The organism is Formosa sejongensis (assembly GCF_033447105.1).
GTDB lineage: Bacteria > Bacteroidota > Bacteroidia > Flavobacteriales > Flavobacteriaceae > Formosa.
This window is the reverse complement of the sequence record NZ_JAWQUN010000019.1, coordinates 1-89,030: the sequence shown is the minus strand read 5'-3', so window position 1 is coordinate 89,030 and position 89,030 is coordinate 1. Positions and strand designations below refer to the sequence as shown.

The window sequence follows — 89,030 nt, the reverse complement described above, 5'->3', positions numbered from 1 at the left end:
AGTCCAAATTTAGAGGTGACAACTTCAGTATATTTCTATGTTTCAATAGAAATGTAAAAGGAAAATATTGTTTAAAAATTAACTCTATTTCATTAGGTTTTTAACACAGTTCTTGAAAAGTAGGCTATTTCGAAGCACGAAACTTTCAATTAAGCACAAAGTTTGATACGAGCCAAAACCCTTGAATTTATTACTGTCTCGCCTATTTTTTATATACATTGTTAGGTGCAGGCCTTTTCTAGAGTTTCTCTCAAGCAAAAACATCCGCTATTAATTTTCGTATAGTTAAATTTTCTAATTTTGAAGCTATAGGTGAAATATTATCTTGGTTCAGTTTCCAATGCATTCCTTCATTGTATATTATTCCTAAAAGGTAATGAGATTCTGGCGACACAATTCCCATTTCCTGTGCTTTTTCTAATTTGCTACGTGTTTTATGAGTTGCAATAAATGTGGTTTTAGCCTCTGGACTTTGAAGCTTATCATATGCTATTTTTTCAATTTTTAGACGCAAAGCTCCACATACAGCAAAAGGGTCGTACGGTATATCGTTTAAATAATTTTGGACTTCATTATCTACGTGATTTACAAAATTGTCATTTTCTCCCCATAGTTCAGGTATAGAAAGAGCTCTAAATTCAGCTCTTTTATTTATTGTTCCTGGGTCATAGTGAAGTAGATATTTAGATACATCTGCTCCAATCGTTAAATCTTCTCTATTTCTTAATAGATTAATTATCCCTTGTGCAACTTGAATATTTGATTTGTTTAAATAATAAACTTTTTGATTGCTGAATGTAAAGTTCTTGAAATAATTAGGATTAAGATGTGTCAATATTAGTGGGTAAATCCGTTTGCTTGCAAGTTTATAATCTTTTATAAATTGAGTAATGTAATATTGTGCTGCGGTAAGATTTGCATCATCTAAATAATCGAATACTTCATCAATTATTAAAATATTTGCTCCCTTTTTTAAATGTCTTTTAGCTCTAAATAACATTGATATGAAAGTTAGAATATCTCTTTGACCGTTGGAAATATGTATGGCTTCAGGAAATTTTACAATTAATTTGCCTCCAGTTTGACTTGTGCTAACATTTTTCCACGTGCAATTAAAAGTAGTAAGAGTTTCATCAAAACGTTGTTTGTCTAAACGATAATTGCTAAAAGTACAAGCTGATTTGAAATTGTCTGGATTACTATTGTAAAGTGTAACAATTTGGATTGCTGCTAAATAACTTTTAGTTTCATCATTATAGCCAATGTCAAATTCGCTAATCAAATTTCCAATTGTGTTTAAGTAATCGATTTGCTTTAATTCGTTTAAACAGTTCAGAGAAACCCAATTATTCAAAACGGTAGATGTCGCTGTTTCATTTTGTGCATTTATTGAATCCATTATTAGACTTAACCTTTGTTGAATTCTGTTTCCGTTTGCACGCTGTAATGCTTGGTAATTCTGACTCAATTTCTCAACTAAAACTAAATTATTTAAAGCTGAATTTGCATTTGGAAGAACCTTTCCGCAATTACCAAAAGCAGTCTGGCTATCTCTAAATGAATATCTAAAAGGTGTATTATCTGGAATTCTATCAACTAATACAACATCTTTGATTTCCAATCTTGCTGTTGCACTCCCAAATCGTGAACCAATTCCTTTTGGTTTTGTTAAATTATTAATTACGAAATAATCAAAATGTGTACTTATTGTGTTAGTACTGTTAGTTGCTTCTAAATTAACTAAAGTTCCATTTTCTTGAACATACTCAATAGCTATTCTTGGTAGATTTGCGTTACTTTCAGCGTGTAAATCGTCATCAGCAAGTTTTATTCTCTGACTATTCATTGAGTTAAATGCAGTAGCCAATGAACTTTTTCCAAAGCCGTTAGGTGCAACTAAAAGACTTGGTTTGTTAGGATGAATTCCAAGGTCAAAGGTTTTTTTGTCAATACCCTTTATGTTTTCAATTTCAATTATTCTAATCATAATGTGATGGCTGGTTGGTTTTTTTTGGCTTGCACCTAACAATTGTATATAGTACATATGTGCTATATCTCTCAAATATAAGATATATGTAACATATGTGCTATATATCTTTTATGTAATTAAAAGTAACGCCACACGCAAAGTTTACATAAAAATGTCTTTTACATCTGCTAAAGTCTATTCAGTATTAAAGCGGAATAATAACAAGGTGAATTCAATACATGCATGTTTATACTGAGCGACTTAATCAAGTCTGCTAAAGAAGAATGACTAACTTCTACTAAAAATTAAAAACCTAATTCAACTAGAAATAGAAGCAGGACATGCATATGCTTGGCTTAGAACAAGAATGGGAGGCTGGGCGGTGGCTCAAAGCCCTATTTTAAAGACTGATATTACAAGGTCTAGGGGTAAACGAAAAGGATGTAAACCTTTATTAGATTATATTAATAATACGTAAACTTCAATTTGGTGAACTGCCGTATTTGCCTGCCGGTAAGCAGGTAAGAGACCCGTATGTACGGTCGTGTGAGGGGTGCACTTGTTATTTAATAGCGAAGCCATTCACTCGACTGTATGCCGTTTTTCTTATTCTTTCAAGATTTTAAATGTTTTTTGTATTCCATTTATGCTTGTAGTTACTATGTAAGTGCCTTGTGGGTATTTGGATAAATCAACAGTAGTTTCCTGTGAGTTTATACTTGAAGAGAAAAGTTGTTTGCCAATAATCGAAAATACGTGTAGTCTATCTCGTTCTGAAAAAGATGTCTGATATGTCTTTAGTGTTAATTCAGCATTTGTAGGGTTTGGATAAATAATTGTCTGATTTACAGCATCCAATTCTATCAAATCAGTCGACAATATACTGCTATAGCATTCATTAGAAAATGCAGTACTCAATTCTGTACTGGTATCTAAAGTTACTGTAGAATCCATACAAATACACCTACCATCATTAAAGTTATAGGTTAAATATGTGGCACCTGTTTCAAACGCTTTAAACGTGCATTGCTCAAAAGTTAAAGAATTACTTGTTAGCGATTGCGTTGGGTGACTCCAATTGGAAAATAAGATATTTCCTCCACTCCAACGGTTAAATCCTGCTTCTTGGGTAAAATCACAAGGTTTAAAAAATATTAAATATAAAGAGCCAGTACCACCTGCTCCACCACCATAATTTACTGCAATTGTACCATCTCCTCTCAAATCTCCAATAAAAGATATAGAGCGAGAAAACCTCTCTTCTGAATCTAATACTAGACCAAAACCACCATCAGTATTGTTTATTCGGGTGTATGTTTTTACTGTTTTGTCTGCATTTAAATATAAAATATAACCCCAACCTTCGTTTTGTTGATTTGCCCCTGTCATTAAATCAGGAACTCCATCACCATTTAAGTCTCCAACTTTACACAAGGCATGTCCAAAACTTGCTCCTGTCGTTCCATTGGGGTTTGAGCCTGTAGTTAGTGTATCCGTAAAACCATTCAATCCTTCTGTAATTTTGAGCTTAGAAACCACATTAAAAGTTGTATTGTCTAAAGATAATATCCAAATAGCTCCTTTTCCTCCATCAGACATAAAAGCTCCTACTGCCAATTCCTTTGTGCCGTCATTATCTATATCTCCCAGCATAGCAACCTCTCTACCTCCAAATCGATCATTATCTTGAAGGCCTGTTCCAAAACCACCTTGCGTAGAACTAATAGTTACTGTACTTGAATTTATTACGTTTGATGTGTTATCAAAAAAAAGTATTTGTATTGCTCCTCTTTGGTTTCCTCCTGCATTAGATGTGGATTGGCAAGCAACTAAATCGATTCTACCATCATTATTTAGGTCGCCTATTGCAGATAAACCTTGAGAATTAATATTATGATTCTTTACAAAATTTTTGACAGTCCCATCATTATTTAAATGAATTATATAAATACGACCAATTGCAGTAACAGCAATGTCAGGGATGGTATCATTGTCATAATCTCCTATACCCGCAACTCCATATCCAAAAAAATCACCTGCACTTAAAACATCTGTAAAACCACCTTCTGTTGCCGATATTTTTTGATTGGACTGGACGGTTCCGTCACTATTCATAAATAGAATATAAACAGCTCCAGCATCAGTAGCTCCATCATCATCTGAACGAGCACCAACAACAATGTCAATTATTCCATCTCCATTAATGTCTCCAGCTTGGTCGTGGTCACGACTAAACCTATCCCCACTTTCTAGGTTAGCAATAAAACCACCAGAATTATTTTCTATTTTTACAAATCCATCTGGTCCCCATTGTGTTGTTACTTGTGCATTCGTAAAAGTTGCTGTAAGAAGCAATGTGATAATGGTTGTTAGTTTATAGTATTTCATTTTTTTTAATTCTGTTATTTATTTAGACTCCAGTATTATAAAATTCCTTCGGTCTACTTGTTTTTTTTAGAGCAGTACTATTGAGACTATTAATTTATCTAAAGGTTTAATTTATAATGGTATTTTTTCTGTAATGTCTTGTCCTGAAATATGGCTACAGGTTAAAATTGATATACCATATTTGATGTTCTATAATCTAAAGATAAATGTAATCTGATTTCGTTGCATAGATTATTTCCATTTTTTTTTGTAGCTATTTTAGTGTGTGCTAGGTTAGTAAATAGCATTGGTCTACAACATTAACCTCGGCACCTTTGCATAAAAAATAGTTCATTTTTTCTAAATCACCTCTGGTAGCCACCTCAAGAAGCACTGAATTACCCGAAGGCAATCTGTGGTTTATAGATACATTGCGTTCAAGATAGAGCTTTAAAAATTCAATCTACCAATTCATCTCTACATCCGAGATAAAATAATACGCACGCTCTTCCTGCGACCTCGCATCTATTTCAATACCTTTATTTGGAAGGCTTTCTTTAACCATGTAATTATTCGGCAACGTGTTCGAACAGGCATGTTTTATTAGGTAAATTCAAGGCTTAGGCATCATTACTTGGTTTTATTATGCCAAACCAAAGTAAATACAAACTAAAGCAATGGTATCAAAAAAACCATGTACAGCAATAATAAACCATAAATCGTATTTACGCAAGTAGAATATCAGGGCTAAAAGTGCTCCAACAATCCCTGTAACAAGTTGCCCTGTAATGCCTTGTTGACTATGCATAAAACCAAAGAAACAAGAAAATAGGAAGATATTAAGTACAATACTGATTTTGCTTTCTCCAAAGAATTTTACAAATTGTCGCATAAAATAACCGCGAAAAATAATTTCTTCACCAAACGCTGTAGCAGTCCACACTAATACCAAACCAATTAAACAGGCAGGGAGATTTCCTCTCAATTGATCGAAACTTGAATAATTTATAGGAGCTCCTGTGAGTTTTGTAATTCCAGGAACCAATGCAAAGACATAAAAAGCAAAGAGTCCTAGTGCAACTAAAGGAGCTAGTAAGAAGATGTTTTTGAATGTGAATTTTTCACGTTGAAATCCAAGTGCTAAAAATGGTTTTCCTTTGTATTCTATATAATTCGCTATAATGATTACTATAGAAATAATAATATTTTCGACGTAACTAATACGTACGGGACCAAACCATAAAAAGCCGATGATAGCAAAAGTAATTAATGGAATTAATGTTTGTCTTAAGGTAATGTTGTTCATTGTTTCTTATTTTAAATTCTAAGCGAAAGAATGAATAAAATCTTTGAAACTCCCTTTAAATACGCGTTTTATTACTGAATGGTCGTGAATTTACAACTGAATAGTCGATCGGTTTTAGCCTCTTTTATTGAAACCAATCCATAAATGCTTTTCGCTTGTAACGACTGATAATGATTTCTGAAATCGTATTGTTTACTGTGGAATTTTTTAATAGAATACGCAACTTGCCATTTTCAATTTTTTCAATTTGGTCTACAGTATCTTTGTGAATGATAATTTGCCGATTGGCTCTAAAAAATAATTGATCGTTTATTTTTTCCTCGAGCGCATTCAGTGTAAAATCGGTGTTAATTATTGTGCCATCACTTTGAACCGTATACACCATTTTGTTTTCGCTGTAAAAGCACGCAATATTTTCATAGGTAAGCTTCGTTATTTTTGCGCCGCTTTCAATGGTGATTTCAGCATCTTTTATGGATAACTTATATAAATTGTATAGGTCTTGTGCATACCATAAACCTATGAGAATGAAACTCAATACTAAGGTCATTAGCAATCCAATTAATAAATAATAGAATTCTGTCCGTCCACCAGCAATGATATTGAAAACAATATTTACAGGAAAATACATGATAGTAATATATCCTAGCGTAGTAGCCATATACCATATGATAGTCCCAATTTCCACTTTCTTAATGAAATGCTTTTTCTTGTAAAATTTAAAATTAAGATGCGCTATGATTCCAATAAGAATACATAAAATAATAGACGACAGAAAACCTTCTATAGGAAATCTATACGTTTCACCATCTGGAAAACTTTCGCGCTTCGTTAAATGATTTATGACTAAAAAGAAAATCGCCAATACAAGTGCTTTCTGAAACCAACGCCATGCCGAACTATTAATAAATGTATGCCAGGCTTTTTTTTGTATATCCTTGTTTGGATGAGTATTATTCATGAATAAGCGGTTGTTTTTTTGTCAGGATATGCTTTCTTACCATTGCAGCCAAGGTTGTAGTCTAAGAATAGTTGCGTATTTAAGCAACTAACATACTAAAAATGAAACGAACTAGAGTAATTTAGAAGGAATTTCTAAGCAGACAAGAAAGAAGCAATTAATGTCATAGAGTTTTGACAACTGGCATTTTTCCTCTCACTTCATTCAATTTCATTGTCATAGAAATAGCTTTGTTTTCAACCCATTCATTATATTCTTCAATAGCTTTTAATCTCAAATTATCGTTTAAATAGCCTTCTTGAACTATTTGAACAGAACCAGCAACTTTAGACCAAATTCCAACTTTTGATTTAAAATCTGTTCTATGCTTTTCATAATGTTCGTCTGAATTTATTTTTTCAATGTTCACCATTCCAATTTCTTTCATAAGCTCAGGTAAATCATCAGCAATTCCATTATTCATTCCTGCGTCTTTTCTCCATTCTAAGAACGTTTTATAAAACACTTTCATACTTGTTGGAGGTTCAGGATTCCATTCTAAATTATTATGATTATAATCTAAAATTGAAATGCTACCATTTGGTTTTAACAAAGATTTCATTTTTAATAATGCCGCTTTCGGATTACTTAACCATTGTAAGGTTCTTGCAGAGGTAATTAAGTCAAATTTTTCGGTAGTTTGAAAGTCAAATAAGTCAGTATGTAAAAGATTTAAGTTTGGTATGTTTTTATATGTTTCTTTACCACTTTCTATAAACTTTGCTGTATTATCTATTCCTGTAACTTTTCCAGATTTACCAATACTGTTTGCAATGTCTTTAGAAATAGAACCAGTTCCACAACCAACATCTAAAACAGACATGCCTTCTTTTAAAAAAGGTTTAAGTGTTCTATAATCAACTTCTAAACTTCTATTGTCAAATATTTTTGTAGCTGCTTGTCCGTCTCTTTCTATGTGTTTATTATCTTTCATTTACGTTTGTTTTTGTGCTTGTTGTCAACGTTTATATAAAAACTCGCAACGCCCTTTGTTTTGGTATAACACCAGCAGTTTTTTTATTTGAATTAATCAATCTAATTCCTCTAGGCTCTGCCTCGGGGTAGTTTTTTTTCTGGGTTTTACCGCAATTTTGGCAACGGTTGAGCTATGAGCAGAACGTTGCGTTAGCGGAGTATTGCTTATAGCTTCGTGTTAGCTGTTTTTTCTTGTATTTTGATTATTGTAAATGAGAAAGTTGATCCAGTGCCCAATTTTGATTGGACTTTAATTGCCCCTCCCAACTTCTCAACCATTTTCTTTACATAGGATAAACCAAGCCCCGTTCCCTTGCTATTAAACCTATCTTTTACCTCCAAGGTATTAGAGGGTTCAAATATTCTTTTAAAGTCTTTTTCATCTATACCTCTTCCATTATCGGACATTGTAAAATGGTAATATTTTTCATCTGAAGAAGTTAGAACGTTAATCCTAACTATTTCTTTATCATTATACTTGATAGCATTCACCAAGAGATTGAGTAAAATCATTTCAATTATTACACTGTACGTTTTGATGGTTTTTTCTTCGTCAACAATGGTTAGTTCGATTTTTGATTCTGGATCTGCTAATTGAGCTATTTTAGTGATTAAATCCTGAATACTGATTTTTTTCGGTATTTGACTATCTATATCGCTATTGATATGATACTTCAGTATTCCATCAATCATATCTAACAAGCCACTTGTTGAATTTCTGACCAAATTAAAGTACTCAGAACGCTCTTCTTCAGAGAGCATATCCTCATCAACCAAATCAAGTAAACCAATAATATTAACGAGAGGAGATTTTACATCATGAGATAAGACATGAGAAAAATTTTTAAGTTCTTGATTAGCTTCTTCTAATTTTTTTGAAACTTCTTGAGCCCTTTCTTTGGCAATATATAATTCTCTTTCGTAAAGTTTTCGTTGCGAAATATCTATTACCGTTGAGAGGAAAAACAATTGTTCTCCCTTTTCCTTAATAACATTTGTATTAACAAGTACAGGAATATTGGTGCCTTTATTACTTCGCATATCAAAATTGATTTCCTGAACTTCTTTTTGATGGATGAGCAATGGTAAATAGTGGGTTTCATAATATATGCGTCCACCCACATTTAACAAGTCTTGAAATCTCTTTTTACCTAATAATGCATCTCTATTACTTTGAATAAGACTTAATAATGTGTCATTTATTTTTATGATAGTACCATCCTCCTGTGTTATAATATAACCGAAAGGAGCTTTGTTAAATAAATCTATTGCAATATGGTTCTCTAAATTCATTTTTATAATTTACTTAGCATCTAAGTATTCTTTGATGGCCGCTATCGTTTCTTGAGGCGCACTCATATGAGGGCAATGACCGTTTGTGTTAAGTATTTTTAATTCGCTATTTACAAGGTTTTTATGAACATAATTTCCCACGGCTACCGGAGCTATTATGTCTAACTTACTTTGAATAATCAATGTTTTTGCGAAGCATTTATCAAGATATTGTCTTTCATCTCCCTTGAATGTTACTTCGGCGAATTGTTTAGCTATTTCAGGATTTGTTTGGCAAAAACTATTTTTAAGTTCGGCTGTCAATTCAGGTTTGTCTGGATTCCCCATTATTACAGGAGTAATGGCACTTGACCATCCAAGATAATTACTGTTAACGGTATCGATTAACTCATCTATATCCTCTTTACTGAACCCACCTGTGTAATTATCCTGATCAATATAACAAGGAGAGGGGCCAATCATGATGAGCTTATTAATAAGCTCAGGAGCCATTATACTTACGTGAAGTCCAATCATAGCGCTAACTGAATGACCAATTAGTGTGATTTCTTTAAGCTCCAACGCTTCACATAGCTCAATAATATCAGTAGCATACCCTTTTAATGAACTGTATTTTACCTTGTCAAATCCATCGACATCAGATTCTCCATATCCAACAAGGTCTATTAAGATTACTTTGTAGTCGTGTTCAAATTCAGGTGCAATAAAACGCCACATTTTTTGATTGCAACCATACCCATGGGCAAAAAGGAGCACTCTATCTCCATCCCCTGATATCTTGACGTTATTCTTCTTTATTAATGAATTCATTATTTAAAAATATAGTTTACATTAATTCACTTCAATAATGTGAAAAGGCATTTCATAATCTGCATAATTACAGCCAACCGTTTAGTCTATGAAACGTAGGCAATTTTGAAGCGCCATATTTTCGGTTAAGCACAACGTTTAATACGATCTAAAAGCCTTGACTATATTACTGTTTCTCCTATTTTTTACATTCAAAATTTGTGTCCAGTATGGACCTCTTTTGATTTGCCGAAAGGTAAATAATTAATTTATAGGGTGCAAGCCTGCCTATTGGATAGATAGGCCCTTTATGAGTAAGAGTAACCCTTTGGTTCCGTTCAGGACAGGATCTTAGAAGTATAAGTAAGTTGCAAGGACAAAAACTATGGGTTGTTTAATTGGAGAAGTCAGCAGAGGTCATATCTCCGAAGGACTTACAAGTAGGGAAGGACTGAACGTAATGCTCTTCAAAATTTGCATAGGAGCACAAGTGGTAGATTAGAAGGTCGTGACAAGGTTGCAAAGCGGGGAGTACTCTGTTCTTTAATGGCAGAGCCATCCTTTCGAATGTGTATCGTTATTTTAAATAATCAAAATTTAATTAAAAAATACTTTTTCCTAAAATCCAAAGGCGTCATCCCTGTTTTTAATTTAAAAAACTTAGAAAAATAGGCATAGTCCGAGAATTCGAGTGTATATGCTATATTGGCTAAATTGTCGTGAGAATGTACAATCAATCTTTTTGCTTCTAGAATAATTCTTTCAGAGATTAATTGGCTTGTCGTTTTATTTATTGTTTTTTTTACTACTCTATTCAAATGCTTGGTGGTTATGCTTAATTTTTCTGCATAAAATTTGGGTAATTTTTGTTTATAAAAATGGGCGTCAATTAAATTCTCTAAAGTTTCAAGTATATTAGAATAGTGTGGAGAATTAAGCTTTTCTAAATTGATATCAACTGTATACGCCCTTGTTAATTCTAAATAAATGTTATTTAGTGAATTTACTATTTTTAACTCTCGTAACAGATTGGTTTGTAAATATTCGGTATAAACTTCCTGAAATTTAAGATTTAATTCGTTAAGCTTATTAGGAGCTAATTCTAAAAAAGGAGGATTTTGATTCGAATAAAAAAAAGGAAATGAATGGAGCTTATGTTCTAAAAACTTTAGTTCATAAAATTCTTGAGAATGAAAAAAGATAAACCCTTGGGGTTGTGTCTCAAATTTCCAAAAATGTGTTTGTCCTGGTTTTAAAAAAAACACCTTGCCAGGATTTATACTATAAGAATTAAAATCAATTTCGTGTGTACCTGTACCTTCGGTAAATAGTACACATAGATAGAAATTATGACTGTGTGGTTTATTAATTAAATTCTTATTACGTTGTATGTGATTCGAAAAAGAATTTATATACACATCATTGAGAGGTTTAGATTCTTTAAATTGACTAATATTTAGAACTGGTATTTTCATATTGTATGTCCTAAAAGTACAAAAAATGGCGAACATATTATATGAATAAAAACTATTTGCTGTCTTAATTTTGCAGTATAAAATATTTTGTAATGAGTAAAGTTATTGATGCATTAAATTGTAAGTGTCCGAATTGTAAAAAGGGAAATATTTTTAAGAATGGCGGAAATATTTTAGTGTTGAAGTTTCCGAAAATGAACGATAGATGTCCTGAGTGTGATTATAAATTTGAAAGAGAAACTGGTTTCTTTTTTGGGGCTATGTTTGTGAGTTATGCACTTGCTGTGGCACAAATGATAACAAGTCTCGTGGTGTTTTGGTATTTTATTGATTTGTCACCTTTAAGTGTTTTCTCCATTATTTGTGTGATAGCAGTTCTATTAAGTACTATCAATTTTAAATTATCAAGGTCTATTTGGATATATATGTTTTATTGAAATAAGCTTTAAAGTTAGTTGTCAATCAATAGCGTCCTAAACGATTAATCTCTTTTTTAAAAAAGATTGACCGGTGCTGACTTTATTGAATTACTTGCGCTAAGGGAGGTACTTTTTCTACATAAGTTGAATTTTGTTTTTTTGGTTGGCCTATCGAAAATTTATCGTAAAATTTGAAGAGAAAGTATCGCGAAATTTAAAGCTGTTTGAGCTAAACGTATGTTTCTATATTGTTGATTTTTAGTAGCGAGTTCTTTAAATTTAGATACTGAACGAAAAATTTAGATAAAAGTTCGTAAGCCTAGATTTTTTTGGTTCGTTTTTTTATCAATGAAAAAAATGAACATATAATATTATTTAGGACACGATTAGTTGTCAATATTATACATCAGAATAGTTGTGGGTTTGTATGCGAGGATTTTCTGAAGGACATGAGCGCAGCGAACTGGCTTCAGCAAAATTAGACGAAAGAAACAAGTATCAACCTATTGATTAAATACTAAGCTGCAATTATTTTTATACTGCGCTTCTGCCCAGCATGGGCATCTTTTGATTTACCGAAAGGTTAATAATTATCTATAACGTGCAAGCGTAACCATTCGGCTCTGCTCAGGGCAGACGCTTTGAATTATTAGAAAGAGGCAAGGGTGAAAATATTACTCTCGTAAATTTCTCGCCTTCAAATTAGAATAATTTTGGATGATATGTTACGAAATCTCTTTTATCTTGGTAAATGTAAGTTTCAATATTTTGATTTAATAAAGATTCAAGAGCTTCTTTTGAAGTTCCTCTATTGTCTACTCCAATATAAAAACGAATTTGGCTATAATTTAATTTAGTACGCTCCTAGCACTAGTATTAATTTTCGATTTTCTCAATCATCTCTTTGAATAAGGATAATAAAAATATTAGTTTTCCGGAGTCACCTGCAGCATTAAATTTTTGATTTTCAATTTTTACTCCATACCAATCTTGTTTGCTAGTTTCATTAAGAATCCAATCTAGATTTAAATTAGCTATTGAAGTTTTAGATATATCAATTTCGACGTCCCATCCAGGATTGTCTAAAGTCGTTATTTGGATCCCATCACCATGTTCCCAATCTCCGTCACAATTTTCATTAAACCAATTCTGTATCCAGTCTAAAATATCCATTTGCATTTCATTATTATATACATCCAAATATAAGATATATGTAACATACGCACTCAATATCTTTAATATTTAATTTTAACCTTATGGAAGGAAATAGGAGCGGACTTTTACTCTTAAAACTAGTTGTACAAGGGACTGTATTCTGGAAGGGCATCAGCGATTTTTTTGTGTTTTGCGCAAAATAATATTCAGTTTTACCAGATTTTAAGATGCCCTTTTTGTGGGGTGTAATGAATACGATCTGTTCGCTAAAATTCAGATTGTAAATTAGTAAGGACTTAGCTTGTTGTGTGATGCTGAAATAATTTCAGCATGATATTGCATAGTGAAAAAGGTGTTTTTTGTACATGTCTCGTAACTCTCAATTTATTTCAGAGTCTCAAGCTTTAGAACTGATAAGAATTGTTATTAATATCAAATTATTATCCTAAACCTAATACCAGTTTCAAAACCCAAACTTCTTCAACATTACATTCCAACGTAGTTTTCTGATAAAATCACCTTGTTCAATACGGACTAATAACACCGTATTATGTATCATGATAACTGCTGGCAAGTGTGATTCAATTTTATTCAATGTGATTTTTTGTTAATAAAACATCAAGATGTCTCTGTGATTATAGAAAATATATAAAAAGAAATTATAGCTTTACTATTTATAAAAGCTTTTTATAGCCGTTTTAGATTGAACCCAATATGCAAAGAGTAAAGTTACTTGTCACATTTTTATTTACGTTAATACTCCATAGTATTCATGCGCAATATTCAAATTTAAAATTTGAAAATTTAGACACGTCAGATGGTTTGTCAAATAATTCGTGTGTTGAAATATTTCAAGATCATAACGGCTTTATGTGGTTTGGGACTAATGATGGATTAAATAAATACGATGGTTATAATTTTAAAATATATCGGCCTAGTTTTAATAATTCTAACAGTATTAGTAATAGTAGAATTAATGCCATTCAGGAAGATAGACACCATAATTTATGGATTGGTACAGACGATGGTTTAAACGTGTTTATAAGTAGTAAGGATATATTTATTCAGGTTCCCTTATTCAAAAATAAGAGTAATAAAGATGTTATAAATGATATCCTGTTCGATGAACACACCAATAGTCTTTGGGTGGCCACAACTAACGGCTTGTTTAAAATAGTCTTAAATAAGAATAGTGCTATTTCAAATTATTCCAATATTAAACGTGAACACTACCTAAATACAGCTGCCAATCTTCATTCCGTATCCAGTAACATTATTACAGCTGTATTAAAAGATGTAGAAAATAAAATTTGGGTTGTTACTAACGATTCTTATTTAAATAGTTACGATGCTAAAAACAATCAGTTTAATCGGATACTTATAAATATTCCTTTACCTAAAAATTTCGATCATATTTCAAAAACGGTAATGGTTGATGCTGATGGCGATTTTTGGATTGGAAATAATTTATCTTATTTGGTGTTTTGGAATCGGAAAACCAATGAATTTCGGTCAATTTCTCCAGTAAATAAAGCTATTACAATTTTCGATATTTTTCAAGATAGTAAAGGTGTAATTTGGATTGCAACCGATGGAGATGGACTTTATCTTATAGATAAAAACACCACGCGAGCAACCCACATAGCTCATAATCCTTTAAATTATTTTTCACTTCCTAACAATCAACCTTCAAAAATATTCGAAGATAATGTGGGCGATTTTTGGTTTGGATTTTATAATAAAGGCGTTAGTAAATTGGTGTTGTCCAAGTCCGATTTTGGTCATTATTTTTATCAACCTAAAAAAGAAAATGGGCTGAGTGCAGAAATTGCACAGGCCGTCTTAGAAGATAGTAAAAAACGAATTTGGATTGGTACGGGAACAGGTGGTTTAAACCTTTTTAATGAAAAAAAACACACGTTTTCGCATTATCGATCAAAGCCAAATGATATAAATACCTTGAGTTCTGATAAAATATTAAGTTTATCTGAAAGTTACGATGGCAGTCTTTGGGTAGGAACTTGGGATGGTGGACTAAATAAGTTTGACCCTGAAAATAATACGGTTACACGCTATTTGCACGATGAGAGGGATTCGCTTTCATTGGGGCAAAATACAGTTTGGACGACTATTGAAGACAACGAGAAACGTCTTTGGATCGGGACGTCTACAGCTGGTTTAAATGTGTTTGATCCTAATACGGATGCATTTTACAGTTACAAAAATAATCCAGTTAACGATAACAGCATTCCAAGTAACTTTGTTTTTTCTTTATATATAGATTCTAATAATAGGCTATTGGTAGGTACCTCTTTAGGATTGGCTTATGTCGATTTAAATGATTTTGAAGAGCGCGTACCAAGCCAGATTAAATTTAATCGAATTGCAGAGCAAAGCATTGATCATGTCCGTATAAATTTTATTACTGAAGACTCGGATGGGAATTTCTGGTTGGGAACAGATTTAGGGCTTTATAAACTAAATTCAGATTTTAAACTGCTTTCTAGATATTCTACAGAAAATGGCTTGCCAAATAATATTGTAATTGGCGTTGCAGAAGATAATAATGGAACACTTTGGATAACAACAAAAAGTGGAATATCTGCCTTAAATCCCACAAATAATAGTTTTATAAACTACAATACCAACGATGGTTTACAAGGCGAGGAATTTCAGAGTAAGGCTATTACAAAAACTCACGATGGCAGACTTATTATGGGAGGTATTAGTGGTTTCAATCTTTTCAATCCTAAAGATATTATTTCAACACCCAAGGTCGTTGCTCCTATAATTACAAATCTCAAAATTTTTAATAAAACAATTAAAGCTGGAGATACCATTAATAATAGGGTCTTGTTTGATGAAAATATTTCTGAGGTAAAAAACTTAGAGTTAAAATATAATGAAGGCTTTTTAAGTTTCGAATTTGTAGCATTAAATTATCAAAATCCAAAACAAACACAATACGCTTATAAATTAGATGGACTCGAGGATAACTTTATAATTGCAGAAAATGATAGAAATGTAAATTATTCAAATTTATCTCCAGGAGATTATACATTTCAAGTAAAATCTACAACAGATGGGACATGGGATGCGGCTAAGCCTGTAAAACTAAAAATACAAATTCATCCACCGTTTTGGAAAACATGGTGGGCTTATATTGCTTATGTACTCTTAGGAATACTTCTATTATGGAGCATGGTTTACTTCTATACAAAGCGAGTAAAAGCAGGTCAAAAGAGTGAGTTAGACCAATTGAAACTGCAATTTTTTATAAATGTTTCTCATGAATTTAGAACCCCATTAACGCTTATCTTAAATCCTGTAGAAAAAATACTATCAAGTCTAAAAGATGAAGCAGTTGTAAAGCATAGTGCCCTATCTATACAGCGGAGTTCAAGACGGTTATTGCATTTAATAAACCAATTATTGGATTATAGAAAAATGGATGTTGGGATGTCGCCGCTACAATTACAAAAAGGAGATATTATAAAATACACAAAAGATATCTTTTTACTGTTTACTGAATTGGCTGAACAGAAAAATATTGAGTACACATTTACAAGTTCTTCTGAAGAATTAATGACTGCTTTCGACTATGATAAAGTTGAAAAAATCTTAACGAATCTAATCTCGAATGCGTTAAAGTTTACCGAGTCTGAAGGCCAAATTATGGTATCTGTAAATAAGATGTCGGTAAGTAAAAATCAGTCAAAATTCCGTTTCAATACTAAAATAGAAACAACAGACTATGTTGAAATTGTTGTTCAGGATACAGGTATCGGAATGGGAAAAGAACAACTTAAAAAAATATTTTCACGTTTTTATAATAGCGACGCCAATAAAATAGGCACAGGTATTGGGCTTAATTTCTCGAAAGCCTTAGTCGAAATGCACGGTGGCGAGATTTATGCAAAAAGTCAATTAAAAAAAGGAAGCAAGTTGGTTGTTAAATTACCTATACAAGCAAAAGGCACTACAACCAAGGTAGAAAATGTTAAGGATGAGTTTTTAATAAATACTATAAAATCTCTAGAATATGATATGCTTAGTACAGACAACACAAAAGTCAACGAGGTATCTGCGAGTAAAAAAGGTTTAAAAACAATTTTAATAGTTGAAGATAATAGAGAGTTAAGATTGCATTTAAAAGACGATTTAGAAGATTACTATAATGTAATTACCGCCGAGGATGGAAAAAAAGGTTTAAAAAAAGCCTTAAAACGGTATCCGGATATTATAATTAGCGATGTTATGATGCCTAAGATGGATGGCTTTGAAATGTGTAAGGCATTAAAATCTGATTTAGAAACGAGCCATATCCCTATTGTCCTATTAACGGCAAGAACAGGAGATCACGATCAAATTTCAGGTTTCGATCATGGTGCAGATGCCTACGTCCCTAAACCATTTAAAATTGAAGTACTTCGTGCGCGAATTAAAAATTTATTGGAAGCAAAGGCAAGATTACGTGAAAAATTCTCTGCTTTGGGTACACTACTTCCTTCAAGTGAACTCACTACAAATACTATAGACGAAGCTTTTTTAGAAAAAATAACTAAAATAGTTTTAAATAATATTAGTGATCAAGATTTTAAAATAGATAATATTATATCCGAAATAGGGATAGGACGCTCGCAATTGTATAGAAAAACACAATCTATAACGGGTGAAAATCCAAGTGCTTTTATTCGTACTATTCGATTAAAATATGCTTCAGATTTATTAGAAAATAGTGCGTATTCAATTAAGGAAATTACACATATGTCTGGGTTTGGTTCCTCTACATATTTTGGTAAAACATTTAAAGAATTATATAATCTTACGCCTACAGAATATATTAACCAAAACAGAAAGCAAAAATAAAACAGATACATTTTATATCATTTTAAATACGATGGTATTTTCTATTTCTAATTCTTAATAATTTTAATTAATAGGATGATTTTTTTTAATTGTAAAAAAACAATTTTCTTTAATTCATTTAGTAAAGATTTGCCACGGTTTAGGTTTTAAGGGTTTGTCCCTGTGTGTTTTATGAGGGTTTTGGTTGAAAATGGTTTATAAATTGGACACATTGAACAATAGGTTTGAGTCCTAATTTATTTAATAAGTTAGTTTTATTAAGACATATTTAACTAATTATTAAAATCAAAAACCATCAAGAAAATGAAAAGAATTACTTTAAGTTTTTTTTTAATTCAACAATGCTTACAGAGAAAATTAATGTTTTCAATGTTTTTTTTTCTAAGTATTATTTGTACCGTAAATGCACAATTTGTGCACCCTGGATTATCTCATAAAAATTCAGATTTAGACCGAATGAAGTATATGGTTGAATCTCAAATTGAACCTTATTACGAATCCTATCTCTCTTTAGCTGCAGATTCTAAATCCCAATACGATTATGTTGTTAAAGGTAATACGTCTATGACTGTTCTGTATCGTGATACTCCTAAAACCAATTTAGCAGAATTTGAAAGTGACAGTAGAGCTGCCTATCAAAATGCATTAATGTGGTATATTACAGGAGACAGCAGGCATGCCGATAAAGCTGTCGAGATTTTTAATGCCTGGACAGGACTTACTTATTTGCAACATAGTGGAACACGATCTTTAACAAGTTCTTTAATATATATTATGTTAGAAGGTGCCGAAATAATTAAAGGAACCTATAGTGGTTGGTCAGATTCAGACATCACGAAGTTTAAAGATATGCTTGTGTATCCTGGATATTCGAATACAGAGACTCCTGCCGATTTAACTACGCAAGGGACTTGGTATTGGAGGTCGTATTTGTTTGATTATGTGAGAGCCGGAAATCAAGAAATAAGTGCCATTAGAGCGTGTTTGGCCATGGGCGTATTTTTAGATAACGAAATTATGTACGATCGTGCTTTACGTTATGTTAAAGGTCTACCACATCGTGCAGATGATTTACCATATTCTTCTGGTCCGCATATTAGAGGAGACGAAAATGGTGTTACAGAATATCAAATTAACTACAATTATACGATTGGTTATGACGTAGAAGATTATGGTTTTAATGGTGTATTAACAAACTATATTTGGGAAAATGGACAAAGTCAAGAAAGTTCAAGAGACTTATGGCATACCTGGTGGGGAGAATATATGTTGTGTAATATTGGAGAAATTGCATGGAGTCAAGGGACCGATTTCTGGAGCGAGGCAGATTCAAGACTGCTTTTAGGTCTAGAGTTTAATAATAAATATACGGTGTCTTATGTGCAATCTTATCCCGATCAGACTACAGCATGGACACCAACCGCAGAATCTGGCGAGTTTATTCAAAAAATGGATAGAACCAATCGCACGATGTCATTAGCCATAAGTCCTATTTATGCAAACGATCCAACGCGTATATACAGAGACAGATTTAACGATGTTGCTGCTTGGGAATTACCCGTTGCGCATTACATTGGTAGAGGTATTAAAACACCAGAAGAAGCGAAGTGGACTATTCGTGCTCGTGATAAATCAATAGAGATGAATGGTGGTTACGAAACGGCACCAGACAATGGTTCTTATCTTGGTTATGGCGGATTATTATTTCGTAGACCAAATAATTGTTACGGAGAACCTATACGTGGGTTTGATTTTAGTAATTTACCAGATTATAAAATACACACTATTCCAGCAACTATTGAAGCCGAAAATTATGATTATTCTGTAGTGAGTGGGCAAGGTCGAATCTATAATGATTTAGATACCAATAATTCTGGAGGACAATATAGAATGGCCGACGGCGTAGATATAAAAGAGATTAGTGAAGGTGGTTATACTATTACAGATATTCGAGACGGAGAATGGTTAACGTATACCGTAAATGTACCTGCAAATGGGGTTTACGATATCTCGATAAATTATGCCGCGGCTAGTGCCGATGGAAAAATAAAATTTAATATCGGAGGGGCAGATGTCACCACAGAGGTTAATGTGCCTTTCGGAGTTCCAAACTCTACAGGTTTAACAGATTGGAAAGAATTTACAGTAGCAAGCGATGTCACTTTAACCAAAGGTGTACAAGCATTACAAGTTTTATTTAGTGGTGCAGATAATGCATTCGAACTTAATAATTTGACTGTTGATGTAAAATCGGTTTGCCAAACAGCAGAATCTATAAATACTAGTTTTAGTTCTGGTATTAATTATAAGTATTATGAAGGTACTTGGGATAAACTTCCAGATTTTGAATCTGAAACACCACTTAAAACGGGGGTAACATCCGCTATTGATTTGACTGAAGCTTCAGCTACAAATAATTATGGGTTCGTATTTGACGGTTATATACATGCGCCAAGCGATGGGACCTATACACTTTTCACTAATTCTGATGATGGTTCAAGCGTATCCATTAACGGTGTTGAAATTATTGATAATGATGGTCTGCATGATGCACAAGAGGTTTCTGCACAAATTTGCTTAGACGAAGGGTATCATAAAATTAAAGTAGACTATTTTACAAACTCGAATTCGAGTAGTACACTGGATGTAATGTATGAAGGCCCTGGGGTTTCTAAAACAGCATTGCCAGTATATATTGCAGACGTGAAATCTCCTGGCGCGTTTGAATTCCTTTTCGATACTAATAATGATTTCGAAGGTTGGACCGACTTCAATAACCCTGGAACTACATCCCTAGCAGTTACTTCTGGAGAACTACAGTCCAATTACTCTAATACAAATGGGTACTTCGGAATTCAATATGAAGATGATATAGAGTTTAGTAGTGAACATCCTTATTTAGCTATAAAAATAGATCATTTACCTGCCTCTAGATTTTCATTTTATATGGCCAGTGGATGGTATAATAATGATAAAAACGGATTCTCTAATTTGCAAAATGTAGCGCTTAACGATGCAGGTATTTATATTTTCGATTTGAGTGAAAATGGTCCGGGGTTTGGAGCTTCTGGTACACAATTATTTGCTGATGGGACTAATTACATAGATACCAATAGAGTGATTTTTATTATAGACGATGCAGATACAAGTGGTACAACTAATGCATCCTATAATGATATTGAATGGATAAAGAATTTTGCATCACTTGACGATATATTTGAATATGCAGGATTAACTTTAAGCATTAAAGATGAGAAGCAAGATTTAGTATCGTTATATCCAAATCCAATTAAAAACAAGTTTACAGTTACAAATAGTCTAGGTTCTAATCTGGAATTGTATAACATCGTTGGAAAAGTATTGCTTAAAAGGTCACTTGAAAGTAATAAAGAAGAATTAGATATTAGCTATTTAAATAGTGGTATTTATTTTGTTCGTATCATGAATGCAGGTAAAGTGATAAATAAAAAAATAATAAAAGAATAAGCTTTTTTTGTTACAGTAAATTAAAATTTTAATCCTTATAAATTAGAGACTGCCATATCAAAATATGGCGGTCTCTTTGTTTTATATAACAAGTATATTGAAAACTGTAAGTCGATAATTACACTTGTTTTTAAGTTCAAATTGAGTTTGTCTTTTGTGAAAATATAAGATATTAGATTTAGTCTTCTTAAGATGCAAAATTCTGTAAACCCTTGCTATTATTAGTGATTTGGCGATAAGAACTATTAAATGGATTATAATTAGGACATATTGACCAATAATTTAGACGAGTTCTTTACCCTAAAAACTATTTTTACGGTTTAGAAATAACCTTAGAAATAAATCCAAAATTTAAATATAAAAGCATGAACATTTTTAGGAATATTATTACTGTATTAGGTGCTGTAATCTTACTTTGTAGTTGTAGTCAGTCAAAAAAAGAAACACCTATAAAAATGGTAGATCAAGTTTTAGAGGCAAATACTTTAAAAATAAAGGAAGCCTTAAAAGATTTAAAAACTACAGATAGTTTTCCAAGAACGATTTCTAAAGACCATACAAAATGGGAATCGGTAGGGGCTAAAGATTGGTGTAGCGGGTTTTGGCCCGGCGTACTTTGGTATGCTTATGAATATTCTGATGATGATGCTATAAAGCAAGCTGCAGAACAGTTTACAGATCCTTTAAAAATTATTGCATATACACCTGCTTTAGATCACGATATCGGATTTCAATTATATTGTAGTTTTGGAAACGGGTACAGACTAACAGGTAATCCTGCCTATAAAGAAGTCCTATTGGCCGCGGCCGATACGTTAGCGACTTTATATAATCCTATTGTGGGTTCTATTCATTCCTGGCCAATGAAGCCTCAATATCCGCATAATACCATTATAGATAATATGATGAATTTGGAATTGTTATTTTGGGCAGCCAAAAACGGAGGATCAAAAAAACTATATGATATTGCCGAAAGCCATGCCGAAGTGACGATGAATAATTTGGTGCGTCCAGACTATACAACTTATCATTTAGGTTCGTTCGACGATAAAACAGGTGAATTTATTAGAGGCGTAGCGCATCAAGGATATGCAGATGATTCGATGTGGGCGCGCGGACAAACTTGGGGGATTTACGGATTCTCTTTTGCATATAGAGAAACGGGGCGAGAAGACTTTTTAAAAACAGCTATCGGACTTGCCGATAAATATTTAGAACGCTTGCCTGAAGATGGCATTCCGTTTTGGGATTTCGATGACCCTAGAATTCCAAATGCACCTAAAGATGCCTCGGCTGCGGCAGTTGCAGCATGTGGTCTGTTAGAATTATCTGGACAAGTAAAAGATAAAAAATTAAAAGAAACGTATTTTAATGCGGCCAAGAGGTTTATCACGGCATTATCTTCTGATGACTATTTAAGCAAAGCTAACAATCAAGCGCTATTGTTGCACTCTACTGGGCATCATCCAAAAGGAACCGAGATTGATGTACCAATAATTTATGCCGATTATTATTATATGGAAGCCTTATTAAGATTGAAAAAAATAGAGGAGAATTAAACGTTTTATGCTTTTAGATATAAAACGATTAGAAAAAATCAATTAAAAGATTATGATAAAATTAATTGCTTTTACACTTTCGCTATTAAGCGTAACAACATTGTTGGTGTGTAGTAAAAATAATTATGAAAACACACAGTTAGGCAACCGTGTTGTAGTAGATAATCTAAAGGATTTTTCAACTTACTTATCTAAAGATAATGTGGTCGTAAAATTGAAACCGGGAAACTATAAGATCGATGACACTCAGCTAAGTCAAACATTGATGCTAAAAAAAATGGAAGGTAAAAAGGAGCTTTCAGATTATCCTATAGCTTCATTATTAAATTTTTCTGGTAATAATAGTAGGTATATTTTAAATGATGTTATTATAAATATCGACGCAAAGTTACATACAGCCTTTAATAATCGTCATATTTTCGAAATATTTATTAGCGGAAATAATAACACTATTGAAGGTTTAGAAGTTCATGACAGTGCCCATTTAGACGAAGCGCCTACTAGCGGTGCCATTATGATGCATGTTATGGGAAATGGAAATACCATTCTTAATAACAAGTTGTACATTAAGGGGTCTTATCCATATGGCTATGGTCATCTTTTGGGTAAAGGAGCGAATCCTATTGTTAAACCTAAAAAACATTCTTCGCTTTTAGTTTCAGGACAGGATACTAAATTAATTGGATGTAAGGTTATTACTAGAGGTTTTGGTCATGGAATCGTCATGCAAGGGGCCGTTAATACATATATAAAAGATTGTTATGTTGAAGGAGAAATGCGTTCTACAGATACTATGCTAGCAGAAACTTCAGGGCCAGCTTTTAATACCGGTTTTAAAAGTGATTATCCTCCTGGAGAAATACTTGCAAACGAAATAAAATCACTGTCTGAAGACGGGGTAAGATCATATCCTTATGGCTATTTAGTGGGGAGAAAAACAGAGAATATTACGGTTATTAATACCACTGTAAAAAATATGCGTTCGGGATTCGATTTAAGTGCGCATATAGGAGTAACGCTTATAGATGGTTGCACAGCTCTAGGATGTCAAGAAAAAGGATATTCAGTATCAAAAAATGCAGTTATTAAAAATTCAAAGGGAGATGCTAAATTTGGTCCGCTTTTAAGTTTTCATGGCAATAAAACCGAAAATTGTAATGTGGAATTGGAACTTATAAATACAGTAAGCGAATATCCTGTAAAACGTTTGGCAGAAATTAATGGAACGGGGCATAATATCACAATAAAAACATATGAAAATCTAAAAAGAAGTCAAGTTGCTCCAATAGTGTTTGGTGAGTCTTTTTGGTCAGATGTTCATAAATATAGACAGCCAAATGCTAGCCCTAAAGCATTTTCTGGCGCTTATAATATTACTTTAATTAACGAAACTGGAATGCCTATTGAATTTAAAGAATTATCCGCCGATTGCACAGTATGGTCAAACGGCGAATTACTTCAAGATTTAGGTATGCAAAATCAGTTTAATTTATTAACCAATAATAAAAAATAGTGCCATAGAATTATGAAAAAAAGTATCTTAATAGCAGTCGCTTTATTGTGTTGGTTTTCCGTGTTTTCAAAAGATGAAATGGGTGTTGCATCCAGTCATTTTTCAACTTTAAACTGGATTATATTAATAGTGTTTCTTTTAGGAACAACTCTAATTGGAGAACTTGTTAAAAACAAAGACAAAGGCTTGGATGCTTTTTTTAAAGGCGGAAATAATTTGCCATGGTGGGCTGTTTCTTTATCGTTAATAGCAACTAAAACAAGTGTAGCTACTTTTATTGCAGTTCCTGCTTTTATATTTTCTATGGATGGGAATTTAACCTATTTGCAAATGACTATAGGTTTTGCTCTAGGGAACGTCTTGTTTGTTTATGTGCTATTAAAGGAATATTACGAAGAAGGTGTTTTTAGTCCGTACGATTTCATTCAAAATAGATTAGGCGTAAAAACCAGTCAATTATCTCGAACTTTTTTCATGATTGGCGCTACTATGAGCCAAGGGGTGCGTTTGTTAGGTACGGCATTGGTACTTAGCGTTATTACAGGGCAAAGTACCATGGTTTGTATTGGAATTATAGCAGTATTTGCAATTACTTGGTCATATATTGGAGGGATAACAACGGTGGTATGGACAGATGCAATTCAGTTTGTGATTTTTATATTCGGTGCGTGTTTTGCATTGTTTTATGCTATTGGAGATATTCCTGGAGGCTTTGGAGAAATGATGGCTATAGCCGATGAGAAGTCCAAGTTGGTCCTGTTGGATTTATCTTTAGATCCGCATAAAACCTATACCTTATGGGTTGGTATTTTGGGATGTACCTTTTTTGAATTTGGCTCGAATGCCATCGACCAAGTCGTAACACAACGTGCTTTGTGTTGTAAAAATTTAAAAGAAGCAAGGAAGGCTGTGGCTTTTTCTGTAGTAGGTGTTGCTACGACTTGGATTATGGCATTTGTGGGAATTGGTTTAGTAGCGTATTACGATATCAATCCATTGTCCGACGTCATAAGTAATTCTATTACTTCAGAACCCGATAGAATATTTCCGTATTACGTGGTAAACGAATTACCCAATGGTATCTCCGGACTTATTATAGCGGCCATGTTTGCAGCTGGTATTTCTACATTAGATTCTGCATTAACAGCACTGTCTCAAACTAGTGTTATGGGGGTCGGAACGCTCATTTTTCCAAAATTAAAGACCATGGAAGAAAATAAAGTGGTGAAAATATCTAAAATAGCGATTATTGTTTGGGGCGTTGTTTTGGCACTATTAGCCTATGGCTTTAGTTTCTTTCAAGATGGAGGCTTACTCGCATTAGGCTTTAAGGTGCCTGGGTACGCTTACGGAACTTTAATAGGAATAGCATTTTTAGCATTAATGAGAAAAGGAACATTTACAGGTATTTTAATAGGAGCAGTACTAACCATTTTTGTTATTGCTTGGATGCATTACGAAGGAATAAGTTTCTTTTGGTGGTTTCCTGTAGGCGCATTAATTGTTATAGCAGTAGCATTATTACATTCAAAATTAAATAATAAATCAAAAAATGAAGCATCAGTGGTATAATAACCAATGATGAAATCGTTCAAAAAATAAAATAAGATGAAAACATTTAAAACAAAATTAATAGCAGGATACGATGTTATAGTTGTAGGCGGAGGCGTATCAGGAAGTCACGCTGCAATTGCTTCAGCTAAAACAGGAGCAAAAACATTATTAATAGAACAGTTCGGATTTTTAGGCGGATCGTTAACCGCTATGGGCGTTGGTCCCATGATGACATTTCACAATAAAGCAGGACGCCAATTGGTATTCGGATCGCCAAACGAAATGGTAAGTCGTTTGGTAGCTAAAGGCGCTAGTCCTGGGCATATATTAGACGGAACGGGATACTGTTCGACCGTTACACCTTTCGATGCCGAGATGCTAAAAGTAACCTTAGAAGAAATGGTTTTAGAAGCAGGAGCAGAGATTCTATATCATACGCGTTTAATTGATATTTCTAAAGAAGGCAAAGAAATTAAAACCGTATTCATTCATAATCGTGGAGGAATTCAAGAAATTCCAGCTAAAGTTTTTGTTGATGCTAGTGGTGATAGTGAAATTGTAAAACTTTCTGGAGTACCATTTACCGAAGGAAGAATAGAAGATAATAAATCGCAACCCATGACTACAAATATAAAAGTAGGTAATGTAGACACAGCGAAGTTAAGGGAATACATGGTTAACAATTGGGATCAGTTTGATGCAGAAGAAAGAGCAGAAGATAAAGCGGAGGTTTTAAAACGTACCAAGCGTATTTCTACATGGGGCTTTTACGATTTATGGAATAAAGCAAAAGCAAAAGGAGAAGTGACGGTGCCAAGAGATAACGTACTGTTTTTCGAAACCAATACCGAAGGTGAATTTATATTTAATACGTCTCGGGTTTTAGGGTTTGATCCTTTAAATCCATTCGATGTAAGTAAAGCTGAAACTATGGGGCGTGGGCAATGTGTTGAGATTTATAAATTTCTTAAAAAATATGCACCAGGTTTTGAAAAGGCAACATTTATAAGTACGGCGCCGCATATTGGTATTCGTGAATCTCGTCATCCGCATGCAAAATATGTGTTAAGTGCTGAAGACTTAGTAAACGAAGTGAAATTTGAAAACCCCATTGCTGTTGGTGGATATCCTTTGGATATTCATTCACCAGATGGGGGGAATACAGATACGGTGCATTTAAAAGATAATGGTGCGTATTATATTCCTACAGATTCACTTTTAGTCAATGAAGTCGATAATTTAGTATTATCGGGACGTGCTATTGGTGCAGACCACCATGCGAGTGCAGGATTACGCGTTACACCTATTGCAATGGCAATTGGTCAAGGTGCAGGTACGCTTGCTGGATTATCTGCTGTTAAAAAAACGATTCCTAATGCCGTTAAATACAGTGATCTAAAAGCTAAACTACTAGAAGATGGCGCTTATTTGGGGTAATTAGTTGGAAAAAATTAAGGGTAATTATAAATTTAAAAAAGAATAAATGAAAAAGGCTTTCACCCTAATTTTAATGTCATTTATTTTCCAGTCAACATGGAGTCAAATAAAGTCGAATATTGACTGGCCAAGTTTTATGGCGCAACATGATTTGGTATGGGAAGATATACCATTACAATGGGCTGAAGGTGCTTTTGTAGGGAACGGTCAACTGGGCATGATGCTCTATGCCAAAATGGATGAAAACAGATTTAATTTTCATGTCGGTCGCCAAGATGTAACCGATCATAGACAGGCTCCTGATAAAAAAACATCCATGGGAGAGAAAGGTACCAATTTAATGGACTTTTCTCGTTTAGATATTGGTAAAATGACTCTTCATCCAGCAGGTAAAATAAAAACCGCTCACATTCGACAAGACTTATATAGCGCCGAGATTAGAGGCACTATTATTACTGATTTGGGAGAAATAGAGTTCAGAGCTTTTACACCTTATGATAAAATGGTGCAAGTCATTGAAGCGACTTCAACCGAGAAAAAAAATGGAAAATATGTGCCATTTACTTGGAAGTGGATGCCTGGAGAAGCGTCTAGTCCGAGAGCTTTTACAAAATATGAACAATATAAAGATTCTTATAAGTTTAACCCTTACAAACCAGAAATCAGTAAACATGGTGAAGCTTTTGTTTGCGAACAAAAACTAGAAGCAGGAGGCGATTATGCCACCGCTTGGATAGATGTTAAATCTGAAAAAGCACAAAAAAGCACAATTTATATAGCCACTGCTAATGAAATTCCTGCTTCAGGTGTATCGGCCTCTGTGGCTTTAAAAGCTATTAGAGAAGCGAAAAATATCGGTGCAAATAGGTTAGAAAAAAATCATCGCGCTTGGTGGCATGCCTATTTTCAAAAATCATTTTTGAATGTTCCAGATACTCGAATGGAATCATTTTACTGGATTCAGCTCTATAAAATGGCGGCTTGTTCACGTGCCGATGGACCTGCATTAGATCTTATGGGGCCGTTTTTTAAAAATACGGGATGGCCAGGGTTGTGGTGGAATTTGAATGTGCAATTAACCTATTGGCCTTTTAATACTAGTAATCACCAAGATATAGCCGTGAATTATATTCGTTTAATTGACGATCATTTTGATTGGATAATGGAAAGTAAAGCAGGAAAAAGCTTGGGAGATTATGCTTGGGCGCTCCATAATTACTGGTTGTATTATAATTATCAAGGTGATGAGCAGGCTATTTTAGAAAAGTGGGTACCTAAAGCGATGCGAATAGCTGAAGTTTATGAAACCAAATTAGAGCCTAACGCAGCGGGTGTATTAGAACTAACAGCCATGGGGTCGCCAGAATACATGGGTTTTAAATCATTTAAAAACACGAATTATAACCTGGCTATTCTACGTTGGTTACTTTCTGAACTCATTGATACGAACGAAAAAGCAAATCAAAATCAAGCTAAAGTTAAACATTGGAAACAAGTCTTAGCAGACTTAATACCCTATCCAACAGATGAAAACGGATTAATGATTGGTAGTGACCAACCTGTACATATATCTCATCGGCATTATTCACATCTTTTAGCATTGTATCCCTTGTTTCAATTAGACCCAAATTCTCCAGAAGATAGAGATTTAGTCGTGGAATCAGTACTGCATTGGCATAATATTGAAGACGGAAAAGCTTTAGCAGGATATTCGTATACAGGCGCATCTTCACTTTATGCGGCTTTGGGAATGGGTGATGAAGCCGTTGCCGTTATGCAAGATTTTTTAGATGGAAACATTGGTAAAGCTCATTTTCTTACCAATACGTTTTATATGGAAGGAAATAGTCCTGTAATAGAAACACCTTTAAGTGCAGCGGCAGCTATTATGGAATATAACTTACAAAGTTGGGGAGATAAGATTCGAATATTCCCTGCTATTCCAAGTCATTGGGAAAATGCCTCGTTTGCAGATTTACTGGCTCAAGGTGGTTTTTTAGTCAGCGCTTCTTTAAAAGAAAAAAAGGTAGATTGGGTATCTATAGAAAGTCAAGCTGGACAACCATGTTCTATAAAAGTTCCAAGTTGGAATCAAGCCGTACAAATAAGTAAAGGCAGAAAAGTATCGATTACTAAAACAGCAGATGGCGAATTTTCTATCGATTTGAAAAAAGGAGAAAAGGTCGTGTTGTCATCTAGAATCCAAGAAAGCAAGCCGATTTTAAATTTGATAAGTCACCCGGATAATGAGATAAATTACTTTGGGGTGAAAAAAGGAGCAGAGCGCAAACCACTTTTAGAATATCCAATTCTTGAATATAAAGAGTAATAAATGAACCTATTTAAAACATGTTTTTTTTCGCTGATTGTATTGACTTCTTTTTTAGGGTGTCATTCCAATAAAGAGGAAAGTGTCTTACGTGCTAATGATTTTATATTACAATACAATAAACCAGGGAAAACATGGAATGAAGCTTTGCCTATAGGAAATGGTAGGTTGGGAGCCATGATATATGGTAATCCGCTTAATGAACATATCCAATTGAATGAAAACACCCTGTATTCTGGTGAACCGACTTCAACTTATAAAGGAACCAATATACAACCAACCTATAATAAAGTTGTAGAGCTTATCAGTCAAGAAAAATATGTTGAGGCTCAAGAAATAATGAGCAAAAATTGGTTGGGTAGGTTACACCAAAGTTATCAGCCTTTTGGGGATTTGTTTATGAAGTTTGAAGGCGATTCTGTAACCAATTTTGAGCGTGACTTAGATATAGAGAAATCTGTTTCAACTGTAAGCTATCGGTCAAATAATGTGAATTATAAGCGCGAAGTTTTGGCTAGTTATCCAGATGATGTTATTGCCTTAAAAATTTCAGCAGATAAAAAAGAAGCACTTTCATTTGATACTTTTTTTGAATCGTTGCATCCAGTTGAAACTTATCTAGAAGGCAACATATTAGTTCTTAAAGGTCAGGCGCCAGGTTTTGTGGTAAGAAGAACGCTTGAAAATATTGAATCCAATGGCGATCAATTTAAATATCCCGAACTATATAATAAGGTAGGAGAACGTAAACTTTTTGCAAAACAAGTACTTTATGGAGATGAGGTTAATGGTAAAGGCATGTTTTTTGAAGCCAGATTAGAAATAAGAAATGATGGTGGAACAATAAAAGCAACAAAAAATGGCGTTTCTATTTCGAATGCCAATGAAGTGGTGATGCTTTTATCAATGGCAACTAGTTTTAATGGTTTTGATAAAAGTCCGAGTAAAGATGGAAAGGACCCAACAGTTATAAATAAAACCATATTGTCTAAAATTGGAGACAAGAATTTTGAAGCGATAAAAACAGCCCATCAAAAAGATTACGGAGAATTGTTTAATCGTGTCCAATTTACATTGAAGGGCGAACAGGAAAATGATGTCAAGGAACGTTTTACTAATGAGCGCTTGATAAATTATGCCAACAAACCAGATGTTGGTTTAAACACGATGTTGTTTCAATATGGTAGATATTTGATGATTTCAGGTTCCAGAAAAGGTGGGCAACCCCTAAACTTACAAGGTATTTGGAATGATAAAATAATACCGTCTTGGAACTCAGCCTACACCATGAATATCAATGCTCAAATGAATTATTGGCCAGCTGAGGTTACCAATTTAGCAGAATGTCACGAACCCTTTTTTAGATTGGTAAAAGAACTAGCTGTAACAGGGAAAGTAACGGCTAAAAATATGTACGGTAACCCAGGTTGGGTAGCACATCATAACACAGATATTTGGAGGCCATCGTATCCTGCCGATAATTCAACTTTATACTCTTATTGGCCTATGGGCGCAGGTTGGTTAACAAATCATTTATGGGAACATTATCAATTTACAGCTGATACTACCTTTTTAAAAGAACAAGCCTATCCGTTGCTTAAAGGTTCAGCTGAATTTTTTTCAAATTGGTTGGTAAAAAATAAGGAAGGCTACTGGGTTACTCCAGTTGGGACATCGCCAGAAAATAAATTTTATTATAATGGTGATAAAACTGGACACGTAAGTCAGGGCCCTACCATGGACATGGCTATTGTGAGAGAAAATTTTGAAAATGTTATCCAGGCATCCAAAATATTAGGTTTAGATTCAGATTTTAGAGCGCAGTTGGAAGATCAAAAAAAGAACTTATTACCTTATAAAGTTGGCGCAAGAGGTCAATTGCAAGAGTGGCAATATGATTTCGAAGAACCTGATGTGCACCATAGACATTTATCTCATTTATATGGTTTTCATCCCGGTAATCAAATTTCAGAAGAAAAAACACCTGAATTATTTAAGGCTGTAAAACAGACTTTAGATTTGCGAGGCGATAAAGCTACAGGTTGGAGCATGGGTTGGAAAATTAATTTTTGGGCAAGAATGCGAGATGGAAATCATGCATATGAAATTATAAATAACCTCTTTACGTTTGTTGATGAAGGCGATAAACATGGTGGGTTGTATACTAATTTATTTGATGCCCACCCGCCCTTTCAAATAGATGGAAATTTTGGTTATACTGCAGGTGTGGCGGAAATGTTATTGCAAAGCCAAAATGGAGATATTCATATTTTACCAGCGCTTCCAGATGCGTGGCCTACAGGTATTATAAAAGGTTTAAAAGCAAGAGGAAATATAACTGTAGATATTCATTGGAAAGATAATAAGCTTGTTAAAGTGAATTTATACTCATTAAATGATCAAACAATAATATTGAGATATGGCGATTTAAAAAAGGAGGTAGCATTAAAAGCGGGAAAGGAATCTGATTTTGAATTGTCAACATTTTATTAAAATCCAATAATTAAAAATAATCAAATTTAAAATTTCAAAAAATGAAAAAAACAATTAGTCTAGTCGTGTTAATCTTGGTTGTGTTTTCTGCACGTGCAACTAATACATCACGCGATACTATTTTTATAAATTCAGTAGAGAAATTAGCTAAATATGCTGGAAAAAGTAATGTGTTGGTTAAAATGAAACCGGGTGAATACGCTATAAATTCTATTAAAATAGGAAAGCTAAGTGTTTTTAAATATGGTAAAAACAATAAGACGCAAGGGGATTTTCGTATGGGTTCTCTCATTCATTTTTCTGGAAATAATAGTCAGTATTTTTTAACAGGAGTGACCTTAAATATTGACGGAAAGTTACATGGTAATTATCCCAAAAGTGAATTCAGCGAATTTTTGGTAAGTGGAAACAACAATTATATTGAAGGTTTAAAAGGGAAAGATATTGGAAATCATGTGCCTGCTCACCGTGTACAAATGTTACGGATAATGGGCGATGATAATATCATTAAAAATGCCGATTTATTTGTTCATGGCTCTACACCTTATGGGTACGGTCATTTATTGGGTAAAGGAAAAAATGCTTTGGTGCCATTGCACAAGCATTCTGTTTTATTGGTAGAAGGAACGAACACGCAATTGTTGGGATGTAAAGTGGTTACACATGCGTATGGTCATGGTATTTTTATGCAAGGTGCTGTGAATACCCTTTTAAAAGATTGTTATGTGGAAGGGAAGATGAGATCTACTAACGATATACTTGCCGAAACTTCAGGGTTGGCTTTCGATGTTGGTTTTAAAAGCGATTATCCGCCAGGAAAAATTATGCCTAACGAAATAAAATCATTGTCAGAAGACGGTATTAGAGCTTATCCTTCTGGAGGTTTAAGCGGCAGACGAACCCAAGGCGTAACCGTTATTAATTGTACCGTAAAAAACATGCGTTCAGGGTTTGATTTAAGTGCCAATTTACCACCTACTAAAATTGTGGGGTCAACAGCAATTGGTTGTCAAGAAAAAGGATTTTCTGTGGGAGATAACGGAATTATAGAAAATTCTAAAGGTGATGCTTTATACGGTCCGCTAATTACTTTTGTAGGTAACAATATAAAAAACTGTAAAATTGATTTAGAGTTGACGGATGCTGTAAGTGAGTACAATGTATCACGTTTGGCTGAAATTAATGGTTCTGGACATCACATCACCATCCGTAATTATCAGAATAAGAAACGTAGTATTGAAACACCTATAGTTTTTGGTGAATCTTTTTGGAATGATGTGCATGTGTATAGAAATCCAAATGCTGAACATGGCGCTTACGCTGGAGCTGAAAATATTACACTGAATAATTATACAGGCATGCCGGTTATTTTAAACGATTTGGCTATTAATTGTACGGTAAGCAATTCAGAAAAGCATAGTGCTGTTATTAATGCGGGTGTCGGAGGAAATTCGACTCAAGATCTATTAAAACGAATCGATAAAGATGTTTTAGAAAAGAAGCCTGGTTTGGTGATTATGATGGTGGGAACTAATGATATGTTGAATTCCAATAAAATGATAGATTACAAAACCTACACAACTAATTTAGAAACATTAATTAAACAAATTAAATCTACGGGAAGCGATCTGGTTTTAATGAGCCCCATTCCTGCTGACAGTACTTATCTTTTTGCTAGACATGACAGAACGATGTTTACAGAAACACCTAACCAGAAACTAGATAAAGTAGGAAACATTGTTCAGCAATTGGCCACAGAAAACAAGGTGTATTTTTACGATTTAAATGCTGAGTTTAAAGCGTTGAATTTACCGATCCACAATCAGGATGTTTTGATAAAAAATGAAAAAAACAGTGGAAAGAAAGATGGTGTGCATCCCACAGCATTGGGGTATCGTTTTATTGCTCAAAATGTATATTCCTACTTGAAGGAAAACAATCTCTTAAAATCAAATGAAACCGTTATTTGTTTTGGCGATTCTATTACCCGAGGCGGGGGGCAAGGTGCAAATTACCCGAGTTATCTTGAAGTGTTGATTGAAAATTAAATTGGTAGATAGGTTTAAAATAGCATCCACAAAGAACTAAAATCAAAATATAATTAAAATGAAATTTAGTAAATCAAAACCAGGTTCACAGTGTATACTTGCGTTGTTACTGTATTGTGTTACAAGTATGGTTGCTTTCGCCAATGGAAATGTAGAAGAATGTATGTTGAGTAGTGTGCTACAAACTGGGACAGCAAAAGCAAACGACACACTAACGTATAATTTTCAATTGAAGAACAACTCCAATACGTCGGAAACCTTTTATTTAAGTGTTCTGAATCCACGAGAATTGGCGTGCATAAATAGTTTAAGTACTTCGGAAATCACTTTAAAGGCCAACGCTTTTTATAAGGGAACGTTAACTGTAATTGTAAGCGATAGGATGCCCTTAGGCGGACAAGAATCAAGTGTGATTGTGGTAAGTGATAAGCAAGGAAATCAATTAGAAACCTTGGAGTTTATATCAGTTCGCAGTAAACCACATCCGTTTTTATTGGTAACCGATGTGATTTTTAAGGACACAAAACAGAAAATCGCACAGTACGATTGGGCAAAAGAAAATTTAGAAGCGATGCTCCTAGAACTTGATGGATTTGAGTTCCCAGAACACGAAATTATTACTAAACCTCGCCCAACACAAGTGTGGTCTAGTTTAAATTATAGTGCTAGTGATGGAGAAAAAGCTTTTCAGTTAGCATTAGCATACAAATTAACGGGTAATGTCGCTTATAAAAATAAAGTCATTGCATTAATACAATCCGTTTGCAATACAGAAAATGGTTATTTATCGGTGGGTGCAGCTACAAATGGTGTTCAGGTGCATGAGGGGAATTTCTTTTTGTTCTTTTCATCGGCTTGCGATATCTTATATAATGAACCGGAATTATCTGTATCTGATAAAGAAAATATAGAAGCGACCTTTCGTTATTACTTAGAGTTGAATAAAAAGCACATGGACGGTTTAGGGATTATGAATCATCAGGCGAGTGCTAATGCCGGTGCTATATTTGTAGCCTTGTTTTTACAGGATATTCCAGAACTAGACTATTTAATAGAAGCCGATGGCGGTATGGCAGACCAAATAGGAAAAGGTGTTATGGCAGATGGATGGTGGTTTGAAAGTACTGTGAACTATTGTTATTTAGTCACGCAGCGGTATAGTTTGGTCGCACAAGCTTTTGAAAACTATGGCTTAGATTTATATCATAGACGTTTCCCTGTTAAATATAAAAGCAAAGATTTTGTAAATGCCAAGGAAGGGTTTACAGGTATGAAATTCGATAATTGGGGACCTACAGGAAAGAACACAAGAGGACTAGAAGATATGGTAACGCCTTATGTTCCATTTATGGATGAAGATGCGAATGTTGTATCGACCAATGATTCTAATTTAACAAAACCAGACGATTTTTATGAGTTGGCTTATCGCGAATATAGAACGGACGATTTAGCATGGGTTATAAGTAAAACGGAACGCGATTCGTGGGTTTCTCTTTTGTATGGTGTTCCCGAATTAACACAAGTTAATGACCCAAGAACAGGATCTGCTTTTGCTCCAAATGTTGGTTTGGTAGCATTACGCTCGCAAGCAGAAGTAGAAACTCCAGAAAATCAAATTCAAGCGTATTTAAAATATGGAACACATGGCGGTTGGCATGGTCAATTTGATAGAGCTAGTTTAGTTGCTCTAGATCGTTTTGGGCATAAATATTTTGGAACCGAAATGGTGTGGTTTGGATATGGGGATCCGGGTTATAAAGAATGTGTGCAAACATCGGCTACACATAATATGGTTGTTGTAGACGGATTACAACAAGAAGCAGTACCATCCGAACAATTACTGTTTTATAGTGGCGAATTAATGCAAGTTTCGGTGATAGAAACAAATGCGAGATGGCGCAAAATCCCAACTGCAAATGCCGATAAATTCCCGCCTTGGGACGATACCGATTATGAAGCTGATTTTAATCCGATACAGCAAAGACGTTTGTCTATTCTTACAGATGACTATCTCATTCTTGCCGATTATATGAAATCGGATAAAAAACACAATTACGATTGGTTAATTCATCCTGTTGGTTTTAAAAATATAGAAGAGGCTAAAAAGAAAGGTGCAGTTTTACGGCAATGGGCTACAACAAACGATTCGCCTTACAAATACTTTGAGCAAGCACAATGGTATACTACTAAAAAGGGAGCTACTGTGCAGTTTGATGAAGATGGGATGAAACTCGATGTACATACCCTTTGGCCAAAAACGTCTGAAATAGTTATAAGTAAGTATCCCAATGGAGGGAAACAAAGAGGTATTAGAAATAATCCAGAACGACGGACTTACGGTGTTAGAGTAAAAGAGAAGGAAACTGTTTTTCTTAGTTTGATAGAACCTTATAAAGGGCATTCGGCTATAAAAAATATAACTTCAGAATCATCAAATAAAATTACGGTTGAATTGCAAGATGGCCGTACTCAAACAATTAGTATAACAGATTTAAAAGGCGAACTTCCGCAAGTGAAAATTTCAGAAATTGTTAATGGAAAAGAGGTGAAAGTAGAAACTACTAAATAATAAAAAACAACCTCATACAATATTGAGTATGAGGTTGTTCTTTTATACGATTGAGTGAAAATTAGCTAGACTAAGCTTCGCAACTTGCACAATCTTTCTTTTGTTTAAATTTTTGAGCGGCGTTCATACTATGTTGATAGTACAACGATTTTAAGCCTAATTTCCACGCATTAATATGAATTTTATTAATGTCTTTTGTCGGCATATCAGGATGCACAATAATGTTTAAAGATTGTCCTTGATCGATATGATTTTGTCTGTTTGCCGCTTGATAAATAATATCCATTTGGTCGATTTCTGAGTAGGTTTTAAATACCGCCTTTTCTGCATCGGTTAAAAAATCTAAATGTTGGACCGAACCGTCTCGACTTCTAATGTCATTCCAAACGTCATCAGTGTTCTTTCCTTTTTCCTCTAACAATTCAAGTAAATAGGGGTTCTTTATGGTTGTTTTAATTTTCGCAATATCCTTAACATAAATGTTAGACCAAATGGGCTCGATTCCCTGAGAAACTTGTCCTAAAATAAATGCTGACGACGTCGTAGGAGCAATGGCGTTTAAAGTTGTATTTCTTCTACCATACCCTTTAAGAAGTTCTGGTTCTCCAAGGTCTTTTGCAAGTGCTTCAGATGCTTTATAAGAACGTTCTTTTATGGTTTTAAAGATTTCACTATTTAAATTAAAAGCCTCTTGACTATTAAAAGATAACGATTTAGATTGTAATAACGAATGCCAACCTAAAACGCCCAAACCTAAAGCTCTATTGTCTTTAGCAAAATTATAAGCACGTTCCATAAATAGGAAGGTCTGACGATCTTCACGACTTTCTGAATCGCGATAGGATTCTAGTTTCTCTAAAAATTCTGAAATTACCGCATCTAAAAAGTAAACCATGGTTTCTACGGCATCCGTATCTTTCCATTGATCGTAGTTAAGCAGATTTATACTTGATAACACGCAAACAAAAGACCAATTTTCGTCTGAAGGCAACATAATTTCTGTACACAAATTACTCGCGTAAATTGGATGGTCTTTATCCTTATACACATCTACAGTACCGTTATTCGCATTATCTGTAAAGAAAATATATGGATAGCCCATTTCGCCTCGACTTTGTAATACTTTAGCCCAAACTGTACGTTTTTCAGCATCGCCATCGATCATGGCTTGCATCCAGGCGTTTGTTACGGTAACACCATGTGTTAATTCTTGGATGGCGTTTCCTTCAGAACCGATTTCTAAGAATTCCATAATATCTTTATGGTCTATTGGTAAGTATGGAGAGAAGCGTCCGCGACGAACAGAACCTTGACTCACTACATCGACCATAGATTCGAAAAGGCGCATAATATGTACTGCTCCAGACGCTGTTCCGTTATTTTTTACTGCTGCACCTCGATGACGTATTTTTCCAAAATATCCAGAAGTACCACCTCCTAGTTTAGACATCATTCCAATTTCGGATTGGGTGAATAGGATATTTCCCATATCGTCGTCTATATGCGAACCGAAACAGCTAATTGGCAAGCCACGTTTTTGTCCGAAGTTAGACCAGATAGGAGAGGCCAAAGAGTAGAACCCTTGGGACATATAGTTGTAAAATTTATCACTAAATCCAGGCATTTTTAAAATCTCCTGAGCACGATCTGCAATGTCTCTTATGCGTTCTTCTGGTGAAACACCTTCGGTAAGATATCCAGATTCTAAAAATTTACGACTGTTTTCGTTTAACCATGTAAACGTTTCTGTTTCTTTATTATTGTGTTCTAAAGTCTGCACTGTTTCTTGATTATAAGTGTTGTTTTTCATTTTTTAAAATAAGTCGTCACTGGTTATGCTTTGTGCTCTTTTACTATAATTAATTGATCGTTTAACAAAGAAATCTCCGTGTTTTGTACCGATAATTTCATCGTCAAACCATTCCGTTTCTTTTAATAAGGGTTGGTCAATTTTAAATATTTTATCTATTCCTATACTTTCTAAGGAGTTGTTAAAACGGTTTTTAATAAACTCGTTAATCACTGCTTTAGGAATAAAATCTAATTCACCTTTTTCGAAAATCCAGTCTATTATTTTGCTTTCCGAAACATAAGCTTCTTCACAAAGTTGTTGAATCATAACCTTGTAAGTATCGTTAAACCATTCAGGATGTTCGTCCTTAATAATATTGATAAGATCGATACCGAAATCACCATGAATTTGTTCTTCTTTAGAAGTAGCTTCTACTACATTCGAAATTCCTTTAAGCATGTTTTTATGCTTATTGAACGCCATAATGATTAAGAACTGAGAGAACAAAGAGACATGTTCTATAAATAGAGAAAATAATAATACAGATTCTGCATACTCTTCATTATTTTCACTTTTAGCATTTTTTAAAGCCGTTTCTAAATATTGAACACGCTTCATAATAGCGGGTTTTTTCTTTAGTTTTTCAAACTCATTATTTAATCCTAAAATCTCTAAAAGGTGAGAATAGGCATCGTGATGTCTAACTTCACTTTCTGCAAATGTAGCACCAACAGATCCTATTTCTGGTTTAGGCATACGGTGATAAATATCGCCCCAAAAGGTTTTTACTGCAACCTCTATTTGCGATATCGCAAGCATGGTATTTTTAATGGCACTTTGCTCTACTGGCGTTAATGCCGATTTAAAATCTTGAATATCACTGGTGAAATTAAATTCTGTATGAATCCAATACGAATGTCTAATAGCAGAAACATATTCGTAAAGCTGCGGATATTCGTAAGGTTTTAAATTGATACGTTTTTCGAAAATGTTACTTTTTCTGCTTTGCGTCTGGTTGTTTCTATAAATAATATAGGCTTTTGCAACATCCAGAAATTCACTAAACATTAGTTTTTGCTCTACAATATCTTGTACTTCTTCTACCGTTGGCACATAACCTTCATCCTCATTTTTACGTTTGAGCAACTCTATATATACCGCTTTTGCAATTAAAGCAGCATCGTCGCGCGTACCGTGTTTAACGGCTAACATGGCTTTTGTAACAGCATCTGTGATTTTCTGAAGATCGAAAGGTTTTGACTTAAAATTCCTTTTAACAATTTGTATTATTTCCATATTTGCTATATAAAGTTGGTTTAATCCCATTACAATTACATTGGGATTTTTTTTAATAAATCTTTAAAAAAAACGCTATCCTTTTAGTCAACGACTACTTTGATCGAATTGTAATTTTTTTTTAAACCATTAGTTATTACTCATGATTAAAACTGTTGTAATAATTTTAGCAAAGCTGATGGAGGTAGATAAAAGTTGCCAATAGTATATAACATAGGCAAGCTCTTAATTCTAGCTTCAATCCCCGAAAGCGTGTTGAATTATTAATTAAAAATGGCAGGTCTTCTGACTTACTCCTTACACCCGGTCTTCCCATTCATTAGAAAAGTGACCACACTAGGGTTTTAGTTTTTTTGAGCATACAGCTGCGGGACAGTTCCAGAATTACACCGGATTCCCTTTTAATGACGAGTCGCTAAACTTGACAACCATTAACAGTTAAAATTGAGTACAAATTTATCTACTATTTGTAAACTTAAAGCATGTTTTTCAATTTTTTTATATTTAATTATTAACAAATTATAAATGATTTTAAACCAAAACCTTATGACTTGCGAACAACTGTAATTGCTACATAAAGAGGATAATACGTTATTTTAAATTTGAATATTTTTGGGTTTTATTAAGAATAGATTTTAAAAAAGCTGTGGAAAAAGATAAGAAGATGGAGGCGTTAGAAGGGGGTATTAATTTTTAGGTCTTTAGATATTTTGAATACTTTAAATATGCCAGAAACAGGTGTTTAATATTCGTTAGAATTTATGATGGTTAACAAATATGGACTTGTTTTAAATCAATAGAGTCTTAAACCTTTGCCTCCTTTTAAAAAACATTTACCGCTGTTTACTTTGTGGAATTACTTGTGGTGAAGGAGCTACTTTATCTATAAAAATTGAATTTTGTTTTTTGGTTGGCCTATCGAAAATTTATCGTAAAATTTGAAGCTGTTTACTTGCTGGTAGGCAGATTTGAGCTCAATTAAAGTTCCTCACTCTGAACTAGTTTCAGAGTCTCACTTTTGAACCTTTGATTTTCATTAATAATGAGATGCTGAAACGAGTTCAGCATGACGTTTAGACAAAAGTTCGTAAGTCTAGATTTTTTTTGGCTTGGTTTATCCAGAGCGAAGTCGAAGGATCTTTTTTATCAATGAAAAAAATGAACATATAATAATATTTAGGACATGATTAGTTTTAAACCTTAAAAAATAAGACTAAAAACAGAACCTTCTCCCTCAACACTTTTTACAATAATCCGTCCTTTGTGGAGTAACATAATTTGTTTACACAGACTTAAACCTATACCGCTACCAGTTGTTTTACTTGTAAAAAAAGGAATAAATATATTTTCTAAAATATCTTTAGGAATCCCTGAACCATTATCATACACTTTAAGTACAATATCTCTATTAGGACTTTGCGATGCTGAAATTTTAATTTCAGGAGCTGTTTGGTCTTTACACGCATCAACAGCATTCAATATTAGGTTTATAAGCACTTGTTCTATTAAATGCGTATCTATATCCAATTCTAATTTTGGGACAGAACTATTGAATTCAATACTTATATTTTTAGCTTTTATAGAGGGTTCCATCAGTAATTGAATGGTGCCAAAAAGCTCTGAAACTTTTACTCTTTGTAAATTTAAATGCGTGACTTTACTCAAACTTCTATACGTTTTTGCGAATTTTAAAAGTCCTTCACTTCTGTTTTTAATTGTTTTTATACCGGAATTTATATCTTCTAAATCTAAATGAGATTCTTTTGGCTGTTCTATGGCCACTTGTAGATTTCGTTGAAGTGTATCTGCTAAAGACGAAATTGGGGTAATGGAATTCATGATTTCATGAGTCATCACACTCAATAATTTTTTCCATGATTCAGATTCATTTTTATTTAAAGTATCATCAATATTTTGAATTACAATCAATTTAAACGCCTCTTCTTTCACCTGAAAAACGGTATCAGAAATCAATATTTTTATACTTTCATTTTGAAGTGCTATAGAAATAGAGTCGGGTTCTCTATGGTAGGTTTCGAAAATGGTATTAAACAATTCTGGTTTTCTATTTTCAACGAAACGCACGTTTTTAAAAGACGGTACATCAAGTGTTTCACTAAACGAATCATTGCTCCAAAGTACATCTCCAGTTTCGAGATTATACGCAATAATACCAATATCTACCATTTCCAAAATCTTCTGAAGGTATACGTATTGTGCTTGATTTTGGGAGTTGATTTCTTTTATTGTTTTATTTATTTCGTTAAAACCTTTATAAAGAAAACGAATATCTTTTGGTCCTCTATCTTCTGGAAACCATCTTGAAAAATCACGATATTTAACGGCTTCAAAAAAATCGTCCATCACAACAAAACGACGTTTTACAAAAGTATAGGTGTTTGCGCAAACATAAAATATTACAATACTTAATCCTACTGATAAGGAAGTGCTATCGATAGATACCGTATACTTTAATCCTAGGAGTAAACCAACGAGAATTAAAATTCTAAAGAAAAGTTTAAATATGTAGACTCTATAATTCATACTTTTCCAATCTTCTATACAGTGCAGCTCTGGTAATACCTAATTCTTTGGCTGATTTTGAAACGTTCCCTTTGTTCTTTTCTAGAACTGTTAAAATGGCATTTTTTTCCAATTCATCTAGATTTAAGCTTTTAGTAGCAACATTAATTGTAGTATTTGAATGTTCAATAGATGAAAATACTAAATCTTCAGGTTTTAAAACATTACCATCGGTCATAATTACTGCACGTTCAAGAACATATTGAAGCTCTCTAACATTCCCTGGAAAGTCATGTTTTTTTAGTTTGGAAATAAAACCGGCATCAAAAGTGAATGGGTTTTTATTGTATTTTTCGACATAAAGCGAAACAAAATAGTGCGCCAATTCTGTGATATCTGTCCCGCGATTTCTTAAAGGCGGCACTGTAATATCGACGGTATTAATTCTATATATTAAATCTTTTCTGAATTTTTTTTCGTCCGCCAATGTTTCAGGCGCAAGGTTAGTCGCACAAATTAACCTGATGTCAAGTGCTATAGGTTCATTAGAGCCTAAAGGCGTTACTTGTCTGTTTTGGAGTACAGTCAATAATCGGACTTGCTGATTGAGACTTATATTTCCAATTTCATCAAGAAAAAGGGTTCCGCCATTTGCAGCTTCAAAACGTCCTTTTCTATCTTCTCGCGCATCTGTAAATGCACCTTTTTTGTAACCAAACAATTCACTTTCAAATAAGGACTCTGTTAGAGCACCAACATCTACTTTTATAAATGGGTTGTTTCTCCTGTTGGAATTATCGTGTAGCGCTCGAGCAATTAAATCTTTACCAGTTCCATTTTCGCCTAGCACAAGAACGTTAGCATCTGTTGGTGCAACTTTTTTTAGCTTTACAAACACATCGTTCATGATGTCGCTGTTCCCAACTATTTCAACGGTATTTGAATTTAATGGACTTGATTTAGTAGTCTTGGCTGTTTTATTATTCAGGATGGTTGTAATAGTATCGACAATCTTTTCATTCTTCCAAGGCTTCATTAAAAAGTCTGCGGCACCTTCTTTAAGTCCTTTTATGGCCAAATCAATATCTGCATAAGCAGTCATTAATATAACCGACGTTTCTGGACGCTGTTTCTGAATTCTATTCAGCCAGAAAATACCTTCATTTCCAGAATTAACGAGCCCATTAAAATTCATGTCTAAAATAATAATGTCGTATGTAGTCCGTTCAATTTGAGATGAAATATTACTTGGATTTTTTTCCGTTACAACCTCTTTAACCAACGGTTTTAAAAGAAGTCTCAACGCTGTAAGTACATCAGCATCATCATCTATAACTAATATTGTCGCGTTTTTTAATATCATGATTACAATATTACAATTTTAAATTCAGCTTCTTAAGTTTCCAAAACCAAAATTAATTATACTCTAAAAAGTGTGCGTTTTCGAACATAAAGTGTATCAAAAGCGGACACTTTTAAAAACGAACGTATAGTTAGTTGTCTGAATTTTAGACACTTAAATTTATGGCATTATCTTCTCTAATGATAACGTGTAATTAATAATTCAAAAATGGACGTTCCAATACAAAAGAAAAAATTCTCAAACCAAAAGCTCGGACTTATTGCCGCCATTATCGCAATTGTGGCCTTAATACTATATGTAATTCTGCAAACTTCGGGTGGTTCTAAATTAAATATAGAAAAAGAACGTATTTCCATAAATATAGTGGCTCAAGATGTGTTTCAAGAAAACATTCCAGTAAATGGGATTGTGCTTCCGATAACTACCATTTATTTGGATGCTTTGGAAGGTGGACGTGTTGAAGAAAAATTTGTTGAGGATGGTGCCATTTTAAAGCAAGGCGAACCTATTTTGAGATTATCGAATACAGACTTAGAGTTGAGTCTTGTTAATCAAGAAACATCCGTTTACAATTTATTGACACAGATGCAGATTTCTCAAAATGCAGCTCGTCAAAACACCATTAATAGACAAAATCAGTTTACAGATGTGGAAAGTGACCTTATTGAAGCGGATCGCGTCTATACTTTAAATAAACGTTTATACGACAAAGGCGTTATTGGGAGAATGGATTATGAGTCTTCAAAAAATAATTACGATTATCAAAAGGAGCGCATGAAATTATCTAAACAGGTGTTGTCTGAAGATACAATCTCTTCACTTCTGGAAGTCAATCAGGCTAAAAATTCCTATGCTAGAACGCAAAGTGCTTTGGAATTAATGCGTAAAAAAGTAGGTGATTTAGTTGTTCGTGCACCTATTGATGGGCAATTAACGTCCTTAGATGCTGAAATAGGACAATCTATAGATAAAGGTATGCGTCTAGGGCAAGTAGATGTGTTGAGTGGTTATAAAGTTAGAGTAGATATAGACGAACATTATATTTCTAGAATATATAACGGGCAAACGGGAACCTTCACATTTAATAATAAGCAATACACCTTAGCTATTAAAAAGGTATTTACGCAAGTAAACAATGGTAGATTTCAAGTAGATATGAAGTTCGAGGGAGATGTTCCTGAAGGGATTCGTCGCGGTCAAAATCTTCAAATACGAGTTGCTTTAAGTGCAGAAAAAGAAGCATTATTAGTTTCTAAAGGTGGCTTTTTTCAAAAAACTGGAGGGAACTGGATTTTTAAAGTGAGTGAAGATGGCAGCACCGCTTATAAAGTAAATATCAAATTAGGAAGTCAAAACACAGAATACTATGAAGTTCTTGAAGGGTTAAATCCTGGAGATAAAGTCATTACTTCTAGCTATGATAGCTACGGAGATACAGAAGAATTAATAATAAAATAAAAGAGTCAATTAAAAAAATACACAAAATGATACAAATAACCGATTTAGAGAAATTTTACAGAACTGAAGAAGTACAAACCATCGCATTAAACAAACTATCCTTTGAGGTTAAAAAAGGCGAATTTGTTGCCATTATGGGGCCTTCAGGATGTGGGAAATCAACACTATTAAATATTATTGGCTTACTAGACGATCCTGATGGTGGAAGTTTCAAATTTAATGGGGAAGAAGTTGCAGGTTATAATGAACGTAAACGCTCTGAACTTCGTAAACACAATGTCGGATTTGTTTTTCAAAGTTTTAACCTCATCGATGAGCTTACTGTTTTTGAAAACGTAGAATTACCATTAATTTATACCGGAGTAAAACCTGCAGAACGTGTAAAACGTGTTGAAGAAGTTTTAGAGAAAATGCAAATTATGCACAGACGTAACCACTTTCCTCAACAATTATCTGGAGGACAACAACAACGTGTAGCTGTTGCTCGTGCCGTAGTTAACAATCCAAAATTAATTCTAGCCGATGAGCCTACAGGAAATCTTGATAGCACTAATGGAAATGAAGTTATGGATTTACTAATAGATCTAAACGAAGCTGGAACGACTATAATTATGGTTACACATAGTGAACATGATGCTAAATACAGTCACCGTATTATTCGCATGTTAGACGGGCAAAAAGTGACCGAGAATATTTTAATGTAATTACGAATAACACCATTCATTATAAAAGAAATAAATTATGAATCTCCTTTATTTAAAAATAGCCTTTAGATATTTAATCAAGAATACCCTTTATTCTTTTATTAATATTATAGGTCTGTCTTTAGGAATTGCTTCTTTTATAATTATATCGCTTTATGTAAGTTACGAAAAAAGCTATGATGCATTTGATGGTTCAGACCAGGTGTACAGAGTTTACATGGATTATATAAAAGGTGAGAATTTTGAACCTGGCGATGCACAAACTTATAATTTAACAGGACCTACACTTGAGAAAGAATTTCCTGAAGTTCTCGACAATGTGAGGCTTTATAGATTAGAAAAATCCACGTTTGTTTTCAAGAATAAGGTTATTGAACAACCAAGTGGTGCTCTCGCAGACGCTTCATATTTTGATGTTTTTGATACTCCATTATTAAAAGGAAGCACGACTGATTTTAAGAAACCTAATACGATAATCTTATCTGAAAGTTTAGCAAAGAAGCTTTTTGGTGAAGACAATCCAATTTCTAAAACCATTTCTATTTTTTATGTATCTGAAGCCTTGTTGAAAGTGGTTGGTGTTATGCCAGACATGCCTGAAACGACTCATATGAAACTTAATTATTTAATTTCTTATGAAACCACGAAAACTTGGGATGCCTTAAGCAGTCAAAAAGAATTGAATTGGAATCAGAATAACTTTTTCACCTATTTAAAAGTCAACAAAAACACCGATTTTGAAGCACTTCAGCAAAAAATAATCAATTTAGATATTGAAAATGATCCAGATGAAAGGCATAATATTGAACGTTTAACCGACATCCATTTGCATTCAGATAAGCCTTACGAAGCTGAAGCCAACGGTAGCAATAGTCGTGTTCAATTTTTATCGGTTATTGCGATCATTATTTTAATTCTATCGTGGTTAAATTACATTAATCTGTCAACTGTAAAATCATTAGAAAGGTCTCGAGAGGTTGGTATTAGAAAAGTAGCAGGCGCAAAACGTTCGCAATTAATAGCACAATCTTTAATTGAGTCTTTTTGCTTATTTGTCATCGCTTTTATCGTTGCCATATTTTTGGTAATCGTACTATTACCAATCTTTAACAGTTTTGTCGGGAAATCTTTAGTTTTAGGAATAGCAAATATAAAAACATTACTTCCGTTTGCAGGCATAATGCTAATTGGTAGTCTTTTATCAGGCTTTTATCCAGCACTTATTTTAAGTAATTTTTCTCCTATTAAAGCGCTTAAAGGAAAAATTAGCACCTCATCAAAACGGTTTAATATTCGAAAAGGACTAATAACCCTTCAGTTTTTTGCAACAATAATCCTCATTATTGGCACTTTGGTTGTAGCAAAACAAATCAATTTTTTAAAGGAACAACCAATAGGAGTTGAACTTTCTCAAATTATGGCCTTTAAAGGAGAAATTTTAGAAACAATGCCAGATTCTTTATTTGCTGCAAAAGCAACAGTATTTCAAAATGAACTTAAAAATCTATCCTTTGTTGAAGACGTAACAAGAGCAGGAACTTATCCAGGGGATGGTTACGATAATTTGTCATCATCAGTAGGTATTCAATATCCCAATGGAGAAGTGGACGAGCGCCAAATATTCTACGGATATGGTGCGAGACCAAACTATTTTAAGGTTCTTGGTATTCAGTTTTTAGCCGGAGAAGCTTTCAGAGAAAGTTCAGACAGCAATCCAAAAAGCATTGTTATTAACGAAACATTTGCACGCCAAATGGGTTATCAAAATCCGAACGATATTATTGATAAACAAGTTAAATTTTGGGGAGAGAATCGCACAATATCTGGTATTATGGAAGATTATCATCATTTTGGTTTAAAAACGGAAGTCCAACCTCTTATGATTTTTGAACAACGAACGTTTGATAATGTTTTAGTAAAATTTAACGCACCCGCAAGTTCAGTAGCAGGCATGCAAACACGTTTAGATACGGTTGAAAAATTGTACAAATCCATTTTTCCCAACAGCATTTTAAACTATACCTTTTTAGATAAAAAATTCGAGGCTCAATATGCAGAAGATCATAAGTTTGGTATCGCATTTCAAATATTTACAGGATTAGCCATCTTAATAGCTGCCTTGGGATTATTTGGGTTAACATCCTACATGTGTTTACAAAGACGGAAAGAAATAGGTGTTAGAAAAATAACAGGAGCAAGCATTTTTCAAATTCTGACTTTACTAAATAAAGAGTTTATACTATTAGTGGTTTTAGCCTATATCATTGCTGTCCCAACAGCTTGGTATATAATGAATACTTGGCTTCAAGAATTTGCTTATAGAACAGAATTAAGTTGGTGGATTTTTGCGTTATCTGGCTGTATCACAGTATTAATCACACTTGTTACGGTAAGTTTCCAATCTATAAAAGCAGCAACATCAAATCCGGTAGATTCATTACGAACAGAGTAAATCCATCAATCAATCAAAAAACGAGTAGTAATTATTAAAAACTATGTTTAAAAATTATTTTAAAATAGCGTTTAGAAATCTTATAAAAAATAAGGTGTATTCCTTTATCAATATTTTTGGACTAGCACTTGGACTTGCTGTAACGATAATTATTGGTCTATGGATTGTAGATGAATTTAATTATAATAATTATTTTGAAAACAAAGATAGTATTGCACAAGTGATGCAACATCAAACGGTAAATGGCACAATTAACTCTAATGAATCTATTCCGTTAGCACTTGAATTTCAATTACGAGAAAATTTTGGGGATGCTTTTAAATATATCGTCATGTCTTCTCGTAATAATGATAGGTATTTGAGTGTTGGTGAAAAAGTAATAACTGGTAGTGGTCGGTTTATGCAAGAAGATGGACCAAAACTATTAGGTCTAGAAATGATTGAAGGTACTAAAGATGGTCTCAAAGAAATTAATTCAATTCTAATCTCTGAAACAACTGCTCAAACATTATTTGGAGAAGAAAGTTCATTAGGTAAATTTATTACCTCGGATAATGAGTACATTATGATAGTGCGAGGTGTGTATAAAGATATTCCGAATAATAATAGTTTTACCAATACTCATTTTTTAATGCCGTTTAAGCATTTTATGTCATCACGATGGGATTGGTTAGAAAATCAAGATACCAATTGGGATTATAACGCCTTTTTTCTTTTCGTAGAGCTCGCTGAGAATACTGATTTAGCATCTGTAAATACACGTATTGAAAATGTGAAAAAAGATAATGATCCAAGAGGAGATAAGTTTAATCCTAGGTTATTTGTTTTTCCAATGTCAGATTGGTATTTGCATTCTCACTTTGAGAATGGCTTACAAATAGGAGGACGTATTGAAAACATTTGGTTATTTGGTATCATCGGATTGTTTGTACTCATTTTGGCGAGTATAAATTTTATGAATTTAAGCACGGCAAGATCTTACAAACGCGCCTTAGAAGTCGGAATAAGAAAATCGATTGGTGCTACACGTAAACAACTTATAATTCAATTTTTAATTGAATCGTTTTTAGTTGTAGTGCTTGCGTTTTTATGCGCCATTTGTTTTGTTTTAGTGTCACTACCAACTTTCAATGAATTAGCAGATAAAACAGTCGTTTTTCCTTGGGCTAGTGCTTTGTTTTGGACAGTGTCATTAGTTTTTGTAATTCTGGTAGCTTTAATTTCTGGAAGTTATCCTGCACTTTATTTGTCGTCTTTTAAACCTATTATGGTTTTAAAAGGATCGTTCAAAATAGGGAAAATGGCATCTCTTCCTAGAAAGGTACTTGTTGTTATTCAATTTACAGTTTCCATAGCACTTATCATAGGTACTTTAATTGTAAACAAACAAATAGAGTATGCTAAAAACAGACCTGTTGGGATTAATAAGGCGCAATTAATTCAAATTCCAACATCAAGCCAAGATTTTTCAGGTAAATATGAATTAATGCGTCATGCACTTTTAAACTCTGGAGCAGTTAAAGTGATGGCTTGGGGAACAAGTCCTTCTAACCAAATATGGAATACAATTTCAGGATTTGATTGGGATGGTAAACCCGAAGGCTTTGATGATAGCTTTGCGCAAATGGCAGTGTCGTATGATTATGTTGCTGCTGTAGAAATGGAAATAATTGAGGGACGTTCTTTTTCTCGTGAGTTTGCAACAGATGTAAATGCCGTGATATTAAATAAGTCTGCTGTGTCTTACATGGGAATAAGTAATCCTATTGGAAAATATATTCGTTTCAGTGAGATTGATCCTAACGTAGAACCTATGCAAATTATTGGTATTGTTGAAGATGTCATAAACCAATCTGTGTATGATGCTGTATTTCCGCAAATGTACATATATGGGGAAGGAACAGGTGGTTTTTATCATTTGCGTTTAAACGCTAATCAATCTACAAAGAAGAATCTTATTGCTGTAGAAAAGGTCTTCAAATCTAATTTTCCTAACCTTCCATTCAGTTATAGTTTTGTAGATGACGAGTATGCGTTAATGTTTGCATCAGAAAAGCGTATAGCAAACCTTTCAAGCATATTTATGCTTCTCGCTATATTAATTAGTTCTTTGGGATTATTTGGTTTAACATCTTTTGTAGCAGAGCAACGTATTAAGGAAATAGGCGTGCGAAAAATTCTTGGAGCTACAGTTGGTAGTATTTGGATGTTGATTTCAAAAGATTTTATTATTCTAGTCATTATTGCTCTTTGTATTGCAGCACCTTTGAGTTACTATTTTATGAATACTTGGATAACGAAGTTCACTTATCGTACAGACATTTCATTTGGTGTATTTATAATAGCAGGTTTGGGAGCATTAATAATTACCCTAATCACTGTAAGCTTTCAAGCCATTAAAGCAGCAACATCAAATCCAGTAGACTCATTACGATCAGAGTAAATCAATCAATCAATCAATCAATCAATCAATCAATCAAAAAACGAACAGTTAAAAACAATCAATCATGTTTAAAAATTATCTAAAAATAGCCTTAAGGAATCTTCTTAAGAATAAGGTGTATTCTTTTATTAATATCTCTGGTCTTGCCATAGGTATGGCAGTCACTATCATGATTGGTCTTTGGATAGTAGACGAGTTAAATTTTAATAACTATTTTAAAGACAAAGCTCATATAGCTCAGATTTATCAAAGCCAAGAGTTTAATGGTGTAAAGGGAACTGGCCCGGCCATTCCAAGACCATTAGAATTTGCACTACGCGAAGGTTATAAAGATAATTTTAAACATATTGTAATGTCTTCATGGACCAATTCTAGATATTTAAAATATGGCGATAAAAACATAAACAGAAATGGTAATTTCATGCAAGAAGGAGCGCCAGACCTTTTAAATTTAAATATTATATCTGGGATAAAAGATGGATTAAAGGAGAAAAACTCTATCATGATTTCTGAATATACAGCGAAAGCATTGTTTGATTCAGAAAACCCTATTGGAAAAATTATTAAGGTTAATAACCAAGATGATTTGGTTGTAACTGCCGTTTATGAAACCCTACCAGACAATACCTCCTTTAATGATACGGATTTCATAATCCCTTGGAAACATTATATAACCACTCAAGGTTGGCTTATGGGTACTGCTGACCAATGGGGAAATAATTCATTCCAGTTATTTGTTCAGATTAATGACAATACAACGATGGATGCTGTAACAGCAAAAATTAAAGATGTCAAAAAAAATAATGGTAAAGATGAAGCGCAATTCAATCCACAATTATTTCTATTACCCATGAAAGATTGGCATTTGCGCTCCAATTTTGAAAATGGTGTTCAAACTGGAGGGCGTATTGAAAACGTTTGGTTATTTGGTGTTATTGGATTGTTTGTACTGCTTTTGGCTTGTATCAATTTTATCAACCTCAGTACAGCACGTTCAGAAAAACGCGCTACTGAAGTTGGTATCCGAAAAGCGATAGGTTCTTCTAGAGGACAACTTATTTTTCAGTTTTTAAGTGAATCTTTTCTAGTCGTTATTTTATCATTTGTTTTTGCTATTGCAATCGTACTCTTGTTTTTAAATGGCTTTAATAATTTAGCAAGCAAGTCTATTGTATTTCCATGGAGCTCTATTCAATTTTGGGGAGCTTCACTATTTTTTGTGCTTTTTACTGCTTTTATAGCAGGAAGTTATCCAGCATTGTATTTATCGTCATTCAGTCCAGTAGCTGTTTTAAAAGGAACTTTTAAAGCCGGTAAATTTGCGGCGCTTCCAAGAAAAATATTGGTAGTTACACAATTTACGTTTTCGATAGCACTCATAATAGGCACCTTGGTTGTTATGAGTCAAATTCAATTTAGTAAGGATAGACCTGTAGGCTATAATAAGGAAGGCCTGATTCAAATTCCCGCTATGAGTAGCGAGTTTCTTGGTAAAGCAGATTTAATGAGAGAACAGTTTATTGCCTCTGGTGCTGCCATGGAGATGTCAACATCTAGTAGTCCTACAACAGAAGTTTGGTCCAATAGAGCTGGTTATACTTGGGATGGAAAACCGGAAGGTTTTCAGGAAGACTTAGCCTATACTTCAGTATCATATGAATTTATTGAAACTCTTGGAATTAAATTAATTGCTGGACGTGGTTTTTCTCGTGAGTTTGCATCAGATTCTAATGCTGTTATTCTAAATAGTACAGCAGTAAAATATATGGGAATCCAAGATCCTATAGGAAAATATATGAGAGATGCCGATACTGAAAATCCGGAATCTCCTTTAATAATTGTCGGGATTGTAGAAGACATGGTTGTCCAATCTCCTTATAGTCCTGTAAAACAAGCCATGTATGTTTTTGATTCTGATGAAAATGCGAGTTATTATAATTTGCGCCTCAATCCAAAAAACAGTGTGAGTCAGAATTTAGAATTAATAGAAAAAGTATTCAAAAACAATTTTCCAAACTTGCCATTCGATTATCAATTTGTGGATCAAGAATATGCCGACAAATTCAGATCTGAAGAACGCGTAGCTAGTCTCGCTAAAGTTTTTACAGGATTGGCCATTTTTATTAGTTGTTTAGGTCTTTTTGGCTTAGCAGCCTTCGTTGCCGAACAACGAACCAAAGAAATAGGTGTTCGTAAAATCCTTGGAGCTTCAGTAAAAAACTTATGGATGTTACTCTCTAAAGACTTTATAATCTTGGTGATTATTTCACTTTTAATAGCGTCTCCAATCGCTTATTACATCATGAGTCAATGGCTACAAAAGTTTAGTTATAGAACCAATATTTCTTGGGATATTTTTGCAGTAGCTTGTTTGGGAGCGTTAATTATCACCATAATTACGGTTAGTTTTCAGGCTATTAAGGCAGCAACGTCTAATCCTGTAAAATCACTTAAAACAGAATAATCATGATCCGGAATTATTTTAAAATAGCATTAAGGAATCTACTAAAGCATAAGTTGCTTACAGGAATTAATCTTTTTGGACTTATTATAGGAACGGTAAGTTACCTTATCATCTTAATTTATGTGCTTAATCAAACGGGTTACGACCAACATTTTGATCATGCTGAAAATATCTATCGCATAGAAACTGTAAACGGCAGAGGAGACAAACCGTCTTTTAATACAGCCACAACATCTCCTCCCATTGCTCCAGCTTTAAAATCTGATTTTCCTGAGGTTTCTGAAATGACTAGAATCGTTTTAACCGATTTATTTAATGTGAATCTGATACGTGCTTCTTTAGAAGTTGATGGTTATTACGAACCTCGCGCTTATTTAGCAGATTCCACCGTTTTCAAAATATTTCAGTTTCATTTTATCGAAGGTAGTCCTATTGGCGCATTAAATGCTCCTAATCAAACCGTCCTTTCTGCAACATTAGCTGAAAAATTATTTGGCAATACTAGCGTTGTTGGTAAAACTGTTATCTGGGGAAGTGGCGCTGAGGCACAAACTTTAACAATAACTGGTGTTTTTGATGATGAATCTACTAAATCACATTTAAATCCCAACTATTTTGTAAGCATGACAACTCCTGGAATGGGCGAATTTGTCAGTACTTTTCAAAACTTTGCGACTAATAATTTTGTCTATAGTTATATTAAACTTATTCCTGATGCTGATGCACAAAACGTACAAGAGAAGCTTCCTTCATTTATACAAAAGCATGGAAAAAAACAGCTTGAAAATGCAGGAATGGTTGATAAAAAACTCTTTTTGAAAAAAATAACAGATATTCATTTATATTCTGAAGGGAGAGACAATCAAATTGGAAATGTTTCAAATATTAAATATTTATACTTTTTATTGGCATTGGCCTTTTTTATTCAATTGGTAGCATGTATCAATTTTATAAACCTAAGTACTGCGCGAGCCAATCAACGTGCCAAAGAAATAGGTGTCCGAAAGGTTGTAGGAGCAGGAAAAGGCTCTTTGATTAGACAGTTTTTAAGCGAATCCTTATTGCTTTCATTAATAGCGATGTTAATAAGTATCCCTATTGCTATTTTATTGTTACCATTAGTTAATGAGCTGACTTTAGGATCTCTTTCTTATCTGAATATTTTTAATTGGAAAGTCCTTATATTGTTATTATCCATTAGCATTTTAACAGGATTACTTGCAGGCATATATCCTGCTATCATATTGTCTTCTATAAAACCGATACAAGTGTTAAAAAGTGCCGTGCAAATTCAATCTGGCAATGGCATGTTTAGAAAAGCACTTGTTGTTTTTCAGTTTGTTATTTCAATTTCTCTTATTGTTTCTGTTATAATCATAACGCAACAATTTAAATATACTCAAAGTAAAGATTTAGGATTTAATAAAGAAAACATGGTAGCTTTACGTGCTGGAACCAGTGATGTTACAACCAAATACGACGCAATTAAATCTAGTTTTTTAAATATTCCAGGGGTTGTTAGTGTTTCAAGTGGAAGATATGCGCCTTTTGAAACTGTTTTAAATGATAATGGCATGTTTCTACCTGGGAAGAATCCACAAGATTTAACCATAGTTAGGAGAAATGGCGTGAGTAAAGATTATTTTAACACCATGAATATTGATCTTTTACAAGGTAGAGATTTCAATGCTACAGATGATAATCAGATAATTGTAAACAAGGCAACTTTAAAATCTTTTAATATTCCTGAAGATAAAGCGCTGTCCACAATACTCCTACAAACTCATGATGAAGTAGTTTACGAATATCCAATAGTTGGCGTTGTAGATGACTATCATTTTACCACGCTTAAAGATGAAATAGTTCCTTTGTTCTTACATCTAGACAATGAACCGAACTGGGTATTTGTAAAATTTAAAACAGACGATTATAAACAATTAGTATCAAATTTAGAATCAACTTGGAAAAAAAATATTGATGCTGTTCCTTTTACTTATGTTTTCGTGGATAAGGAAGTTGAAAATCTTTATGCCCAAGAGCAACGTCTAAGTAAAATATGTACTGTTTTCACCTTTTTAGCAATCTTAATAAGTTGTTTAGGTCTTTTTGGTCTAGTTTCTTATTATGCCGAACAAAAGAAAAAAGAAATAGGCATAAGAAAAGTATTAGGAGCAAGTGTGCAGACTGTTGTAAAACTATTAACTAAAGATTTTGTGGTATTAGTTATTATCGCTTTTGTAATAGCAACTCCGTTAGCGTATTTAGCGATGCACAATTGGTTAGAAAATTTTACGTACCGAATTGATATTAGTGTTTGGGTTTTTATTTTAGCGGGAATTGGGGCGTTACTAATTGCTCTAATTACTGTTAGTTTTCAAGCAATAAAAGCCGCAATCGCGAATCCAATTAATTCTTTAAGAACAGAATAAATTAACTTGTATTGAATTGTCACACTGAGCTTGTCGAAGTGTTGTTTCAGTAATTAAAACGACGAATCATGATCCGTAATTATTTTAAAATAGCGTGGAGGAATCTTATGAAACACAAAGTGTTTTCAATGATTAATATCATTGGACTCACCATTGGATTAAGTGCATCATTTGTTATCGGACTAATGATTTTTTACGATGCCACATTCGATAATTTTCATAAAGATAGCGACCGTATTTATCGCGTGGTTACCGACTTTAAATCTCCTGAAGGCCTTTTCCACAACTCCGGAATTACATTAGCTCTTGAAGATGCTATTGCGGAAGATTCTAACTTTGAAACCGTCAGTAGTTTTTACATTGAAAGACCTTCAAAAGTTGAAAATAAGGCAAAAGACCTAGAATTTAAATGGCCTGACTTTGTGATATTTACGAATCAGAATTACTTTAATTTATTTGACTATAAATTCCTGGCTGGGAATAATCAAAATATTTTAACAAACCCGAACGAAGTTATACTTACAGACAAACGTGCTGAAGATTATTTTCCAAATATGTCGCCTTCTGAAATTATTGGAAAAACCCTTGTTTACAACGACTCTCTTCAAGTGACAGTCACTGGAATTGTTGAAAATTTTAAGGACCGAACTGATTTTATTTTTCAAGAATTTATATCCCAACCAACCCTTTTACAAACAAGACTGAAGGATAATTTTATAGAAAAAAATTGGAGCAATACCAATTCTAATTCTCAATTATTTGTAAAAGTAAATAAGTCGTCTAATCTGCCTGCTATCCAAGCACGTTTAGACGGACTAGCAAAAGAACATCGGGATGAGGAATCCATAAAATATGGTGATGAACAAATATTCACATTACAACCTTTAAGCGATATTCATTTTAATGAAGATTATGGTATTTACGACTGGAGTAAAGGCCAAGCAAGCTTGTCTCTATTATGGAACCTAGCATTAGTTGCTTTATTCTTATTACTCTTAGGCTGTATCAATTTTATCAATTTAAATACAGCTCAAGCATCGCAACGCGCCAAAGAAATTGGCATCCGGAAAACTTTAGGAAGCTCTAGAAAACAACTCATTGGTCAGTTTATGGGAGAAACTTTTTTATTGGTTCTTATTTCGGCTATTCTATCCCTAATCCTGTCTAAATGGTTAATCCATTTATTTTCAGATTTTGTACCTGAAGGCTTAAGTTTAGAACTTTTAAAAACGCCATTGATTATTATTGGTATCATCATTTTATTACTTGTAGTCACCTTTTTGTCAGGTTTCTATCCCGCTTTAATATTATCGAAATTCAACACAGTTTCGGTATTAAAAAATCATTTAGCTTCCGGTGAAAAGAAACTGAAACTGAGAAAGTTTTTAACTGTTTTTCAATTTACCATTGCTCAAGTATTCATTATAGCCACTTTACTTGTTGGTAAGCAAATAAACTATTTACTAAATAAAGATATGGGTTTTAAAACAGATGCTATTGTTTCTGTTTACAGCCCAAGAGCCGAGGGTGAAATTTCTAAAAAAGAACTTTATGTCCAAAAACTAAAAGCCATACCAGAGATAAAAGAAATAAGTATTGGAGGACAAGCACCTGCTTCGTTTTCTATTCATAGTTCTGGAATGACATACAATAATGGTGAGAAAGAAATTAATGCTGAATTACAATTTATCTACGGTGATAAAAATTATTTAAAACTCTTTGAATTAGAATTATTGGCTGGCCGTGGACATAGAAATGACACTATAAAAGAACTTGTAATCAATGAGACTTGTAGAACATTTTTAGGGTTCAAAAGTCCGGAAGAAGCCATTGGAAAAATAATCATGATAGATGATGAAAATGTCCCTATTGTTGGCGTCATGTCCGATTTTAATCAGCGATCCTTACGAAGTGACATTAAGCCAATGGCACTAAGAGGTGATTGGCATCGACCAGACTGGAGTCAGTTTCAAGCCATTCATATGGCTTTTCAAAATGAATCTTCTGATGATTTAAAAGCAACGCTTTCAAAAATCGAAGATACTTACAAATCCGTTTATTCTGAAACAGACGATTATAGAGCTGAATTTTTAGATGAAAATATCCAACGTTTTTATAATCGTGAACGTAAAGTCTCTAAACTTTTAAATTGGGCAACAGGATTGTCTATTCTAATTAGTTGTTTAGGCTTACTCGGACTCGTTATTTACACAACCAATCGACGTGTTAAAGAAATAGGTGTTCGTAAAGTTTTAGGTGCTTCATTATTACAAATCAACACTTTGTTATGTAAAGAGTTTTTAATATTAGTGTTAATCGCTTTTATCATTGCATCACCAATTGCTTGGTTAGGAATTAATAATTGGCTTCAAGATTTTACTTATAAAACAAACATTAGTTTTTGGGTGTTTTTATTAAGTGGTTGCGCCATGCTGTTTTTTGCTTTATTGGTTATAAGTATTAAAACCTTGCAAGCGTCGAACGCGAATCCAGTGGATTCCTTACGCTCGGAATAGATTGTTTATCAGCTGATAAAAAAGAATAAGTAGTATCCGATTATTTTGAGATTTTAAAGTGTTCGATTACGAACAAAGTGTGTATCAAAATCGAACACTTTTATATTTAAGGGTAACACTAACTACTTGGCATTAAAAAGAATACATCTTTGGCGTTATCTTCACTATATAACTAGTATACGCATAAAAGCAAAAAATAATGATATTCAATTATATAAAAATAGCCTTTAGAAGTTTACTTAAAAACAAAGGCTATAGTTTTCTAAATATTTTTGGTTTAGCCATCGGGATTACTTGTGCTAGTTTAATTTTTCTTTGGGTAGAAGATGAACTTCATTTTGATTCTTTTGACAAACAAGATCAAGTCTATATCATTCCTACAAATCAGAAGTATGATAATGAGTGGCGTACCTATTACTCTACTCCTGGACCACTAGCTCAAGCCATAAAAGATGAGGTTCCTGGTGTTGTTAGAGCTACTCGTTCTAGTAACGAAGAGCTTATGTTTACTGTAGGTGATAATGCCATTAATAGAATGGGGAGATATGCCGATGCGGATTTTCTTAAGATTTTCAGTTTAAAGTTCATTGAAGGTAATACCGATACAGCTTTTAATAACCCAGAAGCCATTGTAATTACTCAAGAAACCGCCGAACAACTTTATGGAAAGCAAACAAAGGCTTTAGGAAAAGTACTTAAAGTGAATAATACAGATACGTATATCATTACAGGTGTCATTGAAAATTTACCTAAAAATATAACTTTCCCATTTAATTGGGTCGCACCATTTGAACGCTATAGAGATGGAGCAGAATGGATGATGGAATATGGCAGTAATTTTTCAGATACTTTTGTCGAACTATCACCAGAGGCTAATTTTGAAACGGCTGATGCTCGTATCCGTCAACTCATTCCAGAAAAAACGGAAGACAGTGATACGCAAGCTTTTTTGCATTCCATGAATGACTGGCATTTAAAATCCAAATTTGTAGATGGTAAAAAAGCAGGTGGACAAATTACCTATGTGCGTTTATTCTCCATTATTGCACTTATTATCTTATTAATAGCCTGTATAAATTTCATGAATTTATCTACAGCCAGGAGTGAAAAACGTGCCAACGAAGTAGGTGTTCGTAAAGCTATGGGATCTGGCAGATCACGGTTAATGATTCAGTTTATTTCTGAAGCTTTAATTATGGCATTTCTTGCTTCATTTGTTAGCATCCTTTTATTAATCATATTACTTCCTCAATTTAATTTATTAATAGACAAAAACTTGGTGCTAGGACTATCAAACCCAATGCACATATTATTTATATTAAGTATTACGATCTCTTGTGGTGTTTTAGCTGGTTTGTATCCTGCCTTCTATTTATCGTCATTTAAACCCGTTGAAGTTTTAAAAGGCATTAAGTCAACACATGGTTCTGCTTCATTTATTAGAAAAGGGCTGGTTGTGGGACAATTTACAATTTCTATTGTTTTTATTATTAGTACCATTCTCGTGTATCAACAAATTCAGCATGTAAAAAACAGAGAATTGGGTTATGAAAAAGACCAACTAATTTCTATGAAAGTCAATGGGAATATGATTGAAAAATTCACAGCCATAAAACAAGATCTAATAAATACAGGAACAGTTAAAGATGTTGCTTTATGTAATTCGAACTTGCTTTCTGACGGAAATAATGGCTCTGGGTTAACATGGACAGATGGCACAAATACGGAAGATGTGTTAATTTCTTTTAGATATATCAGTTCTAGCTTCTTTAATACAACAGGTATGGAAATACTCGAAGGTAGAGGTTTTAGCGAAAATACGGCTAAAGACAGTACGAGTGTTATTGTAACGGAATCGTTAGCCAAATTAATGGGAGAAGGAACTGCTCTTGGAAAACAAATTACAAGAGGTGACACCTATACTGTAGTTGGTGTTGCAAAAGATTTTCAATATGGTGATATGTACGAAACTAGCGATCCGGTGCTTTTCTATAATCATTATGATCAAGCGCGCTATTTTTACTTGAAAACAAATGCTGAAGTCGCAACGCCTGATATACTATCTAAAGTAGAGGCTGTTATGAAAAAAAATAATCCAGCCTTTCCTTTTGAATACACTTTTGTAGATGAAAACTTTAATGCCAGATTTAGAAGTGAGCAACTGGTTGGAAAACTATCGCAAATCTTTGCTTTGCTTGCTATTTTAATATCCTGTCTTGGACTTTTTGGTCTAGCCGCTTATACAGCAGAACAACGCAGTAAAGAAATAGGTGTGAGAAAAGTTTTGGGAGCCAGTGTCACTAGTATTGTAAAACTATTATCGAAAGACTTTTTAAAGCTAGTTGGTCTTTCTATACTAATTTCCATTCCTATTGCATGGTACGTTATGAGTAATTGGCTTCAAGGTTATGCGTATCGCATAGAAATAAATTGGTGGATCTTTCTAATTGCAGGCATAGTTGCCATTCTAATTGCACTAGTAACAGTTAGTTTTCAAGCTGTAAAAGCCGCGATTGCAAATCCTGTAAAAAGTTTAAAAACAGAATAATAAAATAAATAAAACGATCATGAAAAATTTAAAATATTACATACTACTTGGTCTGATAACCATCATGCAATTAGGCTATTCACAAACAAAATTAACTGTAGATGCTTTCGATTCGGCTGAAATTAGTCCTCATATCCATGTAACATTTGTAGAAGGCACTGAAGAGTCTGTTACCATTGAAGAAAGCTTAGTCCCTGAAGACAAAATAAACATAAAAGTTAAAGGAAAAACGCTTCATATTTATTTAGACGACGCAAAAAATGTAACGAAAACCGATAATATGGATAGAGATGGTACAAAAATGTCTGTCCCTATTTATAAGGGTAAAATACTAACCATAACTGTTACTTACAAAAAATTAAAAGAGCTTACTATTAAAGGGGAAGGATCTACCTTGTTTAATAGCCCCATTAAAGCAGAAAGTTTCGATCTTAAAATTTATGGCGAATCTAAAATTGTCTTTAATGAAGTAGATTTTAATGAATTTGATGTAGATACCTATGGTGAAAGTTTTTTAGAAATTAAAAAAGGAAGGATCAACAATCAAAAAATCACGGCTTATGGGGAAGGACAAATCAATCTGTTTTCAATCGATAATAAAACCACTAAAATAACCGCTTATGGTGAAGCTGAGTTTAAAATAAATGCTTCTAATGTTATCAAAATTACAGCTTATGGCGAAGCTGAAATACAATATAAAGGTGATGCCACAATTGAAAAAGGCTTAACCATTGGAGATGTGAAAATTTCAAAAGTTGATTAATTAAAAATAATAAAAACTAAAAAATTATGCTTTTAAGACTCAATCAAGCTTCTAGAATAATTAAATCTGGAGGTAAAAAAATAAGCTTATTAGATACCATAAATCTCGATGTTGCAGAAGGGGAATTTATCTCTCTTATGGGGCCATCGGGTTCAGGAAAATCAACTTTACTGAATTGTATAGGTATGCTCGAAAATTTCACAGATGGTGGTTACGTGTTTTTAGAAGAACCCGTTCATCGCATGAAAGAAAGAGATAAAACAAAACTCTATAAGGAATATATAGGTTTTGTTTTTCAGGCGTATCATCTTATAGATGAATTAACCGTACAAGAAAATATAGAAACCCCATTACTCTATAAAAACGTGAAATCTTCTGAGCGTAAAGCTTTAGTCGCAGATATTTTAGATCGCTTTAATATTGTAGGGAAGAAAGATTTATTTCCATCGCAATTAAGTGGTGGCCAACAGCAATTAGTTGGAATAGCCAGAGCTCTAATTTCAAAACCCAAACTTATTTTAGCAGATGAACCAACCGGAAACTTAAACTCTAAGCAAGGCATTGAAATTATGGAGTTGTTTGCAGAATTAAACAAAGAAGGTGTCACCATTATTCAAGCAACACATTCGGAAAGCAATGCCGCTTTTGGCTCACGAATTATTAATCTTTTAGATGGGAAAATAGTTGCTGAATAATATAAATATTATGATATCAAAAAAATAAGCTAACTGAAAGGATATGGAATGTTTGAAATTTGTTTTGATAAAAAGCTAAAGGAATCAAAATTTTTCTACTTATTGTATTATCGTTTTTAATTGATATTTTTTCATTTTGATTGGTCTACTTATACTTCTTTGTTTGATAATTCAAAATTTTAAATAATAGCTTTCAAATTAATAGAGTGATCTGATTTTTGAAAAAATTGACGGGTGTTTTTTGAAATTCAATACAGTGTATTTTGTTGTAAATAAATGTTTTTAAACTAAAATCATGATTTTAATTTCTGCCTTCAATCATTCCTCATATGTTGTGCTTATGTATAAAATATCATTTTGAATGCTATCGATGACGTAGGATACTTTTTTTACACCATCTACGGGTATTTTTAAATATCTAGCAAAATTAGTATCGCCTATTGAACAGTAAATTAATGGATCGTCACTTAAAATGTCGAAATCAAGAACTTTATATGCTGAAGTATCCTTAGGTTTAAGGTCTTCAAACTTCATGGAAAATAACATGACATTAGAAAAATGTTTTTCACTGTGATTTATTACCCTAATGTTAGTAGTATTAGTCCATGAGATTTTATCTATACTCTCATAAATAGCAAAGAGAATAAACAACGCTGTAAATATGCCGATTTTCATATTGTTAGGTAATTAATAAATGTGTAAATACTTTAACCTGAAATATTAATGTAATATACTAAATAGTATTGAACCATTAATAGTTCGAAAAAATAAGGCAAGAAAATCATAAGATGCGAATTATAATGCGGAGGTCTTCTAAATTTAACTTACTTAAATCTTGTTACACAGTTGATTCAAAAAATATTACCTTTATATTAGCATTGTGTATAACCTAGTTCAGAAATAATTCGCTATCCTATAACCATCAATTTTAAAAAATTAGATATGAAAATTTCTTTTTTGGTTGTATTCATATTATTCAGTTCTCATATTTATAGTCAATTACAAATTACCGGTACCGTTTTGGAATTCAATACATCACGAAAGGAAAAAATCCTACCTCAGGTAAATGTTATTTGGTTAAATAGTACTATTGGTACTGCTACAAACGAAAAGGGAGAATTTAGTCTTCCTTTTAGCAATGAATACAAAAAAATTGTAATTAGCTATGTTGGTTACAGAACAGATACCATTACAGTTAATAGACCCAATTTAGGGAAAATATGGCTACATCCCGATATAGAATTAGAGGAGGTTATATTGCGCAAAAAAATAAAACCTATCCAAAAATCGTTGTTTAATGTTCAAAATGTTGTTACAGTAGATAGCAGGGAAATGTTAAAGGCTGCATGCTGTAATTTATCAGAAAGCTTTGAAACGAATCCAGCAGTAGACGTCAATATTTCTGATGCAGTTACAGGAGCCAAGCAAATACAGATGTTGGGATTAAATAGTCCCTACTTATTGTTTACTCAGGAAAACATGCCTTCCGTAAGAGGAGCCTCACAAGTTTATGGATTATCCTTCATTCCTGGATCTTGGATAGAAAGTATTCAAATTACTAAAGGTTCTGGTAGCGTTCTGAATGGTTTTGAGAGTATCTCGGGACAAATTAATAGTGAGTTGGTGAAACCTTTGACAGATCAGAAATTTTTTTTAAATATGTATGCCAATAATTACGGCCGATACGAACTGAATACTCGATATAATAAAATCATATCTGATAAATTAGCTACCGGTATATATTTTCATACTAATCTTAGAAATGAAAAGATAGATCGAAACCACGATAACTTTTTGGACACACCTTTGGGTAATCAGCTAAATTTTATGAACAGATGGCAATTTATGGACCCTGACAATGGATGGGTAAGTTTCTTTAATGTCCAATTTTTATTAGATGAAAAACAAACAGGAGAAAAAAACTTTAATCCAGCAACGGATAAATTTACCAACAATGCATGGGGAAGTGAGGTGAAATCTAAAAGATTAGACCTTTCTGCTAAGTTGGGTTATGTTTTTCCAGACTTACCTTATCAAAGTTTTGGTTATCAAACCTCTTACACCCATCACGACCAAAACTCTTATTATGGATACAATATTTATGATATTGAACAAACTTCTTATTATTCTAATGCTATTTTTAATAGTATCATTGGAAGTACACAACATAAATTTAAAACGGGTATTAGTTTTACTTCCGACTATTTTAAGGAAAAAGTAAATAACCAAAATCTAGAAAGACAAGAGAATTCTTTTGGTGCTTTCTTTGAGTACACCTATGATAACCTTGAGAAACTGAGCTTTGTAGCTGGACTTAGAGTGGATACAGATAATTGGTTAGGTACATTTATTACACCTCGTTTACATTTAAGATATTCGCTTTGGGATAAAGCCAGTCTAAGATTATCTGCTGGAAGAGGGGAGAGAATGGCAAATATATTCGCTGAAAATCAACAGCTTTTTGCCTCGTCTAGAGTTATTAATATTATGGATAGTACTGATTATTCTTATAACGTAAATCGGGAGATTGCATGGAACTTTGGTATTGGTTTTATTCAAAAATTATACCTATGGAATAGGGCAATGGACATTTCACTGGATTATTATATAACTAATTTTAAGGAACAAGTAGTTACCGATTGGGAAGATCCACAAGAGGTGTCTTTTTATCCCTTGGATGGAAAGAGTATTTCAAAAAGTTTACAGGTAGATTTGAATTATGAAATAATTCAAAACCTAGATATAAGATTAACCTATAAAAATTATAATGTAAAAACAGATTACCAATCGGGTATCTTGCAAAAACCATTACAGCCATTGCATCGTTTTTTTACTAACATAAGTTATGAAACACTCAAAAAGTATAGAGGATCACAATGGAGAATGGATTTTACCTTGCATTGGACAGGTGAACAAAGATTGCCTAATACATCAACAAATCCATTAGAGTTTCAGCTTGTCCCATATTCTAATTCCTACAGTATTATTAATTTCAATTTTACTCGAGTCCTTAATGAAAAGTTAGATATTTATTTAGGAGGTGAGAATATTGGAAATGTTGTCCAAAAATCACCTATCATTGATGCAGAAGACCCCTTTGGACCTTATTTTGATAGTATTATATTATACGCACCTGTATTAGGTGAAACCTATTATCTTGGGTTTAGATACAAGTTAAAATAGAAATAAGGATTAAAAGAGGATGTGCTTATTTGTAGTAATCTATTGTGATTCAGGTTTAAAGTATTATTGAGACTTAAATATATAGCTTTAGTTTTCGTAATTTTATTTACATATTAATTCAATAAAAATCAAAATAATGAAAAGATCAATCAGTCTAAAAAATATTTTCATAATTGCTGTCACGTGCTTTTTTGGAATGCAAATACAAGCTCAGAATAAGGAGAAAAACAAGAAAATAAGCATAGAAGTAAAGGGGAATTGTGGAATGTGTAAAGCACGTATAGAAAAAGCAGCAACAAAAGTAAAAGGGGTGAAATATGTAAATTGGAACATTCCTTCCAAGGAACTAATCTTGATATTAGACGAAAATAAATGTACACTTATTGAAGTCGAAGAAGCAATAGCGAATGTAGGGCATGACACCGATTTAGAAAAGGCAAATAATAAGGTTTATAACAATTTGCCTCCATGTTGCAAATATAGAGATCCAAATAGTTTGAAATTAGACCATAATTAAATGTGTCAATAAGCGATTAAGAAAAAACTTAAACGAACTAACAGTAAGAAAGAAACCTATTTCTCTCATTCATAATCCTGTTTTTAGTTTAAGTTTCTATGAGAATTACATTTTAATAACGCGCTTTGCTAATAGAATATTTCCATTTGCATCAACAACATTTATAACATAAAAACCAGTGGATAGCCCATACAATTTATTAATAATTATGGTATTAGTATTATGAAATGCTTCCTGTCTGATTAAACCTCCCATCATATTATATACAGATACAGTACAATTAGTATTCGTATTGAGCTTGATTGTAATCTTATCTGAAAATGGATTTGGATAAGTGTCTATAATTATCGGGGTGTCATCCTTGTTATCTTCTTCCCAGACAATTGTTGTATTAATATTTTCATCATAGCTATATGCTTTCTGCTGTCTAACATTAGTTACAGAATTAGACATCTTTTGTGCAATATAATTATTATCATCTATGGCGGCAACAAAAGTAGAACCTGAAGCAGCTTCAAAACCTGGCAATAGATTAATTTCGTTCACCGATTCTATTCTACAATTTGTACCCATTGGAACAATAAAATTATTATCCACTTCTATTAAATACTGATAATAAAATAGCTCTTCGGTCCTGTGTGTATTACTTACAATATAATTATTAAGTTTTGCGATACCACCAGAACCATAGAAAACTCCTAACGATCTAGTGTCTGTTATGTCGTTTGGATTTACCAAAGGTAGAGTTTGTCCGTCAAAAACATAAGTACCGTCATATCTTAACATAGATGTAGTCAAAAATGCAGAATTTTGATGCGTTTCTTCCCAGTTGTACCATACAAAATCTATAAAAGTATGATGAAGGTAAAATATAGGATCTCTTGGAGATAGAGGCGTAGGCATGGCTCCTCCTGTCCAGACATGCGCCCCCCTGTGAACATTTTTTCTTTCCAATTCATTAGAAAATTCGAAAAAATTTGAAATGTTATATAAAGAATTAAGCTCTGAAGGTGTAGGCATCGGTCCGTTGTTCGCTAAGTTTCTTCTCAAATTCCAATTCGTATTAAAACTACCCATAAAATTTTCGTCCCATAATGGTGAATCTAATGCTTGATCGCTTGGTGTTTCCCAAAAGGCCAAACTTATTTTAGGATTAATATCTTGAACAGCTTGTTCCATTTCGAACATTTGGCGTCTATGCCATGCCAAAAATATTTCACGCTCAGATTCGTCAGGAAGATTGAAGTGTAAATCTCGACGTGTAGGATCAATAGTATTATCAAAATTAAAATACTGACTATGAAAAACAGCCAAGTCATTAAATAAATCTGGACCGTTCCTTAATTCATAAAATGCATTGACCAATTCGGTTTTCTCGTAAACCGTCATTTCCTGATAATTCTTTCGAATACTTTGTGCGCCTAGGTTATTTGCAAAACATAAAAGAATTAATATCTTGTAAATGTGTTTCATATTTGATTTAATTGTAAGATTCTTTAGTGAATTAAATACTCTAGGGAGTTATTATTCTTTGATAAGATTAGTAAAAAATATCTGATAAATCATTTTAAATCGCTGAACAGTAATTAATTACTTATAAAGTGAGAATATTTTAAATTGAATGCAAGAATCAACTTATATAAATAAATAAAAAATCTAAAATATAGATGTAAATATATTATTTGGATATAAAAAAATGAAGCTAAAGTACATCTTGAAATGAATTCTCAGAGATCTGTAGTTCTAAGACTATAGTTACGAATATTCACAGAGATTTTATGAAAATTATTATCCTAATACGACTCGATAGCAAAGTTGTTTTCTTTTTTTAATGCAGTTAAAATCACATACATTAAGCTGTAAATTCTGTAATTTACATACAAGAATATTTGTGGTTTTTATAGTAGTAGGGGGAGGACTTTAGTGCTTTATTGAACTCAGCATTTATTTAAATGCAATAAAAGCGTCTTGATTAATACTCTTTTGCTATTGAATTAAATAAGCCGAATTAAGAATATAGCTTTGTTTTATAAGAAGTGTATAAATTCCATTTTATTTTAGCATTTCTGTATGTTGGTTTTTCAATACCCTTTTCGAAATTTATTAAGGCTATTTTAGCAGCAACGCGCCAGGTAAAACATAAATCTTTCCAAGCTTTAAAAATGCTTGTATTGGCATCATAAATATGAGTCGGTTCTCCACCAACTCCGTTTACCTCAAGAATTTTATAATTTTCGCCCATTTTAAGAGCTTCTATCGATGCGACCTTAATGTCAAAACGACCAAAGTAAAAGTCCTTCATACTATGGCTTAAATTATCGAAAACCTTTAATAAAGCATCATCTACCAAATCATTACCATTAATAAATTGTGTTCCTCTATTATGGTTGCCAATCTTTTCCAGAGTTACAATTTCTCCTTCAGAAATAATCGTATTCCAAGTTTTATTAAACTTTTTGTTTAGTTTGTCTTTATGTAAAATGGCACGAGGATTCTGATTAATCAATTCAGCTAAAGTATGCTTTCCATCACCTTTAATTTCTAAAAACGCTTTTATTGTAAAAGAGGGAATATATCCTTTACTTTCATTGGGATATCTATAGTAAAAAATTCCTATTTCTAAAGGCGCTTCAATATATTCTTGAATAATATGATCCACTCGCAAATCGGCTAATGCACTTTCGAGCATATTTATAGTATCGATTTTACTAACTTTTAATCCTCTAAAACCAATATCCGGTTTTAGAATAATTGGGAAGTTTATGTTAGCGATTTCCATGCCTTCAAAGACTTTTTTAGCAGAAGTATTAATTCTAACAAACAACATGTTGGGCTTGAAAACATTTGGTACTAACTGTAAAGTTTTAAATTTTGAATCACTAAGAATAAAACCATCGATAGCAGGGTTTGTGCTTAAAAAGAAGAATAAATTTTTTGTTTTTATGGCAAGCCATCCATGCTGAATCCACACCGGAATATAAAAGAACCAACTAGGCCAATACTCCACATTAGTGAATTTTATATACCAAGGTTTGGTTTTTAATGACCACTTAATTTTTCGCCTATTCTTTAATGTTTCTTCCAATTACTGTTCGTTTATTTAAAAGATTGGTTTTTCCTTATACAACTTTTTAAAGTGTATTAAAATAGGTGTTATGATTTTCTGAGTTTCAGATTTTCTGAATAAGTTATTTTCATTTTAAAATTGATACATAGCATGTTTATTTCGTTTTTCTATTTCTTTTAACAAACTAAATTAAACACTTTAAAACGATATCATCTTCTAAATTTACTTGTTATGCTCTGTTACTTGTCCTAAAAGTGAGCTACAATTAAGAGAAAGAGAATCAGTTGTTTCATTGGTATTATTTTTAAGAATATAGTTTAAACTTGTTTGTCTTTCATTACAAATGACTTGAGTGATACTTACTGTTTGCACGGTAGAATGGCTAAATATAAAAGGCGTGATTTCGTTTTTACCGTGTATGTGAAGCATAAGATCTACATTACTATCCTTTCCTTTTAGTTCTTCTAGAAAATAGTTTTCTTTTTTAGCATGCTCATCTGCGGTATATAAAGTTGCCGAAGACCATAAGTATGGCGTTTTTGTTGGTAAATCACTTATATGTTTTTTAGTACCGTCCCAAACAAGTTTTTGAATATGATCGGGCTCTATTAGCAACAATGTAAAAGGTTCTATGTTTTCTAAAATAACAGTTAATGCATAGTTCTTAAAGTCATTTGCTTCAAAGGAATCTAAAACAATTTGTCCTCTACTTTTTCTGTATGTTGGATTTGGTTTGTGCTTTAAAAAGGCACCATTAAGCAAACAGGCTGTCCTTCCCTGTTCATCTGTTGCAATCCACGATCCTCCTTTTAAAACATCTATAGGGCTGTAAATAATCTCACCATTATTTAATTGCATTTTGCTTGGCAACTTTGTTTTACGATCGGGATTCTCATCTCTATTCGAGGTGAGTATATAACCATTTTTTAATGGTACATAACTTACTGTACACATACCTTTCTATTTCTTATGGTTGATGATGAAATTCCGAAATCATCTGATATAGTTTCCTCTAGTTCTAATGTTTGCATTCCTATTTTTATAATGGCCAGATGGTGTACTAAGTGCTCGATATTATACAATAACTCTCTAAAAAATGTGGTTTGTACAGAAACAGCTTGATCTGTAAAATCCGTGCTATAATCTGCGGAAAGTGTTAACTCAAAATCTGTTTGATAGGTATTCAACGCGTTTAATAAACGTTCGATAACCAATACACATTTTTCTGTGCTAGTCTCCACTTTTTTATCCCTTTTTCGATCATCATAGTTCAAGTGTTTTAAATGTACACAATCAAATAAACAGAGATAGAACTCTAAAACATGTCTTACATGTGCACCTATTGTGGAATTGTCTAATACATTTAAGGGTTCTGATAATTGATCATCAGAAAGGTTTTTAGCCAATTCTTTAAGTTGGTTTAAGTGATTACTAGTTATTAATGTTATACTCATTATGATATGAAAAATTATCTATTGTTTATCGAACGGCTTATAGAATAATGCCTTTAATTTATAAGTTCACATCTGATTTTGAAATTGCGAAGCTTTCCACATTCCTTATTATACAGAGACTTGATGTTACAAAATAGTAAATATATTTATATGAGTCGTAATGTTATGGCTTTACTATCTTATTTTGTTAATCGTGAAGAATATAGAAGCGTTATAATTAAAGATTCTGTTGAACAGGACATGCTGAATTTATTAAAAATAGTAAAATGTTTTGAAGTATATTCTGAGTTTAGCATCTTCCAAATTAAAAATAATTAAGAAGGTAACGGTAATAAAAAAATAGTTGCACGAGAGGTTTTTAACAAAAGTTAATTGATGAAATTTCTGCCAAATTAGTTAGTCATTATCGTGAAAACTGATTATAGTAATCTTTTATCAAATTTTCAACAGGTTTATTTTGAGGTGTGAATCTAGAATCGTTTACACCACCAGAAGTTTCATGATTTATAAACCATTTCCAAACAAATCCACCAGCAAACCATTCTTCTCCCCAAAACGTTTCAAATAAAGCTTTGGTACAATTTACCTGAGCATCAAGATTAACTTGAATCATATTTCTGTCACTGTTCCAAGGTGCTTTGCCACTATAATCTACACTTCTGTAACCATATTCTGTAAACAAAATAGACTTATCGTATTGCTTAGAAAATTCTGAAACCACTATTTTATGAGATTTCCAACCGTCCATAGCATCTTCAAAACTAGGTGTTTTATTAGGGCTAACAGGAAAGTAGGCATTAATACCAATATAATCTAATTCAGCCCAAAAGGGTGTGTCCTTAAATTCATCCCAATTTGCGGCATAGGTTAATTTTCCAGAATACACCTTTTTAATATTTTTTATTAACGCATACCAATACTCAGGTCTCGCAGTAATAAACTGCTCCAATTCTGTTCCAATACAAAACATATCCACTTTAGCTTCTTCTGCTAATTTCGCATATTCCATTATGAATTTAGAATATGAATCTTCTAGAATAATCCAATTGGCTTCGTTTTGCATGCTAATATTCCCCGTAAACTCACCTTGTCTAACCCAAATTTGAGGTTTAAGCATAACTTTTATGTTTTGCTTTTGTAGCTCCTCTATGTATAGTTTAGAGCCAGTTCTTGTTTCTCCATACCATTGTCTGTCGCTATTATATATAATGTCTGGATGATTAAGGTCTTTAATAGAACCAAAAGGCATAACAGCAGCATAGTTAGCATGAATAGCGACAAGAGGTGCTATATTATTGCCTTTAACAGCGTGTCTAGAGGCAACAAAACTCACACCATTAATTTTTTGTGTTTGATTTTGGCAAGAGAGGATACTAAACAGTAATAAGAATAATAGGCAGTTGATTAATTTCATAGTAGGATTTTCAAAACTTCGAATTTAGTATAAATCATTATACAACAGTTTCAAAATTTTGCTAAAATTTGAACAACATGATAAAAGTTGATGTGCTATTTTAAAATCGTTTTAAAATCCATGGTGAGTATATCTTGAATTAAAATAATTTTGAATTTTTAAAGTAATAAGAGGGTCTAGACTTATTTAAACCTTACAAACTCTCTATAATTTAAATACTTTCTAAATAAGAAGCCGCTTATAAGTTATTACCTTTAAGTTCGACCTAACATAAGATAACAATTAATCTATGGAACACATTGCCATTATAGGAAACGGAATTTCTGGGGTAACTCTAGCGAGACATATTAGAAAAAACTCCGACAAAAAAATCACTATAATTTCTTCGGAAACTGAATACTTTTTCTCTCGTACTGCACTCATGTATATTTATATGGGGCACATGAAATTTGAACACACCAAACCTTACGAAGATTGGTTTTGGAAAAAAAACAGAATCGAATTAAAGAAAGGGTTTGTAAAACAAGTCGATACAAAAACGAAAACGCTTTATTTTGCTGAAGGCGATCGTCTTGAATACGATAAACTTGTTATTGCTACAGGAAGTAAACCTAATAAATTTGGTTGGCCTGGTCAGGATTTAGAAGGTGTTATGGGCATGTATGCTAAACAAGATTTAGATAGTTTAGAAAAATATGCTCCTAATAAAGACGTGTGTAAAAGAGCTGTTATTGTAGGCGGTGGTTTAATTGGTATTGAAATGGCCGAAATGTTGAATAGCCGAAGTATTCCTGTAACATTTTTAGTCAGAGAAAATAGTTTTTGGAATGGTGTATTACCAAATGGTGAAAGTGAAATGGTTAATCGACATATTAAAAATCACCATATAGATCTTAGGTTATCTACAAATTTGAAGGAAATTATTTCTGACGAAAATGGTAAAGTGAAATCTGTAATTATTGAAGAAACAGGAGAAGAAATTCCGTGTAATGTAGTTGGTCTTACTGCAGGAGTTACACCAAATATTGACTTTTTAAGAGATTCCGGAATAGATATAGGCAGAGGTGTAAAAGTGAATCGTTTTTTAGAAACCAATATACCTAATATTTATGCCCTTGGTGATTGTGCAGAGCAACATGAAGCTATTGGAAACAGGCGTGCAATTGAAGCCGTTTGGTATACAGGCCGTATGATGGGTGAAGTTTTAGCACAAACTATTTGTGGTAATAAAATGGAATATAAGCCAGGACATTGGTTTAACTCGGCAAAATTTTTAGATATCGAATATCAAACGTATGGTTGGGTGTTTGGCGATAAAAATAAACCAGAATACGAACACCATTTCCATTGGAAACATGCAGACGACACGAAATGTATTACTGTAGCTTATCATAAAGAGACCAATGCGTTTTTAGGAATTAACACCTTCGGAATTCGTATGCGTCATGACGTGTTCGATCGTTGGCTTACAGAACATAGAGATCTAGATTATGTGATGAAACATCTTCCAGAAGCTAATTTTGATCCTGAATTCTATTCTCACTTTGAAAGCGAGATTTTACAAGTCTACACTAACCAATTACAAACAGTATAAAATGAGTAATAAAATAAACAATAGTATGTCATTGGCTAATCCCGATGCATTAGATATTACTAATAAACAAAAAATTGCACTTGCCATTGGTTCGGTGGGACTATTTATATTCATCTTAGCGCTTTTAAATACTAATTTTCCTAATAAAGCGGTATTTATAACACTTTCCTTAGGATCTATTTTTGGAGGTGTAATTTTATATTCTAGAGAAGCCTATCTTCATAAATTGGAAGGGATAAAAAACGATGGTGTTTGGTTTAAATCAATTTCTTCTCGTGGTATTTTAGGGTGGATGCTTGGTGTTGTATTAACCACGTTTTACATTGTACTGTACTTTTTTCCTAAATATTTAGGATTAGGAACCAACGGAGAAGCGAACTCAGGATTAATTGGCTTTTTCGATCCTTTAAGTCAGTTGTTAAGTGGGAGAGATGCGAGTCAGTGGTTTGTTTATGGTGTATTGTATACGGTTGCCATATTAGCTTTCGGGTATAAGTTTATGTTAAAATACAGACATAATCGCTACCAGCAATTACGTACAGGATCGGTTATGTTTTTTCAATTGGGTTTTGCCTTTTTGATTCCTGAATTTATGTACGTTATGAATAACGGTTTGCCATACTACGATCTTAAAAGTATATGGCCACTTAACTACTATATTTTTGATGAATGGTCTGTAAAAGGGTTTCTTTCTACAGGAAATATTGGTTTGGCATTGTTGTTATTTGGTTTACTATCTATCTTTGTTATTACACCTATTTTAACATACAAATATGGTAAACGTTGGTATTGTTCTTGGGTTTGTGGTTGTGGTGGATTAGCAGAAACTGCCGGTGATTCTTTTAGACAACTATCCTCTAAAAAAATGTCTGCTTGGAAGTTAGAACGTTGGTTAATTCATACCGTTTTAGTCTTTTCTATAGTGATGACGGTTGCTATGGTATATTCATATTTAGGTTATGATAAAAATGATTTCTGGTTAACAAGAGGTGTCTTTATCTCTTTAGTGATTGGGTTTTTAACAGTCGTTTTTGCTGCCGTGATGTACTTTAAAAGACAAGAATTAGGTAAAGATGCCAAAATGGGTGCTATTGGTTACGCGGTAGTTATTGCGTTACTATTAATTATGCATTTTACAGGAACTACAGAGCATTTGTTTTTTATTAAAGGCGGAACTTTAAGATCTGCTTATGGCTTGTATATCGGATCGATTTTTTCTGGAGTTATCGGAACAGGATTTTATCCGATTTTGGGAAACCGTTCTTGGTGTCGATTTGGGTGCCCAATGGCTGCTATTTTAGGGTTTCAGCAACGTTTATTTTCTAAATTTAGAATTACAACCAATGGCGGACAGTGTATTTCTTGTGGAAACTGTTCTAACAGTTGTGAAATGGGAATCGATGTAAGAGCTTATGCTCAGAAAGGTGAAAATATTGTACGCTCTAGTTGCGTGGGGTGTGGTATTTGTGCTGCAGTTTGCCCAAGAGGTGTTCTAAAATTAGAAAACGATTCTATGGAAGGACGTATTAATCCAACAGAAGTACTTTTAGGAAATGATGTTGATTTAATGGATTTACTTAATAAGAAATAGTTTAAACTCCTTTAAAATAAGGAAAGTTAGGTGTTGCACAGGTTGTAAATAATTTTTATATACACTAGTTGTGTGTAATTCTAAAAATTTAAATCAAATTGATTCATAAAATAATAAAAATAGCTTACTCTTTTTTGGATTTCAAGCTTCATTATTGCATCAGATTTGTATTAAATTTTATGGTTAATAATTCCTAATCATGGTGTGTTTTATTCGCTATAAAGGAAGTTTCTCAATCATTATGCATTTCCATTGCTATACATAGTTATCCCTTGTTTTTTCTATGTTATTCTATCTTTTATGTTTTTACATAATTAAATTAGAATCTGTATAAAAACAAAACACTTTCGTTAGGTAGGTCTCTACAGAACGAAAGTGTTTTTTATATAATATAAAGATGAAAATTCAAAAGGGAGCAACCTTTTTATAAGAATAAAAGTTGCGTAATAATATATATTGGTAATAAAATAATAAGTGAAAATTTAAACATATATCCAAAAAAGCTAGGCATTTTAATACCATGATCTTCAGCAATAGATTTTACCATAAAGTTTGGACCATTTCCAATGTAGGTTAATGCTCCAAAGAAAACAGCACTAGTCGCAATGGCTTTTAAAATGTGTTCGGCTACATTAGCAACTATTGGAACATTTTCGGCGATAACAATATTTGAAGCTACACTATGAAAAGCAACTGCAGTTGGTGTGTTGTCCAAAAATGCACTTAAAAACCCTGTTGCATAATAGAACTGCCATGCTTCTGTAAGTCCCATACCTGGGGCGTGTTGTTTTAGAAAGATTAGAGTTGGTGTCATGGTTATAAAAATACCAATGAATATAACAGCGACTTCTACAATAGGTCCCCATGAAAATTTATTTCTATCACGTGTTTTTTGAGGAGTTGTAAAGTATGCGATTGCAGTTAATATAACAAGCACAATTTCGCGTAAATGTTTTAGCCAAAAAGGAGCATCTTCTTTTGCCATTTCAGGGATTACATCGTGGTTAATGAAAGCAACAGATAAAATTACGCCTAATAAATAGATAAAATTTATTGCACCTGTAATACGTATAGGTTCTATTTCTCGTGCATCAGCTTCAAGATTTGATTTAGGTTCCTTTTTGTAATATCTAGTATCCATTATAAAATAAATTATAAGTAGAAGTGCTCCTGTAAATGCCCATTCTGGAACGAGGTTGAAAAACCACATAAAACTAGCTCCTCTTAAATATAACATTAATAATGGTGGATCTCCTAACGGAGTTAAAAGTCCTCCACAATTGGCAACAGCAGCAATAAAGAATAAAATGGTATGTATGTTATATTTTCTCTGGTGGTTAATTGAAATTACTGGACGTATAAGTAGCATAGCAGCACCAGTTGTTCCCATAAATGACGCTAATAGGTATCCAATACCTAAAAACAAAGTGTTAACCCAAGGTTTGGCTTTAATATCTCCGCTAAGATGTATACCTCCCGTAATTACAAATAATGATGTTAATAAAACAATGAAAGGTAGGTAGTCTCCTAAAATTTGGTGTTTAAGATGTTCTGTGAGTTCCATACTCACCAAATAATAAATTGTAGGGATACTTAAAACTGCTGAAAACAATAATTTATTACGATTATTTTCCCACCATTCCTCCGCAACAAGAGGTCCAATAGCTATAGCTAATAAAATAATAAAAAATGGAATTGAAGGCCAAAGAGGAATTTGTTGTACTAATTCTGTACTAGTATATATTAACAACATGACATAAATTTTATGGGACTGCTTTTGTATGACTAATTTAAAAAAATATATATTATGGAACCTCTATATTTTTGTTTAATTTTTATCTAAATGGTAAGAAATGAGATTTATTAAATTATGATTTTTTTCAATTAATCTTAAGCTTAATAAATTTGGAAGTCTAATTTGTTGTTAAATATTTATAAATCAGTGATTTTAATAATTCTTAAATTAAAGGATATTGTTGTCTTATTTCTCGTGTTTAGTGCAGTTTTTTTGATAAAAAAATACGTAATCAATATCAAAATTGCCAAATAAATTTAAGTGTTTTGAGTCTATTTGAGTATAGTTATCTAAAAATAACGCAGATTTGTGAGTATTGCAAAGCTGTTTTTACATAAAAAACGTTAAAAATAAAATTTGAATCCCCGTAAAATGCACGTTTTTTTATTTTTCATTCTGTAAATAGGTCTTATCAATAAAAGCACATTATTCAAATATAATTGAACACTGATTTGGGTTTTTAAAGCCGAATTGTATTTGGTAAAGTTATGTTCAATACTAATCTATTCACTTAAATTTCGAAGTATGAGATAGGTTAAAAACACAGTGGTTATAGGTGTTTGTCCGAATAATATTTTACATAACCTTAATATTAAAGGTGCTTTAGAACTTGTTAACTTTGAAAAAAAGTTAATATATAATTTATATGAATCAACAGGCTGAGCTTGATTTCGATCTAGTTTTTAATACCTATTGGAGTGGGTTGTATATTTATGCATATAATATTTTGAAAGATCGTTCTGCATCTGAAGATATTGTACAAGATGTATTTTTAGATTTTTGGAAAAGATCATTCTCAGTTGAAATTTCTCATGTAAAAGCTTATTTTTATCAAGCGGTAAAATATCAATGTGTTAATGAGTTAAAAAAGAGAAAAATTACATCTGTAGATTTAGAACACATTGAATCCCTCTTTTTACAAGATGACCTTCCTTCAGATTTTAATTACGATGATAAAACTCTAGGTCTTATTAGTATGATAATAGATGAAAAATTACCTTTAAAATGTAAGGAGATTTTTAAACTCCGCTATTATGAAGATATCAGTCCAAAAGAGATTGCTGTGCGATTAAATATATCGGTTAGTACAGTGGAAAATCAAATATATAAAGCACTCAAAATATTAAGATCAAACTCCGATCTTAACTTAAATATTTCAATGCTAATCTTAATTCATCATTACTCAATACTGTATTAACGTTAATTCAGCGTTAAAGACTTTAAGCAATCGTTAAGCGTTAAAAATCGCGTAGGTGTAATTATAAAAATAGATACTTAGTAAGAAACTGAGTACTTATGACCGATTACGAATTTAAAGATTTACTTCATCGTTACACTAATAATAACACCTCTGAAAGAGAATCTTTCGTCGTAGAGAGCTATCTAGAACGTTTTCAAAAAGACGGCTTAAGTGAAACGGATATAAAGTACAATTTAGACGTAAAAAACAGAATCTACTCAAATATTTTAAAGCATAAGAAAAAGGCAACAGTCTTTAATTTTAGAAACATAGCAGCTGCAGTATTATTATGTATTACGTCTTCTATACTTTTTAATATCATATCATCTAAAACAGAATTTATAGAAGTTGTTGCCCAAAGAGGAGAACAAACTAAAGTTCTTTTAAATGATTCTTCGGTGGTGTATTTAAATTCAGGAAGCACACTAAAATACCCAAAAGCTTTTGCAAAAAACGCTAGAGTAGTTACTCTAGAAGGTGAAGCCTTTTTTAAAGTAAAATCCAATCCAGAAAAACCATTCATTGTAACCTCTAATGCTTTTGAGACAAAAGTGTTAGGAACTCAATTTGTAATATCTAATTACAAAAATGTTACGCCTTCAGTCACTGTGAGTTCTGGAAAAGTAAAAGTGACCAATAAAAACGACACAAAAAACAGTCTTGTTTTAATTAAAAACGAAAGAGTAAAATTATCAAGCCTGTCTGAAGGTTTAATCAAAGAACATGTACAAGCCAAAAATTATACCACTTGGATTGACGGCTCTTTAGTTTTCAATAAAGCGAATTTGGTTGAAGTGGTTAATATGCTAAATCAGAAATATAGTAAGACTATTAAAATCACTTCTGAAACGTATTCGGAATGTACAATTAGCGGGACTTACAAAGACAAATCCCTAAACGATATCCTTGAAAGTTTACACTTTATATACGATATCGAATTTAAATATATAGATAATAAAACAATAGAATTAATAGCTAAACCCTGTAAAAATTAAAGCCTATGTGATAACGACTACCACCTCCAAAAAAAAAACTCGATAAAGGCTGCAACCCATACCGAGCACTATTAAAAACTAATCTGTGAAAATTAATTTAAATATCAAATATATTCAAAATATGTGTTTTGTTTCAAAAAAAAGTATAAAACGATCGCAATTCGCAATTGCCCTGTTGTTGTTTTGTTGTTTTCAAATATCAAATGCAATACCATTAATACCTAATAATTTAAATCAAACAAAGGTTGTATTAAACATAAAAGACGCAACTATTATTGAAGTTTTCGAGTCTATAGAAAGCCAAACGTCCTTAAATTTTATTTTTCCTGATGAAGTAAGGGACATAAAAAAAACCATTTCGTATTCTAATAAAATTACAAGTGTATCTAGTGTTTTAGATCAGTTGGTGCTACAAATGGAAATCGGTTATAGTATTTCTAACAATACAGTCTCTGTTAGAATTAAAAAGCAAAGCGAATTACAACAGCAATTATTAACTAGAGGTTTAGTGACCGACGAAAATAATATGCCTATTCCAGGAGTAGACGTGTTATTAAAAGGAACATTGAAAGGAACCATAACAGATTTTGATGGAAAATTTGAATTGGAAACACAGTCTATTAACGACATATTTGTGTTTACCCATATAGGTTACAATACAAAAGAACTTAAAGCATCATCCTATATTCAGGTACAAATGGTAGAGAATATCACTGGTTTAGACGAGGTTCTTGTTATTGGTTACGGAAAACAAAAGAAAAGAGACCTTACGGGAGCGGTAGCTTCGGTTAATGAAAAGGATTTCTCAGAAATTCCGGTTTCAAATCCATTAAGTGCAATCAAAGGAAAAGTTGCAGGAGTAGATGTTTATAATTCCAGTAACGAGCCAGGAAGTTCTGTAAATATTAGTATCCGTGGAGACAACTCAATTGGTGCAAATAATAATCCGTTAATCGTGTTAGATGGTATTCCACTAAATACTGGATTTGAAGAGATTAATCCGAATGATATTGCATCTATGGAAATTCTTAAAGATGCCTCTGCAACGGCAATTTATGGATCTAGAGCCTCTAATGGTGTTATTATAATTACAACTAAACGTGGTAAATCTGGAGAAACAAGAACGACTTTCAGCACGTATTATGGGATTACTACGCCTATAAACAACCTAGATTTAATGAATGGCGAAGAGTTTGCTCAGCTTAGAAGAGAAGCAAACCGCACGGTATCCGAAAACGGAAACTATCCAGATGATGAAGACATTTTTGATAATATCGCTTTAGAGTCTATACAAAATGGTACAGATACAGATTGGCAAGATTTTATTTATCATCCTGGAAGTAAAGAAAATTATCAGTTATCAATTACTGGAGGAAAAGAAAATACGCAATTCGCAACGTCCTTAAATTTTTATCAAGAAAATGGAGTTGTAGATAATGCAGATTATCAGAGAGGTTCCATTAGGATTAATTTAGATCATAAAATGAATAAATTTAAAATAGGTGTATCTTCTTTCTTAAGTCGCTCTAAACAAAATGTTGTTCAAAATGATTTGTATGATAATGTTTTAAGATTAAGTCCGCTAGGGACGGCTTATAACGACGATGGTTCTATACGTTATAGACCAACAAACGATGAAAGCCAAAGAGTGAATCCGTTATCAGATTTACAAAACTCTATAGACGAGAGATATGTCACTCATATTTTCGCTAGTATTTATGGTGAATATGAGTTTAACGATCATTTAAGTTATAGATTAAATATTGGTCCAGATTTAGAAATCGGTAACAGAGGTTATTTTTACGGGAGCGAAACAACAAATAATCAAGGTGGTTTATCTTCTGCAGGAATAAGCGATTCTGACGCATTTTCTTTCACTTTAGAAAACATCTTAAACTACTCAAACACATTTGGCGAGAAACACCAGTTTACTGCTACAGGGGTTCAAAGTTTTCAAACGCAAACAACCAAAACCAATTATAGCAATGTTAAAAATTTACCTTACGATTCTCAAGCGTATCATAATTTAGCAACAGCAGGAGAAGTTTCTAGTGTAGGTAGTAATTATAAAGATTGGGATTTAGTGTCATTTACTGGTAGAATTAACTATCAATACGACGACAGATATCTGTTTACTGCCACCGCAAGAGCCGATGGATCTTCACGATTTTCTGAAGGAAATAAATGGGGCTTTTTCCCATCTGCAGCATTAGCATGGCGAGTTTCAGAAGAAGGGTTCTTCGATAATGTTTCTAAGAATTTTATTTCCGATTTAAAATTTAGAGTCAGTTATGGAGAAACAGGAAATACAGGAATCGATCCGTATCAAACCTTTAGTGTCTTAGAAAAAAAACAATATATGTTTGGCGATAATGGCGTTATCGGTTTTATACCTAACTCGGTGTCCAATCCTAATTTAACTTGGGAAACGACTAAACAGTTTAATGTTGGTTTAGATTTTCAGTTCTGGAAACAACGATTAAGTGGTTCTATAAATTACTATATCGCAAATACAGACGACCTTTTATTACCTCGTAGTTTACCTTCTAGTTCAGGATTCTCTACCGTACTTGAAAACATTGGCTCTACTCAAAATAAAGGAATTGAAGTAAGCTTGTCTATAAATAATATTATTAGTACAGCTGATTTTAACTGGAACATAGATTTAAACTTTTCTAAAAACACCAATGAAATAACCGAGCTCTATGGTGATGGTACAGACGATGTTGGTAATGAATGGTTTTTAGGAAACCCAATTAATGTGTTCTACGATTATAATAAGTTAGGTATTTGGCAATTAGATGAAGCCGAACTAGCTGCAAGTTATGGTTTCGAACCGGGTCAAATTAAAGTTCAAGATCTAGATGAAAATGGTGTAATTAATGCCAACGACCGTATGGTTTTAGGATCGTCTACTCCAGATTGGATAGGTGGTTTAACCAACAGAATTTACTACAAAGGATTTGGTTTTTCATTTGTATTATACACCAGACAAAATGTTAAAACCTATTCAGAATGGTATGGTAATAATAACCGTTTAGCAGGAAGATATAATAATCTAGATGTAGATTATTGGACTCCAGAAAATCCTACAAACGAAAATCCTAGACCTAACGTGAGTCAGGAGAGTGTTTACCTAGGTTCAACTTTAGCCTATAAAGATGTCAGTTTTGTACGTGTGCGTAACATTGTATTAAGCTATGCATTACCAAGTCCAGTTTTAGAAAAATTAAAAATAAAAGAATTAACCTTTAATGTTACTGCAGATAATCCCTTCACTTTTACGTCTTACGATGGTTTAGATCCTGAATTTGAATCTAATGGTGAAAGAGCCTTATATCCTTCTGTTAAAACCCTTTCAATGGGATTAAATTTAACCTTTTAACTTACTAAAAAAATGAAAAAAGAATATAAAAGTTTAGTGTTACTAACTTTCGGTTTATTTCTATTTACAACCTCTTGTAGCTTAGAAGAAGAACCTATTTCAGAAGCCACTCCAGATGTTATTTATAAATCCGTTACAGGAATAGAAAATGGAGTTAATGGTACATACTCTATTTTAAGAGACATCTATGGATCGCAAACAGGCTTTACACTTACCACATTTGGTACCGATCTTTTTAGACATGGTAAAGATGGCGGATACAAAGCCATGGACATGTATACTTCAGAATTAAATTCATCTATGAGTTACATAAATAACATGTGGACCGATTGTTATTTAGGAATAAATGCTGCTAATACAGTTTTAGATCGGATAGATGCAGTTGCAGATTTATCTGAAGCTAAAAAAACAGCATTTAAAGCAGAAGTCCGCTTTTTAAGAGCACATTACTACTACTGGTTAACCCTTCAATTTGGTGATGTGGTGTTAAAGCAAGCCGAAACCAAAGGTGTAGAAACAGATGGCGTAAGAACATCTAAAGAAACGATTTGGGAGTTTATGAAAGTAGATACCGAATTTGCGGTTAGTAATTTGGATTGGACATCTTCAGAAATAGGTCGTGTCACTAAAGGTGCTGCACTTCATCAATTGGTAAAAATTAATTTACTAATGAAAGATTACTCAGCTGCAGAAAAGAACGGACTTGAACTTATCCAACAAGGCCCTTATCAGTTACAAAATACCTATGCAGAGGTTTTTGATTATAACAATCAAGTTAACAGTGAAATTATTTTTTCTGTACAATACGGAACAGATCCATTAAGCAACGGAGATGGTAATCAAGGTCATTTATTTTTTACACCTGCTTACGATCAATATCCAGGCTTAAGCAGAGATGTTACTCAAGGAGGTAGACCATTTACACGCTTTAGACCAACAGATTTCTTTAGAAATTTATTTGATGAAAATGACGCTCGTTTTGATGAAACCTTTAGATACACTTGGACCTATAATAATGCAGAATCAATACCTGATGGCATGTCAATTGGAGATACTGTAGTTTGGGAAGCAGAAGATGGAACGTTTTCTAAAATTGCGCCAAATATAGATAAAATGCACTGGGGAATGAAAAAACACGACGACCCAACGCGAGCAAGTTTTCAAGATCAAGCAGGGTTTAGAGACTTTTTTGTGAGTCGTTTGTCTGATACTTATTTATTAGTTGCTGAAGCCTTATTCTTTCAAGGTAAACAAGCCGAAGCAGCAATTTATATTAACACTATTAGAAATAGAGCAGCCAAACCCAATACCCAATTAACGGCTATAACTGCAAGCGATGTTACTCTAGATTTTATTTTAGACGAAAGAGCTAGAGAATTAGGAGGAGAGGCCATGCGTTGGATGGATTTAACAAGAACAGGAAAGTTAGAAGAACGTGTAAAAACCTATAATCCTAACGGATCAAACAATATTAAAAATTACCATGTTTTAAGACCAATACCCCAAGCTCAAATTGATTTAAGTGATGTTGAATTTCCACAAAACCCAGGATACTAAGATGAAAAAAAATATATTTTTATTGTTAGCTATAACAGTTATAAGCTTAACAAGTTACGCACAGACGACAAAGTTAGATAGTTTAATTACAAACTACAATAATCAAGATTATGTAATGGTTGTTTCGCATAGAGCAGATCGTATTACATATCCGGAAAACTCTATAGCAGCTATAACTAAAGCGATCAGAATTGGTGTTGATATTGTAGAATTAGATGTTAGAGAAACTAAAGATGGTGAATTAATAATTATGCATGATGGTACCATAGACAGAACAACTAACGGTACAGGTCAAGTAAAAGATTTAGACTGGTCTTATTTAAAAAGTTTATACTTAAAAAAAGGAGACAGTATTACCAAGGATAAAATTCCAACATTAGAAGAGGTTTTTCAACTGACAAAAGGAAAAATATTAATCGACTTAGATTTTAAAACAAGTTCTGAACAGGCTGTTCTAAATACGTATAAATTAATCGAAAAATACCAAATGGAACAAGAGGTTATTTTCTATTTATATGATTATAAAAAAGTACCTAAAGTGTATGCCTTAAATCCAAATGTCAAAATTATGCCAAGGGCTTATTCTGCAGAAGATGTTGAAAATATTTTGAAATGGGATTATATTACCGTAATCCAAGTAGATGATAGATTTTACACAGATGAATTACTGAAAAAGGCATTCGATAAAGGTATGCGAGTTTGGGTAAATGCCTTAGGAGATTATGATGATATGGAAAGAGTTGAAAAATATTCAGGCTTTAAGAAATGTTTTGATAAGAAGTATATTAATGTAATCCAAACAGATTTCCCTCAACATCTTCTAGATTATTTAAACATGAATAATTATAGAAATTATAAAAAATAAAAAATTTTTGTTTTGTTATTTGATTAAGACTCTATGGATATTTTGGTATTCGTAGAGTTTTTTTATTAAATTGATTCAGTTAAAAATTTTAAAAAAAATAATAAAAAAGAATATCTAGATAGATCGTTTTTACTTTATTGGGCTATTACAATATCACTAAAAACGGTTTGAAAAAATGTTCGATATTAGAATAAATAAAACAATATAATATGTAAAATAGAGCGCTGTTTTTTAATAGAAATAGAGTTAACTTTAAAATGATATAACCGCTAGATAACCAATCGACATGCTAACCAACATTTTACTTCATTTCGGTGACCCGAAATCGTTAAGTTCCTTATATAAACAAGGTGCTTTCTTTATGGCTAAAGTAGTTAAAGTTTTTATGTTGTTTTTGGTCTTATTTTCCTTCAGCTTAAATGCGCAGACAGAAAATAAAGAAGTAAGTCCTGAAACTGTAAATCAGGAAAATTCTAAATTTATTAATGGTTCAGAATTAAAAACCGAAATAGAATCTATTTTAGTCGCTGAAGAACAATTAATTGAACATAAAAGGAAACACAGCGATTCTATACTTAAAAGCACAAAAGGATATCCTGTTCGTGGTCTAGCAAATGACACCCTTTTTTATATTTATTCTAAAATTGGTGCGTCTACACCAAAAGATAGAGCGACAAATATCAGTTCAAAAATTAAAGCTTTATATGATGATGATTTCTTCGAGCCCGATTCCATTCTTGTCTTAGCATCGGAAGGCACGTATGATATTGTTTACGGAGAAATAATTATAATGAACGTGTCTAAATCGGATGCCATGTGGCATAATAAACCATTAGAAGCATTAGCTATTGATTATAAGAACGATATTAAAAATGCCATCTCTAGCGTTAAAGAAGAACGAAAATTATCTAAAATTTTAATCAGATTTGGTGTTGCCTTTTTGGTCATTGGATTTATAGGATTTCTTATTTGGCTCTTAAGAAAAGCACATCATAGGTTAATGGTTTGGGTAGAATCTAAAAAAGATAAATGGTTAAAAAGTTTATCTTATAAAGACTATACTGTTTTAACAGCCGAACAAGAACTTAATGCGGTGTTTTTCCTATTGAAAGTATTACGTTGGCTCATATTTATATTGATTCTTTATATAACACTACCCATTGTTTTTAGCATATTTCCTATTTCTCGTCATTGGGCTGGCACCTTATTTCATTTAATTTGGTCGCCGTTTAAAGTGATATTCGTATCCATCTGGGACTACCTTCCTAATCTTTTTAGCATATTGGTTATTTACCTCGTAATGCGGTATGTTATTAAGGGGATTAGATATGTTTTTAAAGAGATAGAAGTCGAAAATCTTAAAATTTCAGGCTTTCATTCAGATTGGGCAATACCAACATTTAGCATTGTTAAATTTCTGCTATATGCCTTTATGTTTGTGCTTATTTTTCCGTTTTTACCAGGTTCAGATTCTAATATATTTAAAGGCGTTTCTGTTTTTGTAGGGATATTATTTTCTTTAGGATCGTCTACGGCCATCGCGAATATGGTTGCAGGATTAGTGATTACTTATATGAGACCTTTTAAAATTGGAGACCGAATTAAGATAGCTGATGTTAGTGGGGATGTGGTTGAAAAATCCTTATTGGTTACAAGAATCAGAACCATAAAAAACGAAATAATTACCATTCCAAATTCTTCAGTATTGTCTGGGAATACAATAAATTACAGTAGCGATGCAAACGAGAGAGGCTTAATTTTACATACAACGGTAACAATAGGTTATGATGTACCTTGGAAAGATATTCATCAAGCGCTTATAGATGCTGCTTTGCTAACAGATCATATTTTAAAAACACCCATTCCTTTTGTTTTACAGACGAGTCTAGATGATTTTTATGTAGCCTATCAAATTAATGCGTACACCAAAGAAGCGTCTAAACAAGCGCATATTTATTCTCAATTAAATCAGAATATTCAGAACGTTTGTAACGAAAGAGGTATTGAAATCCTTTCGCCGCATTATCGCGCTGCAAGAGATGGAAATAATACAACGATACCTGCAGAGTATTTGCCAAAAGATTATACGGCACCGAGTTTTAATGTTAAAATAGATAAGAAGGAGTAAACATGAAATTAGTATATAAGTACTAATGGGTTTTCTTTATTAAATTGGAAGCAAGGGTTTTTAGAAAGTCATTTATTTTATAAGGTTTTACTATAGAGTCATCAAATTGAGCATTTCCAAAACGATTTTCTTATTCGTCATGGGTTACTGCTGTAAGGGCAATAACAATAACGGGTTTATTTAGTTTTCGGACTTCATTTGTCGCCTCAATACCATTCATAATAGGCATGTTAATATACATGAGCACGATGTCGTAATCTGTTCGTTTTATCTTTTCTATACTCTCTAAACCATTTGTGGCAACTTCTACTAAAATACCATGTGTTTCCAACGTTTTTTTAGTGACTAAAAGATTGATACTATTATCGCAAACATCGACATTACAATTTTGCTTTTTAGAAATTCCGAAATTCATTTCAAAATATAAATTAGACTCTTTATCTAAAACACTTTCAGGTTGAATTTTTGAGACCATGTCTAAAAGCAATTTTTTGTACAATAGTTAGTCCTAAACCAGAAGCTTGAAAATAGCCTTGATGTTTTAATTGTCTAAATTCTTTAAAGATTTTTTGTTGATCTAGTTCTGAAATTCTTTTCCCTGTTACTTGACTTCAAATTTTAAAGTCAAGTTGTCCTCTACATGTTCTAAAAAGAGAAACAACCAGTTCTACTTGGCCCTCAATCGTAAGTTTTAATGCATTTCCTAACAAATTAATAAGAATCTGAAACAATTTAGTCTGATCTCGTTTTATCCAATCTGGAATTTTAGGATCTAAAGAAATTATAAAATCATTGTGCGTCTGTTCAGTAATTTACTCTAACGATTCCTTTATGTTATTTAGAAAATTATTTAAAATATCTAAATAGAACGTTTTTATTTTATCTTAGTATTACAATATCACTGAAAACGGTTAGAAAAAATCAGTTGTATTGGTCCAACTTTGTATTAAATTAAAACAAACAACCATGGATTTTAAAACAATGTTACAATTACCTGTATTAGATACAAACCAGGTTTTAAAGATACTTCAAGAAATAGCAAACATAGAAAGAAAGGAAGATAAACCACGTATGCCTAAGGTTACAATTAGCACACATTCAGATAGTGCTTCTGGTTTTTTTGTAAACTATGATTCAGAAAAACATGTTATTTTATTATGTGATATTTACGATCGCGATGCACAATTTCAATACATCGAATCTCATTCTATTTCTTCAATTTCATTGAGTAACATTAATAAGTATGGTTATTTATTATCAGACGGAAAAATTCCTTTTATACCAGATGCTAGTGAAATTCCGACAGTACTTCAACTTAAAAAAGATATTAATACTTTAGAGTTAGAGGTCAAAGAGGCTTTAGGGAAAGAAATTTCTATAGGGTATATGCATGACGGAATTCCAGAAGATCTTGATAAATTTTATGCTTCGAAAGTATTGAATTTATTAAAAGAAATACTGGCTAAAATAGCTGTAGACAATCTGGCTAAAGACGCTTTCATAGAATCAATTGCTATAGTGAATTTTAATTTAGGTGAACAAAATAATTCATCGTTAGTGAATGATGTCCTTTCGATCACAGTAGATATTTCCAAAGGTTTGAAAAGTTTTCCATCAGCTATAAAGTTACAAGATCAAATAGAAAAATGTTTATAAATAAAAATAGAATAATAGTATGCTAGAATCTAATGTTACCGGTCGTATAGAATTACTAATAAAAAAAGATAGTAAAACAGAAAAAATATTTACACTTAGTCAATGTGACTATAATATTTCACCAAATTATTATGTAGAAGAGGAGGAACCAACAGTTGTAGAGATAAATCTTTCTGGAGGAATAAATACAGGTGTAGATACCCTTTTTTTAGAATGGATGAGTAAACAGAAAGGAGAATGGTCTGGTAATTTAAAAATATACAGTAGAGATATGGAAAAGCCAGTTGTAACTATAAAATTTGATAAAATAGTACCTATGAATTATAGCCAGTCTTTTTCAGAATTTAGTTCTGGCACTAATGATATTTACTTTAGTTCTATATTAAGAGGTGTTGTTTTAAATGATATAAAAATGTAGAGGTCAGTATATAAATACTTATCTTTAAACCTAAGAAACACATTAAAACATGAACATATTTACAGGTCAAAATCTTCTAGAGTTTTCTGATCGATTTAAAACCGACCTTGATTGTAAGGA

Annotated in this window: 54 protein-coding genes and 1 riboswitch; of the genes, 33 read left to right on the top strand and 21 right to left on the bottom strand. The window is 32.8% G+C overall.

Translation table 11 applies throughout. The annotated features are described in order from the left end of the window. Window positions 1-250: 250 nt before the first annotated feature. The 8 genes from R6X41_RS15390 to R6X41_RS15355 all read right to left on the bottom strand — a co-directional run bounded on the left by R6X41_RS15390 (window position 251) and on the right by R6X41_RS15355 (window position 11,174). Entirely contained in the window at window positions 251-2,062 is a 1,812-nt protein-coding gene (locus R6X41_RS15390) for a hypothetical protein (RefSeq protein ID WP_318501239.1), read from the bottom strand. A gap of 513 nt (window positions 2,063-2,575) precedes the next feature. Beyond that, window positions 2,576-4,357 carry an FG-GAP-like repeat-containing protein gene (locus R6X41_RS15385; RefSeq protein WP_318501238.1) on the bottom strand — a complete coding sequence of 594 codons (1,782 nt, stop codon included), beginning with the start codon at window positions 4,355-4,357 and terminating at the stop codon, window positions 2,576-2,578. A 622-nt stretch (window positions 4,358-4,979) separates the two neighbouring features. Beyond that, entirely contained in the window at window positions 4,980-5,642 is a 663-nt protein-coding gene (locus tag R6X41_RS15380; RefSeq protein WP_318501237.1) for a CPBP family intramembrane glutamic endopeptidase, read from the bottom strand. A 124-nt stretch (window positions 5,643-5,766) separates the two neighbouring features. Continuing rightward, complete coding sequence (locus R6X41_RS15375) at window positions 5,767-6,603, bottom strand: LytR/AlgR family response regulator transcription factor (protein WP_318501236.1); 837 nt, start codon at window positions 6,601-6,603, stop codon at window positions 5,767-5,769. Between the two features lie 163 nt (window positions 6,604-6,766). Further along, entirely contained in the window at window positions 6,767-7,576 is an 810-nt protein-coding gene (locus R6X41_RS15370; RefSeq protein WP_318501235.1) for a class I SAM-dependent methyltransferase, read from the bottom strand. Window positions 7,577-7,782: 206 nt separating this feature from the next. Further along, a complete protein-coding gene (locus tag R6X41_RS15365; protein WP_318501234.1) occupies window positions 7,783-8,910 on the bottom strand; it encodes a sensor histidine kinase in 1,128 nt (375 codons plus the stop codon). Window positions 8,911-8,919: 9 nt separating this feature from the next. After that, the gene (locus tag R6X41_RS15360; protein WP_318501233.1) at window positions 8,920-9,720 is read right to left on the bottom strand and encodes an alpha/beta fold hydrolase; all 801 of its coding nucleotides are present in this window, start codon (window positions 9,718-9,720) and stop codon (window positions 8,920-8,922) included. Between the two features lie 569 nt (window positions 9,721-10,289). Further along, window positions 10,290-11,174, bottom strand: coding sequence for an AraC family transcriptional regulator (locus R6X41_RS15355; RefSeq protein WP_318501232.1), 885 nt, complete (start codon window positions 11,172-11,174; stop codon window positions 10,290-10,292). 92 nt (window positions 11,175-11,266) lie between these two features. Here R6X41_RS15355 and R6X41_RS15350 point away from each other — a divergent pair, with 92 nt between their 5' ends. Continuing rightward, on the top strand, window positions 11,267-11,611 hold the full coding sequence (locus tag R6X41_RS15350) for a DUF983 domain-containing protein (protein WP_318501231.1): 345 nt from the start codon (window positions 11,267-11,269) through the stop codon (window positions 11,609-11,611). Window positions 11,612-12,469: 858 nt separating this feature from the next. Here R6X41_RS15350 and R6X41_RS15345 read toward each other — a convergent pair. Next, window positions 12,470-12,766: an immunity 53 family protein gene (locus tag R6X41_RS15345; protein WP_318501230.1), complete on the bottom strand. Its 297-nt coding sequence runs from the start codon at window positions 12,764-12,766 to the stop codon at window positions 12,470-12,472. A 696-nt stretch (window positions 12,767-13,462) separates the two neighbouring features. Between R6X41_RS15345 and R6X41_RS15340 the strand changes: the two genes are divergently transcribed. The 10 genes from R6X41_RS15340 to R6X41_RS15295 all read left to right on the top strand — a co-directional run bounded on the left by R6X41_RS15340 (window position 13,463) and on the right by R6X41_RS15295 (window position 36,605). After that, window positions 13,463-17,617 carry a hybrid sensor histidine kinase/response regulator transcription factor gene (locus tag R6X41_RS15340; protein WP_318501229.1) on the top strand — a complete coding sequence of 1,385 codons (4,155 nt, stop codon included), beginning with the start codon at window positions 13,463-13,465 and terminating at the stop codon, window positions 17,615-17,617. Window positions 17,618-17,986: 369 nt separating this feature from the next. After that, window positions 17,987-21,103: a T9SS type A sorting domain-containing protein gene (locus R6X41_RS15335; RefSeq protein ID WP_318501228.1), complete on the top strand. Its 3,117-nt coding sequence runs from the start codon at window positions 17,987-17,989 to the stop codon at window positions 21,101-21,103. A 365-nt stretch (window positions 21,104-21,468) separates the two neighbouring features. Next, a complete protein-coding gene (locus tag R6X41_RS15330) occupies window positions 21,469-22,662 on the top strand; it encodes a glycoside hydrolase family 88 protein (RefSeq protein WP_318501227.1) in 1,194 nt (397 codons plus the stop codon). 52 nt (window positions 22,663-22,714) lie between these two features. Continuing rightward, a complete protein-coding gene (locus R6X41_RS15325) occupies window positions 22,715-24,175 on the top strand; it encodes a hypothetical protein (protein ID WP_318501226.1) in 1,461 nt (486 codons plus the stop codon). Between the two features lie 12 nt (window positions 24,176-24,187). Further along, window positions 24,188-25,747, top strand: coding sequence for a sodium:solute symporter family transporter (locus R6X41_RS15320; RefSeq protein ID WP_318501225.1), 1,560 nt, complete (start codon window positions 24,188-24,190; stop codon window positions 25,745-25,747). A gap of 36 nt (window positions 25,748-25,783) precedes the next feature. Continuing rightward, window positions 25,784-27,166: an FAD-dependent oxidoreductase gene (locus R6X41_RS15315; RefSeq protein WP_318501224.1), complete on the top strand. Its 1,383-nt coding sequence runs from the start codon at window positions 25,784-25,786 to the stop codon at window positions 27,164-27,166. A 46-nt stretch (window positions 27,167-27,212) separates the two neighbouring features. After that, on the top strand, window positions 27,213-29,495 hold the full coding sequence (locus R6X41_RS15310) for a glycosyl hydrolase family 95 catalytic domain-containing protein (protein ID WP_318501223.1): 2,283 nt from the start codon (window positions 27,213-27,215) through the stop codon (window positions 29,493-29,495). Window positions 29,496-29,498: 3 nt separating this feature from the next. Further along, window positions 29,499-31,988: a glycoside hydrolase family 95 protein gene (locus tag R6X41_RS15305; protein WP_318501222.1), complete on the top strand. Its 2,490-nt coding sequence runs from the start codon at window positions 29,499-29,501 to the stop codon at window positions 31,986-31,988. A gap of 41 nt (window positions 31,989-32,029) precedes the next feature. Continuing rightward, a complete protein-coding gene (locus R6X41_RS15300; RefSeq protein WP_318501221.1) occupies window positions 32,030-34,036 on the top strand; it encodes an SGNH/GDSL hydrolase family protein in 2,007 nt (668 codons plus the stop codon). A 58-nt stretch (window positions 34,037-34,094) separates the two neighbouring features. Then, window positions 34,095-36,605: a heparinase II/III family protein gene (locus tag R6X41_RS15295; protein ID WP_318501220.1), complete on the top strand. Its 2,511-nt coding sequence runs from the start codon at window positions 34,095-34,097 to the stop codon at window positions 36,603-36,605. Window positions 36,606-36,675: 70 nt separating this feature from the next. On the opposite strand, the gene R6X41_RS15290 is transcribed toward R6X41_RS15295, so the two are convergent. The 4 genes from R6X41_RS15290 to R6X41_RS15275 all read right to left on the bottom strand — a co-directional run bounded on the left by R6X41_RS15290 (window position 36,676) and on the right by R6X41_RS15275 (window position 43,579). Beyond that, on the bottom strand, window positions 36,676-38,415 hold the full coding sequence (locus tag R6X41_RS15290) for a ribonucleoside-diphosphate reductase subunit alpha (RefSeq protein WP_318501219.1): 1,740 nt from the start codon (window positions 38,413-38,415) through the stop codon (window positions 36,676-36,678). Window positions 38,416-38,418: 3 nt separating this feature from the next. Beyond that, window positions 38,419-39,693, bottom strand: a complete 1,275-nt coding sequence (locus R6X41_RS15285) for a ribonucleotide-diphosphate reductase subunit beta (protein ID WP_318501218.1) — start codon at window positions 39,691-39,693, stop codon at window positions 38,419-38,421. 258 nt (window positions 39,694-39,951) lie between these two features. Continuing rightward, window positions 39,952-40,141, bottom strand: a riboswitch (cobalamin riboswitch). Window positions 40,142-40,893: 752 nt separating this feature from the next. Continuing rightward, window positions 40,894-42,237 carry a sensor histidine kinase gene (locus tag R6X41_RS15280; protein WP_318501217.1) on the bottom strand — a complete coding sequence of 448 codons (1,344 nt, stop codon included), beginning with the start codon at window positions 42,235-42,237 and terminating at the stop codon, window positions 40,894-40,896. Further along, complete coding sequence (locus R6X41_RS15275; protein WP_318501216.1) at window positions 42,227-43,579, bottom strand: sigma-54-dependent transcriptional regulator; 1,353 nt, start codon at window positions 43,577-43,579, stop codon at window positions 42,227-42,229. The genes R6X41_RS15280 and R6X41_RS15275 overlap by 11 nt, the downstream gene beginning before the upstream one ends. 207 nt (window positions 43,580-43,786) lie before the next feature. Here R6X41_RS15275 and R6X41_RS15270 point away from each other — a divergent pair, with 207 nt between their 5' ends. The 10 genes from R6X41_RS15270 to R6X41_RS15225 all read left to right on the top strand — a co-directional run bounded on the left by R6X41_RS15270 (window position 43,787) and on the right by R6X41_RS15225 (window position 62,051). Continuing rightward, window positions 43,787-45,037: an efflux RND transporter periplasmic adaptor subunit gene (locus R6X41_RS15270; RefSeq protein ID WP_318501215.1), complete on the top strand. Its 1,251-nt coding sequence runs from the start codon at window positions 43,787-43,789 to the stop codon at window positions 45,035-45,037. Between the two features lie 26 nt (window positions 45,038-45,063). Beyond that, window positions 45,064-45,741 carry an ABC transporter ATP-binding protein gene (locus R6X41_RS15265; RefSeq protein WP_318501214.1) on the top strand — a complete coding sequence of 226 codons (678 nt, stop codon included), beginning with the start codon at window positions 45,064-45,066 and terminating at the stop codon, window positions 45,739-45,741. Window positions 45,742-45,778: 37 nt separating this feature from the next. Then, complete coding sequence (locus tag R6X41_RS15260; RefSeq protein ID WP_318501213.1) at window positions 45,779-48,193, top strand: ABC transporter permease; 2,415 nt, start codon at window positions 45,779-45,781, stop codon at window positions 48,191-48,193. 43 nt (window positions 48,194-48,236) lie between these two features. Next, window positions 48,237-50,636: an ABC transporter permease gene (locus tag R6X41_RS15255; RefSeq protein WP_318501212.1), complete on the top strand. Its 2,400-nt coding sequence runs from the start codon at window positions 48,237-48,239 to the stop codon at window positions 50,634-50,636. 64 nt (window positions 50,637-50,700) lie between these two features. Further along, entirely contained in the window at window positions 50,701-53,100 is a 2,400-nt protein-coding gene (locus R6X41_RS15250; RefSeq protein WP_318501211.1) for an ABC transporter permease, read from the top strand. 2 nt (window positions 53,101-53,102) lie between these two features. Then, complete coding sequence (locus tag R6X41_RS15245) at window positions 53,103-55,529, top strand: ABC transporter permease (RefSeq protein WP_318501210.1); 2,427 nt, start codon at window positions 53,103-53,105, stop codon at window positions 55,527-55,529. A 68-nt stretch (window positions 55,530-55,597) separates the two neighbouring features. Next, window positions 55,598-58,045, top strand: coding sequence for an ABC transporter permease (locus tag R6X41_RS15240; protein WP_412176273.1), 2,448 nt, complete (start codon window positions 55,598-55,600; stop codon window positions 58,043-58,045). 199 nt (window positions 58,046-58,244) lie between these two features. Then, window positions 58,245-60,593 (top strand): ABC transporter permease, encoded by a 2,349-nt coding sequence (locus R6X41_RS15235; protein ID WP_318501208.1) that lies wholly within the window; start codon window positions 58,245-58,247, stop codon window positions 60,591-60,593. 19 nt (window positions 60,594-60,612) lie between these two features. Further along, a complete protein-coding gene (locus tag R6X41_RS15230) occupies window positions 60,613-61,356 on the top strand; it encodes a head GIN domain-containing protein (protein ID WP_318501207.1) in 744 nt (247 codons plus the stop codon). Between the two features lie 26 nt (window positions 61,357-61,382). Beyond that, window positions 61,383-62,051, top strand: a complete 669-nt coding sequence (locus R6X41_RS15225; RefSeq protein ID WP_318501206.1) for an ABC transporter ATP-binding protein — start codon at window positions 61,383-61,385, stop codon at window positions 62,049-62,051. A gap of 318 nt (window positions 62,052-62,369) precedes the next feature. Here the strand turns inward: R6X41_RS15225 and R6X41_RS15220 are convergent, their stop codons facing one another. Next, a complete protein-coding gene (locus tag R6X41_RS15220; RefSeq protein WP_318501205.1) occupies window positions 62,370-62,726 on the bottom strand; it encodes a hypothetical protein in 357 nt (118 codons plus the stop codon). A gap of 267 nt (window positions 62,727-62,993) precedes the next feature. On the opposite strand from R6X41_RS15220, the gene R6X41_RS15215 reads away from it, so the two are divergent. Together R6X41_RS15215 and R6X41_RS15210 are read left to right on the top strand one after the other, a co-directional pair. Beyond that, the gene (locus R6X41_RS15215; RefSeq protein WP_318501204.1) at window positions 62,994-65,234 is read left to right on the top strand and encodes a TonB-dependent receptor; all 2,241 of its coding nucleotides are present in this window, start codon (window positions 62,994-62,996) and stop codon (window positions 65,232-65,234) included. A gap of 136 nt (window positions 65,235-65,370) precedes the next feature. Further along, window positions 65,371-65,751: a heavy-metal-associated domain-containing protein gene (locus R6X41_RS15210; RefSeq protein ID WP_318501203.1), complete on the top strand. Its 381-nt coding sequence runs from the start codon at window positions 65,371-65,373 to the stop codon at window positions 65,749-65,751. A gap of 105 nt (window positions 65,752-65,856) precedes the next feature. Here the strand turns inward: R6X41_RS15210 and R6X41_RS15205 are convergent, their stop codons facing one another. The 5 genes from R6X41_RS15205 to R6X41_RS15185 form a co-directional block, all read right to left on the bottom strand. Continuing rightward, window positions 65,857-67,224 (bottom strand): tyrosinase family protein, encoded by a 1,368-nt coding sequence (locus tag R6X41_RS15205; RefSeq protein WP_318501202.1) that lies wholly within the window; start codon window positions 67,222-67,224, stop codon window positions 65,857-65,859. Between the two features lie 535 nt (window positions 67,225-67,759). Continuing rightward, the gene (locus tag R6X41_RS15200; protein ID WP_318501201.1) at window positions 67,760-68,836 is read right to left on the bottom strand and encodes an ATP-grasp domain-containing protein; all 1,077 of its coding nucleotides are present in this window, start codon (window positions 68,834-68,836) and stop codon (window positions 67,760-67,762) included. Window positions 68,837-69,040: 204 nt separating this feature from the next. Then, window positions 69,041-69,772 carry an NRDE family protein gene (locus R6X41_RS15195; RefSeq protein ID WP_318501200.1) on the bottom strand — a complete coding sequence of 244 codons (732 nt, stop codon included), beginning with the start codon at window positions 69,770-69,772 and terminating at the stop codon, window positions 69,041-69,043. Beyond that, complete coding sequence (locus R6X41_RS15190) at window positions 69,760-70,272, bottom strand: DinB family protein (protein WP_318501199.1); 513 nt, start codon at window positions 70,270-70,272, stop codon at window positions 69,760-69,762. The genes R6X41_RS15195 and R6X41_RS15190 overlap by 13 nt, the downstream gene beginning before the upstream one ends. A gap of 403 nt (window positions 70,273-70,675) precedes the next feature. Continuing rightward, window positions 70,676-71,686: a glycoside hydrolase family 113 gene (locus R6X41_RS15185; protein ID WP_318501198.1), complete on the bottom strand. Its 1,011-nt coding sequence runs from the start codon at window positions 71,684-71,686 to the stop codon at window positions 70,676-70,678. A 289-nt stretch (window positions 71,687-71,975) separates the two neighbouring features. Between R6X41_RS15185 and R6X41_RS15180 the strand changes: the two genes are divergently transcribed. After that, entirely contained in the window at window positions 71,976-73,280 is a 1,305-nt protein-coding gene (locus R6X41_RS15180) for an NAD(P)/FAD-dependent oxidoreductase (RefSeq protein ID WP_318501197.1), read from the top strand. A gap of 1 nt (window position 73,281) precedes the next feature. After that, a complete protein-coding gene (locus R6X41_RS15175) occupies window positions 73,282-74,871 on the top strand; it encodes a 4Fe-4S binding protein (RefSeq protein WP_318501196.1) in 1,590 nt (529 codons plus the stop codon). Window positions 74,872-75,295: 424 nt separating this feature from the next. Here R6X41_RS15175 and R6X41_RS15170 read toward each other — a convergent pair whose 3' ends face one another. Beyond that, complete coding sequence (locus R6X41_RS15170; RefSeq protein WP_318501195.1) at window positions 75,296-76,624, bottom strand: sodium:proton antiporter; 1,329 nt, start codon at window positions 76,622-76,624, stop codon at window positions 75,296-75,298. Window positions 76,625-77,312: 688 nt separating this feature from the next. Between R6X41_RS15170 and R6X41_RS15165 the strand changes: the two genes are divergently transcribed. The 6 genes from R6X41_RS15165 (at window position 77,313) to R6X41_RS15140 (ending at window position 86,836) form a co-directional block, all read left to right on the top strand. Then, window positions 77,313-77,864 (top strand): RNA polymerase sigma-70 factor, encoded by a 552-nt coding sequence (locus tag R6X41_RS15165; protein WP_318501194.1) that lies wholly within the window; start codon window positions 77,313-77,315, stop codon window positions 77,862-77,864. 98 nt (window positions 77,865-77,962) lie between these two features. Further along, entirely contained in the window at window positions 77,963-78,901 is a 939-nt protein-coding gene (locus tag R6X41_RS15160) for a FecR family protein (protein ID WP_318501193.1), read from the top strand. A gap of 85 nt (window positions 78,902-78,986) precedes the next feature. Continuing rightward, window positions 78,987-82,286 carry a SusC/RagA family TonB-linked outer membrane protein gene (locus R6X41_RS15155; protein ID WP_318501192.1) on the top strand — a complete coding sequence of 1,100 codons (3,300 nt, stop codon included), beginning with the start codon at window positions 78,987-78,989 and terminating at the stop codon, window positions 82,284-82,286. Between the two features lie 12 nt (window positions 82,287-82,298). Next, window positions 82,299-83,843: a RagB/SusD family nutrient uptake outer membrane protein gene (locus R6X41_RS15150; protein WP_318501191.1), complete on the top strand. Its 1,545-nt coding sequence runs from the start codon at window positions 82,299-82,301 to the stop codon at window positions 83,841-83,843. 1 nt (window position 83,844) lies between these two features. Further along, window positions 83,845-84,708, top strand: a complete 864-nt coding sequence (locus tag R6X41_RS15145; RefSeq protein ID WP_318501190.1) for a glycerophosphodiester phosphodiesterase family protein — start codon at window positions 83,845-83,847, stop codon at window positions 84,706-84,708. Between the two features lie 286 nt (window positions 84,709-84,994). Then, complete coding sequence (locus tag R6X41_RS15140) at window positions 84,995-86,836, top strand: mechanosensitive ion channel family protein (protein WP_318501189.1); 1,842 nt, start codon at window positions 84,995-84,997, stop codon at window positions 86,834-86,836. Between the two features lie 130 nt (window positions 86,837-86,966). Here R6X41_RS15140 and R6X41_RS15135 read toward each other — a convergent pair whose 3' ends face one another. Then, window positions 86,967-87,311 (bottom strand): response regulator, encoded by a 345-nt coding sequence (locus R6X41_RS15135; RefSeq protein ID WP_318501188.1) that lies wholly within the window; start codon window positions 87,309-87,311, stop codon window positions 86,967-86,969. A gap of 491 nt (window positions 87,312-87,802) precedes the next feature. Here R6X41_RS15135 and R6X41_RS15130 point away from each other — a divergent pair, with 491 nt between their 5' ends. Beyond that, window positions 87,803-88,492, top strand: a complete 690-nt coding sequence (locus tag R6X41_RS15130; protein WP_318501187.1) for a hypothetical protein — start codon at window positions 87,803-87,805, stop codon at window positions 88,490-88,492. Between the two features lie 19 nt (window positions 88,493-88,511). Further along, window positions 88,512-88,910 carry a type VI secretion system tube protein TssD gene (gene tssD, locus R6X41_RS15125; protein ID WP_318501186.1) on the top strand — a complete coding sequence of 133 codons (399 nt, stop codon included), beginning with the start codon at window positions 88,512-88,514 and terminating at the stop codon, window positions 88,908-88,910. Window positions 88,911-89,030: the final 120 nt, after the last annotated feature.

Bases quoted from the DNA above. Each gene is read 5' to 3' on its own strand.
- R6X41_RS15385 (WP_318501238.1), bottom strand. From the start codon at position 4,357: ATGAAATACTATAAACTAACAACCATTATCACATTGCTTCTTACAGCA.
- R6X41_RS15220 (WP_318501205.1), bottom strand. From the start codon at position 62,726: ATGAAAATCGGCATATTTACAGCGTTGTTTATTCTCTTTGCTATTTAT.
- R6X41_RS15205 (WP_318501202.1), bottom strand. From the start codon at position 67,224: ATGAAACACATTTACAAGATATTAATTCTTTTATGTTTTGCAAATAAC.
- R6X41_RS15380 (WP_318501237.1), bottom strand. From the start codon at position 5,642: ATGAACAACATTACCTTAAGACAAACATTAATTCCATTAATTACTTTT.
- R6X41_RS15195 (WP_318501200.1), bottom strand. From the start codon at position 69,772: ATGTGTACAGTAAGTTATGTACCATTAAAAAATGGTTATATACTCACC.
- R6X41_RS15320 (WP_318501225.1), top strand. From the start codon at position 24,188: ATGAAAAAAAGTATCTTAATAGCAGTCGCTTTATTGTGTTGGTTTTCC.
- R6X41_RS15180 (WP_318501197.1), top strand. From the start codon at position 71,976: ATGGAACACATTGCCATTATAGGAAACGGAATTTCTGGGGTAACTCTA.
- R6X41_RS15190 (WP_318501199.1), bottom strand. From the start codon at position 70,272: ATGAGTATAACATTAATAACTAGTAATCACTTAAACCAACTTAAAGAA.
- R6X41_RS15165 (WP_318501194.1), top strand. From the start codon at position 77,313: ATGAATCAACAGGCTGAGCTTGATTTCGATCTAGTTTTTAATACCTAT.
- R6X41_RS15345 (WP_318501230.1), bottom strand. From the start codon at position 12,766: ATGGATATTTTAGACTGGATACAGAATTGGTTTAATGAAAATTGTGAC.
- R6X41_RS15240 (WP_412176273.1), top strand. From the start codon at position 55,598: ATGATCCGTAATTATTTTAAAATAGCGTGGAGGAATCTTATGAAACAC.
- R6X41_RS15140 (WP_318501189.1), top strand. From the start codon at position 84,995: ATGCTAACCAACATTTTACTTCATTTCGGTGACCCGAAATCGTTAAGT.
- R6X41_RS15260 (WP_318501213.1), top strand. From the start codon at position 45,779: ATGAATCTCCTTTATTTAAAAATAGCCTTTAGATATTTAATCAAGAAT.
- R6X41_RS15365 (WP_318501234.1), bottom strand. From the start codon at position 8,910: ATGAATTTAGAGAACCATATTGCAATAGATTTATTTAACAAAGCTCCT.
- R6X41_RS15235 (WP_318501208.1), top strand. From the start codon at position 58,245: ATGATATTCAATTATATAAAAATAGCCTTTAGAAGTTTACTTAAAAAC.
- R6X41_RS15270 (WP_318501215.1), top strand. From the start codon at position 43,787: ATGGACGTTCCAATACAAAAGAAAAAATTCTCAAACCAAAAGCTCGGA.
- R6X41_RS15300 (WP_318501221.1), top strand. From the start codon at position 32,030: ATGAAAAAAACAATTAGTCTAGTCGTGTTAATCTTGGTTGTGTTTTCT.
- R6X41_RS15360 (WP_318501233.1), bottom strand. From the start codon at position 9,720: ATGAATTCATTAATAAAGAAGAATAACGTCAAGATATCAGGGGATGGA.
- R6X41_RS15250 (WP_318501211.1), top strand. From the start codon at position 50,701: ATGTTTAAAAATTATCTAAAAATAGCCTTAAGGAATCTTCTTAAGAAT.
- R6X41_RS15355 (WP_318501232.1), bottom strand. From the start codon at position 11,174: ATGAAAATACCAGTTCTAAATATTAGTCAATTTAAAGAATCTAAACCT.
- R6X41_RS15265 (WP_318501214.1), top strand. From the start codon at position 45,064: ATGATACAAATAACCGATTTAGAGAAATTTTACAGAACTGAAGAAGTA.
- R6X41_RS15285 (WP_318501218.1), bottom strand. From the start codon at position 39,693: ATGGAAATAATACAAATTGTTAAAAGGAATTTTAAGTCAAAACCTTTC.
- R6X41_RS15170 (WP_318501195.1), bottom strand. From the start codon at position 76,624: ATGTTGTTAATATATACTAGTACAGAATTAGTACAACAAATTCCTCTT.
- R6X41_RS15280 (WP_318501217.1), bottom strand. From the start codon at position 42,237: ATGAATTATAGAGTCTACATATTTAAACTTTTCTTTAGAATTTTAATT.
- R6X41_RS15370 (WP_318501235.1), bottom strand. From the start codon at position 7,576: ATGAAAGATAATAAACACATAGAAAGAGACGGACAAGCAGCTACAAAA.
- R6X41_RS15150 (WP_318501191.1), top strand. From the start codon at position 82,299: ATGAAAAAAGAATATAAAAGTTTAGTGTTACTAACTTTCGGTTTATTT.
- R6X41_RS15210 (WP_318501203.1), top strand. From the start codon at position 65,371: ATGAAAAGATCAATCAGTCTAAAAAATATTTTCATAATTGCTGTCACG.
- R6X41_RS15135 (WP_318501188.1), bottom strand. From the start codon at position 87,311: ATGGTCTCAAAAATTCAACCTGAAAGTGTTTTAGATAAAGAGTCTAAT.
- R6X41_RS15175 (WP_318501196.1), top strand. From the start codon at position 73,282: ATGAGTAATAAAATAAACAATAGTATGTCATTGGCTAATCCCGATGCA.
- R6X41_RS15145 (WP_318501190.1), top strand. From the start codon at position 83,845: ATGAAAAAAAATATATTTTTATTGTTAGCTATAACAGTTATAAGCTTA.
- R6X41_RS15225 (WP_318501206.1), top strand. From the start codon at position 61,383: ATGCTTTTAAGACTCAATCAAGCTTCTAGAATAATTAAATCTGGAGGT.
- R6X41_RS15305 (WP_318501222.1), top strand. From the start codon at position 29,499: ATGAACCTATTTAAAACATGTTTTTTTTCGCTGATTGTATTGACTTCT.
- R6X41_RS15290 (WP_318501219.1), bottom strand. From the start codon at position 38,415: ATGAAAAACAACACTTATAATCAAGAAACAGTGCAGACTTTAGAACAC.
- R6X41_RS15275 (WP_318501216.1), bottom strand. From the start codon at position 43,579: ATGATATTAAAAAACGCGACAATATTAGTTATAGATGATGATGCTGAT.
- R6X41_RS15160 (WP_318501193.1), top strand. From the start codon at position 77,963: ATGACCGATTACGAATTTAAAGATTTACTTCATCGTTACACTAATAAT.
- R6X41_RS15350 (WP_318501231.1), top strand. From the start codon at position 11,267: ATGAGTAAAGTTATTGATGCATTAAATTGTAAGTGTCCGAATTGTAAA.
- R6X41_RS15325 (WP_318501226.1), top strand. From the start codon at position 22,715: ATGATAAAATTAATTGCTTTTACACTTTCGCTATTAAGCGTAACAACA.
- R6X41_RS15310 (WP_318501223.1), top strand. From the start codon at position 27,213: ATGAAAAAGGCTTTCACCCTAATTTTAATGTCATTTATTTTCCAGTCA.
- R6X41_RS15375 (WP_318501236.1), bottom strand. From the start codon at position 6,603: ATGAATAATACTCATCCAAACAAGGATATACAAAAAAAAGCCTGGCAT.
- R6X41_RS15340 (WP_318501229.1), top strand. From the start codon at position 13,463: ATGCAAAGAGTAAAGTTACTTGTCACATTTTTATTTACGTTAATACTC.
- R6X41_RS15255 (WP_318501212.1), top strand. From the start codon at position 48,237: ATGTTTAAAAATTATTTTAAAATAGCGTTTAGAAATCTTATAAAAAAT.
- R6X41_RS15245 (WP_318501210.1), top strand. From the start codon at position 53,103: ATGATCCGGAATTATTTTAAAATAGCATTAAGGAATCTACTAAAGCAT.
- R6X41_RS15130 (WP_318501187.1), top strand. From the start codon at position 87,803: ATGGATTTTAAAACAATGTTACAATTACCTGTATTAGATACAAACCAG.
- R6X41_RS15230 (WP_318501207.1), top strand. From the start codon at position 60,613: ATGAAAAATTTAAAATATTACATACTACTTGGTCTGATAACCATCATG.
- R6X41_RS15315 (WP_318501224.1), top strand. From the start codon at position 25,784: ATGAAAACATTTAAAACAAAATTAATAGCAGGATACGATGTTATAGTT.
- R6X41_RS15295 (WP_318501220.1), top strand. From the start codon at position 34,095: ATGAAATTTAGTAAATCAAAACCAGGTTCACAGTGTATACTTGCGTTG.
- R6X41_RS15185 (WP_318501198.1), bottom strand. From the start codon at position 71,686: ATGAAATTAATCAACTGCCTATTATTCTTATTACTGTTTAGTATCCTC.
- R6X41_RS15330 (WP_318501227.1), top strand. From the start codon at position 21,469: ATGAACATTTTTAGGAATATTATTACTGTATTAGGTGCTGTAATCTTA.
- tssD (WP_318501186.1), top strand. From the start codon at position 88,512: ATGCTAGAATCTAATGTTACCGGTCGTATAGAATTACTAATAAAAAAA.
- R6X41_RS15215 (WP_318501204.1), top strand. From the start codon at position 62,994: ATGAAAATTTCTTTTTTGGTTGTATTCATATTATTCAGTTCTCATATT.
- R6X41_RS15335 (WP_318501228.1), top strand. From the start codon at position 17,987: ATGTTTTTTTTTCTAAGTATTATTTGTACCGTAAATGCACAATTTGTG.